99 protein-coding genes, 1 tRNA gene and 1 pseudogene (1 of these 101 running past the window's edge) are annotated in these 115,343 nt (G+C 42.7%); 36 read left to right on the forward strand and 65 right to left on the reverse strand.

The window, feature by feature from the left end:
- On the forward strand, positions 1 to 97 hold a 97-nt coding region (locus HY064_03685), incomplete at its 5' end, for a transposase (protein MBI3509741.1).
- A 282-nt stretch (positions 98 to 379) separates the two neighbouring features.
- Here HY064_03685 and HY064_03690 read toward each other — a convergent pair.
- The 22 genes and pseudogenes from HY064_03690 to HY064_03795 all read right to left on the reverse strand — a co-directional run bounded on the left by HY064_03690 (position 380) and on the right by HY064_03795 (position 29,252).
- Positions 380 to 802: a tetratricopeptide repeat protein gene (locus tag HY064_03690; GenBank protein ID MBI3509742.1), complete on the reverse strand. Its 423-nt coding sequence runs from the start codon at positions 800 to 802 to the stop codon at positions 380 to 382.
- A 4-nt stretch (positions 803 to 806) separates the two neighbouring features.
- Positions 807 to 1,226 carry a hypothetical protein gene (locus HY064_03695; protein ID MBI3509743.1) on the reverse strand — a complete coding sequence of 140 codons (420 nt, stop codon included), beginning with the start codon at positions 1,224 to 1,226 and terminating at the stop codon, positions 807 to 809.
- 32 nt (positions 1,227 to 1,258) lie between these two features.
- Positions 1,259 to 2,638 (reverse strand): hypothetical protein, encoded by a 1,380-nt coding sequence (locus tag HY064_03700; protein MBI3509744.1) that lies wholly within the window; start codon positions 2,636 to 2,638, stop codon positions 1,259 to 1,261.
- A 171-nt stretch (positions 2,639 to 2,809) separates the two neighbouring features.
- A pseudogene (locus tag HY064_03705) lies at positions 2,810 to 3,343 on the reverse strand (DUF4157 domain-containing protein).
- 100 nt (positions 3,344 to 3,443) lie between these two features.
- A complete protein-coding gene (locus HY064_03710) occupies positions 3,444 to 6,776 on the reverse strand; it encodes a hypothetical protein (protein MBI3509745.1) in 3,333 nt (1,110 codons plus the stop codon).
- A 12-nt stretch (positions 6,777 to 6,788) separates the two neighbouring features.
- Entirely contained in the window at positions 6,789 to 11,345 is a 4,557-nt protein-coding gene (locus HY064_03715; protein ID MBI3509746.1) for a hypothetical protein, read from the reverse strand.
- A 37-nt stretch (positions 11,346 to 11,382) separates the two neighbouring features.
- On the reverse strand, positions 11,383 to 11,565 hold the full coding sequence (locus HY064_03720) for a hypothetical protein (GenBank protein ID MBI3509747.1): 183 nt from the start codon (positions 11,563 to 11,565) through the stop codon (positions 11,383 to 11,385).
- 33 nt (positions 11,566 to 11,598) lie between these two features.
- Complete coding sequence (locus HY064_03725; GenBank protein ID MBI3509748.1) at positions 11,599 to 13,407, reverse strand: hypothetical protein; 1,809 nt, start codon at positions 13,405 to 13,407, stop codon at positions 11,599 to 11,601.
- Between the two features lie 19 nt (positions 13,408 to 13,426).
- On the reverse strand, positions 13,427 to 16,915 hold the full coding sequence (locus HY064_03730) for a baseplate J/gp47 family protein (GenBank protein MBI3509749.1): 3,489 nt from the start codon (positions 16,913 to 16,915) through the stop codon (positions 13,427 to 13,429).
- A 2-nt stretch (positions 16,916 to 16,917) separates the two neighbouring features.
- A complete protein-coding gene (locus HY064_03735; GenBank protein ID MBI3509750.1) occupies positions 16,918 to 17,352 on the reverse strand; it encodes a GPW/gp25 family protein in 435 nt (144 codons plus the stop codon).
- 11 nt (positions 17,353 to 17,363) lie between these two features.
- Positions 17,364 to 17,642: a PAAR domain-containing protein gene (locus tag HY064_03740; protein MBI3509751.1), complete on the reverse strand. Its 279-nt coding sequence runs from the start codon at positions 17,640 to 17,642 to the stop codon at positions 17,364 to 17,366.
- An 11-nt stretch (positions 17,643 to 17,653) separates the two neighbouring features.
- Positions 17,654 to 19,423: a type VI secretion system tip protein VgrG gene (gene vgrG, locus HY064_03745; protein ID MBI3509752.1), complete on the reverse strand. Its 1,770-nt coding sequence runs from the start codon at positions 19,421 to 19,423 to the stop codon at positions 17,654 to 17,656.
- A complete protein-coding gene (locus HY064_03750; GenBank protein MBI3509753.1) occupies positions 19,423 to 20,175 on the reverse strand; it encodes a LysM peptidoglycan-binding domain-containing protein in 753 nt (250 codons plus the stop codon). Before HY064_03750 ends, vgrG begins: the two co-directional genes overlap by 1 nt.
- A 2-nt stretch (positions 20,176 to 20,177) precedes the next feature.
- The gene (locus tag HY064_03755) at positions 20,178 to 20,348 is read right to left on the reverse strand and encodes a hypothetical protein (protein ID MBI3509754.1); all 171 of its coding nucleotides are present in this window, start codon (positions 20,346 to 20,348) and stop codon (positions 20,178 to 20,180) included.
- 17 nt (positions 20,349 to 20,365) lie between these two features.
- Entirely contained in the window at positions 20,366 to 20,812 is a 447-nt protein-coding gene (locus HY064_03760; GenBank protein ID MBI3509755.1) for a phage tail protein, read from the reverse strand.
- Positions 20,813 to 20,832: 20 nt separating this feature from the next.
- Positions 20,833 to 21,273, reverse strand: a complete 441-nt coding sequence (locus HY064_03765) for a phage tail protein (protein ID MBI3509756.1) — start codon at positions 21,271 to 21,273, stop codon at positions 20,833 to 20,835.
- A 61-nt stretch (positions 21,274 to 21,334) separates the two neighbouring features.
- Positions 21,335 to 22,747: a phage tail sheath family protein gene (locus tag HY064_03770; GenBank protein ID MBI3509757.1), complete on the reverse strand. Its 1,413-nt coding sequence runs from the start codon at positions 22,745 to 22,747 to the stop codon at positions 21,335 to 21,337.
- Positions 22,748 to 22,781: 34 nt separating this feature from the next.
- Positions 22,782 to 24,437 carry a phage tail sheath family protein gene (locus HY064_03775; protein ID MBI3509758.1) on the reverse strand — a complete coding sequence of 552 codons (1,656 nt, stop codon included), beginning with the start codon at positions 24,435 to 24,437 and terminating at the stop codon, positions 22,782 to 22,784.
- 108 nt (positions 24,438 to 24,545) lie between these two features.
- Entirely contained in the window at positions 24,546 to 25,700 is a 1,155-nt protein-coding gene (locus tag HY064_03780) for a hypothetical protein (GenBank protein MBI3509759.1), read from the reverse strand.
- Between the two features lie 36 nt (positions 25,701 to 25,736).
- Complete coding sequence (locus HY064_03785; GenBank protein ID MBI3509760.1) at positions 25,737 to 26,351, reverse strand: DUF4255 domain-containing protein; 615 nt, start codon at positions 26,349 to 26,351, stop codon at positions 25,737 to 25,739.
- An 18-nt stretch (positions 26,352 to 26,369) separates the two neighbouring features.
- On the reverse strand, positions 26,370 to 26,681 hold the full coding sequence (locus HY064_03790; GenBank protein ID MBI3509761.1) for a hypothetical protein: 312 nt from the start codon (positions 26,679 to 26,681) through the stop codon (positions 26,370 to 26,372).
- 9 nt (positions 26,682 to 26,690) lie between these two features.
- The gene (locus HY064_03795) at positions 26,691 to 29,252 is read right to left on the reverse strand and encodes a hypothetical protein (protein MBI3509762.1); all 2,562 of its coding nucleotides are present in this window, start codon (positions 29,250 to 29,252) and stop codon (positions 26,691 to 26,693) included.
- A gap of 508 nt (positions 29,253 to 29,760) precedes the next feature.
- Between HY064_03795 and HY064_03800 the strand changes: the two genes are divergently transcribed.
- The gene (locus HY064_03800; GenBank protein ID MBI3509763.1) at positions 29,761 to 30,090 is read left to right on the forward strand and encodes a hypothetical protein; all 330 of its coding nucleotides are present in this window, start codon (positions 29,761 to 29,763) and stop codon (positions 30,088 to 30,090) included.
- A 3-nt stretch (positions 30,091 to 30,093) separates the two neighbouring features.
- On the opposite strand, the gene HY064_03805 is transcribed toward HY064_03800, so the two are convergent.
- The 3 genes from HY064_03805 to mnmE all read right to left on the reverse strand — a co-directional run bounded on the left by HY064_03805 (position 30,094) and on the right by mnmE (position 34,869).
- The gene (locus HY064_03805; GenBank protein MBI3509764.1) at positions 30,094 to 31,275 is read right to left on the reverse strand and encodes a metallophosphoesterase; all 1,182 of its coding nucleotides are present in this window, start codon (positions 31,273 to 31,275) and stop codon (positions 30,094 to 30,096) included.
- Positions 31,276 to 31,314: 39 nt separating this feature from the next.
- Complete coding sequence (locus HY064_03810) at positions 31,315 to 33,078, reverse strand: caspase family protein (protein MBI3509765.1); 1,764 nt, start codon at positions 33,076 to 33,078, stop codon at positions 31,315 to 31,317.
- Positions 33,079 to 33,477: 399 nt separating this feature from the next.
- Positions 33,478 to 34,869, reverse strand: coding sequence for a tRNA uridine-5-carboxymethylaminomethyl(34) synthesis GTPase MnmE (gene mnmE / locus HY064_03815; protein ID MBI3509766.1), 1,392 nt, complete (start codon positions 34,867 to 34,869; stop codon positions 33,478 to 33,480).
- A 317-nt stretch (positions 34,870 to 35,186) separates the two neighbouring features.
- Here mnmE and HY064_03820 point away from each other — a divergent pair, with 317 nt between their 5' ends.
- From HY064_03820 to HY064_03840, 5 genes are all read left to right on the forward strand, one after another.
- Positions 35,187 to 36,731, forward strand: coding sequence for a tetratricopeptide repeat protein (locus tag HY064_03820; GenBank protein ID MBI3509767.1), 1,545 nt, complete (start codon positions 35,187 to 35,189; stop codon positions 36,729 to 36,731).
- 215 nt (positions 36,732 to 36,946) lie between these two features.
- The gene (locus HY064_03825) at positions 36,947 to 37,360 is read left to right on the forward strand and encodes a hypothetical protein (GenBank protein ID MBI3509768.1); all 414 of its coding nucleotides are present in this window, start codon (positions 36,947 to 36,949) and stop codon (positions 37,358 to 37,360) included.
- Positions 37,354 to 37,896 (forward strand): DUF1572 family protein, encoded by a 543-nt coding sequence (locus HY064_03830; GenBank protein ID MBI3509769.1) that lies wholly within the window; start codon positions 37,354 to 37,356, stop codon positions 37,894 to 37,896. Before HY064_03825 ends, HY064_03830 begins: the two co-directional genes overlap by 7 nt.
- Positions 37,893 to 38,537, forward strand: coding sequence for a rhomboid family intramembrane serine protease (locus tag HY064_03835; GenBank protein MBI3509770.1), 645 nt, complete (start codon positions 37,893 to 37,895; stop codon positions 38,535 to 38,537). The genes HY064_03830 and HY064_03835 overlap by 4 nt, the downstream gene beginning before the upstream one ends.
- A gap of 36 nt (positions 38,538 to 38,573) precedes the next feature.
- A complete protein-coding gene (locus HY064_03840; protein ID MBI3509771.1) occupies positions 38,574 to 39,431 on the forward strand; it encodes an aminotransferase class IV in 858 nt (285 codons plus the stop codon).
- Between the two features lie 21 nt (positions 39,432 to 39,452).
- On the opposite strand, the gene HY064_03845 is transcribed toward HY064_03840, so the two are convergent.
- Positions 39,453 to 40,130: a hypothetical protein gene (locus HY064_03845; protein ID MBI3509772.1), complete on the reverse strand. Its 678-nt coding sequence runs from the start codon at positions 40,128 to 40,130 to the stop codon at positions 39,453 to 39,455.
- Positions 40,131 to 40,189: 59 nt separating this feature from the next.
- Between HY064_03845 and HY064_03850 the strand changes: the two genes are divergently transcribed.
- A complete protein-coding gene (locus HY064_03850; GenBank protein MBI3509773.1) occupies positions 40,190 to 40,720 on the forward strand; it encodes a hypothetical protein in 531 nt (176 codons plus the stop codon).
- A 72-nt stretch (positions 40,721 to 40,792) separates the two neighbouring features.
- Here HY064_03850 and HY064_03855 read toward each other — a convergent pair whose 3' ends face one another.
- Both HY064_03855 and HY064_03860 read right to left on the reverse strand, forming a co-directional pair.
- Complete coding sequence (locus HY064_03855; protein MBI3509774.1) at positions 40,793 to 40,987, reverse strand: hypothetical protein; 195 nt, start codon at positions 40,985 to 40,987, stop codon at positions 40,793 to 40,795.
- Between the two features lie 248 nt (positions 40,988 to 41,235).
- On the reverse strand, positions 41,236 to 41,385 hold the full coding sequence (locus HY064_03860) for a hypothetical protein (GenBank protein MBI3509775.1): 150 nt from the start codon (positions 41,383 to 41,385) through the stop codon (positions 41,236 to 41,238).
- Positions 41,386 to 41,612: 227 nt separating this feature from the next.
- Between HY064_03860 and HY064_03865 the strand changes: the two genes are divergently transcribed.
- On the forward strand, positions 41,613 to 43,055 hold the full coding sequence (locus HY064_03865; protein MBI3509776.1) for a hypothetical protein: 1,443 nt from the start codon (positions 41,613 to 41,615) through the stop codon (positions 43,053 to 43,055).
- Positions 43,056 to 43,199: 144 nt separating this feature from the next.
- On the opposite strand, the gene clpB is transcribed toward HY064_03865, so the two are convergent.
- Positions 43,200 to 45,836, reverse strand: a complete 2,637-nt coding sequence (clpB, locus tag HY064_03870) for an ATP-dependent chaperone ClpB (protein MBI3509777.1) — start codon at positions 45,834 to 45,836, stop codon at positions 43,200 to 43,202.
- Positions 45,837 to 46,021: 185 nt separating this feature from the next.
- A complete protein-coding gene (locus tag HY064_03875) occupies positions 46,022 to 47,968 on the reverse strand; it encodes a T9SS type A sorting domain-containing protein (GenBank protein ID MBI3509778.1) in 1,947 nt (648 codons plus the stop codon).
- A 427-nt stretch (positions 47,969 to 48,395) separates the two neighbouring features.
- Here HY064_03875 and rpsA point away from each other — a divergent pair, with 427 nt between their 5' ends.
- The 6 genes from rpsA to HY064_03905 all read left to right on the forward strand — a co-directional run bounded on the left by rpsA (position 48,396) and on the right by HY064_03905 (position 56,296).
- The gene (gene rpsA / locus HY064_03880; GenBank protein MBI3509779.1) at positions 48,396 to 50,210 is read left to right on the forward strand and encodes a 30S ribosomal protein S1; all 1,815 of its coding nucleotides are present in this window, start codon (positions 48,396 to 48,398) and stop codon (positions 50,208 to 50,210) included.
- Between the two features lie 292 nt (positions 50,211 to 50,502).
- Positions 50,503 to 50,889 (forward strand): DUF2116 family Zn-ribbon domain-containing protein, encoded by a 387-nt coding sequence (locus HY064_03885; protein ID MBI3509780.1) that lies wholly within the window; start codon positions 50,503 to 50,505, stop codon positions 50,887 to 50,889.
- A gap of 82 nt (positions 50,890 to 50,971) precedes the next feature.
- Entirely contained in the window at positions 50,972 to 51,934 is a 963-nt protein-coding gene (locus HY064_03890; GenBank protein ID MBI3509781.1) for a transglycosylase SLT domain-containing protein, read from the forward strand.
- A 105-nt stretch (positions 51,935 to 52,039) separates the two neighbouring features.
- Positions 52,040 to 54,529: a CotH kinase family protein gene (locus HY064_03895; GenBank protein ID MBI3509782.1), complete on the forward strand. Its 2,490-nt coding sequence runs from the start codon at positions 52,040 to 52,042 to the stop codon at positions 54,527 to 54,529.
- 17 nt (positions 54,530 to 54,546) lie between these two features.
- Positions 54,547 to 55,575: a PorP/SprF family type IX secretion system membrane protein gene (locus HY064_03900; protein MBI3509783.1), complete on the forward strand. Its 1,029-nt coding sequence runs from the start codon at positions 54,547 to 54,549 to the stop codon at positions 55,573 to 55,575.
- A gap of 226 nt (positions 55,576 to 55,801) precedes the next feature.
- The gene (locus HY064_03905; protein ID MBI3509784.1) at positions 55,802 to 56,296 is read left to right on the forward strand and encodes a GNAT family N-acetyltransferase; all 495 of its coding nucleotides are present in this window, start codon (positions 55,802 to 55,804) and stop codon (positions 56,294 to 56,296) included.
- Between the two features lie 37 nt (positions 56,297 to 56,333).
- Here the strand turns inward: HY064_03905 and HY064_03910 are convergent, their stop codons facing one another.
- Positions 56,334 to 58,802, reverse strand: a complete 2,469-nt coding sequence (locus tag HY064_03910) for a carbohydrate binding family 9 domain-containing protein (protein ID MBI3509785.1) — start codon at positions 58,800 to 58,802, stop codon at positions 56,334 to 56,336.
- Between the two features lie 223 nt (positions 58,803 to 59,025).
- Between HY064_03910 and sucC the strand changes: the two genes are divergently transcribed.
- Positions 59,026 to 60,237 (forward strand): ADP-forming succinate--CoA ligase subunit beta, encoded by a 1,212-nt coding sequence (sucC, locus tag HY064_03915; protein ID MBI3509786.1) that lies wholly within the window; start codon positions 59,026 to 59,028, stop codon positions 60,235 to 60,237.
- Between the two features lie 86 nt (positions 60,238 to 60,323).
- On the opposite strand, the gene HY064_03920 is transcribed toward sucC, so the two are convergent.
- A complete protein-coding gene (locus HY064_03920) occupies positions 60,324 to 60,836 on the reverse strand; it encodes a nuclear transport factor 2 family protein (GenBank protein ID MBI3509787.1) in 513 nt (170 codons plus the stop codon).
- Between the two features lie 83 nt (positions 60,837 to 60,919).
- On the opposite strand from HY064_03920, the gene HY064_03925 reads away from it, so the two are divergent.
- Together HY064_03925 and bshB1 are read left to right on the forward strand one after the other, a co-directional pair.
- Entirely contained in the window at positions 60,920 to 61,888 is a 969-nt protein-coding gene (locus HY064_03925; protein ID MBI3509788.1) for a class I SAM-dependent methyltransferase, read from the forward strand.
- 36 nt (positions 61,889 to 61,924) lie between these two features.
- Positions 61,925 to 62,641 carry a bacillithiol biosynthesis deacetylase BshB1 gene (gene bshB1, locus HY064_03930; GenBank protein MBI3509789.1) on the forward strand — a complete coding sequence of 239 codons (717 nt, stop codon included), beginning with the start codon at positions 61,925 to 61,927 and terminating at the stop codon, positions 62,639 to 62,641.
- Here bshB1 and HY064_03935 read toward each other — a convergent pair whose 3' ends face one another.
- The 6 genes from HY064_03935 to HY064_03960 form a co-directional block, all read right to left on the reverse strand.
- Positions 62,642 to 64,009 (reverse strand): T9SS type A sorting domain-containing protein, encoded by a 1,368-nt coding sequence (locus HY064_03935; GenBank protein ID MBI3509790.1) that lies wholly within the window; start codon positions 64,007 to 64,009, stop codon positions 62,642 to 62,644.
- A 237-nt stretch (positions 64,010 to 64,246) separates the two neighbouring features.
- Positions 64,247 to 65,011 (reverse strand): shikimate dehydrogenase, encoded by a 765-nt coding sequence (locus HY064_03940; GenBank protein ID MBI3509791.1) that lies wholly within the window; start codon positions 65,009 to 65,011, stop codon positions 64,247 to 64,249.
- A 2-nt stretch (positions 65,012 to 65,013) separates the two neighbouring features.
- Positions 65,014 to 65,661, reverse strand: a complete 648-nt coding sequence (locus tag HY064_03945; protein ID MBI3509792.1) for a VTT domain-containing protein — start codon at positions 65,659 to 65,661, stop codon at positions 65,014 to 65,016.
- 67 nt (positions 65,662 to 65,728) lie between these two features.
- A complete protein-coding gene (locus HY064_03950) occupies positions 65,729 to 66,046 on the reverse strand; it encodes a rhodanese-like domain-containing protein (GenBank protein ID MBI3509793.1) in 318 nt (105 codons plus the stop codon).
- A 16-nt stretch (positions 66,047 to 66,062) separates the two neighbouring features.
- Positions 66,063 to 66,842: a phosphosulfolactate synthase gene (locus HY064_03955; GenBank protein ID MBI3509794.1), complete on the reverse strand. Its 780-nt coding sequence runs from the start codon at positions 66,840 to 66,842 to the stop codon at positions 66,063 to 66,065.
- A gap of 44 nt (positions 66,843 to 66,886) precedes the next feature.
- On the reverse strand, positions 66,887 to 68,275 hold the full coding sequence (locus HY064_03960; protein ID MBI3509795.1) for a tetratricopeptide repeat protein: 1,389 nt from the start codon (positions 68,273 to 68,275) through the stop codon (positions 66,887 to 66,889).
- Between the two features lie 188 nt (positions 68,276 to 68,463).
- Here HY064_03960 and glmM point away from each other — a divergent pair, with 188 nt between their 5' ends.
- Both glmM and HY064_03970 read left to right on the forward strand, forming a co-directional pair.
- Entirely contained in the window at positions 68,464 to 69,864 is a 1,401-nt protein-coding gene (gene glmM / locus HY064_03965) for a phosphoglucosamine mutase (protein MBI3509796.1), read from the forward strand.
- 148 nt (positions 69,865 to 70,012) lie between these two features.
- On the forward strand, positions 70,013 to 71,152 hold the full coding sequence (locus tag HY064_03970) for a cysteine desulfurase (protein MBI3509797.1): 1,140 nt from the start codon (positions 70,013 to 70,015) through the stop codon (positions 71,150 to 71,152).
- Positions 71,153 to 71,214: 62 nt separating this feature from the next.
- Here the strand turns inward: HY064_03970 and HY064_03975 are convergent.
- A tRNA-Thr gene (locus HY064_03975) sits at positions 71,215 to 71,286 on the reverse strand.
- Between the two features lie 544 nt (positions 71,287 to 71,830).
- On the opposite strand from HY064_03975, the gene HY064_03980 reads away from it, so the two are divergent.
- Positions 71,831 to 74,356: a PAS domain S-box protein gene (locus tag HY064_03980; GenBank protein ID MBI3509798.1), complete on the forward strand. Its 2,526-nt coding sequence runs from the start codon at positions 71,831 to 71,833 to the stop codon at positions 74,354 to 74,356.
- 141 nt (positions 74,357 to 74,497) lie between these two features.
- Here the strand turns inward: HY064_03980 and HY064_03985 are convergent, their stop codons facing one another.
- Both HY064_03985 and HY064_03990 read right to left on the reverse strand, forming a co-directional pair.
- Positions 74,498 to 75,010: a DinB family protein gene (locus tag HY064_03985; protein ID MBI3509799.1), complete on the reverse strand. Its 513-nt coding sequence runs from the start codon at positions 75,008 to 75,010 to the stop codon at positions 74,498 to 74,500.
- Positions 75,011 to 75,021: 11 nt separating this feature from the next.
- Positions 75,022 to 75,618: a pseudouridine synthase gene (locus HY064_03990; protein ID MBI3509800.1), complete on the reverse strand. Its 597-nt coding sequence runs from the start codon at positions 75,616 to 75,618 to the stop codon at positions 75,022 to 75,024.
- Positions 75,619 to 75,846: 228 nt separating this feature from the next.
- Here HY064_03990 and HY064_03995 point away from each other — a divergent pair, with 228 nt between their 5' ends.
- From HY064_03995 to HY064_04010, 4 genes are all read left to right on the forward strand, one after another.
- Positions 75,847 to 76,794 (forward strand): hypothetical protein, encoded by a 948-nt coding sequence (locus tag HY064_03995; protein ID MBI3509801.1) that lies wholly within the window; start codon positions 75,847 to 75,849, stop codon positions 76,792 to 76,794.
- 142 nt (positions 76,795 to 76,936) lie between these two features.
- The gene (locus HY064_04000) at positions 76,937 to 78,544 is read left to right on the forward strand and encodes a S8 family peptidase (GenBank protein ID MBI3509802.1); all 1,608 of its coding nucleotides are present in this window, start codon (positions 76,937 to 76,939) and stop codon (positions 78,542 to 78,544) included.
- 65 nt (positions 78,545 to 78,609) lie between these two features.
- The gene (locus HY064_04005; GenBank protein MBI3509803.1) at positions 78,610 to 79,116 is read left to right on the forward strand and encodes a transcriptional regulator; all 507 of its coding nucleotides are present in this window, start codon (positions 78,610 to 78,612) and stop codon (positions 79,114 to 79,116) included.
- Positions 79,113 to 80,054 carry a TIGR01777 family protein gene (locus tag HY064_04010; GenBank protein ID MBI3509804.1) on the forward strand — a complete coding sequence of 314 codons (942 nt, stop codon included), beginning with the start codon at positions 79,113 to 79,115 and terminating at the stop codon, positions 80,052 to 80,054. Before HY064_04005 ends, HY064_04010 begins: the two co-directional genes overlap by 4 nt.
- Positions 80,055 to 80,236: 182 nt before the next feature.
- Here the strand turns inward: HY064_04010 and HY064_04015 are convergent, their stop codons facing one another.
- Together HY064_04015 and gyrA are read right to left on the reverse strand one after the other, a co-directional pair.
- Complete coding sequence (locus tag HY064_04015) at positions 80,237 to 81,520, reverse strand: tetratricopeptide repeat protein (protein ID MBI3509805.1); 1,284 nt, start codon at positions 81,518 to 81,520, stop codon at positions 80,237 to 80,239.
- 65 nt (positions 81,521 to 81,585) lie between these two features.
- Positions 81,586 to 84,207 carry a DNA gyrase subunit A gene (gene gyrA, locus HY064_04020; GenBank protein MBI3509806.1) on the reverse strand — a complete coding sequence of 874 codons (2,622 nt, stop codon included), beginning with the start codon at positions 84,205 to 84,207 and terminating at the stop codon, positions 81,586 to 81,588.
- A gap of 269 nt (positions 84,208 to 84,476) precedes the next feature.
- Here gyrA and HY064_04025 point away from each other — a divergent pair, with 269 nt between their 5' ends.
- Positions 84,477 to 87,044 carry an ATP-dependent Clp protease ATP-binding subunit gene (locus HY064_04025; protein MBI3509807.1) on the forward strand — a complete coding sequence of 856 codons (2,568 nt, stop codon included), beginning with the start codon at positions 84,477 to 84,479 and terminating at the stop codon, positions 87,042 to 87,044.
- 53 nt (positions 87,045 to 87,097) lie between these two features.
- On the opposite strand, the gene HY064_04030 is transcribed toward HY064_04025, so the two are convergent.
- The 9 genes from HY064_04030 to HY064_04070 all read right to left on the reverse strand — a co-directional run bounded on the left by HY064_04030 (position 87,098) and on the right by HY064_04070 (position 96,442).
- A complete protein-coding gene (locus HY064_04030) occupies positions 87,098 to 87,772 on the reverse strand; it encodes a hypothetical protein (GenBank protein ID MBI3509808.1) in 675 nt (224 codons plus the stop codon).
- A gap of 89 nt (positions 87,773 to 87,861) precedes the next feature.
- Positions 87,862 to 89,718: a PQQ-binding-like beta-propeller repeat protein gene (locus HY064_04035; protein MBI3509809.1), complete on the reverse strand. Its 1,857-nt coding sequence runs from the start codon at positions 89,716 to 89,718 to the stop codon at positions 87,862 to 87,864.
- A gap of 50 nt (positions 89,719 to 89,768) precedes the next feature.
- Entirely contained in the window at positions 89,769 to 91,244 is a 1,476-nt protein-coding gene (locus HY064_04040; protein ID MBI3509810.1) for an AMP-binding protein, read from the reverse strand.
- Positions 91,244 to 92,305, reverse strand: coding sequence for an alkane 1-monooxygenase (locus tag HY064_04045; protein ID MBI3509811.1), 1,062 nt, complete (start codon positions 92,303 to 92,305; stop codon positions 91,244 to 91,246). Before HY064_04045 ends, HY064_04040 begins: the two co-directional genes overlap by 1 nt.
- The gene (locus HY064_04050) at positions 92,277 to 93,260 is read right to left on the reverse strand and encodes a YbbR-like domain-containing protein (GenBank protein ID MBI3509812.1); all 984 of its coding nucleotides are present in this window, start codon (positions 93,258 to 93,260) and stop codon (positions 92,277 to 92,279) included. Before HY064_04050 ends, HY064_04045 begins: the two co-directional genes overlap by 29 nt.
- A 133-nt stretch (positions 93,261 to 93,393) precedes the next feature.
- A complete protein-coding gene (gene yajC / locus HY064_04055; GenBank protein MBI3509813.1) occupies positions 93,394 to 93,702 on the reverse strand; it encodes a preprotein translocase subunit YajC in 309 nt (102 codons plus the stop codon).
- 96 nt (positions 93,703 to 93,798) lie between these two features.
- Positions 93,799 to 94,266, reverse strand: coding sequence for a DUF1573 domain-containing protein (locus HY064_04060; GenBank protein ID MBI3509814.1), 468 nt, complete (start codon positions 94,264 to 94,266; stop codon positions 93,799 to 93,801).
- 92 nt (positions 94,267 to 94,358) lie between these two features.
- Entirely contained in the window at positions 94,359 to 95,276 is a 918-nt protein-coding gene (gene nusB, locus HY064_04065; GenBank protein ID MBI3509815.1) for a transcription antitermination factor NusB, read from the reverse strand.
- A gap of 59 nt (positions 95,277 to 95,335) precedes the next feature.
- Positions 95,336 to 96,442: a Glu/Leu/Phe/Val dehydrogenase gene (locus tag HY064_04070; protein MBI3509816.1), complete on the reverse strand. Its 1,107-nt coding sequence runs from the start codon at positions 96,440 to 96,442 to the stop codon at positions 95,336 to 95,338.
- 127 nt (positions 96,443 to 96,569) lie between these two features.
- Between HY064_04070 and HY064_04075 the strand changes: the two genes are divergently transcribed.
- The 3 genes from HY064_04075 to HY064_04085 all read left to right on the forward strand — a co-directional run bounded on the left by HY064_04075 (position 96,570) and on the right by HY064_04085 (position 99,604).
- Positions 96,570 to 98,357 carry an ABC transporter ATP-binding protein gene (locus tag HY064_04075; GenBank protein ID MBI3509817.1) on the forward strand — a complete coding sequence of 596 codons (1,788 nt, stop codon included), beginning with the start codon at positions 96,570 to 96,572 and terminating at the stop codon, positions 98,355 to 98,357.
- Between the two features lie 281 nt (positions 98,358 to 98,638).
- On the forward strand, positions 98,639 to 99,052 hold the full coding sequence (locus HY064_04080) for a PUR family DNA/RNA-binding protein (protein MBI3509818.1): 414 nt from the start codon (positions 98,639 to 98,641) through the stop codon (positions 99,050 to 99,052).
- A 51-nt stretch (positions 99,053 to 99,103) separates the two neighbouring features.
- On the forward strand, positions 99,104 to 99,604 hold the full coding sequence (locus HY064_04085) for a hypothetical protein (GenBank protein MBI3509819.1): 501 nt from the start codon (positions 99,104 to 99,106) through the stop codon (positions 99,602 to 99,604).
- A 3-nt stretch (positions 99,605 to 99,607) separates the two neighbouring features.
- Here the strand turns inward: HY064_04085 and HY064_04090 are convergent, their stop codons facing one another.
- The 3 genes from HY064_04090 to HY064_04100 are packed head-to-tail and all read right to left on the reverse strand — an operon-like array spanning position 99,608 to position 101,074.
- Positions 99,608 to 100,471: a hydroxymethylglutaryl-CoA lyase gene (locus tag HY064_04090; protein MBI3509820.1), complete on the reverse strand. Its 864-nt coding sequence runs from the start codon at positions 100,469 to 100,471 to the stop codon at positions 99,608 to 99,610.
- Between the two features lies 1 nt (position 100,472).
- Positions 100,473 to 100,829, reverse strand: coding sequence for a DUF5615 family PIN-like protein (locus HY064_04095; GenBank protein ID MBI3509821.1), 357 nt, complete (start codon positions 100,827 to 100,829; stop codon positions 100,473 to 100,475).
- A gap of 11 nt (positions 100,830 to 100,840) precedes the next feature.
- The gene (locus HY064_04100; protein MBI3509822.1) at positions 100,841 to 101,074 is read right to left on the reverse strand and encodes a DUF433 domain-containing protein; all 234 of its coding nucleotides are present in this window, start codon (positions 101,072 to 101,074) and stop codon (positions 100,841 to 100,843) included.
- Between the two features lie 202 nt (positions 101,075 to 101,276).
- On the opposite strand from HY064_04100, the gene HY064_04105 reads away from it, so the two are divergent.
- Positions 101,277 to 101,687 (forward strand): OsmC family peroxiredoxin, encoded by a 411-nt coding sequence (locus HY064_04105; protein ID MBI3509823.1) that lies wholly within the window; start codon positions 101,277 to 101,279, stop codon positions 101,685 to 101,687.
- Here HY064_04105 and HY064_04110 read toward each other — a convergent pair whose 3' ends face one another.
- Together HY064_04110 and HY064_04115 are read right to left on the reverse strand one after the other, a co-directional pair.
- On the reverse strand, positions 101,688 to 102,623 hold the full coding sequence (locus HY064_04110) for a hypothetical protein (protein MBI3509824.1): 936 nt from the start codon (positions 102,621 to 102,623) through the stop codon (positions 101,688 to 101,690).
- A gap of 83 nt (positions 102,624 to 102,706) precedes the next feature.
- Positions 102,707 to 104,440 (reverse strand): M28 family peptidase, encoded by a 1,734-nt coding sequence (locus tag HY064_04115; protein MBI3509825.1) that lies wholly within the window; start codon positions 104,438 to 104,440, stop codon positions 102,707 to 102,709.
- A gap of 234 nt (positions 104,441 to 104,674) precedes the next feature.
- Between HY064_04115 and HY064_04120 the strand changes: the two genes are divergently transcribed.
- Positions 104,675 to 104,980 carry a hypothetical protein gene (locus HY064_04120; protein ID MBI3509826.1) on the forward strand — a complete coding sequence of 102 codons (306 nt, stop codon included), beginning with the start codon at positions 104,675 to 104,677 and terminating at the stop codon, positions 104,978 to 104,980.
- Between the two features lie 65 nt (positions 104,981 to 105,045).
- On the opposite strand, the gene HY064_04125 is transcribed toward HY064_04120, so the two are convergent.
- From HY064_04125 to HY064_04160, 8 genes are all read right to left on the reverse strand, one after another.
- Positions 105,046 to 106,086: a quinone-dependent dihydroorotate dehydrogenase gene (locus HY064_04125; GenBank protein MBI3509827.1), complete on the reverse strand. Its 1,041-nt coding sequence runs from the start codon at positions 106,084 to 106,086 to the stop codon at positions 105,046 to 105,048.
- A gap of 96 nt (positions 106,087 to 106,182) precedes the next feature.
- Positions 106,183 to 107,244: a hypothetical protein gene (locus HY064_04130; protein MBI3509828.1), complete on the reverse strand. Its 1,062-nt coding sequence runs from the start codon at positions 107,242 to 107,244 to the stop codon at positions 106,183 to 106,185.
- A 78-nt stretch (positions 107,245 to 107,322) separates the two neighbouring features.
- The gene (locus tag HY064_04135; GenBank protein ID MBI3509829.1) at positions 107,323 to 108,231 is read right to left on the reverse strand and encodes a DUF4835 family protein; all 909 of its coding nucleotides are present in this window, start codon (positions 108,229 to 108,231) and stop codon (positions 107,323 to 107,325) included.
- A complete protein-coding gene (gene coaBC, locus HY064_04140; GenBank protein MBI3509830.1) occupies positions 108,228 to 109,433 on the reverse strand; it encodes a bifunctional phosphopantothenoylcysteine decarboxylase/phosphopantothenate--cysteine ligase CoaBC in 1,206 nt (401 codons plus the stop codon). Before coaBC ends, HY064_04135 begins: the two co-directional genes overlap by 4 nt.
- A gap of 69 nt (positions 109,434 to 109,502) precedes the next feature.
- On the reverse strand, positions 109,503 to 109,841 hold the full coding sequence (locus HY064_04145; GenBank protein ID MBI3509831.1) for a DNA-directed RNA polymerase subunit omega: 339 nt from the start codon (positions 109,839 to 109,841) through the stop codon (positions 109,503 to 109,505).
- 17 nt (positions 109,842 to 109,858) lie between these two features.
- Complete coding sequence (bamD, locus tag HY064_04150) at positions 109,859 to 110,689, reverse strand: outer membrane protein assembly factor BamD (GenBank protein ID MBI3509832.1); 831 nt, start codon at positions 110,687 to 110,689, stop codon at positions 109,859 to 109,861.
- A gap of 32 nt (positions 110,690 to 110,721) precedes the next feature.
- Positions 110,722 to 111,378: a Crp/Fnr family transcriptional regulator gene (locus HY064_04155; protein MBI3509833.1), complete on the reverse strand. Its 657-nt coding sequence runs from the start codon at positions 111,376 to 111,378 to the stop codon at positions 110,722 to 110,724.
- Positions 111,379 to 111,387: 9 nt separating this feature from the next.
- Entirely contained in the window at positions 111,388 to 111,945 is a 558-nt protein-coding gene (locus HY064_04160; protein MBI3509834.1) for a glutathione peroxidase, read from the reverse strand.
- A 103-nt stretch (positions 111,946 to 112,048) separates the two neighbouring features.
- On the opposite strand from HY064_04160, the gene HY064_04165 reads away from it, so the two are divergent.
- The 5 genes in view from HY064_04165 to ccsA (HY064_04185) are tightly spaced (at most 54 nt apart) and all read left to right on the forward strand, a layout consistent with a single transcriptional unit that may run on beyond the window.
- A complete protein-coding gene (locus tag HY064_04165) occupies positions 112,049 to 112,738 on the forward strand; it encodes a heme exporter protein CcmB (protein MBI3509835.1) in 690 nt (229 codons plus the stop codon).
- Positions 112,739 to 112,753: 15 nt separating this feature from the next.
- A complete protein-coding gene (ccsA, locus tag HY064_04170; GenBank protein MBI3509836.1) occupies positions 112,754 to 113,794 on the forward strand; it encodes a cytochrome c biogenesis protein CcsA in 1,041 nt (346 codons plus the stop codon).
- Complete coding sequence (locus HY064_04175) at positions 113,791 to 114,021, forward strand: hypothetical protein (protein MBI3509837.1); 231 nt, start codon at positions 113,791 to 113,793, stop codon at positions 114,019 to 114,021. Before ccsA (HY064_04170) ends, HY064_04175 begins: the two co-directional genes overlap by 4 nt.
- The gene (locus HY064_04180; protein MBI3509838.1) at positions 114,018 to 114,404 is read left to right on the forward strand and encodes a cytochrome c maturation protein CcmE; all 387 of its coding nucleotides are present in this window, start codon (positions 114,018 to 114,020) and stop codon (positions 114,402 to 114,404) included. Before HY064_04175 ends, HY064_04180 begins: the two co-directional genes overlap by 4 nt.
- Before the next feature lie 54 nt (positions 114,405 to 114,458).
- Positions 114,459 to 115,343, forward strand: partial view of a cytochrome c biogenesis protein CcsA gene (gene ccsA, locus HY064_04185; GenBank protein MBI3509839.1) — the 5' end (the start) only. The gene runs 1,827 nt beyond the window's last position; the window shows 885 of its 2,712 coding nt (coding positions 1–885); its start codon is at positions 114,459 to 114,461; its stop codon lies beyond the right edge, outside the window.

Below are 115,343 nucleotides of genomic sequence, written 5' to 3' on the forward strand. Positions count from 1 at the left end.
GGCGGAAGAGTACCAACATGATTACAATTACAACAGACCTCACAAATCACTCAACTACAAAACACCTGTTGATTTAATTTTTGAAAACAAAGAATGAAAACCTCTAATTTTGAATGGCCCGAAAAAGAGGGGAGCTTACACGCGGATGGCATCATGAAAAGTGCCAATGGGTTCATCGCAAGAGCAATACCTTTCATTGCCCAATATGCTGCCAGGAATTTAATTGTAATTAACTAATTTGAATAAATAAAAACGTGAGAAATATTCTCCCGTTTAAGTTATTTGGAAAAGTAAATGGGTGCTTAGTACCTTCCTGCCTTTTAAGCCACATTGCGATGGGGCTATATCACCATCGCTCGATGCGGGGCTTCCCAGAATCTTATATTATTTCCCTTATCAGTTCAAAATACTTTTCATCTTCACTTTTAAATATTTCTTCACCTTCCAACAGATATGCCCTTAAAATGTATTCTTTCGCTTTATTCATTTCTCCACACTCATACAAACATTCTCCCAACCGCAGATACACAAAGGGATTTTCAATTCCTCCGGGACAATTTAAAGCATTATATAGAACATCTTTTGAAGATTGAAATTCTTTCTTTTGGTAAAACATATCGCCAATACTTGCATAAAGCCATAGGCTTGCTTCCCAATCAATTTTTGGTGAGGGTAGCAAAGAAAGAGCTTCATTGAATTTTTTTACAGCTTCATCATAGCGCTCATTGTCAGCATAAGCGTTGCCTTCTTCACTTAATTGCAGAATATGCGCATAAACATTGTCTGGAATTTGTTTATTCATCAAGTTATTTGTTCTTGAGCATACGGATGAGATCTTTTTCGTCTTGAAGCGGGTATCTTCCTTCAGATTTTTTGTGCGCTATTTTCAACAAATCAATAACTTCTTCTTGTTTGCTTAACAACAGCATTATCTTCGCATGAAGGTATTCCCTTTCTCCACTGTCAAACCTTTCTGTATCGCAACTGTATATTTTTAAAACCCATTCTAGCCCTTTATTTGCCCTATTATGGATTAAACAAACCTGAACAATGTATTTTACTATACTATAGCTTTCGTCATATATTCCTTTCGGATCAGGTATTATTTCCCATGCTTGATACAAATTTTCCAACGCTCGATCAACCAAGCCATTATTATGATCCATTTTGGCCGAATCAATAAATTCGTTAACTCTTTTTTGTACTAGTTCATCAAGAGCTGCCATATCATTAGATTATTTTGACAAATATAAAATTCCTATTTCAATGGTGGAAGATAAGTTTCCCCTAATCGTGCACCAGCTGATCGGTTTATTGAAAAATGATCCAATACATAGTTTTTGGAATCCAGCATCCAGTTCCTTATCTCTGGAGATTTTGCACCAAAATTCCGACCAGTTTTATTCCACCAAGTTACCGCATCTGTAAGATGAGACATGTCGGCTTCTTCGATGGAATACCACTTTTTATCTGACGCCATAAACTCCAATTTACCATTAAAATCAGTTCTAATTTTGGGTGGAACCTCATTTCTCATTCGTTCAATAACCTCTCTTCCGGTTTTGGAAAATTTACCGGGAGTCTTTCCTAAATATTGTTGACGTAGAGATATTTTTCTGATTGGACTTTTCGGCACCTCTTTTTCCCATTTCATAATTCCTCTGAAAAATTCCATCACCTCATCGAACATTCTTCCCATTGTTCCGCCAATGCGTTTGAACATAAGACCAAGCTTCTCGAACATCTGAACCACCCAACGCGCACCTTCAAAGATTTTCGCCATCGCTCTTGATGCCTGAACGGTTTTCCAGAATGCCTGCAACGCCTTCACACCACCCTTCAACCAATTCACAATCGTGTCGCTGAATACGGCAATGACAATTTCGGGAATGAGATAACCGATCACCTTGCCGAACATTTCCCCCTGCGCTTCGGCACTCATGCTCATCACTTTTACCTGTATGCCCGCGATGCCTTCTCCCGCGCTATAGGCAAGACCCTCAGCACCTGTTTTCAGCGCCGCCTTCAAATCCTTCACCGTGGACCTTAATTTTTCGGGATCGCCCAGCAGTTTCCCGAGTTCAGACATCACTGCTTTTCCATTTTCATTGAACCATTTTCCGGCAGACGAAGCACCTTTTGCAATGGATTCCATCCATGACGGTGGTTTCTGATGAACAAGCAGATCCCATGTATCGGTGATTCCTCCCCAGAACATTTTACCAAGAAATTTGATCATCTCCCACAAATCCACAAACCAGTTGCCGATGCCCTTGAAAATTCCTTTTATTTCCCCCCAGAGGAACATTGGGTTGATCATGTTCTTCATCTGGTTGCCGAACACCTCTGCATAACCGCCCGCTTTGTAATCCTTATTCTGAACCGTTTCCGTTTTCCCGGTTTGCGCGTTTTCCTTCTCTATGTATTTATTCCCGAGGTTGTACAGGTAAGTGTAATAACCGAGTTTGCCTTTTACATAGATTGACCAGAGCGAATCAACCGAAGGCATGATGAACAAAGCGAGTGGGTTCATTGCAATTGCAATTCCCTTCATGGCATAATAAGCAACATAGAATTTCGCTGATGGGTTTTTTGCCGCGGTCAACTCATCAATCTGACCCTTGAGTTTCGCCTGCATGTATTTCTGAAACTGCTGTGGCGAATCGGCATAATAGTGATAGATATCTTTTCCGGTATCGACGATTGATTTTATCCCTGATTCCGTATAAACAACATTCGCAACAGTTTTGATCCCTTCCCATACATTTCCCCAGAAGCCTCGTTGGATCTTCCTTTGCGCCACGCCTTTCTGCTGCTGCGTATGCACCAACTCATGCGCGAGCAATTCTTTTCCCTGAGTAGAAGAAGGATTGTAATTGCCGCTCTTGAAATAAATATCCTGTCCGTGCGTGAACGCGCGCGCATTGATGCTCTCACTCATCGCATGCGCTTTATCGCCTGTATGCACTTTCACTTCGCTGAAGTCGGCGCCCATTTTACTTCCCATATCGCGCTGCACGGGGCCGGGCAATGAACTTCCGCTTCCTTTGCTACCGTGCAATTGCTCCATGAATTCGTGCGAAGCAGAAACGTGTTCTCCTTCTTGATTGGCGTGAACAGCAGACGATGCCACCTGGGGCATAGGATGAATTTTCGCATCGCCGCCTTCGGTTACTTTCCGCGCGATGTGTTCTGCTTGTTTCTCAGAAGGATCATCCGGGTGGCTCACCAGTACACTTTCGCTCTTCGCCTGCGCTTTTTCTTTTTTTCGCTGCACATCTTTTGCACGCATAGCGCGATGCATGTCGGCGAGATCTCCGGAACGGGCGGCGTGAGTGTACATCTGAAATTAGTTCTCTCTAGTGCGACATGCTATTCAATAGTGATGCATATTCATTTAGCTATAATGAAAATATAAATTGGCAAACTATTCATAATTATATTTATAATACACCGATGGGAAACCCTTCTGTTGTTGAAGTATTCGAAATTGAAGCGACAGGTTTGCAGCGTGTCGTTACGACGATAGTAACCTCCGCTTTGTTCGAATGCAGAAGAATATTGTTGGTGCTGCGATCATAGACTTCAAACACATATTGGAATTTATCTACACCGAGAAAGTCTTTCGGAGGAGTATAAATAAACACTTCATAATCGGAAGTGGCGGAATTGATAAGCACAGTTCCTCCTTTAGCAGTTTGAATACTGATAGCGGTAGAACGCGATGCGGTATTTATATTTCTTGCAAGAATATTTCCGTTCACTACAAATTTCAGAATGATGATCGACTCTTTCTGATTGATCGTGGTGTAATTGATATTCGGACGGATGTCGATCGTCAACTGTGCAGGTGTGGTGCAACCGAAAGTATTCGTAATGAAATTTTTCGCGTAAGCATAATCGCCGAGAAAGAATTCGTAGAATGACGGGATCGCTATAGCAGGAATTCCAAGTTGTGCAGCAGTAGGTGCAGGAATATCATCACACTCACATTCGCAATTAGTCAGGTAAGGAAGAGAAAAATCCGCGATCACCTGGTTTGCCCCAATGGAAATCATCTCAACAGGAATCGCTGAAACAGCCGAACCTAAGGTGAACGGCCTTATTGGTTGTTGCACCTGCGCCTGGTAAAGATCGCAAAGTTCAGAATCTACAATCGCAAGTTGGTTATTCTGATCGACAGATCTTCCCTGTACAGCACGGAGGTCTGATCGGAAAATTTCTTTGGTTTTGATCAGTTCGATCATTGCAGTTAATTGCTCCTGTATCTTGATGGAAAAGTTGAGTGATTTCCCCGGATACACAATTACAAAAGTTCCGCCGGGTTCTACTCCTGATTTGTGCTGAATGCCGGGGTTTCTTGTAATGAAATTGGAGAATACCGTTGGATCATTTGTTTGAAGATACCCGATGCGGTATTGCAATTCATAAAAAACGGCTTCTACATTTCTGTAAGAACAATCTGTAATGAACTCATTGAGGAAATACATCTGTTCATTCATCCATTGCCCAAACATGAAATATTGTTCCGGTGTGAAAATGTTGACTGAACTATGCGTTACCTGATCTGCGATCTCATTGAGTAAAGCTTTGATGGTGTTGCACAGAGCAACTGCATCAATGTAAGAACCGATAAAGCTATTGTCCGTGTCCCCGATATTATCAGCGCCATAATTAAAATCATCGAGTGTTGGTGGAAGCAACAAACCTAAATGCGACAGACGACTCGCGAGAGCGGGAAGATAAGTCTGGTTGAATTGTGCACCAATAGTTTTGAGAGAGCTTGGTGAATACTGAATTGGCGGAATGAAACGCGGAAGAGATTGGCCAGGCAGGGCGTAATAAGCAGGCATGAACGTTGCGGAAGAATTTCCCTGTTCGATCGGGACATTTGTATCAAGCAACAGGGATTTTATCCATGTAGGCAATTCTTTTACTCTCACTGAGGAACCAGATGATCTTCCTGGAGTAGCATCCGGAGTACCTGGAGCAGAAGCAAGAGGCGTGGCATCCTTGGGAGTGCCCAAAATGGCTATGTTGTCCTGTGTTTTTTCGAAAAAATGATCGAACAACTGTTGTATTTTACAAGTCAATTCATTTCTGTAAGCAACATACTGCGAACGTAGATCATTGAAATTGCAGCGCGCAAGAATATCGTCCGGATCGGAAGTCCCCTGCAAGCGCACGGCAATTGCATTGAAAGGAAAATCGAATGCAGCTTTCTTGTTATTCAGATCAGTGAGAACAGCATTCTTGTCTTTTCCGAGGCAACCTTCGATGCGGTAGAAATTGAATTTTGCAAGATCATAAAAATTCGGAGTCTGTATCGGATCGATCGGTGCAGTCTGATTGTTCGATTGATTTCCATAAGCGACAACAGGATATTCTCCCGCCCTGTCTTTATTTCTGCGGATGTTTTCGAAGTTCCAGAATTTTTCAAGTTTACCGCCGATCTGAGAATCGTTCGCATCGATGTCATAATAATACGGAATAGAACTTTTTGAAAGCGGCGCAAGTGTTTCGTCACTTGGTGTAATGAATGTTGGGGGAAGTGCAGACATAGGGTTATGTATGCGCGCAACATTGAATTTGCGAACCATGAGCACCATACGATTGAAATAACAAACGAGTGTATCTTTCGCGAAATGCTGTTCAGGTGTCAATGGAATTCCAACAAAATCATCACGGTAAACGGATGGTTTATCCGGATCAATAGGAATTGCTTCTCCAAGTACAAGATGCATCGGAAATAAGCCGCTATCGAAACAGCAATCAGACATGAGTTCAAAAGCAGCGTCACGGAATTCATCATACGCGCGGATAAGGTCGCGCATGAAATCATAGAAATACTGAATTCCGAAATAACTCGGACCATCGGTAAGACTATTAGTACCATTCATGATCTCGTTCCAGATATTCAGATTCGGAATTTGGTTTGGATCGAAGGGATTGGTATTACCATAAATATTTTCGAGGATCGGTTTGAAAACAACGAAACTCTGCCGCAGAATATTGAAAAGATCAGAGAGGTCGAGTGGATTCGTACTTTGCTTATAAACACTCGCTGTTGCGTTACGGAAATCCTGTGAGAACGCGAAATAATCTTTACTGTTGTTCAGGTTAGGATCGAAGAGCGGACGCTGAGAAAGAATATCCGGAAGATCGAATTTGCCGACGAAGGTGAGATCAAAATTTCCTGTGTTATCAAGAATGATCTGCATGTCGTTCACGGACACAAGCAGTTTTCTTACGGTGAAGTGGCGTATGAATCCGGCAGTGTCGCAACTTTTTCCGAGGCAGGCATCATTGCTGATATCTACTTCCTCGAGAAATAGCATCACAATTTTTTTGTCGCCCGGCGATGTTCCGTTCACAAAAGTGAAATCGAGATTCACAACAGTTTCATTTGGTGCCGGCATATAATCGGATCGAAGCAACTCCCACAAGGTTACCTGTGAATTCGTAGCAGTATTGATATAAGGAGTATACTGATCAGTTGTCGGTAACGTATACGCACGATACTTCGTGAATTCGCAGGGACCTTCTGCAATGAGAAATCCCAGTGTAGTTATTCCGGAACCACCGGTGATCGTCAGTTTATTTGCGACGATATCGTAGTTCTGCTTAAAACCGCATGCAATGCCGATACCGATTAGTTTGGTGCGGGTGAGCCGGGTTTGCTGATCGAGATATGTTGCAAGTTCGTTGAGTGATGAACTTGTCAGTACCTGGTTGTTCTCAAACACCGGGTATTCATTTAGAGTTAAATTGCTCATGTCTTACTTATTTTAAAGATTGCCTAAAACAGTATTGTTAAGGATGATCGCATTTTCAGGACCGGTGTCTGCATTGCAATCGTGCAATATTCCGGTTGGATAAACAGTGCGGAGTTGCTTGAGCACTTCAATCAATTCATTCAGTGCTCTCGATAATTCCAGTTTGTCAATGGTATCTTTTGCATTTTGAAGCAGCCACTTTTTGTATTTGTGTTCGAATTCTCCCATCTGTTTGCAGTCTATCCAGCAAACATTCATGACGAGATGTGCAGGACATTCGAGTCGTAATGTTCTTTCGAAGAACCGGCGGAAATCCTGGTTGAAGAAGCGACCCTGCCATGCCGGAAGAATCACAGAAATGATAAATGAATAAGGATCATCGAAGCGGCAGAAAATACAATCGTTGTGCAATTCGATCGGAAGAAAATCATCACTGATCACCGCTACACGTCTGTCAAATGTGATCGAGCCCGAAACTGCATTCGAAACATGGAATCTTCCGTTATTGATATCTTCCAAAGAATCGGTAATGATGACCGCATTATTTGCCGGCGTAACAAAAAACGGATCGGTGATCGTAATAGTATCTCCTCCGCTTTCAGACTGAATGACATAAGTTTTTGAATACTGAAGATTTCCGTTGGCCGTTGCGCCAGGAATACTTTCGTAAATGGTAATGATAGTGTCCGTTCCGGAATCAACAGCAGATCTGATCGTGTACGTGCCGTCGTTAGCTGTTGATCCGACGATACGCATTGATTGTAACGGCTGAACATCTCCTGCGTAATTTCCGGCAAACGTGAATGTTTTATTTGGCTGGCTGAGGGCAGTTACCGCAAACTGCTTTAAGAATGTTGCTTTTCCCAATGGATTTACATTCTGCAATTGATTATTATTTGCTGCAGAAATAGTCATTGGTGGCCCGAGCTCATTGAATTTCGGACGAAGAAGAATATTCTCCACCACATGCATGCCTTCGTGATTGAAAAATTTCAATCGGATCCAATCGGCCATGTATTTAGCGGCAACTTCATCGGCTCCGGGTTTGATGTAGAATTTATTATTTGACCCCGTAATGTTCACAGCAACGATCGGCACTAACTTCGAATATTTCATTACAACATAACCCGGAGTTGTGCTCGGAATTTTTTCCTTCACATAAACAAGCGAATTGCTTGTCCCGTCTGGTACAACTTTTACCACGACGAAATCACCAACATCAGGCCCGCCGCTTATCGTTACTTTTTGTCCGGGGAAAACAATTCGCGAAAGACTTTTATCTACTTTGAAATAATTATCACCGGTATTTGCATCAATGACATGCGGAATCAGTCCCGACATTGAAGGTCGATCATCAATATCAAAACGGATAAATCCATCTCCTATTGGAGACATGATCGTTTCATTCGGTGTAAAGATCAAACGTTGCGGATTGACCAGATCTACACTTATGCTATAAGCTGTATAGGGATTATCATTACCAGAGGAAGCGACCACCTGAAAAACATTATCTGTTGGCGGCAGCAAACTTATTGCGAGCATAAGTCCCTGGATATGCTGATTGAAATCATCTTCGAAACTTGAAGCCACCACATCACCGCAACGATCGACTACTGTAAAAATTTCTTTACTAGGATCCATCGGATCGAATGCGTAACGGTAATTATTGAAATCAGATCCATCGCGAAGCATATCCATGAGCAATCGCTCTTTATTTTCCGCTGCCTGAATTGCAACTGGAACCGGAGGATCAAGTTCTACTTCCAATCCTTTTATCGTTCCGGTAAGAAGAGTGGTCGCAGTAATTGTGTTGCCATCCTTAAGCGTAAAATCATAAGTGTAAATAGCAGGACAACCTGCTGGAGGCATTGGAAAGAACGGACCGGAAGTGGTAATGTACTTGTCCATGAAACACTCCAGGTTGTAACGATTCGATTCGGGATTATCGAAAAATTCATTGTAAATGATCTGTATCGCTGAAGCAATGTCCGTTTGCATCTGCGCAAAATCTGCCGGCATAGGATAAGACTGTGCGTTTATTCCCAGAACATTTCCTTCACAGATGATCTCGAAATGATAAGGACTCGGCCCCGGATTCATCGGGTCTGTTATGACATCATTATTCACGTTGAACATCACAAAATGTTCTGGAGTCAGACCAGCAATGATTAATAATTCCAATGCGCCTTTCGCAGCATCGGTTGATTCAAATCCTGTGGCGATAGCGCCGGGACTGAAAACGAGATCTCTTGGAAGTGAACTGTCGAGCACCACAAAATAAAATTCGTCTGGATTTGCAGCAACGCGGATATCAAAATTGACGCCGAACGCAAGAATAGATGGTTGTGGTTTATCAACACCGCACAAAAAAGAAACTCTTCGTTCAAGCCCAGAAATATTATCGATGCTCCAGATATTGCATGGAGATTTATAATTGAATCCTGTGTCACGTGCAGAACTAATGAGCGGATAATTATTGAGGAATGCAAGTTTGTCCGCAATAAGATCATCCGGTGCTTTGGGTCCGTCAATTTTGTAAACCACCATCGCATAATCGTTGAACGATTCTGCGAAGCGCGCCATCAGGTGATCGAGAAAACGATTCCTGCGCTGAAGAAAAGTATCGCGGTTTTCTGCAAACGCCTGAACAATTGCCGCATCGTTCACCGGATCCATGTAGAGTGGAAGTGCGTCGGGAATAATATTGACAAGCGATTGAGAGAAATAAGTTTTGTTGATCACCGGATCTCCATTGGTGTCCAGTGCATCATTCATTGAAAAAAGATCTTTCACATGAAATAATTGCGAAAGAAAATCTGCCAGCAACTGATCATAGAAAAGAAGAAATCCCTTCAATTGTTTTGCCTGGGCGAAACGCTGAACAGTGGCAGTGGAAGGCAATCCGGGGGAACCTATTCCATACACGAGCGGAAATTCTTCCTGTATGCTGTAATAATTCTGAATGTCTTTATACTCGCCGGGAGTCAAATGAATATCATCATCAGGATTTTCAATTTTCTGACGGCGATCGCTTGCTTCGAGTTGATCGAGAAATTCCTGCGCTTTCACGGCATTTGCGCGATAAGGCAACTGATCTTTGAAAAATAAAAGTTTAGAGCGATCAACAGATAATCTCGGAACATAATTTTCTTCCAGAGGAACTTCGAGACACCATCTGACTGTTTCGACAGGAATATTGGTAATATTATCAAGTGGAATTCCGGCGATTTGGATACTTTTTATCGCGATCACACCTGGAATATCCATTATGATATTGATGAGATCAGAAACGTGAATTGTTTTTCTTCGTTCCGCCAGCTTTAATTCCTTGTCATCAATGAATCCATGCTGCAGAAGTGGGCCTTCGAAGATTTGGTCTGTCGTGTAGCCCTTGTCATACATTTCCGTGAGACTGTAAAATGTAACAGCAGGATCGAGAAATTTTTCAACGGCGTGAAAAACTTCCGCCTGGACAAATTCTACTTCTGCGTTATTTTCCACATCGATCTCCGCACACAAAGCGATCTCGTCGATCTTGATGGCTTTGTATCGGAAAAAATCTTCGCCGAGATTTCTGTTAGCCATTAAACGCTTATGAACAGCAGCAACTACCTCATTTATTTTTGCAACTTTTTCCTGATAGGTTGTGATCAGCGGAATAATATTTGGATCAGGAACGACAAGATTGTAGATCAACTGATTCAATTCATAATTGATCGCAGTATCGTCGACTGGAAAAATAAAATTGAAAACGAGATTAACCCAGGCATCACCATTTGGAGTCAGTCCATAGCTGTCAACGGTATATTGTTCAGGAAGGCCGATAAAATCCATCGTAATTCCACGCATGTTCGCTTTGATACTTGCGACACTCGTCCAGTCTATACCGGGTGCATCCCAGCTGGGGAATTCGATCTCGAATTTTATTTTTACTCCATTCAGGTTCGGATCAAGTTGATTTACATTTGGTGGAAGTGAAGAGAGCAAATGTAATTTCAACGTTGAATCGAGTGTATTTGCATTCAGGTCGCCGAGACTTTCGCAGGAACTGAATTCAAGAAGCACATCATAAAGAACTTTTGGCTGTGAACGGTTTACAGAAGGATCAGGTTGCGTGTAAGTGAGTGTCCTGTTTAGCGTGTCAACATAAAAAGGAATTTCATTGTCTTTCGATTTTTCTATCCACGCATTCTGAACGCCGAGAAAATCGCAAAACGGCGGATTGGTCACAGGAATTTCCACATCGATCATCAGCTTCCGGTAATCATTGAACGTGACCGGGTAATTCGGCATGATCTCTTTGGCCTGGAAGAAATTTTTTATGTCTTCGGGAACATTCGGATCGGTGGTAAGAATGTCCTTGATGTTATAATTCGTGCGATAACCGAGATCTGTTATTGCGTATGCGAGCACTTCGAGTATGGTGATGCCAGGATCATGAAAATTATCATCCGTCCACACCTTTCCCGAAAGCTCCTGTATGTGCTTCAATCCTTCGGCACGCAGCAGGTCATACTGCATACTCTTGAAAGGAGGAGGCAATTGCGATATGGTTAAACTTTCGGCCATAATAATTTCAACTTTATTCCCTGATTAATTTCAGCGATCAGTTATTGCTGTGTTCGGCTTCTGCGTTGTGAGAAATTCCGTTTCCCTCTTCAAGCTGTGTGCGCGCCTGCTGTTGGAGTTTCGCGATCAGCTCGTGAACCTGGTTGTAAGGAAGATTGCTTAATGCACGAAGAACAGAATTGAGTTCGTTGATGTTGAGATTGAGGTTTACGTTTTTCATAGGAGTGATTTTTTAATTTATTAGGGGATAAGATCAAACAGCAGAAAGCAGGTTCAGATTTTTCAGCACCTGTTCAAGCGCATTAATGCGGTCGCGCATATTTATAATAAGATCGTTGGTATTGTTATCGCCGGTATTTGGATTATTGGCATTTGCAGATGGAGATAATTTGGATTGCTGATAAAGCTGAATGATCTCACTATCACCGGTCATCACATTGAATACGGAAGTCAGAACTCCTCCTATACCAATTTCCTTGGAAAACAGCTGAACGCCTGAATTCGGAACTGATCCGGGAATACTTGACGGAGGTGTTGCCCCGGTTTGAAGAGCAAGTACATTTGTTCCATTGGAACCGATGATAGGTAAACCGGTAACGTTACCGATCACCACATTTCCATTGAGGACTGCTGCGAGATTTGAATTCGGAAGTGTTTGCCCTGAAGATTCAGAAACATAAAGTGCGACATTATAAGCGTTCTCATTTCCGCTCCACATTCCTGTCGTGTGCACATTAAGCGCAGACCGGACATGCGTTGTTCCCTGCGCTCCTACAGATTCATTTCTGAAGATCGCAGTGAAACTGTCATTGGAAACACCGTTAACATTTTCATCTACTTCAAGAGAAACAGTCGGAGTATCGATTCCAATTCCGACTTTCGGTCCGTCTGCACTTTCGTAAAAAATTATTCCGCTTCCTTGAGGACCTGCTGTCCAGAAATTGGAGGTGACAGTTTGCGTGGTGAGTGATTTCCAAACGCCGCCTTTGAAAACTTGCAGATCTGCAACTGCACCGGGAACAGAATGCCAGCGAACAGTTCCTTCGGCCGCTGTATCTGCTAATGAATCTCCGAAAGTAACAGCACCCCCTACAGTTATTTTATCAGATGAAAGAGTTGGTATTATTCCTAACCCCAATTTACCAGTACTGTCTACCGTAATTTTTTTATCAGATGATAAGCTGTTATTAATGACGAATCCTCCCCCGAACGGCTGCAAGTTCAGTTGAGAGGCAAGAACCTGAATGGTTGTATCTCCGCCGGAAAAATCTCCGCTGCGCGCCTGAATCTGATGATTATCTAACGCGAGGTTGTGTCCTATCATTGAACCGGAGAGAATTATTCCCGTATTTTCATTGAGTGCGATATTGGTTTGCGCATCTGCTTCAGGTCTGTCAACGTGAAGTGTTGAGTAAGGGAGCTGCGTACCAATGCCGGTTCTGTAATATGTGTTCGTTGCAGTGGTAATTTTTGGAAGAACAGTAATGCGTTCAATATTCGTAGATCCGTTTTTTTCGCGCAGGCCGAATGCGCCTTCACGCTGACTGATCGCATTGTCATCGATTGCGCTGAGGTTCCATCCGTCATGTCCACTTTGAAAATTGGTAATAAGAATAGAAACTGCGCCTCCGTCAAATCCATCGAGAACATGGAGTTTCTCAGGCGGAGCAATAGAATTGATCCCAACGTTTCCTGTTGTGGCATCAATAAAAAGATTACTGATGCTGCTTCCTGTAGTGGAATTGTCTATACTGAATCCTTTTACATTTCCACTTGTAGGATTCAGGTTGATATTCCATTCCTGCGAACCATCTGTACTTTCGAAGCAGATCATTTTGTCTTCATTAAGCGTGTCGCCTTTAATGGAAACAAGACAATCGGGTTCCGGCTGATTTATGCCGACATGTTTTTTCTGACCGGTTGGTGTATCAGTTTTCAGAATGGTGACACCATCATCAAGCAGATTTAGTGCTGAATCGAATGAGTCATCAAAATCATTTTGATTAGGAATTTTTCCATTCTCGAATTTCTCGTATAGATAATCGCGGTGTTGTTGTGGCATGGTAATGATTATTTAAATTTTATTGTACGATAAAGTCCTGTTCAATTATCCAGAAGTCGACTCCTTCTTTCGGAGAGTGACCGATGATGAATGTTGTAGTGATCTCATCCGCGCCGATTCCGGTAAGGATTACTTCCTTCTTGCCACCACAATCGTCACATGGTTGCCCCGGATTCGGGATCGGATTCAGTACGAGATTGGTGTCACATTCGCAATCCTCAGTTTCAAGGACTACAATTTTGTGAAGGGGAGCTGAAGTAAGTACGGAAGCCGAAGTAGAAGTTTCTGCTGCTTCAATATTTTTCAGAATGATCGGCGGAACATTTTTTCCTACGGGAATAATCTGCTCCATATTGAAACACGTCACGAAATCTACGTACGGGCGCTCTTCAACAAAATTGATGATCATTGATTTGTGAATAATGCCGCCGAAAACAATATCTTTCGTAGCGTAAGCCCATGGCGCGAGGAATTGTTTTATTTCTTCATTCAATTGCTGTCCATAAAAACCATTGTCAAATCCCGGTAAGAACTTCACTTTGAAATCAACAAGAATTTCTTCGAAGAGCGGATTGCGCACATGAAGTTCTGCGCATGGCGGTTTGATGGTGTCGATGAAATCGCTGATCTCCGCCAAAGTGATGAGACTTGTTTTCGGTTGCAGCGGATCAACTGCATTTTTATTCTGAAGGTTGGAAATGATAACGAGAGAAACATGACCGGGAATAAGTTCCTGGATATCGGTAATGGAAGTATAGCGTGTATGATTGAGGCATTTTACTTTATAGATCGTCGGGAAATGTTCTAGAACGAGATGTTCGTAATCCCAGATCGTGACTGATCGATTCTTGTGGCGCAATCTTTCACTCACGCGGCGATAAAATTCATTGCTCTGTTCTTTGATGTGTCCGCCGAAAGAAGCATAGGGCTGACTTATCTTATCTATGGCGGCATCAGAGTTGATGAAATCTTTTATGGTTTCGGCCGGGAGTGACATTCTCAAATGATCGGGGTCGTTACCGTTATCGGCAAATGTTGCGGTTACCGCTTGCGCCTGTACATCTATGAGATCGCACACTGCAGCAGAATCATGTTCTACTGAAGCGCGTAACCAGAAAAGCCCTGTTGGCAAAGCCGTATTATCACCATTGAAAATTTTCGGAAGATCAAACGTGAGAATACCGGAAGTGAGTAATCCATTGGTGGAATCGGAGAGCACCTGGAGTTGTGTGAACTGGTACCACTCATTGTTGAGCATGTAACTCCATTTCACTTTTTGTCTTTCGAGATCAGGATCGGCACTACCTTCCGCTACTTTGAAAAGAACAGAAAGCGTTTGCGGAGGAACCAGTGCGCTTATGCCAATGAAAAGTTCTCCTTCATCAACAAATTGCGGGAGCAAGCTGATGTTGGCAGATTGTTTGGTGACTGCAGGATGATTTTCGGCAACACCAAATGGCAGCACATGAAAGAATTGTTCTACACGTGCATCGTAATTTGCCTTGTTGGTTTTTGCGCTGCGCTGCCGTGTAAGATTTATTTTTTCGGTCGATCTGTAATTGACGGAGATTTCTTTTATCGTTGGAATGTATGGTTCGTTTGGCAGGCCTGCACCCGAAGTTCCCTTAACGAGATCTATTGCTTGTTTTGCATAGGAGTTCTGGAAAATTCCGCTACCGAAATCCACATCGGCCAATGTCATTCTTAAGAAGCCTTTCTTTGTTGTAGCGCCGAATTCGCTTACAGGGTCCATGAACGGATCGCGTGGCACGGTTCCAAGAAAGTTCTTACTAACGGAAATTGTTTTGTCTTCAGCAACCGGGTGATGCCCGCCAACATTTTTCGCTTGAAAAAGTTGATACCCATTGTTCGTATTATTCAAAGCCCGCCACGATTGTTTATCGAGGAGTGCAGCATCTATATTAAAACTGCTCGTTTGCCGTTTCAGGTTTTCTCCTGCAGGGATATAAAAATTATAATAATCAACAAAGCCTTCTGGAGCTCTTGAAACATCGGGTAGGCCATGCCAAGTAATATTCACGTCCAGTTCCGCGAGATGTTTCTGAAAGATCTCGTTACTGCCAATATAAAATGTGGAACCGACAACTGGCTGACTGCCGAATGGTGTGAAGGGTTTTTCCGTTGCGAGAACAGAATCTTCGCTCTGCACAATAATATTTTTTACTTCTATCACATCGACGGTAAGATCAGTCGTGAATAAAGATTTATTATTCAATTGTTCGTAGATGTAAGGAGAAGCAACATGTTCCGTATTCAAAATAATTTTCACGACCGGCCAATTTGTTTTGAATGGTTGTAACAAAACAGATTCGTCATAAGCAACGATAGGCTTTTGCCCTTTTGTAAGTGTGCGTTCAATAACGAGATCGCCGTTCGCGTCATAATAAGTGGCAGTTTCCACCTCAGGAAGAATCCATCCCTTTTCGCCGCTGAAATAAACTTTAACAGCTCCTCGGAGTGCGTTGTTAGTTTGATTCGCGAGATGATTTGCAATAATGGCTGCGTGCTGTGAATGAGGAACAGTTCTGAGTTGATTGGACAAAGAAACTGAAGCATGTGTTGATGGAAGATGTGTAGCAGCAATAACTGCTGAATGCGGAGTTTGAATTGATGGTCGCTGCGAATTGATACGGATCGTAACAGTGCGAGTTCCCTCGGCAAGAAAGAGCAGCGGAGAAGCGAATGCAAATCCTACCTCTGCTTGCGGACGATCAGCCTCGCTGCTTCCCTGTGAGATTGGATTTGGCCGGCCAAAAATTCTCCAGCGTTTTTCATTACCTTCTATCTCAGCGCCAAGTCCGTCTGATGAATTTGCAATAGGTGAAGAATAAATTCGCCATTCATTACTTTGAAATATTGGTGGAGGTAAAGAAGGATCAGGATGAGGGATGAGATCAGGAAATTCAGATGGTCTAGTATTTGGGTCAATCGGTTTATTGATAAAAACAGATTTCAATTGTTCCACTTTCCCGTGGTTGACAACAATGTCCTTATCGGTATCATAAACAAGTTGAACACCGGTCGCATCTTTTTTTGCATCGAGCTCTTTCCCTTTAGGAACCAATGCTGCGTTCAATTGTTCGGCAAGAGTAAAGATGATATAAACCTGGTCGGCTACTGCGGGCTTTTCCTGGAGATTCAGTACTTCGCGATAATAAAAATCAAGATGGCGTTGTGTAATAGTGTTGACGTCATCCTGTGCAATCTTGAAAATTTCCAGGAACGCAACGAATAATGCAAAGTGAGGTTCAGTTTTCTGTTCTTCAGAAATTTCTTTTTGAAAAAATCCAGTCCAATTGCCATCGGGTGCATTCGCGAGATTGAAAAAATTTATTTTGCTTGCATAATTCTGAACGAATCCAACAATATCCGCAATGCTTCGCTCATCCACCGACACGTATGAAGGGAGGAGCGCATTTAGCAGGCGCTGCGCCTGGCTGGTGCCATCGCGTTGCAGAGAATTTTTATTATTGCAAATGTCACTCATCGTTAAACGTTTGTTCCTTCATTGATGTAATACGGATAAACAATATTTGATCGCGTGTTGTTGGAAATAATAGTGAAGTTCACGGTGATCTCAACTTTTCCTTCGAGCGGTTCAATGAGTACGTCAACACTATCAAGATCTACGCGGGCTTCATAAAGAATGATCGCCTTACGTATGATGGCGGTTACAAAAGGCCTGAAGCCGGCATCCATTGGTTCGAATATCTGGTTGTGAAGATCAGCGCCGAAGTCGGCAAGCATCACACGTTCTCCTAACGTTGTTGAAAGAAGTATATAAAGCGACTGCTGGATGTCTTCCTCTGCTTTTACAAGCGCGATTGTATTTGTTCCGCTTATGAACGTTGGAGGAAAAGACCATCCTTGTCCGAGAAAACTTCCCGTTCCAAATATTTCCTGTAATGTTTTTTCGTCGGCCATTTGCTTTCTTTTTATCCGATCATTACTGTTGGCTGCCCCACTGCCGAAGATGCGCCGCAAACGCAAGTGTCACCAACGCGCAAAGCAGGCTTGTTATTGATAAGAACTGTTGTGCTTCCAATAATGAAAGGCGAAGATGTAATATGTCCAGTATTCGGCGGGATAGGACAAACATGATTGTCCCCCATGACCGCGGCCGGTTTGTTATTGATGAGAACGGTCGGAACACCAGGTCCCACGATGGTTCCACCATGTGTTGTTGTATCTCCTACTGTTGCTGCTGCTGGCATGATCGTTTGGTTTAATTCAGTTTCAACATTGTTCCTTTAACTGCTGTTTGTCCGCTTGAAGAGAATTCTGCGCCGGCAGTCCCCTGTGCTTTTAACTGTGCGCTGGATTTTACGGTAACATTATTCGTCCCTTCGATATTTATTTTCCCTTTCGCTTTCATGTTTATATCCTTCGGCGTATCAAGGAGAAATCCTTTATCATCCATCACCATTTTATTTTTATTCTGGTCTTCAAGCGTAATGGATTTCTTCTTGTCATCGATCGTAATCGAATTCTTTCCTTTAGTAATTACCGTGATGATCTGGTCTTTGTCGTTTATAGTTATCTCTGTTCCTCCCTTGGTGATCCATCCCTTCATCTTATTGTCGCCATCCGGTTTGAGTTTATCCGGCACTTTATTTTTTTTGCTGTAAAGCATTCCGAGTATCACAGGATCGCGCGGATCATCGTTTACAAATCCGAGAAGCACTTCATCATCTTTTTCCGGACGTATTAAAATTCCACGCGCATTTCCCGCATCTGCGGCAACGATCCTCGCCCAAACTCCTTTGTCTCCTTTATCTATAAGAGGAATGCGTACACGCACACGGAATTCACCGCCATCCTGATCCACAATGTCAGTTACTATTCCTGTTACTAGCCCGTTTATAGAAGGTAACAATCCAGCGGAGGGGCGATCAACAATGTTGTCATAGCGTTCGTAAAACCATTCTTCTGAATATCCGAACATAATGTCTGAATACCAAGGTGAGTTAACGCTGTACCCTTGTGTAATAGAAGAAACAAAAGCTGCACCATTGAAGCGTTTGCCCATTCCAGCAAGATTGATAACATCACCGGGTTTAACCGCATGAGTACCGAAAATCCGGATGCGGCCTTTTATTTTCGACATCTGGCTGCGAAGTAATTTCGCTTTACCCCACGCAGCAACTTCTTCATCCAATAGTTTTGCAGGGTTCTGCTGAAGAAAATCAATGGAGCCAAGAACGTCAGAAAGTTTTTTTGAAGTAAGATTTCCTTCTTCAGGACTCACCATCGGACCGGTTGCCGTTCGCTCTACAACTTCCTGTTTTGAATAATCCCAATACTTACTGATAACATCGGCATATTGATCTCGTGCATCCATTTCAGCTTCTGCGTCAACAATATTATCCCCGTAAGTAAGATTCAGAGAATCACCTTTAACAGCGAATTCCGGTTTTTTTACTTTTACTTTTCCATCCTCAATAAACAAAAGAAGTCCATTGACTTCAGCGCGCGATGCGATGAAATCCCAATCGGTTGAATAGTACTGAACCATTTCTTTGTGCGAGGCCTCTGTAGTATCAACTTCTGCCTGGAGTCCGTTGTCCTTTATGATTTTCTCAATAATCTCGCTGTCCTTCTTATCTGCAAAATATTTATTTTTTCGGTTGATGGTCATTTTAATACTCTTGTCTTTCAGCTCAAGTATCATTGTTGAAGGTGCTTTAAGCGGTGCTTTGATCGATTGTTTTATTATAATTCCTTTAAAAATAACCTGGGGATTGTCACCATAACCGCCTTTAATAGTGACTTCTTTTCCCGGAATAAAATTTTCTGTGTCACTTAATTCGAAATCTCTTTTGGCGGCATCACCATCATATAATACAACTTCAGCCAAAGGAATACGATTGACTCTTTTGCTTATCATAAGAGAGACAAGGCCATATTTCATGGTAACATCCTGTCCATTTACGGTTACAATGAAATTCGGTTTGGACAGTTTGTCGTGACCAGGTATGATTGTTGACTCACTCATTATTCCGCTTTATTGGTAGGTGGAAGAATTAAATTTTGCCCGGGCTGGAGTTTTCTGTAATTCATAAGGTCGTTTGCTGCTGCTATCTGCAGATAAAAAGATTCGCTACCATATTCGCTTTTTGCAATATTGTAAATGGTATCTCCGGCTTTTACCAAATGAATTTTGGTGATATCAGGGGAGAATAATTTGTTTTTCCTCTGAGACATCACATGATTATTAGTCTCGATAAAAGTGCAGGAGACTGTTGCCCTCAATGGAGAGCCATCTCTGTTGAAAAGAGAATAATTGACAGTGGCAGATTGAACTTTGCATTCTAGATAAAGTCCTTCACCCCAAATCACTTTGAGAAAATTCGAATCATGCGTTTTAGATTCAATCTTCATAAGAACTTTGAAAAGAATCTCTATTGCTTTCGATATGTTGACTTTACCATTTTCCAAACCTGATATGGCAGTAGAAAAACCCTGAACACTGGTGTTCGATTCAGTTGCCAGGACATTTTGTGGCGGAGAAGCTCCGGTTCCATCAAGTAATAATTCAACGCTTACCGTTGGATTCTGTTTGTTTTTATCCTGTGTAGAATTGTCGCTACCATTCGCAGTTTTCATTTCCTGAACATCCTGCGTATGCGACGTTGAAAGTGTCGAAGGATTATACATTGCAACAAAAGCAGTGCCTGCAAGGGTGTCAAACTTATCACTCGTGTATGGAATGATCGTAAGTTTCGCAAGCGCGTTATTTGTTGCCATGACTAACGGTCCTTTTTATCGGTGATCATTCTTTTTAATTGCTCAATTATTTCCGCTTGCATTTCATGCGTTTCACTGGCGGTTTTTGTAATCTTCTCACCCTGATTCTTTTTATCTCCGGGCTGAGAGGTTACGAAAGCGCGTACTACGAGTTCTTTTATTTCTATCGGCATAATTTGTAAAATTGAAGCTAAATGGCAACTCTTTGATAGTACTGGTAAGTAAGGATGATAGTTTCTACAGCAATTTTATTTCCGCTTGCGTCGAACGATTCTATATTCCAAGCTTTAGGCCATGCATTGACAAAATTCCATTGGGCTATCGGAGTATGGCTCTCATCAAGTAAACTCACTGTCACATTTTTCGGATCGAATTGAAAATTCTCAACGGCATCTTTGAACCATTTGATCAATGCGGATCCAAGCAACATTCCTCTTTTCAAAGTGAGGTCTTTGTAGGATATTCTGTTCGGCAGGTGATGAGTAAATACATTTTCTCCTCCCTCGGCATGATCCGTAACTGGAATATCTATACTCAAGCCATCCACACTCTGGAAGCCAATGTCATTTCCAAAACCGGCAATCTCCACCCTGAAGTGAAAACTAACCGGCGGATAAAATTGTGTACCGCCTGACATAACGAATTCAGATTAAAAGATTAGGAAGCGGCAATTTCCCATGATTCAAGACAAACTTCAAGACTTTCCACTGCAATCTCATTACCTGTAGCCTTGAACGAGGCGCCTTCTATTTTGCATGGCCAGCAATTATTTAAAGTCCATGTAAAGATTGGCGCGTGTGTTTCATCGAGGAGTTTCATGGTGAGCGTCCGACGATCGGGCTTATCAAGATTCGTTGCGTTCAGCCAATCGTAGAACTGGTTATCACCTTTTCCGTACCCGCGCTTCATTGTTATATTTCCCACTTTGTGCATTCCTGGAATTTTTGATACGAAATAGTTAGGAGAACTTCCTTCACGATACTCGATAGGTTGACGTTCCTGGTTGAAGCCGGTGACTTCTGTGAAACCAATACGATTACCGCCCCATTCAAGTTGAAAATGAAATACCGGTACGGGATAAAATGGTGTAGTTGCCATAGTTATTTTGTTTTTGAAATTTGGTTTTTGTTTTTTGAGTTGTTGTTTTTATTTTCAGTTATTAAGCTTCCTGTAATTTGTGCATGAATTGCAGGATAATGAATTCAGCAGGGCGAACCGCCGCCATTCCAACCTGAATGATCAATTTACCTTCAAGAATATCCTGTGCTGTCATTGTTTCTCCCAATCCCACTTTTACAAAGAACGCCTGTTCCGGTTTATCACCTGCAAGAGCACCTTGTCTCCACAAATCGGTAAGGAAATTTGAGATCATTGATTTCACACGAAGCCAGGTATTTTTGTCGTTAGGTTCGAACACGACAAACTCACTTGCTTTTTTGATCGATTCTTCCGCAAAAATGAAAAGGCGACGAACAGGAACATAGCGCCATTCATTGTCATTCCCAGCGAGTGTGCGTGATCCCCACACGAGAATTCCACGACCGGTGAAAGAACGGATAGCATTGATGGATTTTCCTGAACTTGAATCAACGTTCATACCTCCCTGTTGTTCTTCAGTTATGGCTATAGTGGGAGAATTAACCAGATTAACGCTGACGTTAGCAGGCGCTTTCCAAACACCTCGGTCATTATCAACAGAAGCGTAAATTCCAACCATTGCGCCTGAAGGAGGAAGTGTAAGAAGGTGGCTATTGTTGATATTTGAAATGATTTGCTGATAAAGAGAAAAATTAAGAGCCTTAACAGAAGTAGCAGAACCATCATTCAATGGTTTATTTACTACAGCTAAAACAGAAGGATCATTCCCATTATAATTTGCACTTGGAATCGTAGATGTGACCTCATTTATACCAAATGGAAGTCCGGTCTTAAGGAAAGGCATATAAGAAGCTCCATATTTAAGATTATTAGAACCAAATATTCCCCTGTAAGTTGTAAGTGCGGCTGTTGTAACATCATCAACCGGATTATCAAATACTCCAAAACGATCCTGAAGTTTTGCGCATTGTATTAATACATCATTTAGAAAAGTTCCATAGCTTCCAGACAGGCCGCTTCCAATCATGTCAGGACTCAAAATAAGTGTTGGTTCATCTACTTTCTCAAGAGCATCAAGAGCATTTTTAATGTCAGTGGCATATGACAAAGAATTAGGATAAATTCCCGAAGAAACTACATAGCAAGGACCGCCTCCATTACCAAAATAGAGTTGCATGCTTTGAAATAGATTGAAAGATTTTGGGCCTCCATTAAAGGCTGAAGAAATAACCCGACTTGTAATTGGAACAGTTGCAGGTGTATCAACGATGGTGATATCGAATGTTTCAAGATAGGGGCCACCGAAATTTGCTACATATTCTATCATGGAGGTAATTCTCACAGGAGAATTTGCTGTTCCCGCTGCGGTATAGCCAATGAAAGCCGGAATAGCTGTTGATACAGGGGCGATTGATGGTGGAAGAGTTGAAATTTCCTGGATGTAAACTCCCGGAGTATTGAAAGTTGTTGCCATTTTTTTTGTTTTATTTTTTGGTTAGTATTATTTATTAAGCTTCCTGAAGTTTATGCATGAATTGAAGTATGATGAATTCAGCAGGACGAACCGCTGCAAGACCTACCTGGATGATCAGTTTTCCCTCGAGAATATCCTGCGCAGTCATCGTTTCATTCAAACCAACCTTTACGAAGTAAGCCTGTTCAGGTTTGTCACCCGTGAGAGCTCCCTGCTTCCACAAGTCGGTAAGAAAATTGCTGATCATGGATTTAACGCGCATCCATGTATTCTTGTCGTTGGGTTCGAAGACCACAAATTCAGAAGCGTGGCGGATGGAGTCTTCAGCGAAAAGAAAAAGACGGCGTACGTTTATGTAACGCCATTCATTATCGTTGCCGGCAAGTGTCCGTGCTCCCCACACCAGGTTTCCTCTTCCGGCAAAATTTCTTATTGCGTTAATTGATTTTCCTCCTACAGGATCAATGTTCAGATCACCCTGTTCGGAATCAGTAATTGTTACGCCAAGACTATCTACTACGTTAACGCTAACATTAGCAGCAGCTTTCCATACGCCACGATCATTATCGACAGCGGTATAGGTTCCAGCCATAGTTGCAGAAGGATATAGTATTAGAGGAAATGTTTGCAGGGCGCTAGTAATACGACTATACAGAAGTGTATCTGGGAGTATTCCCGAAACGCTTAGTGAAACAGTTACGTCAGATGTAGTTGCTGGGCCTGTAACGGCAATGGAATTTGGGATTCCTGCAGTTTTTGTCGTAACAATAACATCTGTTGCGACTGTCGCTGAATATGTTGAATTTAAAAGTGGATTAGTATTAATTGCAGACGCGATAGCGCCAGCACTTGCAATGGATCCACTTGGAGCAATTGAAATACCGCCGATCAGTAAATCGACTGCGTTAAAAGTGGAATTAAATGTAATATGAACAGAAGCGAAAATTCCGTTTTTTACAACATCGAGGGTATTTGTATTAAAGGGTAATGGTGGAATTAAAGCAGAAATAGTAACGCTCGAGTCTAAATAAGCAAATGAAAGTCCAGATTCGAGTGAAGGATAGTAAGCTGCACCATATTTCAGATTGTTTGCTCCCACGTTTGAATTTCTGAAATCCTGAGCATCGTCAAATACTGTGTTGCCGGAACGGACTAAAACGTCCATGATGGAGAAACGATCTTGCATTTTCGCACAATGGGCGAGCATCTCATTGTAAATATCTCTTCTTCCATTGTCGTCTACATCAGGTGCGACTGCTTCAGGAACAACAATCATAGAGATTTCATCGACCTGTTCTGCAAATGCAATTGCTGCCTTCAAATCGGCAGCGACAATTGAAGGAGATGTATTATAGTGACCTACGGTGATTATGTAGCACGTGCCGCCGCCATTTGCAAAAAACATCTGCAGATCATAGAAAAGACGAAATTGAGGTTCCGCAGGGTTTGTAAATGCGATTGCAATATCCGATGGCGTTCCCGTTAGTGTTACAGTAATATTTTCATTAAAAGCGCCACCAAAATGCTGTTGAAACTCAATAAGAGAAGTAACACGAGTCGGTTTATTCAGATCCCCACTTTCAGTATACCCGACAAACACCGGAATCGCCGTGGGCACTGCTGCTACCGAAGACGGTAGTGTTTGTATTTCCTGGATATATACGCCAGGGGTCTTTGGAAAAAGTGCCATATTTTATTTTGATTTTAGTTGATGAATATTTTTAGTTATCAGAAGAACGTGCCGGAATTATTCCGCAAGAACTTTTTTATGTGCTATTGTCAATTGTACTGATCATGGTTATGCGATTACAAAAATTTCTGAGACATCCGGATCTATAATTGGTGTGGGTTGTGCGGCACCAAGACGATCCGAGTCAACTCCTGTGGTAAGAGCATTTGAAAGGCCGGGTAAAACTTTTATTCCCACTCCGGAACCACCGGTAGCACGTTTGAAAAGAGTTATCGTATTTAAAGCTGTCTCGCTGAAAGGAATCGGAACAGTAGATTCCATAATAACAGGATTCTTTCCGTTGATCTTCATCAGAGAAGTTGGTTGACCGAATGGCTGAGTAGTTGGGTCAACAGCGTTAAAAGTATATGCCGGTACAACTTGATCGTCTTTAACGGCAAGATCAAAATTTGACGGATCAATTTCTTTTGGAATGATATAATATCTCCATGTTGTAGAGCGAACATCAAAAGTGTACTCAAAATTGAAAAAATCTTTTGGGTCATTACAGGAGTCATAAAGTCTGGCCGAATCGGAATATTTTATTCGGGCAAGGCCGAATAAATTCTCTTTCGCGAGGTCAGAATCTACATACAGGATCGCAGAATGTTCCAGGGTATTGAAGCCATCTTTTGCTTCGATTGTATAAATTCCTTTGGGTTGTTTCGTCAGATCGATTGCGACAGTATAAGTGCCGTTGGTCAGATCCACAACAACAGGGGTCACTGTAATAACAGGTACTGCAGAACCTTCCGGAAAAACTTTTACAGTAAGATCTGCTGTAAATCCTGGCGTGCCGGGTAAAAAAGAATAGGTGAAGGAAGAAGGCCTCAATTCATCGATGAGAGATGGAGAAAAGGGAATATCTGCTGGTGTTGTAAGGCCAGCATTCGCTTCAAGGAAAAATATTTTTCCGGAATTATAAGCACCTCCCTGATTCAAATCGGTAACATTCAGAAAATAAGGAATAGCTTCCTGTTTCAATCTGAGAACAAAAAGAAATTCAGAAGAGCCAGTTAGTGGCACTAATGGTTTCTGAATCGGCGTAACGGGTGCTGCATCAAGATAGGCTTCGTAAAATGTAATAAAGCCACTTCCGTTTTTTATAAAACGCATTTTATTATTCCTGATCAATAGCGCACACTCTTTCGACGGGAACAATTCAATTTCATTATTCACATTGAATTTATTCTCCGTGACGAAAAAATCGTGTGACAGCTCCACAGAAAACGCTTTATTATATATTACAGAAATCATTTATCAATTCGATGAAGTGGTGATATTGAGATTAGTGATAGGTGGTTGCTGATCGAGCAGGAGTTTTTCCTGATAGGTAAGCATTCGCACCTTATAAAGAACTGAAGGCAGGTATTTCGCACCGACCACCGTCCAGAAATTGTACTGCTGCTCAAAAGAGTAGGAGTGAATTTCTACAACAAGTTTTTGTAACACTGCAGGAAGAAGCGGCGAATTATCAGTCGTGAAAACATATTTTCCCTGGAAAAAACTTATCACGTATGAAAGCTGTTTTAATCCTTCGGCGTAAATACCGGTTGTATTAACTGCTCCACCTGCATCGCCGGAAGCAAAATTAGCACTGATAAGAACGTAGAGATTGAGTTTGATATTCGGGTTATAATGTTCGATGTCGCCTTTCTCATTCCTGAAAGCAGTTTGTTGTTCCTTAAAAACGCGCTCCTCTTCAATATTGATAAGAGAAAGCCCAAGTGTTTTAGGAGGAATTGCCCAGTTACCATCTTCAGCAGCCACATTGGTCAATACGATCTCAGTCGCCATTCCTGAAACAGGGGCATTCTTCAAAAGGAGATAAGAGTTTATCTCGTTCGTCAAAAATTCAAGTGCTTCACCTATCATTTTGCTTTCTTAATAGTATTATTCAAAAACCTGTACCAACTGCCTGTTTACACCAACACTCTCATCTGTGAAATACCATTCAATATCTTCCACTCGTTTCGTGAGGACACCCGAGTCATAGGTATAAGTGTAGCTACAGTGCACTGCGAGATCGGAAAATTCATTTGTGCCGGCGTCATAATTCATGTAATACTCTTTCTGGTCAGGTGTGCCATCTGGATTGCTGATCACTTTTTCATGCGTGTAGAAAGTGAAATCAAGATCGCGGGGATCTTCATTACCTCCTGTGAGCATAAAATTCTTACCAAATATTTCTGTTACTTCTTTCATGATGCGTTATTATGAATATGTAAGAACTAGTGTGGCACCTTCCATTTGCATGGCACCCGTCCCTCCGTTTCGCTGAATCATGAGCGAATAGGTCTTGCCACCACTTAGTACTCCGGCTGCAAAGCTGAATGTCTGTTTGGTCCACACATTGCCTGTTGATACAACTGCGTTATCAGTACCAGCAACCGGAACAAATGTTCCAGAGAGGTTGTTGTTCCAGTCAAGCAAAGCAATTCTTCCTGTTGACCCGCCGGTAGTATTGTAATCAATGATGAGTTTGGTGGTAAAGGAAACTGCAGATGGAAAAATATCTGTGGTATTCGGAATAGTTACTTCAAGCCCGATGCGCCCCCATGTGTCGGCAGGATTTGTAATCGCGTAAGCTCCGTTGAACGTAATAGGAACCGTAACAACTTTTACCTGCGAAGGAACTGCTGCGAATTTTGCATCAACATAATTTTTTGTGGAAGCATGAAGACTTGCAGTAGGATCTGCAGAGAGCGTGAGAAAGCCGGACATCGTATCGCCGCTCTTACTCACTTTCGTATTCGCACTCGTCTGCACCGCATCTACATATTGTTTGGTCGCAGCACCGAGAAGAGCTGAAGGATCGGCACTGAGCACCAGTAATCCTGTCATTGTTGATCCGCTCTTCGCAACTTTTGAATCAGCGTATTGCTTTGTTGCGGCGCCGAGATCAAGGGAAGGATCAGCGTTGAGAATGAGATCACCTGTCATTGTCGATCCACTCTTCGCAACTTTTGTATCAGTGTACTGTTTTGTTGAAGCGCCGAGAGCAGCAGAAGGATCACCGCTCAGAAGGAGCAATCCACTCATGGTATCACCAGTCTTGCTGACTTTATTATTGACGTTCGTTTGAACCGCATCCACATATTGTTTGGTCGCAGCACCGAGAAGAGCAGAAGGATCGGCACTGAGTACTAGTAATCCTGTCATCGTCGATCCGCTCTTCGCAACTTTTGTATCAGTGTATTGCTTTGTTGAGGCGCCGAGATCAAGGGAAGGATCAGCGTTGAGGATAAGGTCACCTGTCATTGTCGATCCACTCTTCGCAACTTTTGTATCAGTGTACTGTTTTGTTGAAGCGCCGAGAGCAGCAGGAGGATCACCACTTAGAACAAGCAATCCACTCATGGTATCACCACTCTTGCTGACTTTAGTATTTACATTAGTTTGAACTGCATCAACATATTGTTTGGTTGCAGCTCCGAGAGCAGCAGAAGGATCAGCGTTGAGGATAAGATCACCCGTCATTGTCGATCCACTCTTCGCAACTTTTGTATCAGTGTACTGTTTAGTTGCTGCGCCAAGTGCACTGGAAGGATCAGCATTCAGGATAAGGTCGCCCGTCATCGTATCGCCGGACAGATCCACTTTTCCGTCAAGTTGCGCTTGGGCAGAAGAAGTCAATCCGGAAATGTATCCGAGTTCGGTAGGTGTAACAGATGAAGACACAATATTCTTCGAAGCATTTACATAAGGAACCGTGGATGCTGTAAGATTCGGTGTGTTGATCGTTGCCGAACTTATTTTAAGAATGGTCGAAGTGGTTTCAATCGTTCCGGTGGAGAATACTTTTACAGATGTCTGCGCATTCACAACCTGTGCGATATCTGTAGTCGCAGTGAATCCGCTTCCAGTATTGGTCTTTAATGTTACTTTTCCAAGAGTGTCGGCTCCGGGTTCAATAAGGAGTTCTCCATTATCAGCATGTTTGAGTGTGACCACACCGGTCGTCAGAAGTAGTGTAGACTCATTTTCATTGCCGCCATCTGTAGAAAGTTCAATGCTGTCATTCGTCGCACCGAAATTAATCTGCGACTTATTCGCAACGGCACTCCTGAAGACCTTTGTATTATCGATAGAGACGCCGTCAGTCTCATTCGACAGGACACTGTCACCCAATGAATGGACTCCATCAGCATAAGGAATGCGATTGACAGAAAAAGTAAGTTCATCCTGCTTGGTAGCGAGACCTGATTCTAGGTTAGCCTGAACTTCTTCAATCGCATCCTGAACATTGTCTGTTTGTATTTCAGGAGTCGGATCAAAGACAACATCAATCGCTTTAACGGGCACACGCGACTGACTCACTTTTTGCCACACAGCACCACTGAAAATTGCCCAATCGCCAATAACCCAATCGTTGATTCCATCTAGCGTTGTGTTTTCTGAAGGAATCGAGCTTGCGTCAGAAACAACATAATAAAAACTCTGTGTTCCTACACCGCTTGCTAGAGTAGGAGTATTTGTGATGGCATTCCAGGTACCCGCGAATACCGGAGATCCCAGTGAAGCAATCACTTGCCATTTCATCGGATTGAAAGGACCTGTTGTGTTAGCAATACATTGATAAACTGCATTGCTGTAAATCGCTGCATCACCAATGAGATAATTTTTTAATTGATCATAAGTGCGCAAGCCGAGTAAGTAGCGATCGTCTATGAGATTCGCCGTCGAACCGATCAATGTTGCAAATTGCGCCGCAGTTGGTTCGTCGCCCGACTGGAAATAACTTATGAGAATGTCTTTGGGTACTACAGGAGGCATTTATATTGGGATTATTTTTTATCCGGCTTCTTCAGAATTATTTTTGAGTTTTCCAAAGATGCTCTATTCAGAAATCTTTTGCACGGACAGATTTTCAGAACAGTTGCTTGAAAAAAATATTAACCAAAAATGTAAACGGTTGACTGAGAACTATAAATACGTTTTGTAGAAGTTCTTTTTTTACAGCAACATTCTGAGAGCTCTTCCAAAAAAATCGTTAAGATTTGTCTGTCATTTTTTGGAATGAAAAATGGAAGAAAAAATTTTGCTAATGAATTTAGCAACTAAGTTTTTTAATCGCTCGACAGTTTTTTCGGTTTAAGAGCCAAATAAAATAGAAACACTTTACGTAGTTGCCTGATGGTTAAAAAAGAAGCCCTTAAAAAACTACATAATTTTCACATCAAATAAATTGAACAGATAATAATGAAGAGCAGAGTTGATACATTCAGACTTATTTTAGTTCGTTAAATTCAGATGAACTGATCGATTTTTAAAATTCTGATCTATGGCTACCTACGAACTTACTTTTAATCGCGTTTTCATACTCACTCTTGCTCCCAATACTGATTCTTCTATAGCAGTTCCTTCAGGATACGTTTGGAAAATAGAAAGTGTGGGAATCGGGGGAACAAAGGGAGTCGTCTATCTTAAATCAAGTTCAAGTTCTGACGATAAAATTGCGATACTTTTTTCTTCGATCGGTGATGATGATTATGCTTCACCACTTCCTTTCTGGCTCGGTGAAACTTTTACAGGCGGATTTTTCCGCAACGAGAGCGGATTCAAAGGATCCGTTTCCATTACGGAATACTTCATAAAAATACAGGTTCTGTAATTTTCAGTGCTGTTTTATATTCGAAATTTTTCCTGCGTTAAGATCTATTTTGAAATAATCATACAATTCTTCCGGTGCACTCCATGATTCCTGTGGATACGGTACTGTAAAATATTCTCCGGAAAGAATTCTCTGCTTTCCTTTTTTCTCGATTGTGATCCGCAGAAATCCATGACGGTTGTCGCAGAATTCTTCGAGCACCACATTTTCAAAAAAAGTATCGTTCGGAACATAAACAGGATTTGCTTTCGAATCGAGATTGTGCAGGTGCCAGTATCCGCCCGCGCCCGCAACGATGTATGGTAACTCCTGTCCTGAAGAATATTTTCTTGTGTAGCGCTGATAATTGTGTACGTGTCCTGCAAGAATGAGATCGGGATAAACGCCGGACTCTTCGAATGCTTTGTCGAGAAAATTTTTCATAATTCCGCTCGCACCGTGATTGCTGTCGATCGAGTAAGGTGGATGATGAAGCGAAACAATAATTGCTTTTTCTTTTCGTTGCTTTTGTGCTTCCGTCAGTTCATTGATGAACCATGCGCGCTGATCTTCTTTTATTCTTCCTTCAGACGGAACATTTGAATAAAGCCCGATAATATTCGCAAGAGGTGCCTGTAGTGTCCAGTAGACATTCGGCTGGATCATACTTTTTCTTTTCGCTTCTCCGGCAATACCCAAAGTTCTCGCTTTCGTGTCACAGAAAACTTTTGTGAACGCTTTCAGACTTTCCGGCGGATTAGAATCAGATGCATCAATATCACCATCGTGATTTCCGGGAATGGCGAATATCGGGGCAGGAAAATGAATGTATGGCTCGAAGAACTGATTAAAATATTCTTTTTCTTCCCCGTTGAAATAAACAACGTCACCAAGATGATACAAGAACAGCGCTCTGTCTTCTTTCTTTTTTGTCACAGCGATCTGCTCTTCCATTTTCCGGTTTACAAGATGCTGTGGCTTCGGATCTTTTATTCCACCGGTATCACCGATCGTATAGAAAACCATTTTCTTTTTGCCTAGATTTTTTCCCAAAACTTTTTCAAGAGGAAGACGAAAAGGAAATTTTCCTGAGGGAGCAGGCAACGGCTGGAATTTTCCGGGACTATGTCCTGCAAATGGATTTTCACTTTCAACTGATGCTCCGGCATTCGGAGAAATCGGAGCGGAAGGGCTTGTTGTCGGCATGATTTTGTTTTTTAGAAAACAATTTAAAATTCAATCGATTCAGATATTCAGGAGTGGAACATTGCTTTTCACTTTTTCAGCCGGACCTACAACGACAGGGTGCTGATCATAGGTCAGTTCATTCAGCAATTCAGTTGTCTGTTTCACCAGTTCTGTGTACGATACTTTTTTCTTTTGTCGCTGAAGCTTTCTCAGAATTGTTGTGATCGAATATGTGAATGCGCCATAGGAAGTAACGCCATGTTTGTATTCATAGGAATACTCTTTTTCCTGGCATGCTTCGAGAATGAGCGGAGTGTATGGCCCTTTATGTCCGAAATTTTCTTTTGCCTTCTCGAATGATTTCACATCTGTCCACAACGGAACGGCTCTTCCGAACCGGTAGGTTCCGCCGTCTTCGCCGGTATATAAATCTGCTTTCGATTCTTTACCGAAGAATTTTTTCTTTGCAAGACTTATTTCCCTAGGTATCCACATCTCGCGTTGCGCATCCCATTTTATTTCCCGATGACGGATGTCATCAGGAGGATCTATACCTCTTGGTTTGAAAGATCCATCTCTTGTCATTCCCCCGGAGTGACAACAATCCAGCATGGTAATAAAATCTACTCCATAAGAAAGCTGGCTGTAAGCCTGAAGAAATTCTTTGTCCGTGTAGGAATGTTCTCTTGTCCAATCGAAATCATACGTCACAAGACATTCATCTTTATGATCGGCCTCTTCATCGTTGTGTGAAGAAGGGATCTGTGCGCCATGTCCACTATAAAAAAAGAAACGCTGGTCTCCATCTTTTGCATCAGAAAGCAACCAGTCCATCCTGCTCCGGAGATTTGTACTGGTAGCACGTTCATTGAACACAACTCTTATCTCGTCGGGATCAAATCCCATTTCCTGCAACACTTCGCTCACACGGAATGCATCATTCATACAACCGTTCAACTGATTCGCCGGATCGGGATAATCATTTATACCTACGAGTAAAGCTTTTTTTGTTTGCTTCGTAGATTTTGTAGCAAGTGCTCTGCGTCCTGAAAGAAACCGGGGTGTAGGAATTGTTTCGGAAAGCATTTTTACAATTTCCGGCCACGCTTGCGCAACTGCGTTTTCATGCTGCATATAACACGTGACTTCATGATTGATACCGCCATGCCTGAATGGAGTTTCGATCTCAGAAAAATTCGGAGCACGAAGATCAATCGGACGCGATGCGAAAACCCTATCGTGCTCGTTATGGAAATTGAACCAGAACTTCACATTCAGGTCGACGATCTTTCCGCCGAATGTTTTCAGTAGGGCAGGATGCCCGATCTGTGCACCGGATGTTACGAGGATAAATTTAAGTTGCTCATCTTTTCTTGCGAGCGTATCATACGTGATGAGCGTACCCAGGCTGTGTGCATACACAAGATCAGGTTGAAATTCAGCTAACGTCTTATTAAGAAGATCACGCAATTGAGTCCGGAGAATTTCATCCGCAGCAAATTGTGCAGGCATTCCAGCGTACCAGCGGATATTGTCTTTTATTCCCCGGCTCATAGTATCCGTTAGTGCCCGACCCGTCGCATCCTTCCACGCCTCACTCAACCAACTTTGAATTAAAATTTTTATTCCTTCTTCATATTGAACACCTCCGGTAGCATCGGCGCGTTGTTCAAAAAGATAATCATACTTCAAAAAAGAAAATTCAACATTTTTTTTATCCAGCCCGGAACTTTTCAAAATCGCATTTTCCCAGTCTTTACTCCATGTGTCGATTGAAACGTCTTTATGACCAATTCCGTGTATGCATAAGATTTTTTTCATTGTCGTTTTTATTATTCAGGAAAAAAAACATTCTGAAATGGACTGAAAAAGTAAATCATTTTAATCACTCCATTACAATTCTGCGGTGACAGCTTTTTTTAATCATAGGGGGACGTTAATGAAAACAGGTGTTTATACCTGCGGCAAACAGGTAGAAACACCTGTTTTGAAGAAAAAATTGAAACTTCAAAAAAATGGTTTTACATTTCTGCAGGTATAATTGGTCAATATCAATTCTCTTCACGTATAGTTTGCCTTTTCCGATCGCATGAGTTTTTATAACCTTACTCACTAAACAAAGGGAAAGAATAAGGTAGGAGATTAGCGCCAATATTTCATTGGAGAAAGCGCGTAAAATGAAATAAATCTTAGGATTTGTTTGCCGATGTTTTCGGCGCTCTACTTCCCGATGCAGAACTTCGAAAAAATATTTTCCAGCAGATCATCCGTAGAAATTTCCCCGGTGATGATTCCCAAATGATGAAGCCCTTCCCGGATGTCTTGCGCGAGAAGATCGCCGGAAAGATGTTTGTCCAATCCTTCTATCGTGCGCTGTATGGCCGCGCCCGCATTGCGCAGCGCTTCCACGTGGCGCGCGTTCGTGACGATGGTCTCCGTTACATTCACCGTGCGATTGTCGAAGAGTGCAACTAATTTCATTTTCAGATCGTCGATGTATAATTTTTCTTTTGCAGAAATGAAAAGCACTTCGAAGCCGGAGAATTCTTTCTGTATCTCCGAAAAATTTTCTTTGTCAATTTTATTTCCAACCACCAGCAACTGCGCCCCGTGAATATGGCTTTTGAGTTCCGATAAAGCGATCTTCAGTTCTCCGCTCGATAATTCATGCACATCAAAAAGATAAATGACAATGGAACTCTGCTTCATTTTTTCCACGGCGCGCGTAACGCCAATGGATTCGATGATGTCATTCGTTTCACGCAAACCAGCCGTATCGATGAAACGGAAGAGAATTCCATCAATAGTAATTTCATCTTCGATCGTATCTCTCGTTGTTCCCGGAATTTCAGAAACAATGGCGCGCTCTTCTTCGAGAATGGAATTCAGCAATGTACTTTTTCCGGAATTTGGTTTACCTACTATCGCTACCGGTATTCCATTTTTGATCACGTTGCCCACTTCAAAGGAATCGACCAGGCGCTGAATGAGACTCTGGATTGTGTACAATAATTTTTTCAGGTCTTCACGATTGGCAAATTCCACATCTTCTTCACTGAAATCGAGTTCGAGCTCAATGAGTGATGCAAAATTCACAAGATTCTCACGCAGTGTTTTTATTTTAGAAGAAAATCCTCCGCGCATGTGCTGCATCGCTACCTGGTGTGAAGCGGAAGATTGCGAAGCAATGAGATCAGCTACAGCTTCTGCCTGCGAGAGATCGAATTTTCCGTGGAGGAATGCGCGCAAAGTAAATTCGCCTGCCTCTGCAAGACGCGCACCATGACGTACGAGTAAGCTCAGCAATTGTTGTTGAATGAAAACAGAACCGTGGCAGGATATCTCTACGCAATCTTCGCCGGTATAGGAATGTGGATTTTTGAAAACGGTGAGCAGCACTTCATCGAGAATAATATCTTTTTCAACGATGGTTCCGAAATGAACGGTGTGTGAATGGAGATCAGCAATTTTTACCGCGTCGCCTTTTTTGTTGCGGAAAATATTTTCACAGATCTGAAAAGTATTTTTTCCTGAAATGCGGATGATGGCAATGGCGGAGGTGCCGTGAGCAGTGGCCAGTGCAACAATGGTGTCGTCGTGAATAAAGCGCATAAGGCGATAGGACTAAGATAGCAAAAAAGGGAATGGAAGGAAGCGCGCGGAACGGCTGCCGGGAAATAATTTCTCATTGGGAAAACAATCTTTCGCGGCGCTTTTACCTTTAGTTATATTTGAAAGATGAAGCGGATTTCTTTCTTCTTATTTTTTGTAATCCCGTTCAGCGCAACAGTAAGTTTTGCCCAGAAAGCGCAGTTGAATCCCGACTCGGCGGGGAATATTCTCAAGAATTCAGCTGCCGTTGCTTCCCAAGGAAAAATAGATCGAAAGAAACCTTCACATGTCATGAATCCCGCTTTTATTTTTTTCCGATGAAATACATTTTTTATTTTTTTATTTTTGTTTTTCTCTGTCGTTGTAATTCTGCGGAGAAAAAAAACGGGCAAACACATTTCGCCGGGCCAAGATCACATTATCCTTTGACAACCAATGCCGATTCACTTCTTTTTTTTCTCAAAAAAACTGCGAATGATTCCGACAGAATAAACCTGCTGGTAGAATTAGCATGGCAAAAACATAAAAATAATACCGATACTTCTCTTCTGCTTAATTCACAAGCAGTGAAAATTTCCGATTCGCTTGCATCATCACGCGATTCAGTGCTGATGCTCACAGGAAAACGCGGACAGGCAAAATGCCTGATCGAGTCGGGCGCATTTTATTATTTCAAATCAGATTTTGCCAATGCATTACGCGATTATAATGAATCGATGAATCTCTGGAAAGAACTTCAGGATTCCACCGGTGAAGCAAAAGTACTCGGCAACATTGCGAATATCTACCAGTCGCAGGGCGATTTTGCCAAAGCACTTACTTATGATTTTCGTGCGCTGGCTATTGCAGACAAATCGGGCGACAAAGAACTGAGGGGAAATACACTCGGGAATATCGGTGTGCTGTATGATGATCAGAAAGAATATTCCAAAGCGCTCGAATATCTTTTGAAAGGATTGGAGATCGCAGAAGATGGCGGATCAGGAAATTCGGTTGGAACGAAACTGAACAACATTGGAACTGCTTATTCGAATATGAACCAGTTTCAAAAAGCGCTTGAGTATTATCATCGTTCTTATTTCATCGATTCGGCAAATGGCGATTTGTCAAGAATTTGTGGTGATCTCGGCAACATCGGGATCGTTTTAAAACAACAGGGAGATTCTGTTCTTTTGAAAGGTGATCGTTCACTTGCTCTGCAAAATTATTTTTCTCCTGCGCTTGAAATTTATTCGCGTACATTGCAAATAGCGGATACGAGCGGAAGTAAACTTGTAGAGGCGAATACACTGGGATCTATAGGATCGCTTTACATGGCGATGGATGAAAATGAAAAGGCGGAGTTCTACCTGCAAAAAGCGATCGCTATGTCAACAGAGCTCAAGGCACTGGCCAAAATAAAAATTTTCGAAGAAACACTGAGCAATTTATACCGGAAGGAAGGGAAATACCAGGACGCGCTCGATCACTATGTGAATTTTTCAGAGGCGAAGGATTCCATTTTCAATAATGACAAGGAGAGGGAAGTAACGCGCAATGAAATGAATTATGAATTTGAAAAGAAAGAACTGGAAATAAAAAATACCCAGGATGTAAAAAATGCACAGGCCTTACAGGAAAAGAAAAAACAACAACTGATCATTTACACAGTTTCGGCAGGATTGCTTCTCGTGCTCCTGCTCGCGGGTGTAATCCTGCGCAGCCTTTGGCTGAACAAGAAAAAGAACCGGGTCATCAGCAGTCAAAAAGATATTCTGGAAGAAAAACAAAAAGAAATTCTCGATTCCATTCATTATGCAAAGAGAATCCAGAATTCATTATTGCCGAATGAAAAATATATTGAAAGAAATCTGGATAAGTGAACTATCTTTAGGAAACAAAAACAATTACCGGCTATTAAGAGGCTGTTTAAATTTCATCCTTCTGTTTTGTTATGCGCCATTTTTGTCCATCCTTCGTTGCATTTCTTGGCCGTAGTCGCTCCACTATGGCCTGCAAAATGCGTCTCGTCTGAACAAAAATGGCATCATAACAATTCCAAAAAATGAATTTTAAACAGCCTCTAAAAATCCTCCACATGAAAACAATTTTCTTCGTACTCGGATTTCTCTTTTCCACTTTTATTTTTTCGCAGGACATGCGGAATTCCTCCGGCTCCTATACAGGAAAAATTGAAAGTGACGGTACCGTTCGCAATTCTTCCGGGTCCTATTGCGGAAAATTCGATTCGAACGGCGACATCCGCAATGCATCGGGTTCTTATGTCGGCCATATCGAGAGTGACGGCACCCTCCGCAATTCTTCCGGTTCTTATATGGGACAAGTGAGCAGCAGCGGCGATGTGCGCAATTCTTCCGGAAGTTTTGTAGGATCGATCAGCGACAGTGGCGATGTGCGAGACGGTTCCGGCAGTTACATCGGTTCGGCAGCAGGATGCGACAGGGAAGAGGCGGCCTGCGTGTTTTTCTTTTTCAATATTGAAACATGGTAGAAAAAAGTATAGGGTTGCATTTTAGCACAACCCTTGTCGTAGAATTCCGGAAACTGAAACAGCTATCGGAAAAAGCTGCGGAACGGCTGGATGAAAATGAATTCTCATTCCGTGAAAGCGAAAATGAGAACAGTGTGAAGATACTGGTGCAGCACGTTGCCGGAAATCTTATTTCCAGGTTCACTGATTTTTTTACGACAGACGGTGAGAAGCCCTGGAGAAACCGCGATTCTGAATTCGAAGAACAGGATATTTCCAGGAAAGAACTTATGAATAAATGGGAGTCGGCGTGGAAAATACTTTTTACTCTTCTTGAAAATTTAAAAGAAAAAGAATTAGCGTCGGTGATCAAGATCAGGGGTGAAGAACTTACCGTGGTGCAGGCCCTGCTCCGGCAGTTGTCGCATTATGGTTATCACTCGGGACAGATCGTTCAGCTCGCGAAAAAAATTAAAGGAGAAAGATGGGAATCACTTTCCATTCCCAAAGGAAGATCATCTGAATTCATGAACAACGGAAAATACCTGCGCGGATGAATGCCATTCTCACTTACATGATCATCGGGATCACGTGTGTTGCATACATCACGGCCATGAATGATCCGGTTTTGAAAATGCGGTACATGTTCAACGCTTATGCCATTGCACATCGCAGGGAATGGTTTCGTTTTTTCACGCATGGTTTGCTGCACGCCGATTTTGCTCATTTACTTTTCAATATGCTTTCACTTTATTTTTTTGGTGTGAATGTAGAACGTGCTTTTAAATCGGATGAACTTTTCGGGCCGGGCATGGGAACATTTTATTACCTGCTCATTTATGTTGGCGGATTATTCGTTTCTTCTGTTTATTCTTTTTTCAAACATCGCGATAATGTGAATTATAATGCGCTCGGCGCTTCGGGTGCAGTGAGTGCAATTATTTTCACAAGCATTCTTCTTTTCCCAATGAGCCGCATCACACTTTTTATTCTTCCTATTCCGGTGCAGGCGTGGATCTACGGATTATTTTTTCTGCTCATTTCGTACCTGCTCGCACGTAGAAATGTGGGCAACATCGGGCACGACGCACATTTCTGGGGAGCGGTCTGGGGATTTGTAATTCCTATTATTATCAAACCACATTTGTGGAATGATTTTCTGCTTCTCATTTCATCGCAGGAAACGTTTCTCCGGTAACTTACGCAGTAGATATTCGTATATTGTCGTGTCATTATGCAGCAGAAGCAATCTCCCTGTCTTTTTCTTAATGGCGAAGAGCGATCGTCTTCAGAACCGCTTTTCACTTCCCGCAACCGCTCGTTTCGTTATGGTGATGGAATTTTCGAAAGCATGCGTCTCATTGGCGGTAAATTATGTTTTGCGCAGCGTCACCTCCAGCGGATGATGGCGGGTGTAAACTTGTTGCAGCTTCGCTTACCCGATAATTTTGTTTCAAAATCGCTTGAAGAATGGAGCCTGAAGCTTGCAGAAAAAAATAATATTCCGGGCAATGCACGTTTGCGTCTTTCTGTTTTCAGGAACGACGGAGGATATTATCATCCGTTGGTGAACGATGCTTCGTGGTTGCTCGAGATGTGGGAATTCGATCAGCAGGATTTCATCCTGAATGAAAAAGGAATTTCAATTGAATTGTACCAGGATATCCGCAAGCCGGTGAATAAACTTTCAGCATTAAAAACTTCCAATGCGCAGTTGTATGTTCTGGCTGCATTGTATTCGAAAAAAATGAACGTCGATGATAGTGTACTCATCAACCAGAATGGAAATGTGATAGAAGCCACGGGCTCGAATGTTTTCGCGGTGAAAAACGGTGTGCTTTATACCAGCCCGCTTTCTGAAGGTTGTGTGAATGGAGTGATGCGTGGTGTGATTATGGATATTGCCAATGAAAACCGGATCGCTGTTTATGAAGTTCCGCTTCCATTAAGTGTGCTGTTGAATTCGGATGAAATTTTTCTGACGAATGCCGTCAACGGGATCACCTGGGTGTCTTCTTACCGCGCAAAAAAATATTCTAATGTCACCACGAAAAAACTGAATGAACTGCTGAATCAGAAAGTTTCGGGATAGCATTAAATTTTCGCAGGAATTTTATTTAGCGCCGTTGGCTGCGGGAGGAGTAAGAGAGAAAGCAATCTCGCACGACACAATTATTTTTTTGTCTTCAACGACCAGCGCACTATCCGTCGCTACCATATATAATTTTCTTATAGATCCGTCGGGCATTTCCATATCTTCTTCTGTTGATGTAGCTGTCGGCCCCGCGAATGTGAAAGGATCTTTGAATTGCCCTGCAAGATCATACGTGGTGATGTGATATTTTATTCCCCAGACTTTTGTGTAAATGTCAATGAAGCAATGCATGATCTTCACGTTGATGAGATTTTTTTTCCGGTCGAACCAAATGCTCACATCTCCAACGCATGGCGTGGTGTAGGTGAGCGCGCCCGCGATAACGGTAACATCCGTAGTGAATGTGGCTTTTCCCTGTTGTAAATGGAGTAATGAATTTTTCAGCACCCAGGTGAAAGTATCTTTTATGATCGTGATGTCGTACGGTTCTTTTCCGGAAATAGGGCCCAGCGCCTTCAAACATTTATTCAGCATATCTTCTGTAACAATAACCTGCATATCATTCGGAACTTTCGTCTGGTCGCTCGATTGCACATCGTTGGTATTGGTGGTAGTAGTCGTGGTCACACTTTTCTGATGTTTGCAGGAACATAGAAAAAGAGTGAGGATAAAAAGTGAATAATAAAATGTTTTCATGTTCGTTCAATAAAACCTGCGGCAGGATATTTGTTTATTTTCGGGAAATAAATTTAGTGATGAAAACCATACTTCTCACCATTTCATTTCTCTCCGTAACATTTTTTGTTTCTTCACCCGTGGGGCAGATGTTTCCCGATCTGCAGGGAGAAACGCTGGACGATAAAACCATGCACATTCCGAATGATACCAAAGGCAAGTCGAGCATCATCTGCCTTGCTTATTCGGAAGATGCGGAAAAAGATCTGAAAACGTGGTACGAACCTGCGTATGATAAATTCATTGCGAAAACCGAACTCATGTCTGATGCTTACGATGTGAATCTTTATTTCGTTCCCATGTTCACAGGCACCAAGGCCGCAGCTGCTGCGGGAGCAAAAGCAAAAATGAAACAGGAAATCCAAGCCGACATTCAGCCGCATGTTCTTGTGTATCGCGGTGAGCTTGATGCTTACAAAGTTCCGCTTGGAATGGATGATAAAAAATTACCGTACATTTTTGTACTCGATAAAACAGGAAAAATAGTTTACGTTACTTCCGGCCCCTACACGGAAGATAAGATGGATGAGATTGAAGATAAGATAGAGTAGGAAAATAAAAAAAATAAAAAAGACAAATCCCAAATTGAAATTTGTCTTTTAGAATTTGAAATTTTATTCTTGTTATCCGTTGATCACTTTTGCGTTCGGATATTTTTTCATCCACATGTCAAGCGCTTCTTTGCTGCGCACAGAAATCGTTGTACGGTAATCCACCTGCAATTTGATCACGTTTCCTTCAGGAGCAGGCTTCTGCACGGGTTTACGGAATCTTGCTTTGAGTGCTGTACTTTCTTTCGTTAAAACCAGAGGTCTCATTTCATTTATTTATTAGAAGATAATAGATTGATTTGCCTACAAATGAAAGGGAAAAAACGATGCGGCAACCCGTAAATTCTTCTATTTTACGCTTATTTCCGACGACTGACCCTTTTTGCCCGTTGAACGGGGAGCAACTAATGAATTTAAGAGTGTCAATGGAAATTTTCATATGGTCAGAAATGAAAAAACCTCTCTAAGCGAGAGGCCTTTTCGGGGATGTATTCTTCGGTTAAACAAATACTCTTTCAGGGAATGATCTGCGCGCCCGGGAAGCGCGTGAGCCACATTTTCACAGCTTCCATGGAGCGTACGATGATGATCGTTCTGTTGTTCAGCCTCAGTTTGATCCGGTCTCCAGGAAGTACCGGCGGGCTTTGATTTTTCTGACGTTTCATGACAATAAGTATTAAACTGTTGACACTATCCTTCTTTACCATTAAGACGTCCGGAAACACTCCTTAGTCTGGCCATTTAACAAATTTTGGAGCAAATAAATGAACAGCAAAGTGAAACTTAATTCTGCATAACGCGTCGCGCGGAAAAAGGAACAGCATAAACAACTTTATTTTTTATTTGGCAAGAAAATAATTTTCACCGCGTTTCATTTTAAAACCAAATCAAAATGAAACGAATCATCTCCCTTTTATTTGTCCTCGCATTTTGCAAAGCATTTTGCCAGGATGTGAATGTGAAACTGACACTCCTCGCTACGGAAGGCGGTTATCATTCCAACATGAGTGTAACACTGGAAGATTCTGTTGCGAATACTTCTTACAAAGGAACAACGGATGCAAATGGACAGGTAACGATTGCCGTTCCCGGGAATGCAACTTACCGCATCGTGATCCTCGATTACACAGACAAAAAATTCATTGATGTTCCCGATGCTCCAGGCGCTACAATGACTTCATCGATGTGGTACAGCAGGAATATGGTGCAGGAAGAAAAAAATTTCGTAATGAATGATGCAGAAAAAAAAGCGGTAGATGATTATGCCAATGCGTTGCCCGACACTACGTGGTTCGGTTCATCCTATCATCCTTTGCCCGGCGATCATTACAACTATGTGCACATCACACTCGCACTCACCGATCTTCACAATGGCCCGCTTGCCGGGGAAAGAGTAACGCTCATTGGCAGAAAAAGAAAAAAAGCTTTTAAGGGAACAACTGATTCGCAGGGAAAACTCGTGATGTATCTTCCGAAAGGCGATGATTACGACCTGAGTTTTTATTATCATAAAAATTTTGAATTCACTGAATGCAAGTACAGCCGCGGAACGAGTGACCAGGAATGGTCGTTCGAATATATCGGCACTAAAGAATATGAGCGGCAGAAAAAAGAAGAGCAGGAAAGGGAGGCCGCCGAAGCTGAACGGGCAAAAGCTGATTCCGTTCGTTTCGCCCAGGAAATAAAATATCAGGGCAATGGAATAATGTCTTTATTCGATCGGAACAACTGGAAAAATCCGCTTGTGATCTGTGATGCCAGTAAGGGAATGAAGTACATCGACGATGATCTGACCGCCTGGTTTTCAAAAAATCAGAACGAGAACCCGGAATCACAATTCGTTTTTTTCAACGACGGAGATGCAAAAGCAACTTCAGAAAAAAAGATCGGGGAAACCGGCGGATTATATTACACGCCGGCACTTACACTCGACAAACTGGTTGTTTTTATGAATTCAGTCATTGACAAAAGCACAGATTCCGATGTTCCGGATAATTATGTGGAAGCGCTCATCGAGGGTGTAAAAATGGCTAAGCAACCTTTTGGTGATATCATTCTCATTGTGGACAATCATGCATGCGCACGAGATATCAGTCTTCTTTCACAATTCAATCACCCGGTGCACGTGGTGGTGTTTTGTTCCATCAAAGGCGGCTGTGATCATTCATTATGCCAGCCCGATTATCTGAAGATCGCCTGGCAAACAAAAGGAACGCTGCATATCGATGGGTTGGATTACAACGACATCGGGAAGATGAGGGACGGGGAATCAATCCAGGTGTGCTCTTCGGAAACAAACTACAAATTAGTCAACGGAGAATTTTTCAGGATGTAGCGGAATACAGTGGTTGTGTTATAAAACAACCCTCTTTTCTGCCTGAAAAAAAACCGGTCTTCCGGGACCGTAAGGAAGCAGCCTGCATGAGCGATGCGTGGTTAAATTCCCTTTGCTGCGTGTTGCTTGCAGCTGCTCCTGTTTTCAACCCTTCACACTTTTCTTTTTTGGTTTCGAATCACTTTCAATTTCTTTCCTGAAAACAATATCCTGGTTGAATACATCAAGCACGATCACTTCATCTTTTTTCACTTTTCCGGCAAGGATCTGTTTCGATAATTCATTCAGCACTTTTTTCTGGAGCAAACGTTTTACCGGCCGCGCACCGAATTGCGGATCATAACCGAGTTCTGCCAGCCATTTGACCGCATCTTCATTTGCTTTGAGTTGAATTCCGTTTTCAAGAAGCATTTTCTCCACCTGTTTGAATTGAAGGCGAACGATCTGCTCCACGTCTTCGCGCGTAAGCGGAGAGAACATGATGATCTCATCAATGCGATTCAGGAATTCAGGGCGAATGGTTTTTTTGAGCATATCGAAAACTTCCACTTTTGTTTTCGCCATTATTTCATCTTTATTGGAGTCGTCCATCTTCTCGAAATTTTCCTGAATGAGATGCGATCCCATATTGGAAGTCATTATTATGATCGCGTTTTTAAAATTTACTACACGGCCTTTGTTGTCCGTCAATCTTCCGTCGTCAAGAACCTGGAGAAGAATATTGAAAACATCGGGATGTGCTTTTTCAATTTCATCAAGAAGAATAACGCTGTAAGGTTTTCTCCGCACAGCTTCTGTTAATTGTCCGCCTTCTTCATAACCCACATAGCCGGGAGGAGCGCCCACGAGACGCGATACGGCGTGGCGCTCCTGGTATTCGCTCATGTCAATGCGCGTCATCGAATTTTCATTGTTGAATAAAAATTCTGCGAGTGCTTTTGCTAATTCAGTTTTTCCAACGCCGGTAGTTCCGAGAAAAATAAATGAGCCGATCGGTTTTTTTGTGTCCTGCAATCCGGAGCGGCTTCTGCGCACAGCATCTGAAATTGCTTCGATGGCTTCATTTTGTCCGACGACACGTTTGTGTAATTCTGTTTCGAGATGTAAAAGTTTTTCCCGTTCGCTCTGCAACATGCGTGTTACCGGGATTCCCGTCCATGCACTTACAACGCCGGCAATATCTTCGCTGTCTACTTCTTCTTTGATCATCGGGTTTCCGCTCTCCTGCATTTCTGCAAGTTTTGCTTTTGCTTTTTCAAGATGATCTTCTGCTTCTTTCATTCTTCCATAGCGGATCTCGGCAACTTTTCCATAATCACCTGAACGTTCTGCCTGCTCAGCTTCGAATTTGAGTCCTTCAATTTTTTCTTTTTCCTTCTGAATATTTTCCACCACCTCTTTTTCACTCTGCCATTGTGCGCGTAGATCGGCGCGTTTGTCATTGAGTTCAGCGATCTCTTTGTTCAGCTCTTCCAGTTTTGTTTTATCATTTTCGCGTTTGATCGCTTCACGTTCAATTTCCAGCTGGCGGATCTTTCTTTCCACATCTTCCAATTCTACCGGCATGGAATTGATTTCCATTCTGAGTTTGGAAGCCGCTTCATCAATAAGATCTATGGCTTTGTCGGGAAGAAAACGGTCATTGATGTACCGTGTGGAAAGTTCCACTGCAGAAATGATCGCTTCATCTTTTATTCTCACTTTGTGATGCGTTTCATATTTTTCTTTTATTCCGCGTAGAATAGAGATCGCATCTTCTTCCGATGGTTCATCTACAAGAACTTTCTGGAAACGGCGTTCGAGTGCTTTATCTTTTTCAAAATATTTCTGGAATTCATTGAGTGTGGTTGCGCCTATTGCGCGCAATTCCCCCCGTGCGAGTGCGGGCTTCAGAATATTCGCAGCATCCATTGCACCTTCACCTCCGCCGGCACCAATGAGCGTGTGAATTTCATCAATGAAAAGAATGATATCACCTTCGGAGCCGATGACTTCTTTTACCACGGCCTTAAGTCGTTCTTCAAATTCTCCTTTGTATTTAGCGCCGGCAATGAGCGCTCCCATATCAAGAGAAAATATTTGTTTCGATTTGAGATTTTCAGGAATATCGCCGTTGATGATGCGGTGAGCAATTCCTTCTGCGATCGCAGTTTTTCCCACGCCGGGTTCTCCAACGAGGATCGGATTATTTTTTGTTCTGCGTGATAAGATCTGCAACACGCGGCGAATTTCTTCATCGCGACCGATCACAGGATCCAGTTTTCCCGCACGCGCCTGTGCGTTCAGGTTATTCGCATATTTTCCAAGAGCGTTATATGTTTCTTCCTGTGTTGCGCTCGTAACCGTCGTTCCTTTGCGAAGATCTTTGATCGCAGCTTTAAGATCTTTCAATGTTACACCATTGTCTTTCATCATTTGAGAAACCTGGTCTCCGGCTTCAAGAATACCAATGAGCAAATGTTCGATCGAAACAAATTCATCTTTGAATTCTTTAATGCTGTTCATAGCTTTTACTACCGCTTGGTTCGCTGTATTGGAAAGATATTGTCCGCCTCCACTCACTTTCGGATAAGAAGAAACGATGCGGTCGTTTATCTGCTCGATCAATTTCGGATTCACATTCAGTTTTTTAAAAAGGAAAGGAGTGACGTTCTCGTCCACTTCAAGAATTCCTTTCAGCAAATGCCCCGTTTCAACGGCCTGATTATTCGCAGTCATCGCAACCTGTTGTGCGTGCTGAATGGCTTCCTGCGATTTCAAAGTGAAATTATTGAGATTCATAAGGAAAAATTTTTTGTTTCAAATAAAATAATATTCGTTCAATTCCAATAAAGCAAATCGCATACCCCGGGATGATTTTGATCAATAAGAAGAAATAATGGCAGCATGTTTCAGTGTAAAATGACGATTAGGCGCAAAAAAAACTCCCTGTCCGGAGACAAGGAGTTTTCTGAAAGCAAAAACAATTATTGCTTAACGACTTTAGAAGTAGATGAACTTCCGTTCGCAGCAACATTTACAAAGTAAATGCCTGATTGGAGAGAAGTAGTGTTCAGTTGAACATTATTCTCACCAGAAGCCATTGTGCGATTTTCTACGGAAACGATCTGACCAAGTGCATTGGTCAATGTGATGGTAACATCTCCGGATTTAATAAGGTTTAAGGAAATATTAACCTGATCATTTGCAGGGTTCGGATATGTTTTGAAAGATCCGAATGCAGCAGAGTTCTCAGCGATGCCAACAAAATCTGTTGAAAGAAAATCAACTCCGCAGAGGTAATAGTGATCGAATGTAGTTGCAACATCATGTCCACCGCTACGGTCGATCGAATTAGTCACAGGGACATGGAAATCCACTCCACTGGTAAGCGTTACGTTTGAAACGAAGTGGAAGTAGAAATCCTGCGTGGCAGTGAACTGTTTTTTTGCTGTCCAGTTTCCTGTCGTAAGATCAACAGCTTTTCCATAAAGATCAGGAAGAGCATTTTCTCCTTGAAGAGCAAGCGGATCGCTATCAACCCACATGTAGAATAGGTGATCACGGCTCGTATTTGAAGAAATCTGGATACGAGCGTCTGTTGGGAAAGCTGCACCGGAGTTAGAACCATCAACGAAAATTGTTGTGTTGGTAGAAGTTGTGGTCATCAACGAATCAACGAGCCATGAATTCCAGCCAGATGCCGTTGTGTAAGTGTCAAAGATGTAGTGACGTGCTGTAGTTCCGCTCTGTCCGGTGAGTGTCCATGTGTAACCGAGTGAATCATTATCATCAGAAGCACCTGAACCGATCGTGCACAGAATGTGAAGCTGGCCATTGTTATCAACTACAACATCTGATCCCTGGCTTTGATCGAACCATGGTTTGTAAGATCCGCCTGTAGCAGGAATAAGATGATTCATGATAACAGGAATTGTTGTAAAGTCAAACATCGGAATTGCAGTCCATGTTACACCTGCATCAATAGTTTTGTAAGCGATCGGGCTGAAAGTTCTAGTTGTTGGGGTTGTAGCAGCGGCATCAACACCAAAGAATACACAATAGCCCGTCATTCCATCAGGGGAATAAGCAAGATGGGCAACTTCGAAATTATCTGTTGCTCCTGAAGTAGGCGCAACGTGGAAGCTTGGCATAATTGAATCGTAGGTGTATGTTACAACAGAACCTGCAAGTGTTCCTGTTAGAATAACGGCTCCATCATAACCAGCAGGAGTAGCTCCGGTAGGAGTTGCATAATGGCCGCCTGTTACGTGAATTGTATTGTTTGTACATGATTGCATATCAATTCGAGGAAAAGCCATAAGAGGACCAGGAGTATTTACTGCCGTAGTTGCCGTAGAAGCATTTGCAATAGTCTGGTAGGTGGTATACCATCCACCCCAACCTGCGCCGTCTGTCCATGGCCCTGTTGCAACCATGTAAGCATTTGCAAGCGTTGTGTTAGCAGGTGGATTAATAAGTCCACCAGAAGGATAACGGAAACGCTGGTTACCGAGTACGGTATTGTCAGCATAGTAAGCCGAATCCCAAGTGGTACCGCAGTCGGTAGTCCAGCTATATTCGCCGTAACCGGAAGCAGTATTAGCATCAGGCGACCAGTCCTGGCTAAGACGGTGAGTGAATAGAGCAACGTTCAATGCCTGGTTTGCAGTCAGGCAATTTGACTGGGAAACGAGCAGTGTGAATGCGTTATAGGAACTAGAAAATTTTGTTCCTTGTGTAAGCGGAGCATTTGGGTTGATAGTACGCTGAGCAGCGTTAGCATTTGCAAAGAAATTTGCATTGCTTCCGTCAAGAGTAATTGTTCTTTCCTGGCGAAGGTCAACCTTTTTTACACCACCAACTTTTGGAGCCTGAGCTGCAAGCGAAAAAGCTGCACTCACACCCATAGCGAGAAGTAATCCTTTTTTCATTTTTTTTTGGATTGATTTTTTTAACTGTTTAGGAATTCGAAAACGAGTCGCAAATTTAGACCAATCTTTCGATTTACCAAATAGTAGGGTCGCTAACTGATAACTTTTCTAGACACAAATTATTAAGAAAAGACAGGATTCAAATCCAATCGAGCCCTTCCGGTTTGAAGCGAATCTATTTTTTTCTTATATACTTGTAAAGCAAATGATTCGGCTTATTTATAAAAATAAATACTTTATAAAATGAATTCATGTATTCACTTTCGAGATGTTGAATAATTTATCCTGCGATAGCGGATAGGGAGGTGGCATATTTTCTTACCTTTGTTTCCCTTTCAAAAAGGCGTTCCGGTCGCCTTATGTCTAACCGCTTTCAAATTCCGGAATAGAAAGCCAGGTGTTATTCACCAGAATCATTAAAGCAAGAATGGCAGAAACAACAGAAACAACCGCAGCCGTTACACCAGATTTCGATTGGAATTCTATCGGCAAAAAACAGGACCTTTATTCAAAGGAAGAACTCGATCGTCTTGAATCACTTTATAGTGGAACTTTAAAATCTATCAGTGATCATGAATTACTCGATGGTGTTGTAGTTTCGCGAAATAACAAAGAAGTCGTAGTAAATATCGGTTATAAATCAGACGGAGTTATTCCCTTGTCTGAATTCCGTTACAATCCCGATCTGAAGTTGGGAGATCATGTAGAAGTTTATGTAGAAAGCCAGGAAGATAAAAACGGACAACTTATTCTTTCTCATAAAAAAGCACGCGCTATGAAATCGTGGGAGCGTGTAAATAATGCTTTGACAGGAGATGAAGTAATCAAAGGATTTGTGAAATGCCGCACCAAAGGCGGACTCATTGTTGACGTATTCGGAATAGAAGCATTCTTGCCCGGATCACAGATCGACGTGAAACCTATTCGCGATTATGATATTTATGTTGGAAAGACCATGGAATTCAAAGTTGTCAAGATCAATAATGAATTTAAAAACGTTGTTGTTTCTCACAAAGCTTTAATTGAAGAAGAACTAGAAGCACAGAAGAGAGAGATCATCAGCAAACTTGAAAAAGGCCAGGTGCTCGAAGGAACAGTGAAAAATATTACCAGCTACGGAGTATTTGTAGATCTCGGCGGAGTGGATGGTCTCATTCACATCACAGATCTTTCCTGGGGACGCATCTCGCATCCTGAGGAAATTGTAAAGCTGGATCAGAAGATCAACGTTGTTATACTTGATTTCGACGATCAGAAAAAACGAATTGCACTCGGACTCAAGCAACTTTCTTCTCATCCGTGGGAAGGATTGAGTGCCGAACTAAAAGTTGGTGATAAGATCAAAGGAAAAGTTGTGGTGATCGCCGATTATGGTGCTTTTGTGGAAATTCAACCTGGAGTGGAAGGACTCATTCACGTTTCCGAAATGTCATGGTCGCAACATCTTCGTTCCGCTCAGGATTTCCTTAAAGTAGGCGACGAAGTAGAAACTATTGTTCTCACACTTGATCGCGAAGAAAGAAAAATGTCACTGGGAATAAAACAACTTACTCCTGATCCGTGGAAGAATATCCTTGAAAAATATCCTAAGAACTCAAGGCACACAGCCAAAGTGCGGAACTTTACCAACTTCGGAATTTTTGTGGAACTTGAAGAAGGAATCGATGGACTCATTCATATTTCGGATCTCAGTTGGTCTAAAAAGATCAAACATCCTTCCGAATTCACCAAGATCGGAGAAAGCATTGATGTTGTTGTTCTGGATGTGGATGTTGAAAATCGTCGATTGAGCCTTGGCCATAAACAACTCGAAGAAAATCCATGGGATGTATTCGAAACTGTTTTCACTGTGGGTTCAGTTCATTCCGGAACTATTATCAGTGCAAACGAAAAAGGTGCTGTGGTACAATTGCCGTATGGCGTAGAAGCTTTCTGCCCGAATAAACATTTGCTTAAGCTGGAAGGTGGAAATGCCAAAGTGGAAGAGAAACTCGATTTCAAAGTTCTTGAATTCAATAAAGACTCTAAGAAGATTATCGTTTCTCATCGCAATACAGTTGAATCCATTGCCATTGAAGAGAAAGAAAAAGGTGGAGCGAAAAAGGAAAATAAGGGCTCGGATGAAACCAAAAAAGCAGTGAAGAAAGTGAAAGACAATCTCGAGAAAACAACGCTCGGCGATGTTTCAGCCCTCGCAGATCTCAAGTCGCAATTAGAAGGCAAAGAGCAGAAGAACGATTAAAGAAAAACCCGGCTGGGAAAGCCTCCTTTCCGGGAAACTAAAAACTACGCCATGGTTTTTAGTCTATCCCTCCTGAGAAATCAGGAGGGATTTTTTTATTCGATTTTCTACTCATCCTTATTATAGACTTATTAATGATTATTCAATTGAAAGCGATTTATTCGAATCAATTGAATTCTATCATTTATTGAATATTACATAAAAAGATAATTCTGTATAATATTGCACGTATATTTTGTTTTTTTTATAAAAAACATATATTTGCACCTTATAACATTAATTTTTTATTAAAATGGAAACCCGTCATTGCCTCGATTGCGGTGGAGAAGTTAGTGGAAGAGCCGATAAAAAATTCTGCTCCGACGTGTGCCGCAACAGTTTCAACAACAGGAGAAACGGCGACAACAATAACCTGATGCGTAATGTGAATAACATTCTTCGCCGAAACAGGAGGATACTGGCCGATCTTTCCCCAACCGGCAAAGCCACGTATCTCAGGAACAGGATCGTTGAACTCGGGTTCAATTTTAACTACCACACCAACATTTACACCACGAGGAAGGGCGCAACTTATTATTTCTGTTACGAATACGGCATTCTTTCTCATAACAATGATTTTATTACCATCGTTCATCGTAAATCGGACGATAATTCCGGAAAAGAATCAAAACGGGAATAATCAACTTTTTATCGTTAAAAAAATAGTTAAGTACGTAACATAATTGGGTATTTGATTCGTTTCTTTGATAATGGTCGCCACAATGAAACGAAACTCTTTTTTCCTCTTAACCTGTTTTTCATTTTGTTCATTTTGTGCGCTCGATGCGCAGGAACCTGTTTTACATCCCTCGGTCATTACAGTAAATTATTTCAGCGACTCTGCTATTTCCCATTGTATGGTGAGCACCGATCAGGTTTATGAAGCCGGACTTGACACATTGCCCGAAATTATTTTCTGGAGAAAAATAATGAATCTAAGCCCGGATACAGGAATCGTGAGTCTTGCCTCAAACAGGTGCATTTACTGTTACATGTCTTCTGCAAAATGGGATTTATTGGGAGATGATGGACAGGAAAAATTCCGCGACAGTTTGCGGATCGTTAATTTTCTGGACGATAGTGCCTCTGTTCTTTTTACAAAGGGGAAGAATAATTTTTATGATCCTGTAGCAGTCATTCCGGAGATTGATCGTGCCATTCCGATATTTGTGCAGGAAGGCGTTGATCCGTTTTACGCGCAGGCAATTCTGCTTATTGAATCTCCGGGCAAATCCATGAAATCTTATGCCGGTGCTAATGGCCCGTTTCAACTGATGAGATCAGTCGCCGTTCAAATGGGATTGAAGGTGAATAAAAAAGTGGATGAAAGAAATGATTTCGATAAATCAGCCTGGGCAGCAGCAAAACTTCTGAAAACAATTTGCATTCCGATGACCAACCAGATGCTCGATAAAAGAGGAATTACTTACGATCCGAATGATCTCTGGTATCGTCTCCTTGTATTGCACGTTTATCACGCAGGATCTGGCAACGTTGACAAAGCACTTGATGTTATCGACCCCTGCGAAGGGAATATTGAATTGATCGAACAACTCTGGCATACACAGGCCGGAGCTTTCGGTAGATCATCTCAGGCTTATTCTCAGCTTGTAGTTTCTGCTTTTATAGAACTCGATCTCGCCAACGGAAAATGTGATCCGAGGGAAAAGAATTGCAGTAACTGATTCCGTTTTTTATTCACATCCGGAACACTGAAACGAATATTTCAATGCATTTCCTTGTGAAGCTACCCTTAAAATCCTATTTTTACTTACCCAACAAAATCCAAGATGCTAAGAAGGCTACGAATGATTATGGCGCTTACCGTAGTTGCCATTATTCCGCTTACATCTCCCGCCCAGCTTTTTATCAATGAATATACCGCTGCCAACACAACCGGAACGGATGTAGATGCATTCGGAATGTTTGAGGATTGGGTAGAACTTTACAATGCAGGTGCCGCTTCTGTGAATCTCACCGGTTATCACATGAGTGACAATGCTGCGAATCCCATAAAGTGGGCTTTCCCTTCGGGAACAATTGCCCCTAATGGATTTCTCAAAGTGATCTGCTCCGGAAGGAATACCGTTTTTTCAGGGGAACTTCACACCAGCTTTAAATTGACACAATGTAAACCTGATCAGATCCTTCTTGCCGATCCTGCCGGAGCCATCATCGATTCATTGACCATGAAAAGAAATCAGCTTGATCATACATGGGGACGAACAACTGATGGCGCGAATACATGGAGCGTTTTTCTCACGCCGACTTTCGGAACTTCAAATAATACCGGAACACCTTATTTGCCTTATGCAACTAAGCCTGTATTCAGTCTCGCACCAGGATATTACAACGGATCTCAAACACTTTCTCTTTCAACGCCGGATCCGAATATTACCATTCATTACACAACGAATGGCAATGATCCCACCACTTCCGATCCTGTTTATTCTTCTCCTATTTCCATTTCATCCACCGAAGTAATTCGCGCGCGCGCATTCAGCAGCACGCCTAATATTCCGCTGAGTTTTTGCGAAACAAATTCTTATTTCATCAGTGTGGCTCTGCATACCCTTGCTACTGTTTCTATTTGTGGAGATCAGATCCTACAATTGATGAATGGGACTCAATTCTATCCTACTACTGAACTCGAATATTTCGATAAGAGCGGAACATTCAGAACAGAAGTAGGAGGAAATTCAAACAAACACGGAAACGATTCATGGGCCTATAGCCAAAGAGGAATTGATTTTGTTTCACAGGATCAGCAGGGATATGGGTATTGCCTGAAATGGAAAATTTTTAACGCAAAACCAAGACAAAAATTCGCGCGCATTATTTTAAAAGCGGCGGCGAATGATAATTATCCCTTCGAGCCTGGTAGTGCGCATATCCGCGATGCGTATTGTCAAACCCTTTCGCAGCAGGGAAATCTTCACCTCGACGAGCGTTCCTATGAACCTTGTATTCTTTATGTGAACGGACAGTATTGGGGCGTGTACGAGATCCGCGAAAAAGTAGATGACAATGATTTTACAGAATATTATTACAACGAAACTGATCCTTATTTACAGATGTTGCAAACTTGGGGAGGAACGTGGTCAGCTTACGGAGGGCCCCAGGCGCAAACGGATTGGAACACGATTGAAAATTTTATTGTTTCCAATAATATGGCGCTCCCTGCAAACTGGGCGCACGTAGATACTATTTACAATTGGAAAAGTTTGTGTGATTATGTGATCCTGAATTCCATCGCCGTCACTTCCGACTGGCTTAACTGGAATACGGAATGGTGGAGAGGACAAAATCCCGCAGGAACCGAACACAAATGGAGATATTGTTTGTGGGATAATGACGCCACATTCGGCCATTACATTAACTACACCGGAATTCCGGATACTTCTCCCAATGCAGATCCCTGCAATCCTGAATCACTGCCTGATCCAGGCGGACAAGGGCACATTCCTGTTCTCAATGCGCTCATGGCGAATCCAACATTCAAACAGTATTACATCTCCCGCTATGCTGATCTGCTGAATACTTCACTGAGTTGCGATACCATGCTCAATACGCTCGATACAATGATCGCTCACATTGCACCCGAAATGCCGGGGCAAATTGCAAGATGGGGAGGAAGTGTTGCGCAGTGGCAGGGAAATGTATCCACGATGCGCACTTACATCAACACACGTTGTACTGCAATACAACAGGGCATGATCAACTGCTACGGCCTTACCGGGCCTTACAACGTTACGATCAGTGTTTCTCCTGTCGGTGCAGGAACTGTGGATGTGAATTCAATTCACCTCGATCAGTTTCCATGGAGTGGATTGTATTATGGCGGGATCAATGTTATTTTAAAAACCGCGCCAACTTCTACGCAATACACTTTTGATCACTGGGAAATGACGAGCACACCATCTCCTTCTTCTACCAGTGATAGTGTGACGATCAATCTTGCAGGTCCCGATAATATTGTTGCTGTTTACAAAACGAATGAAGTGTTGTTGAATGTTTTCATTCCGACTGCATTCTCGCCGAACGGCGACGGTCAGAATGATGTGCTTAACCTTCACGGCCTCGACGGGCAAACTTTTGAATTTCTTGTTTTCAATCGCTGGGGCCAGCCGGTTTTTGAATCATCAAGTTCATCCGATGGCTGGGATGGAAAAACAGATGGCAAACCGGATCCTTCCGGCGTGTATGCATACATTCTGAAAGTAACACATGCCGACGGAACCATCGAACAGAAATCAGGCAACATCACCTTGATGCGTTGATCTAAGTGCGGACGAACATGAAGAAGTCATTTATTTTATTTCTTTCATTTTTTTTTCTCCTGAAAAATTTTTCGGCGCAGGATATTCACTTCACACAATTCAATGAAAATCCAATGCACATCAATCCGGCTTATACCGGGATGTTCGACGGATTATTCCGCGTTACACTCAATTATCGGAATCAGTGGGCGAGTATGGGCCATCCGTACACGACGTCTGCTGCTGCATTCGATATGCCATTGCTTTACGCGCCGCATAGGGCGTACATCGGTGTTGGTGCTTTTCTCTATCATGACCAGGCGGGCGATTCCAAATTCGGAACATTCCAGGGATTGCTTTCTGCAAGCGGAATTGTACCGCTGAATGATTACAATAAATTTTCTGCAGGAATACAGGGAGGATTTTCGCAGCGGTCAGCAACAATTTCTTCACTCACATGGGAGAATCAGTATGTGAACGGAAGTTTTGATCCTACTGCTGTATCGAATGAAGGAAATCTTCTCACTTCTTTTCCTTACGCCGATCTTTCTGCGGGAATTGCTTACCAGTACCGGAGTGTAGCAGGAAATATTGCGGGCAAAGATGTGTTCGAATTGAATTGCGGCGGAAGTGTTTATCATTTCAATAAACCGGAACAGAAATTTCACGGTGGTGGTGGCGAACGTCTCGATCAGCGTTACGTTGCGCATGTGCAGTTACGATTCGATATTCCTGATACAAAATGGAGCGTTCGTCCTTCTGCGTATTACATGGTGCAAGGGCCGGCGAGTGAATTTGTTTTCGGCGGACTCGTTCGTTACCGCATCAAGAACGGAACGAAGATCACCAACTTTTTCAGCGAATCAGGAATTGGTTTGGGTTGCAGTTACCGGTGGAAAGATGCGATACTTCCGCAATTGTATTATGATCTCGGCGATTTTTTCATTGGCATGTCGTACGATTTCAATATTTCGGATTATGCGATCGCATCACATCACAATGGCGGATTTGAAATAACTTTGCGTTACGCCAACCTGAACGCCGCACTTTATAAAAATAAGAAATGAGCTTTTTGTCATGATAGAAAAAATCAAAGCGTTCAATCGCAAATACCTGAAACATTTTCCTGATATATGGCAATATCTTCTCCTGATATTGCTTTCTATCATTGCGTGGGTGTTTTTTCTCACACCGCCCACACATCGCTGAAAAATATTTTCGCAGAAAAATTTCTTCCCACTAAGTTGATTGTTAATGGCTAATTTTGCCGTCAACTTAAATTCATTCACCAACGTGTCTGATCTCATTTTACGCCCGGCTTCTGAAACCGATATTCCCGTGATCATTCAACTCGCTGATCGCATCTGGAAAGAACACTATTCACCGATCATCGGATTGCCGCAGGTAGAATACATGCTCACTAAAAGTTATTCTTCCTCAAGCATCAGGGAACAGATGGAAAGCGGCGAACGATTTTTTTTAGCATACGAAAACAAAATTCCGATCGGTTACATTTCTGTTCTTGAAAAAAATGATGGAGAATATTTTCTTCATAAATTCTATATTGAAATGAAAGAGCAGGGAAGAGGGCTCGGCAAAAAAATATTCGGAATGATGGTTGAAAAATTTCCCGCGTGCAACAGCATGCGCCTGCAGGTGAACCGGCTCAACTTCAAAGCCATTAATTTTTATTTCAAACTCGGATTTACCATTGAGTATGCAAAGAATTTCGACATTGGCGAAGGATACTCGATGGATGATTACATGATGATCCTGCGAAGAAAATAATTTGTTGTTCAGCAAAATTAATTAAGACTCACGAAGATCACTTCTGTGCACGTCGCTTGTGCGCAACAGAATTGTAATCGAGATAATAAAGCAGGCTGAGTGAAACCTGGTTGAACTGCGGAGCTTTCACCGTCGAATTGAAATTATTGAAATAATTGTAATCGATCATCGCCTGTTCATTCAGCACATTCTGTTTCCAGGAAATACTCAGTGTGCTGCCGGGTGCGAAGATCCACCTGTAAACCATATCCACACTCGCAGAATTGAAACTGAAATTATGATCGCCTGTGTAATTCACATAATCGGTAAGCGTTCCGTCATTATTCAACACATAATAACCGAGATAATTCCCGGTTTCCCAGTAATGACGTGCAATGAATGAGATGGACATGTCTTTCATGAAGACGAACGAAGTAGAAAAAGAATTTTCTACTGTGCGCAATTCTCTTCTCCCGAAAACAATGGTTCCGTCACTTTCTGTTTCCACCCAGCCGCGATCACCGTTATCATCACTATAGTCTGAACTCAAACTGAGCGTAAACCTGTTTCCTGCACGGAAGAATAAGGTGGTGCCGATACCGAAGAAAGGATTCGGAGGTATCGTAGTGCTGATCTGCTCTGTAGATCCGCCGTGAAAATTGAATCCGAGACTTAGTTTTTTATTTTCGTTGGTATTGATTCCTGCAAACGTGTAAAACAATCTCGGGCGCAAATAAAATCTTCCATCTACACGAGGTTCATAGAAGTCACGTTCTTTAACCGGGTTGAATTCTCCACCGAGGTAAACGTTCCAGAAATTTTTCAGTGTCGCATTGCTGAACATATCGATGTTGAATCCCGTCATGATGCCTGTAGTAAGGTTGTCGCTGTAAGTAGCGCTCGCGTTAAAGAACGCATTATTGAAACATTTCCACGGGTTGAAAATATTATAGGAGAAATCAATATTATTATTCGAGTAATTTGTTTCGCGGTTAATGCCCATATCATTGCAATCCCATTGCTTGTTCACCTCCTGACGATTGATACCGTACTGGAATTTTCCGCCGTTCTTGTATATCCCTGCATTGTAATAATAGCCGATCTTCGAAGTGAATTCTCCTACACTTCCGGTTGGCGTCATCACGTTGCTTACTCCGCCTGCACCAACCACACCCCACGTATTTTTTTTATTGTTCAGCACAAAACCAGATGCCGTTACATTCGCGCTACGAAATCCGTGAGAGCGGATTACATTGGTATTTGTAATGAAAACATCTGAACTGTTCTTCAACTGCTGGTCAAAAACAAAAATATTATAGTTCGATGAAGGTTCAGTGAGAATATTCCGCGTCTTGCCAGTGAGTGTGTCCTTTGCGATCGCGTACGTATTATCCACGTACGCGTTGAGCAACCCGATTCCAAGTCCGCCGTTCGTTCTTCCTGAAAGTTTGGTTGCATTCAGCAAATGCGATTGTGATGGATTTTTTATGATCACTTCATTCGAATCAGTAAGGTAAGGCGCGGAATAAAAATTACTTGGTGTGCGGCCAATTCTTCTCGAATAAAAAATATCGCCACGAGTGAAAAGATCCGTTCCTTCTGTGAAGAAAGGACGCTGATCCTGGTATTGAATTTCAAACGGGCCAAGATTCTTCACAATGTTATCACTCTTCACCTGGCTGAAATCAGGAAGCAAAGTCATATCGAGTGTGAAACTTTCATTGATACCATACTTCAGGTTCATTCCGCCGGAAAGACTCATTGAAGGATTTGTTTCTCCGAAGCGCGAATCTTTTTGCCAGATCGTGGTGAGATAAGGCGTGACTGAAAGGCGAACTGGTTCTTTGATGTCGGTCAATCCTTTGAGCAATCCCCAATATTTCATTGAGTTCGCTTTCTCCTTCGGAGTTTGCGCCCATTGATCATATTCGAATTTCCGCTGAATATTTCTCGCAAGCTGCAATCCCCAAATTTGTTCGTGCGACGTCGGGAAGCGTAACGCCGACCATGGAATTTTCATTTCAACACTCCAGCCATTGGAAAGAATTTTCACTTCACTTTCCCAAACTGCATTGAAAGAATAATCGGAAAGTCTCGAATCTCCTTGTACGCCGGATGCACTTACAGAAAATGTGAACGCATCCTGTTGTGTGTTGTACGTATCGAAACGCACTATGAAATTATCGGCATTCAGGTAATCATCTCTTGTTCCGAGTTGCCGTTTGATACTGTCGGGATTATTATCGTAACACATTGCACCGAGGTAAATGGCCTGGTCGTCATAAAGAATGCGCACATCAGTTGGAAAACTCACAGCAGCTTTTTCTACCGGGCTGTACTGAATGAAATCGCCGGCAACTTCTGCATCTTTCCAGGCATCATCATCGAGTTTACCATCTATCTTCGGCGCAACTTCCGCCCGTTTCGTGGAAAGTATTTTTCTTACAATGCTTGTGTCATCCACATTGCCGGCCGACAAGCGGAAGCAATTCAGAAAAATAATGATCGTGAGCAGGTTTATTCTCATTGGAAAATGTGTTGCAAAGATGTTTGATAAAAAACGTATTAAAAAATGAAATCTGATGAATGGGGGTTAAATAATGTGAAGGGAAAGGGAAATGTACGATGTACGATTTTCAATTTAAAAATATCGGCGAATTTGAATGTTGACATTGGTTCAAAAAGAAATTGTATATCGTAAATAGTACATCGTAAATCCCGATATATTTGTCTCTCTAAAAAACGCCACTATGAATCTTCACGAATACCAGGGTAAAATAATTCTGAAAAAATTCGGAGTTCCTGTACAGGAAGGAATCGTTGCCGAGACGCCTGAAAATGCAGTGAGCGCTGCACAGGAACTTTCGAAACAAACCGGCACTTCGTGGTGGGTGGTGAAATCACAGATACACGCAGGCGGGCGCGGGAAAGGAAAAATAAAAGGCACAGAACAGCGCGGAGTTGTTCTTGCAAAATCACTCGATGAAGTAAAAACTTTTTCAAAAAATATTCTTGGCAATTTTCTCGTTACAAAACAAACCGGCGAGAATGGAAAAAAAGTAAATAAAGTTCTGATCGCGCAGGATGTTTATTATCCCGGCCCGGAAAAACCTGCAGAATTCTATTTGAGTGTGTTGCTCAATCGCGGCAAAGGAAGAAATATCATCATGTATTCTCCGCAGGGCGGAATGGATATTGAATCGGTGGCACACGATACACCGGAACTGATCTTCACGGAAGAAATAGATCCGAAAGTAGGTTTGCGTGATTTCCAGTGCAGGAGAATTGCATTCAATCTCGGTTTAAGCGGCGATGCTTTTAAAAACATGCAGAAATTCATTCGTGCAATTTATTCCACTTATGAGGCGATCGATGCGAGTATGTTTGAAATAAATCCTGTTCTCAAAACTTCCGATGCAAAAATTATTGCCGTCGATTCAAAAGTTACCGTCGATAACAACGGACTTTTCCGTCATCCCGATATTGCACAGATGCGCGATACTACCGAGGAAGATCCGACTGAAGTAGAAGCTGGAAGCCATGGATTGAATTATGTGAAGCTTGATGGTAATGTAGGATGCATGGTAAATGGAGCCGGCCTTGCCATGGCAACAATGGATATCATTAAACTTTCCGGTGGCGATCCTGCGAATTTTCTCGACGTAGGTGGAACTGCAAATGCTGCAAGAGTAGAACAGGCGTTCAGAATAATTCTCCGCGATAAAAATGTGAAGGCGATCCTTGTGAATATTTTCGGTGGCATCGTGCGTTGCGACCGCGTAGCGCAGGGGATCGTGGATGCGTACAGGAACATCGGGAATATTTCAGTTCCGATCATTGTGCGATTGCAGGGAACAAATGCCGAAGAAGCGAAAAAGATAATCACAGAGTCGGGGTTGAAAGTTTATTCGGCTATTCAATTGCAGGAAGCTGCCGATCTCGTGAAGGAAGTGTTGAAATAAAATTCAAAAAAATAAAAATTCAAAATTCCAAAACCAGGGCGCTGGTCACTGAGAACGAAGTCAATCAGTCTTGCGCTAGGAATTTGTCATTTTGAATTTATTGCCTGAGGCGGCAACTCATTCCACATTTCTACTGCAATTTTGTATTTGCCATTTACTAATTTCCAGATCGTCAGGTATTTTCTGTTTCCGCCGAATGATTGAGAGCCGCGCTTTCCTGATAAAGTTTCTATCCCCGATTCATACAACACATCTTTCGTTCCGTTGAGTGAAACCATTATTCGTTGTTCGAAAGTAATTTCAGGCATGTAGCTGCAATAAGTTTTCACGCCTTGTTTCCCGGTGAAGATCGTTTGCTGATTGGCGAGGATTTGGATGTCGTCGGAATAAAGATCAAGAAGAGAATCTCCGTTACCGCTGGTAAGAAACTTCGCGTATTTATTTTCAAGCTGCCTGATCGTTTCCTTTTCCGATTGTGGATCGAATGTCGGTGGAGGAACAATGCAGATGATGGAATCAGTTTTCTTTTTTTCCTGGTTTTCATTCGCGCATGAAGCGGAAACTACGGTGATGAATAGCAATGGGAATAATATTTTCATCTTGCAAAGTAAAACAAATTGCGTACTTAATGGTATCTTCATCGCCTCTCGGTTTAAAAAACAATTTCAATTCTGCTGAAATAATGGAAACTAAAAAAATGAAAGTCGGCCCGAAATCAAAGGGAATGATTGAACCACACAATGCTGCTTACAATCCGATGGATAAAATATTCCGGCTCATCATGGGCGATTTTGCTTCGGTGTCGAATTCATGGCCGGGAGATTATGGTGAAGCAACGCTTGCAAATATCCGGAAGGCACAACAGGCGAAATATGAAAACTATTTTCATTACCTCGGTTTAAAAGAAAATGCGGGAATGAAAATTTTTGAAATAGGCCCGGGTTGGGGGCCATTCTCCGATTATTGCAGGGGAAAAGGTGTGGATGTCACTTCTATTTGCCCTGGGAAAAATCAATATGAATATTTAAAAAAATCGGGACACAATGTTCACCGTGAAGTGTGGCAGGAATTCAAACCGGACAATGGGCCGTTCGATGCGATCGTGGTGATGGGTTCTCCGGAACATTTTGTTTCACCCAAAGATTTTGTCAATGGAAAACAGGATAAAATTTACCGGCAGTTTTTCGATTACTGTTACGGATTATTGAAACCCGGCGGAAGGATCGGCGGGCAATTCATGACCTTCGACGGAAAAGAATGTGATTATGCAAAACTCCAGGTGGAGAAAGAAGGAACAGATGATGAAACGCAGAAAAATTATCACATCGGGCTTTTGTTGTATCGTTATCCGGATGCGTGGTTGCCGCGCGATTTCAAACATTTCTTTTCCTGTTCGAAAGAAGGAGATTACAAAGTGATCAAAGTGGTGGATGGAAGAAAACATTATGTGTGGACCATGAGAGGATGGAAAAATCATTTCAATAAGGTCACGCCTGTCAGCAAATGGTTCAAGGTAACGGGACTCGTCATTCACGGAGTTTTCAATAAAGATTTTGGTTACTGGGCGAAAGCCTTCTGGAAACAATCGAACCGTTTGTGTTTTGAAAAAGGATGGATGGGACATGAATTTTTCTTCGTGGAGAAACAATGAAAATTAATTCCTGATACATTCCGAAAAAATATTTTTATGGAAACAGATATTCTCGCTTTCGGCGTTCATCCCGATGATGTGGAACTTTCCTGCGCAGGAACTTTGCTCAAGCACATCGCGGCCGGATATTCAGCAGGAATTATCGATCTCACAAAAGGAGAACTCGGAACACGTGGTAATGCTGAATTGAGAATGAAAGAAGCCGATGCTTCAGCAAAAATCCTTGGCGTAAAATTCCGGGAGAATTTAGGAATGGCCGATGGAAGATTTAAAAATGATGACACGCATCAAATAAAAATAATTGAAAAGATCCGTGAGCATCGCCCGCAAATTGTTTTCTGTAATGCAATTCACGATCGTCATCCTGATCACGGGCGTGCGGCGCATCTCGTTTCCGAAAGTTGTTTTTATTCCGGGTTAAAAAAAATTGAAACTGCTTTCAATGGAAAATTGCAGGAGACATGGAGGCCGCGTGCTGTTTATCATTACATCCAGGATCGCCAGTTGAAAGCAGATATCATTGTGGATGTAACTTCATTTGTGGAAAAAAAACTGGAAGCGATCAAATCCTTCTCTTCTCAATTCTTCGATGTTGATTCAAGAGAACCTCTGACTCCTATTTCTGTTCCTGAATTTCTTGAAGTCGTGAAAGCGCGCATGCGTGTGTTCGGGCGCGATGCCATGATGGAATTTGCAGAAGGATTTACAGTAGAGCGGAGTATTGGAGTGGAAGATATGATGAAGCTGAGGTGATCACTCCTTCACAATTTTACTTCTAATAATTTTATCCTGCTGCTGAATTTCAACAAAATAAATTCCGTTCGCAAGCGAAGATATATCCAGCACGAACTGGTCGCCGGTTTGATTTTTCTTTTCAAATAAAGTTTTTCCATCAACACTGATCAATATTATTTTAGTGTCAGTGACTTTGCTCGTCAATGAGATTTTCACATTATCATTCGCCGGGTTCGGATAAAGTGAAATGAAATTATCCGGGGCGTTTTCACTTACAGAAGTAGTGATCGCATTCAGTTTCATCACCGAAATTTTATTCGCATCGTTGCTGTCCCAATATTCTGCATAAATATCATTGGTGGAATTGATCGCGATGTTTGGAAATTCTATTTGCCCGAATGAGAATCCCGCATTGCCCGCGTACACCCACGAAGAACCCGTGAAATATTCTACTGAAGTTTTTCCGGAATAAGATCCATCGGGAAAAACAACGAACGGAGTATTGCCTGCATCAAGAGCAATGTTGTTGAGATAATCGACATCGGTATTTAAATTTTGTCCGCCTACATAATTCCAGCTTGCTCCGTTGAACATTTGCACATTCGGCGCAAAAGGATTGGAACCGGTGTTGTAAGAAATGTAAGGAGTTGTTCCGCTGTTATCGAAAGTGATGTGCGAATACTGAATAGTTCCCGCAGAAAATGTGGAAGAGCCCACGTGCACCCAATTCGTTCCATTGTACATCATGCAACTCTCCATAAATCCTACTGTCTGATCCTGGTAAGCGATGTATGGAAGATCGGCTCCGCTCAGCGCCATTTTCATTTGGCCGGTTCCTCCGGCCGTGAATCCTGCAGTTCCTACATTCAGCCAATTAGTGCCGTTGTATTTCTGCACAACCGCCTTTCCGGAATAAGCATTGTCAACATAAGAAACAAAAGCAGTATCCGCGCTGCTGAATTTTATCGTGAGATCATTCACCACTCCCGCAGAAAATCCTGCGCTTCCTACATTCACCCAACTCGCGCCATTGAATTTCATAACGGTGGCATGCGAAGAATTTCCCTGGTCACCGAATGCAACATAAGGTTCATTCGCTGCATTGAACGCAATGGAAACTTCATATCCCTGCCCGGCAGAAAATCCAGCGACGCCCACATTCACCCAGCTCGCCCCGTTGTACATCATCACAGAAATTTTTCCGGAATTCGACGCATCGGGATACGCAACATAAGGAGCACCATTGTTGTCGAGTGCAAAACCGGTGTAAGTAAAACCGGAAACAGGATTGGAAAACCCCTGCGTGCCGACTTGCGTCCATGTTTGAGAAGTGAGATGTGAGATGTGGTAAGTGAGAAGGGCGAGGAGAAGTAGAAGTTTTTTCATTGGGGAATGGGATTTTATTGAACTAATATACCACTATCTAAACAACTCCGCATAACGTTCCGCTAAATTTTCGGTAGTGGGTCAGTTTGTTCTTTTCCGATTCAACTTCGCGCCGGAACTTGCCCTGAAGAATTGAAGGGCGGTTTCTATTCTATTCTTTTATTTAACCGCAAAGACGCTAAGGCGCTAAAAAATTTTCAAAATGACCTACTACCAAATTTTCGAATCGTTGAATTATCAAATATCCGAATTCCAGATCCTCCACGCTTCCTCCGCCTGTAACTTCAGCATATCCAACCCATTCATCGTCATCGCGCCTTTTTCTTTTCCGCGTTTTAAAAATTCTGTCTCTGCCGGATTGTAAACAAGATCGTAGAGAAAATGTTTTTCGCTAATGAATTCATACGGAATTTCCGGGGCAGCATTCACATCGGGAAAAGTTCCAACTGGTGAACAGTTCACAATAAGTTTGTGCGAATCGAGAATGTAGTTGTTCAATTCAGAATAAAGTAAAATATTTTTCCCTTGAATATTTTTTTTCTCTCTCGAAACAAAAACACAATCGATGCCGATCTGTTTCAGAACAAATTCAATTGCTTTCGACGCGCCCCCGGTCCCGAGTACCAGCGCACGCTCGTGATGCGACGCGAGAAAAGGTTTTATCGATTGCCGGAAACCGTAAACGTCGGTATTGTATCCTATGGCAATTTTGGATTTTGGATTTTGGATTTTAAATTTTATGGTGTTCACTGCACCAATCGCTCTTATGGTTTCATCCAGTTCATCGAGGAAAGGAATTATTTTTTCTTTGTAAGGAATTGTTACGCTTAATCCGCTGAGATCTTTTTCTTTTTCAAGCAAAGCAGGAAATTCCTCAATGGACTTCAACGGAAATAATCGATAAGAAGCATCTGCAATATTTTCTTTCCTGAACTTTTCAGAAAAATATTTTTCAGAAAAAGAGTGGGAGAGGGGATAGCCGATGAGGCCGAACTTACGCACGGCTACGATTTTTTTCCTGTATTGCGCCAGATCTCAACGATCATCGGGAGAATGGAAATAAAAATTATTCCGACAGCCACTGCTTCAGGATGCGCAGCGATGAATGGAACCTGTCCGAAAAAATAGCCCATCATGGTCATAGAAGAGATCCACAATGCGCCGCCGAAAATATCGAATAACAGGAATTTTGAATATTTCATTTCACCGATGCCCGCAACGAACGGCGTGATGGTTCTTACAATGGGAACAAAACGCGCGATGATGATCGTGCGTACGCCGTACTTTTCGAAATAGCCATGCGTCTTGTCAATATTTTTTTGCTTGATGAGATTTCTTCCGAACAATTTTATTTTCGTTGCGCGATGACCAAAGAATTTTCCGATGAAATAATTGCTGTTGTCGCCGAGAACCGCAGCAACAAAAAGTAAACCGATCAAAGCAAAGACATTCAATTGTCCTATAGCTGCGAATGATCCTGCAATAAAGAGCAGTGAATCGCCGGGAAGAAAAGGCATGATCACAATTCCTGTTTCGATGAAAATGACAATGAAAAAAAGAAGGTAAATGAGATTGCCGTGCGCATCAATGAATGCAGGAAGAGCGTCGTGCAGGTGAAAAATAAAATGGAAAAAGCCGGTGATGTAATGCATTCGGATATTTGAAAATTTGAAAATTCAAAGATTCAATTTCAAATCATCGAATCTTTGAATTTTCAAATCAATAAGTAGCGACAGAAGAATCGATCTCTTTTGACCAGGCAAGAATTCCGCCTTTGAGATTATAGAGATTGGTAAATCCGAATTGTTTTTCGAGTGCGTGAATGATCGTTCCGGATCGTGCGCCACTCCTGCAATGAATGATCACCGGTTTATCGCGTGAAATTTTTTCCGTTTGAGAAAGAATTTCTCCCATCGGTATCAATTCACCGCCGATCTCGGCGATTTCTACTTCATGCGGTTCGCGAACATCGATGAGTTGGAATGCTTCGTTGTTGTCGCGCATTTTTTTCAATTCTGAAACACTGATCTCTTTCATGAGCGGAATAATTTTTTCAAGCGGGGTTATGCAGTTTCTGCGGGAGGAAAGTAAAAAAAGTATCGCCTCGTAATCCGAGTCGCAAAGTTTCAAGCGGGATCACTTCTTCGAATGCCACATTGCCGAGATTTACATTCGCACCGAAAAGTTTGATGAACCATATCTGCTGCGATTTCTGCGGCGCTTCCCACAAAATATTTTCCGGTTTCACTTTCGCGATAATTTTATTCACGAGCATAGTATGCGCCTGCCCGTTGCGGTGATAGATGCCAACGTTGCCGCTCTCACGCGCCTCCGCGATCACTTTCCACGAACCGGCTTCCAGTTCTGCGAGCATCATCGAAGTCCATTTATTCGGATGAATGATGATGCCTTCTTCTTTGGAACCGACTTCCGATAGAATGGTGAAATGTTTAGAGAGTTTGCGAATGAGTTTGCATTTCTCATCGTGATTCATTACCAGCGATCCGTCGCTCACTTCTGCATGGTCGAGTTTTAATTTCTGTGCAAATCGGATGTAATCATCCACCATGTCGCGTACTGCAAAAGCTTCGAATAAAGTTCCACCGAGATAAACGCGGATCCCCGCATCTTTATACATCTTCACTTTCTCTGCAACATTTTGAGAAACAACAGAAGTTCCGAAACCGAGTTTTACAATATCAACGAGTCCGCCAGCTGCATCAATGAACATCTCTGCCTGTTGAAGGCCGAGTCCTTTGTCCATGACCATAGTGAGGCCGTTTTTCCTTGGCTTGGAAGGGCGGTCGGGAATGTGTGGGAGATCAATATTCATTTTATGCAAAAAACAAAACTATGAAAAATGCTTTGAGATTGAATTTACTTGCGGTAAGATTCTATAATCTCCGTCACACCATTGTTTTCTTTCAATTGAGGAAGGAATTCAAAAAGTGTACTGTGTTTTTCAAAATCCATTTTCAATGCCTGGTGGAGATAGCCGATCGCTTCTTGTTTGTTTCCCATACTGAGCAAGTAGGCCGACATGCGGTAATTCAATTCCGCATTGTCGGGATGAAATTTAATTCCTTCCTGTATGGTTTCAAGTGCAGTTTGGCGATGCTGCATTTCAAATTGTACGCGGGAAAGATCGAGCCAGATATTTGTATTGTCAGGTTCAAGTTCAAGAACGCGCTTGTAAGCCATTTCAGCTTCTTCCTGGAATCCCATTTTCATTTGAAGGTCACCGAACACATACCAGTACTCGGCGCTGTCGGGAACAAGTTCGATCGCTTTTTTTACATAATGAATTCCTTCCTGAAGGCGATTCTGTAATTCGAGAATGATGCCTGTGCCCAGCCACGCATCGGCTAATTGCGGATCGATGCGTGTTGCGCGATTGTAATGCACGAGCGCTTTATCGTATTCCTGTTTGCGTTCAAAACATTCGCCGATGTAATAATGTGTTTCCGCACGCTGATCTTCGAAACGGAAAGTTTCCCTGTATGTTTCTATCGCCTCATCCAGTTTCCCGGTGGCAGCGAGTGCATTTGCTTTATTGAAATACGCGGCTGAATAATCTTCTTTGATCACGAGTGCGTAATCATAAGCTTCAATTGCATTTTCGTATAATCCGCTTCTGCTGTAAGCAACACCCAAACTAAACCAACCTGCAGGATTGTAAGGACGTTTGTCGGTGTAACCACTGAAAAATTCTATACTCTGTGCACGGTCGTTGAGCATTTCAAAACAGTAAGCAAGTTCATTGAGTGCAGCGTCATAATCGGGATTCAATTCGAGCGTGCGCGTGAACATGACAGCGGCTTCTGCATAACTTCCCATTGTAGAAAGTTCATAGCCCGTGCAGAATTTCACTTCATCTTCAGAAATATCATACTTGTATCCGATGTTGTAACAATCGATCGCTTTATCGTGCAACCCCATTTGCCCGTAAATATTTCCGCGCGTCATGAACACCTCTCCGTAAAAAGGATCCATGCGTTCGGCTTCTTCAAGAATTTCAAGTGCTACCTGGTTTTCCCCCATGTGCACATGCACCTGCGCTTTCATTACGACAAATAAAGGAGAGAAAGGATGAAGTTTTCTTCCGAGTGCGATCACTTCAAGCGCCTTGCGGTTTTGTCTTGCCTGGATATAATGATCGGCAATCTCCTCCAGTTCCTCTTCTTCAAAAAAAACAAGAGATTCACTCCGTTTCATTTCTTCGTACCGCTCGATCAACCCGTGGGAGGGTTTTTTCTCATCGTTCATAGAACGGGTATTAGGATATTATTCATACAAAGATACGTTTAATACAGGCAAAAGTTGCTTTTTGCCCGATGGAGCGGCAAAAGTTTTTAACTAAAAAAGGCTTTTGCAGTGTTAGTATATTTCGGAAATTACCAATTAGATAGTTTTCCCCGCACTCTATCTTTGCTATCCTTTTTAATATAATTCAGGTGGCCCTAATCAAATCAATTTCCGGAATCCGAGGTACGATCGGCGGAGATCCCGGCGACGGATTGAGTCCAGTCGACATTGTAAAATTCTCTGCTGCATTCGGCATGTGGACTAAAAAAAGATCAGGTAAAAAAAAATGCAGAATAGTTGTGGGTCGCGATGCGCGCATTTCCGGCGACATGGTAAATCGCCTTGTGACCGGAACATTTTGCGGGCTGGGAATTGATGTCGTGGATATCGGGTTGAGTACAACGCCCACAGTAGAAATGGCAGTTCCCAATGAAAAAGCCGCCGGCGGAATCATACTTACTGCGAGCCATAATCCCAAACAATGGAATGCGTTGAAATTACTGAATGAAAAAGGAGAATTCATTTCTGCTGCCGACGGGGAAGAGGTGCTTGGAATTGCCGCTGCAGAAAAATATTTTTTTGCGGAAGTAGGGAATCTCGGAAAAGTGGAAACCAACAACGATTATTTTCAATTTCACATTGAGAAAATTCTCGCGCTCCCGCTTGTGGATGTAAAAGCGATCACTGAAAAAAAATTCCGCGTGGCGATCGATGCGGTGAATTCCACAGGAGGAATAGTTGTTCCCATGTTGTTGAATGCGCTCGGGGTAGAAGACATCACAAAAATTCACTGCGACCCTACCGGTGATTTTGCTCACAATCCTGAACCGCTTCCTGAAAATCTGCGTGACATTTCAAAAACGGTTACCAAAAGCAAATCGCATCTTGGAATTGTTGTAGATCCCGATGTGGACCGATTGGCTTTGGTTTGCGAAGACGGGGAAATGTTCGGCGAAGAATATACACTTGTTGCAATCGCTGATTTTGTTCTGAAAAATAAAAAAGGGAATACTGTTTCCAATTTATCTTCCACGCGCGCATTGCGTGATGTGACGGAAAAAGCGGGAGGAAAATATTTTGCTTCAGCAGTGGGCGAGGTGAATGTGGTGGAAATGATGAAGGCCAATCACGCCGTCATCGGAGGGGAAGGAAACGGTGGTGTAATTTATCCTGAATTGCATTATGGCCGCGATGCACTTGCCGGCATTGCATTATTCCTCACACATCTTGCAAAATTCGGAAAGAGCTGTTCTATGTTGCGTGCGTCTTATCCCGATTATTATATTTCAAAAAATAAAATCGAATTGACCCCCGAAGTGAACGTCGATGAAATTCTTTCCGGGATAAAAACAAAATACAAGAAGCATCCGGTCGATCTTGTGGACGGAGTGAAAATTGAATTTGATAAAGAGTGGGTTCATCTCCGCCGATCGAATACAGAACCTATCATCCGCATTTATTCCGAGAGTGAATCGGAAACCACTGCACAGAATCTCGCGAAGAAGATCATTGCAGATATCAAAGAACTGATCAAAGCGCAGCAGGCATAGATCCAAAATTTGAAATTTGAAGATTGATTAATCGCGGCGGGATCAATTTAAAATCATAAATGGTCAATATTGAATCTCCGGATCTTCAAATGATCGAATTTAGAATTTTCGAATTCCCTACCTTTGTATTTCATCGAATCTCCACCGTATGAAAGCCTATCTCGATAACGCCGCAACCACACCGCTCGATAAGGAAGTGCTCGAAGCCATGCTTCCGCTCATGAACGAACATTTCGGAAATCCCTCTTCCATACACGCATGGGGCAGGCAAACGCGCGCTACGCTTGAGCAGGCGCGTAAAACTGTGGCACGATTACTCAACTGTTCTCCTTCTGAAATATTTTTCACTTCGGGAGGAACTGAAGCCGACAATATGGCGATCCGCTGTTCGATGGAAGGAATGGGAATAAAACATGCAGTGACTTCTCCAATAGAACATCACGCCGTGTTGCACACCCTGGAGGCGATGGCCGACAAAGGCCTCATCAAACTTTCATTGGTGAAACTGGCGGAGAACGGGCACATTGATCTTGCTGATCTTGAAAATATCCTGAAGAATAATGAACGCTCTTTTGTTTCGCTCATGCATGCTAACAACGAGATCGGAAATCTTTTACCGATAAAAAAAGCGGGCGAACTCTGCAGGAAATACAATGCAGTTTTTCATTCCGATACGGTGCAGACCATTGCACATTACAACATCGACCTGAAAGATGTTCATGTTGATTTTCTGAATTGCGCGGCGCATAAATTTCACGGACCGAAGGGTGTTGGTTTCATTTACATCAATAGTGAAATTCATGTTTCACCACTCATCGTCGGTGGCGCGCAGGAACGCAACATGCGCGGGGGAACTGAAAATGTTTACGGAATCGTTGGACTTGCAAAAGCCATGGAGATCGCTTACCGTGATCTTGCAAAAACGCAGGAATATATTCTCGGTTTGAAAAATTACATGATCGCGCAATTAGAAAAAAATCTTCCCGGGGTGAAATTCAACGGCGATGCAAAAGGAAGTTCGCTCTACACGGTGCTCAATGTTTGTCTTCCACCTACCGACAATGCAGAAATGCTTGTTTTCAATCTCGACATTAACGGAATTGCAGCATCGGCCGGAAGTGCATGTTCTTCGGGCAGCAATGTGGGTTCGCACGTGCTGCGCGCAATAGGAACAGATATGTCGCGCCCTTCCGTGCGTTTCTCTTTCAGCAAATACAATACAAAAGAAGAAATAGATTACACCGTTTCTAAACTGAAAGAATTATTTCCTGTCGCGGCAATGAAATAGTTTTTGCTTTCCAGAAATAAAAAAATAAAAAGGTTCTTCGAAATGAAGAACCTTTTTTTCTGAGCCAACTGTCGGAATTGAACCGACGACCTGCTCATTACGAATGAGCTGCTCTACCCCTGAGCTAAGTTGGCCGGTTTGCGGCTGCAAAAATAAACTTTATTCGAGAACAGATCGCAAATCGTCTATTAGGGTAGTGTATTAGTTTGGATTTTGACAATATTTTCAGTTTGAAACTTAGTGTCTTTGTGGCATCGCTAAATTTCATTGATAACAAAACAATTTTTATCTGGAAAATACTTACGAGGCCACAAAGTCACAAAGGCTCAAAGAAATATCAAAAATTTCAAACTGACCCACTATCCTATTAGCTGTTATTCCGGAAACGGCACGATTATTTCTTATTTTTTGAAAATGAAATGTGGATGATTTTTTCCGCCATTGGATTATTACCGGAGGGTAATTGATTTTTTTTGCTGATCATTTCACGGGCATTCTTCATTCAAATTATTTTCTTCACTTACTTCATCTGTATTTCAATTTCTACCCCCGTTGTTAATATTTTCCTGTGCCGATGTAAGGAATTCATCGATTTTGTATGAAACCCCGGCCAACCTTCCTTTTTCATAAGCGTAAAACAATCTACACTGTGCTGACTCCCTATCCTTGTAACCCCCAATGCAGGAGAATCTTTTTAACCTCAGCTTCGACCGGTGGGAACTGTTGCTCGGTTCTTTACTACCTGCATTGATCAATGCAGCCATTTTCATTTATGCTTCTTTTTTCCTTCCGCGTAACAGAACCAATTATTCTTTTTCCCTCTTTGTAATTATGCTGGCTATCGGACAAATGTCTGATGGACTTATGAGAATGAGCAATTCGCACGAAACTGCTTTGGAATGGTGCCGGCTCTCACTTGCCTGCTGGGTGTTTACCATTCCATTCGGACTTTTATTTGTGCTGTATTTTACCGGCTTGTACAAAAAATTAAATGTGCGTGTCATTAATTTTTTTCTTTTCACACCACCGGTACTTCTTGAATTGCTCATCATGGCACGATTTGATTCGTTTCGGGTAGTAAAGTCTTCAACCTGGAACTGGATCGCAAATCCTGAACCGTCATTGGTGGATAACACGATTTTTATCTGGCTGAGCGTAACTGCACTTCTGATGATGAGCATTCTCTGGTTTTCTTATTTTAAACTTCCAAAAGATATGCTGAAGAAAAAGCAGGCGCTTCTGCTTGCAGGCGGAATGACATTGCCGGTGCTCGGAGGAATTATTGCTGAAGTTATTTTTCCAATGGTTTTGAAAATGGATGATATCCCCATCACCACTCCGCTGGTTACTTTATTCTCCATTTCTTCGCTTATAGCAATCACAAAATTCAACCTGCTTGATTATTCTCCGAAACACCAGTGGGGACAGATCGTGGAAAGTATGAATGAAGGCATACTGATCGTGAATAACGAAGACCGGATCATGTATGCAAATAAAATGTTTTGTACCACTTTAGAATATGAATTAGGTGAACTCAAAGGGAAAGGAGCCAGTGATCTTTTGCTGTCAACCCCGGAGCAGAAAGAACAGGTGAAAAAAGCAATTGCCGAGCGGCTGGAAAAAAAATCAGGCAAGTACGAAATTCAGCTTACAACAAAAAGCGGGAAAAAAATATGGGTGCTCATAAATGGTTCACCTTACCTGGACCGGAACGGAAAAGTGATCGGATCGATAGGATTGCAAACCAATATCACTCACCTGAAAGAAACTGATCTTGTATTACGGCAAAGTGAATCGCGATTGAAACAGGCGCAATCGATTTCGCACATCGGAAGTTGGGAAGTGAATCTGGCATCAGGAAAAGTTCTATGGTCAGATGAGGCGTGCCGCATTCACGGACTTTCACCGGAAGAAAACGAACACACTGTTGAATCGTGGCTTTCGTTCATTCACCCCGATGATCTTGATTTTGTGAAAGAGGAAATTAAAAAATCAAAATCCGAATTTAAAGGCGCATCTTTTTTTCATCGCATCGTTCATAAGGACGGAACAGTAAAACACATTCATTCGGAAAGCAGGTTCGAATTCGGCCCCGATGGAAAACCTATTGGCCTTCATGGTTTGTGTCATGATGTAACCGATAGAAAAAAAGTGCAGGATTCTCTTTCGGAAAGCGAACAACGCATGCGCACTTTTATTAATGAATCTTTGATGAGTATTTATTTTGTTGACCCGGAAACAAAAAGGATCATTTATGCGAATCCTTCTTTTTTACAATTACTCGGCTATTCGAAAGAAGAGATTGATTCCGTAAACATTTATGAATTCGTAAATCATTCAAAAGAAAATATCGACGGACGCATTTCTGAAACACTGAAAGGGAAAAAAGTCTCTCTCGGTGAACGTGAATGGAAATCAAAAGCCGGCCGCATCATTCATGTTATTGTCAGCACTTTTTACCAGAATATGAATGGTGAAGAAATTATTTATGTGGCTGCGCAGGATATCTCGGAAAGAAAAAAAATGGAAGTAGATCTGAAGACGACCAATAATGAACTCGAAACATTTATTTATAAAGCATCGCACGATCTGAGAGGACCGCTGACTTCCATTCTCGGCCTTGTAATTCTTGGTAAACGCGAATCGAAAGATGAAACACAAATTAAAATGTTCGATTATATAGGCACGAAAGCCAAAGCGCTCGATTCCACGCTTACCGATCTGTTGAAACTGATGCATATTAAAAATGTGGACATCGAGAAAGAAATGATCGACATTGAAAGAATGATAGCCAACATTATTGGGGAATTGAAATTCATGCCGGAATTTTCCCGCATCAATATCAGTACCAGCGTTCAACTGCCCGGTCATTTCACTTCCAATAAAGTTATTCTTGAAACCATTTTTCAGAACCTGATCAGCAACGCGATAAAATACCAGGATGTACGTAACGAGGATCCATTCCTGAAGATCAGTATTTTTAAAAATGGCAGCGGAACAAAATTTGTTTTCAGCGATAATGGCATCGGCATAAATGAAGCTATTCAGCCAAAAGTTTTTGATATGTATTTCCGCGGAACACAGGTATCGAAAGGATCAGGGCTCGGACTTTACCTCGTGAAAAAAGGTGTGGAAAAGCTGAATGGAAGTATTGAATACAGCAGTATAGAGGGGATAGGAACTACGTTTACGGTTATCCTGTAATAACAAAGGAACAAATTCCCTGTCTGCGGCGGGCAGGCAAATCACAAACTATGGAAACCAACGCACAAGACTGCTTCTCCCGAATAAATTCGGGATCGCAGTGACCTGCGCTCTGCTTTGTTGCAATTTGTAATTTGTTTTTCACTTTAATTCTCCCAATGCACTTTTCATTCCCATTGCTCTTCTCCACGCAGCAAGTTGGCCGAGATGCATCGCATAATGATTTACACAGAGAAACATGATGCGGTCGAGATAAGTGGGAAGAAAAGAAGAAAATCTCCACTGAAAATTCTCGTTTAGTTTTTTCTTATCCATTTTCATGAGGATGCTGATCAACCGTTCATGCTGGATCTTCAACTCGCGGAGTAGTTCTGCTTTCGAAGGATAAACTTTTGCATCCGGGTTGGGCAATGAAGGATCGCCGGGGCCTGTGCGCTGAAAAATTTCTTTCCATCCATCGGGTAGAATGAATTGGCCGGTAAGATTATTCACAAGGTTTGCACATGCGGTTACAAGATGCCCGAGTGTGAACGCAGGATGATTATCAAGGCCCGCTGACGGTTTGATCGCCATCTGTTCATCAGAAACATCTTCAACCAGTTTATTCGCATAAGCGAAATTGAAATCGAGATTATGAATTATTTCACTGACCATTTTTTATCCGGTTAAACTATTTTTGTTCTGAGCTGAAGAAGAGAATAAATTTTTTCTGCTTTGTATTCCATCACTTCGCCGGGCTGCATTTTTCCCAGTGAAAGTTTTTCAATATGCACACGCACTAATCGCAAGGTAGGAAATCCGGCTGCAGCCGTCATGTGCCGCACCTGGCGGTTTTTTCCTTCGAGCAAAGTGAGACTGATCCATGAAGTGGGAATATTTTTTCTGAAACGAACCGGGGGAACGCGCGGTGGAAGTGAAGGATCATCAATTCGTTTTGCTTTTGCGGGAAGTGTAGTGTATTTTTTTCCTTCCGATTTTACCTGCACTCCATGGCAGAGTTTTTCTATTGCTTCATCGGTGATCGCTCCATCCACCTGAACGTAATATTCGCGCAGATGTTTTTTCCCGGGATCAAGCAATTCGTAATTCAGCTTTTTGTCATTGGTGAGGATCAATAATCCTTCGCTGTCGGAATCGAGTCGCCCCACGGGATAACAACCTTTCGGAAAATCAAATAAACTTCCGAGCGCCGGTTTATTTCCTTCCGGCGTAAACTGGGAAAGCATTCCATAAGGTTTGTAAATGACGAAATAGGAAAACATTAGAGTTTATATCGATTAAGAGTTGTATAACAATGATTGCAAGTGCTCCATTATTAAAAACTGAGCATTTGCAAGGTATTCCCGATGCTCAGTCTGATTCATTTGAATGTCAAAAAGTTTCCTGTTTCGCATTTAGTATCTTATTCGGAATAAACTCTATTTACCACAAGATAAAATTTATCTGTGAATCTGTATCTTTTCAGCCGGTAATCGATCAAATAAAAAAAAATGAATTCATCTCCGACTTCTCCTCCCGCTTTTAATTGGGATCTGTGGTACGCCGCAGTAGGAGGGAGGAGCATAAAAATTCCCGAAGCCGATGTGATCCTGAAAAATATAAAAGAAGGACAGTATGCGCGATTCGAAGGAGAAATTTCCCACGATCGTTATGTTTTCCGGAATTCAACAGAAGCTGCGCGGATGATAAAAATAAAAGCGAAAATGCTGGGCGCCGATGAAGTAGGAATTGCAGCGATCGAACCAACGGATATTTATCGTGGAAGAATGATCGATGAAAAATATGCGATTGTTGTCGGGCAAAAAATGTTGTGGAGAAATTTTCAGAAAGTTGCTTCGGAAGAATCCGCAATAGAATGCCTGAGAATTTACGAATCGCTCGGTGAAATTGTGATCGCGCTCGCGGAATACATACGTGCGCTCGGGTATGCGTGCCGTGTAGAACATCCGCTCGGTGATAGTGATGTGCTGCACATTCCGCTTGCACTCAAAGCAGGTTTCGGCGAGCTCGGCCGTCACGGTTCCATCATTCATCCGAAAATGGGGCCGCTGTTCCGCCTGGGAAGTGTGATCACTTCATTGGAAATGACAACTGATAAACCGATCGACGCCGGCATTGCAAAATTCTGTGATAGTTGTAAAGCGTGCAGAATTTATTGCCCCGCAAAAGCAATTCCCGATGAGCGCAGCCCTGAAGCGGGAAAAGATCATTTGGGAAACGACCGTTACATGGTGGACACCGGAAAATGTTTTCCTTATTTTGCAAAACATAATTACTGCAGCATCTGTTTGCCCGTGTGCGTGTATGCGCATAAAGAGTGGGCGAAAGATTTCGAAGGATTCAAAACAAAATTGTGGCCGGAATTGATAATGGAAAAACCGCCGGAAGAAGTAACGGGAATTCCGGCAGAGGAAAGGCATTGGTATAAAAAATTGTGATTTTAAAATTTCCTTTCAAATCAACAACCCATCATCTCTTTGTTACTGGCAATCGAAAAAAACAAATGACACTTTCATTCCATTTGTAATATTGAAGTGACGGCAGAAAAAGTCTGCCGGTAAATTTCAATACTGCAAAGCCATGAAAAAAACTTTTCGCGCTTTTTTTGCGGCGATGATTTTCGCCGCAGGCATTCAGGGAACATTTGCGCAAACCATTTATCCCGATTACGTGGACGGGGTTATTTATTTCAAAGTCTTTGACAACGCAAGTATCCAGATTAGTTTTACAAATCCTCCGCATGATCTTGCCATGATCATCAGCGCTTACCACGTCACCGACATCGAGAAAGCATTCAAAACTCCCGATCCTTCGCTACAGAATATCTACAAACTTTTTTTCACTGATATAAACCAGGTGGATAATCTTCTGAACGCAATGACATTTCTCGATTATGTTGAATATGCGGAGAAGGCCCCGCTTTATAATCTCAGTTACTCACCGAATGATTATAATGCGGGTACACAATGGGGATTGCATAAAATAAATGCACCACAGGCATGGGATATCTCTTCCGGATCTGCTGCGGTGAAGATCGCAATCGTTGATAACGCGGTAGATTACATGCATGAAGATTTATTTGGAAATGCGTGGACTAATCCCGGTGAAATTCCCGGCAACGGAATTGATGATGATCTCAATGGTTATGTAGATGATGTGCATGGATACGATGTTGCGGATAATGATAATGATCCGCTTCCACCTCCGGGAACGCTCAACAATGGTTATTTCATTCACGGAACACATTGCGCAGGAATTGCTTCGGCCACAAGTAATAATGGAATGGGAATTGCGTCCATCGGTTACCAGTCAAGTATCATTTCCGTGAAATGCGCTTCCAACTCCACTAATGGAGATGTGCTTACTGCTGCGTACGAAGGAGTGGACTACGCGATGTCTGCAGGGGCAAAAATTATTTCCATGTCATTCGGCAGCAACAACACAACGCTCACGTGGCAATATATTGTGGGCGCTGCGCAAGCGAGAGGGATTGTTCTTGTAGCTGCAGCGGGTAATGATAATTCTTCGAATGTATTTTATCCTGCGGCGTACGCTTATGTTATTGCGGTCGGCTCTACTGATCCCGATGATTCACGTTCTTATTTTTCAGATTACGGTTCGTGGATTGATGTAATGTCGCCGGGATCAGGAATACTCAGCACTTTACCGGAAGGAAATAATACTTACGGTTACCTGAGCGGAACTTCCATGGCTTGCCCGTTGGTTGCCGGACTTGTAAGTCTTGAGTATGCAGTGAATCCCGGATTTACAGAATCGCAGGCGGAGAATTTTCTAAAATCGGGATGCGATAACATTGATGCCATGAATTCATCTTACACCGGGCAATTAGGAGCGGGGAGGATCAATGCTTATTCCACTCTTGCTCTGGCCTCGGGAAACACAGGATTTGCTTCGGCAGGAATGAATCATTTCAGTATTTATCCCAATCCGGGTAATGGAGATTTTTATGTGGAGTTTCTTTCTGCAGCGCCTTCGCCGGTACTGATGCGGATCTACAATGAAGAAGGGGAGCTCGTAGCTTCACAAATGCTGAACAAAAGATATGTTGGCGACAGGACGGAAGTAGTAATGAAAGGAATGCTTGCTCCCGGCGAATACCTGGTGCGCTTCTCGATCGGCGAGGCCATGGTGGAAACCAAACGCATACTCATCATCGGGATGGACTAATAAAATAAAATAATTATATTTTCAATAATTACTGAAAGTTTAGAAATTTTGTGTAATTTGGCGACATGAAACTCAATGAAGCCAAAAAACAATTCATCAGTACCTGGGGACGTCTCGGTTCCGAATGGGGCATCAACCGTTCTATGGCGCAGGTGCATGCGCTGCTGCTCATCACAGACCGGCTCATCACCACCGAAGAAGTGATGGAATCGCTGAACATCTCGAGGGGAAATGCGAATATGAATCTGCGTGACCTCATCAACTGGACGCTGGTAAAAAAAGAACATGTGCCCGGAGAACGTATAGAATATTTCACTGCGGAAAAAGATATCTGGGAAATTGCGAAACGCATCGTGCGTGAACGCAAGCGCCGCGAGATCGGTCCCGTAGTGCGCGAACTGGAAGCGCTGAAGAAAGTGGAATACAAAGCCGGCGATCCCGAGGGAAAACGATTCGTGGAAACCGTGAACAGCATTCACAAATTTGCTTCGAAAATGGACACTTCGATGGATGCGCTGCTGAAAGCAGATGAGAATTGGTTTTTCGGAACACTGATGAAAGCATTCCGATGAAAGAAAAAAATAAATTCAGAAAAATAATTCTAGCCGGCGGCAGCGGTTATATGGGAACCGTGCTTGCCGATTTTTTCAGCGATAGATGCGATGAGATCGTGATATTGACGAGAAGAATAATTCCGCAGCGGAAAAATATCAGGACCGTTTCGTGGGATGCGAAAAGAGCGGGCGAATGGAAAAATGAAATCGAGAATTCAGATCTCGTCATTAATCTCACCGGGAAAAGTGTGAATTGCCGTTACAATAAAAAGAACCGCGAAGAGATCCTGGATTCAAGACTGAACGCTACCAATATTCTAGGGCAAGTGATCGCACAGTGTAAAAATCCGCCGCGCGTGTGGATCAATTGTGCTTCGGCAACTATTTATCGTCATGCAGAAGATCGCGCAATGGATGAAACTACCGGTGAGATCGGCAAAGGATTTTCAGTGGAAGTTTGTAAAGCGTGGGAAAAAACTTTTTTCGCACAGGAAACTCCGCGTACCAGAAAAGTTGCTTTGCGTGTGGGAATTGTGCTCGGACCGGATGACGGAGTTTTTCCGCGGCTTAAAAATCTTGTGCGATTCGGTTTGGGCGGACGCCACGGAAACGGACAGCAAAGATTTACGTGGATACACGAGCGCGATATGGCGCGTGTGATGGAATGGATAGTTGAAAATAAAAATGCGACAGGAATTTACAATTGCACAGCGCCGGATGTGCACATCAACAAGGACGCGATGAAGATCATCCGCGAAGAAATGAAAAAAAGTTTTGGATTGCCGGCGTTTACCTGGATGCTGACGATCGGCGCAATATTAATTGGTACTGAAACAGAACTTTTATTGAAAAGCCGCTGGGTTGTTCCCGCACGATTACTCAGCGAAGGATTCCGGTTCGAATTCCCACAGTTCCGTGAGGCCATACACAATATTGTAAAAGCGTCCAATCTGTAGTTATAAGACCATCATATTAGATCTTTTCATTGGTAAGCTTATGTCCTATAATTAATGTTATGTTAAATATAAATTTTAGCCATTTCTTCTGTCACCTGTAGCTTATCATGTTCAAGAGAAAGCGCAAAAAAAAGGACACTGTCTCCCTGACAATGTCCTTTCTAATTTTTTAATTCTTGAATTTATCCTCCGTTCGCTTGTAATTTTTTTATTTCTTCTTTTATGCGCGTGTAGTTTGCATCGTCACTCATCTGGCTATAACAATTCTTGAGCGCGATCAGGCAACTCATGTCTTTCGGATCGAGCGTGTGCGCTGTTTCAAGATATTTTGCGGCATCAGGCAATGGTTTTTCCCACATACCACGATATTTTGCTGCATCTGCAATTGTTGATGCGCTGCGGTTGTAATACTCTACTGACTGGTTGTAATATAACACACCCAGGTTGTAATTCGCTTCAAGCGATTTCGGATCAATGTCAATTGCTTTTTTGTAATACGTTGCTGCTTTATCCACGAGCTCCTCATAATTTTTTGGTTTAGGCGCATCTGTTCCATCTGCATTTTTCGGATTCGCCAGTCGATCATAAACATTTCCAACCACGAGATTCAACTGCGCATCATTCGGCCGTTGAGCAATGAGTGCGCTCAGTTCATCGATCGCTTCCTGATCTTTTCCCGCTTTCATTTTCATATTCACATCTTCCACGAGCAATGTTCCGTTGCCTGGATATTTTTTCAATCCATCACTGATCGTTTGTTTGTAATTGACGGTGTCGCCCATTTCTTTGTACACCGAAGCGATCTTTGCCCAGGTATCTCCTCCGCCGGAATTAGCAGCAGCAAGCAACTTGAAATTTTTCAGCGCCTGTTCATACATTTTCGAATTGAGTGCGGCATCGGCAGCGTTGTGCACATTCACTGTGTCAAACATTTTTGATGATGAAGAAATATCAATGGCCAGTTCAAACATCGGTTCCGACTCTGCATACATCTGGTGATTGAAACGTGTAATGCCTGCATTCTGCACATCGTTATAACAATCGCGCAAGCCCGGTCCGTAACAATCATCCTGGTACACCTGCAATTTTGCATCAAGCGTTTTACATTTCAGGTAGGAATTTGTTGCCTCCACAAGATTTGCAACCGGCGAAGCGAAAAATGCTTTAGCAGTTTTTTTCGGAGGTTCGGTAATTTCAGGATGAGCAGCAATTGTATCCGAAAGTTGTTTCTGGTAAAGCGCGAGATAAATATTTCCCCGGTAACCCCATGTTTTTGCATTGTCTTTTGTATCTGCATTGATGGTTGCTTTATCAATAGCAACTTTCGCTTTATTGAGATCATAAGGATCTTTTGATTTGCGATAAGTATTCAAAGCAGACCACGCATTGGTCACTTCGTTGGGTTGAGCAATTACTTCTGCAGTTCCTAATGAAAAGATAATTGCTAATGCGAAAAAACGTTTCATTGTTTTTTATTTTGATTTTATTTTCTTTTTATAATGACGGTTGAATGAAAAGAATTCCATAAAACTCAATCCTCACGTTCATTTTCAATATCCGTGCCATCATCATCCTGCTGATCGTCGGCATCGTCAGTTGATTCTTCTGTTTCCGGTTCCTGTTCATCGGCTGAATCCGCCATAGAAGTATCCACTGTTCCATCCACCTTCACATGCTCTACATCAGGATCTGATTCAACAACTGTCACTGCGCCGATATTGTCTCCCTCCTGCAATGTGATCAGTCGTACGCCTTGCGTAGCGCGTCCCATCACGCGCAGGTCAGCAACGCACATGCGAATGACAATTCCATTCGTGGAGATGATCATGAGATCATTTTCGTCCGTCACTGATTTTATGGAAATGAGTACGCCGGTTTTTTCCGTGATGTTGATCGTCTTCACTCCTTTTCCACCACGGCGTGTTTCGCGGTAATTATCCACATCCGAACGTTTTCCATAACCTTTTTCAGAAACAACAAGTACAGCCGGACGATTTGCCGGAGGCATGGAGATCATTCCGATTACTTCATCTTTTTCTCCGGCAAGTTTTATAGCGCGAACGCCGGAAGCATTTCTTCCCATCGCACGAAGCGTGATCACTTTTTCTTCGCCGCGCATTACGGATTGACTGAAGCGAACCACTTTTCCCATTCGTGATGCGATCATTAGCTGATCATCGTTGTTCACCAGGATTGCTTCCAGTAAAGTATCTCCATCGCGCACGTTGATGGCGTTGATGCCGTTAGCACGCGGGCGCGAATATGCTTCGAGCACCGTTTTCTTCACTGTGCCTTTTTTCGTGCAGAGAACAATGAAATTATTTTTGATGTATTCTTCTTCCGAAAGATTTTTCACGAGAATATAGGCGCGGATCTTATCGGCACTCGGGAGACTGAGCAGATTCTGGATCGCTCTTCCCTTCGAAGTTTTATTTCCTTCCGGAATTTCATAAGCGCGCAACCAGAAGCAGCGTCCCTGTTCGGTGAAGAATAAAAGATAGCCGTGCGTGTTGGCAACGAAAAGATGTTCAACAAAATCTTCATCACGCGTTGCCGATCCTCTTGAACCACGTCCTCCCCTATTCTGCGCTCTGTAATCCGAAAGCGGCGTGCGTTTGATGTAACCCATGTGAGAAATGGTCACCACTACATCTTCATCCACGATGAGATCTTCTATGCGTTGTTCGCCTGCGGTGTAAATAATTTCGGTTCTTCGCTCGTCGCCGTACTTTGTTTTTATTTCGCGCAATTCATCTTTGATAATTTCCATTCGCAGCGTTTCATCTTCCAGCACTTCTTTCAGGAATGAAATAAGTTTCATCAGGTCATCAAATTCTTCGCGAATCTTATCGCGCTCCAACCCGGTGAGTACCCGCAAACGCAATTCGAGAATAGCAGCCGACTGAATATCGGAAAGACTGAAACTGCTCATTAATTTTTCTTTCGCTTCATTCGGTGTTGAAGATTCGCGGATGATGCGGATCACTTCATCAAGATGATCGAGTGCAATGAGATAACCCTGTAGGATATGGGCACGTTTTTCTGCCTGTTCGAGATCGTATTTTGTTCGGCGTACAACAACTTCATGCCGGAAATCGACATAATGTCCGATAAGTTGTTTGAGATTAAGCAAATACGGGCGTCCTCCGACGAGCGCAATATTATTTACCGAGAACGAAGTCTGTAGCGCAGTGAACTTGTAAAGGTTATTGAGAACTACATTGGGAATAGAATCTTTTTTAAGATCGTAAACCACGCGCATTCCATCACGATCCGATTCGTCACGTAAGTCGGAAATTCCTTCCAGTTTTTTCTCATTGATAAGATCGGCAGTTGCTTTGATCATTTGCCATTTGTTCACGAGATATGGAATTTCAGTGACAATAATTTTTTCTTTTCCTCCTTCTGTTTCTATATGCGCTTTTGCGCGGAGCACAACTTTTCCTCTTCCGGTTTCCAACGCTTCTTTCACTCCGCTGTATCCGTAAATACTTCCACCGGTTGGAAAATCGGGCGCCTTCACATGTTTGATCAATCCCTCAATGGAGATCTCACGATTGTCGATGTATGCAATGGTGGCGTCAATAACTTCTGATAAATTATGCGGAGGCATATTCGTTGCCATTCCTACAGCAATTCCGGAAGCGCCATTCACCAATAAATTCGGAATTCTCGAAGGAAGAACAGTTGGCTCCTCAAGTGAATCATCGAAATTCGGACGGAAGTCGACGGTATTCTTCTCAATGTCGGAAAGCATTTCTTCCGCAATTTTTCTCAGTCGCGCTTCGGTATAACGCATCGCTGCCGGAGGATCTCCATCTACAGAGCCGAAATTTCCCTGTCCGTCAACGAGCGGATAACGCAGACTCCATTCCTGCGCCATTCGCACCATGGTATCATAAACTGAACTATCGCCGTGCGGATGATATTTACCGAGGACTTCACCAACGATACGCGCCGATTTTTTATAGGGCCTGTTGGAAAGCACGCCCAGGTCAAGCATTCCGAATAAAACGCGGCGGTGTACCGGCTTCAATCCATCTCGTACGTCCGGTAGCGCGCGGGAAACGATCACTGACATCGAATAATCGATGTAAGCAGTTTTCATTTCATTTTCTATGTTGATCGGGATGATCTTTTCGCCTTCAGCCATGTCTTAATGTCACTGTTTCAGTTTAGCACGTTTCTTGCATAATTCATTGGAGAAAACGTGTGTTAATCAGGAGCCCGAAAGTACCGAAAATCACTTGAAAAACGAGGCCATTTACGCTCTTATTATTAACATTTTCACGTGAATAAAAACGAGATGAAAAGCCCTCGTCGGGAGTGATTGTAGTTACTTTTGAAATGCCCTGAAAAATGGGTAATTTTATAGTTAAGTACATCCTCACAACAAGGACATTTTGCAAAAAAAATAAAGTTATGGAAGCTAAATTTTCACCGCGAGTAAAGGATGTGATCACCTATAGCAGGGAGGAAGCGCTGCGTCTCGGACACGATCACATCGGAACAGAACATCTTCTGCTTGGAATTATCCGCGAAGGTGAAGGAAAAGCTGTCCACTTGCTGAAGAGCATGAATGTTAATCTTGCAGAGTTGCGCCGTGAAGTTGAATCGATCACCTCCGGCACTTCCAAAAAGAATTCTAATAACCTCGGAAATATTCCATTGCTGAAACAAGCTGAACGTGCGCTTAAAATCACTTATCTCGAGGCGAAAATTTTCAAGAGCTCGGTAATCGGAACAGAACACCTGCTGCTTTCCATTCTGAAAGATGATGACAGTGTGGCAACAAAAGCGATGAATAAATTCGGCCTGGATTATGAAACCGTGAAAAGTGAAATTGAGAATGGTGCCGCCGGCAGTTCTGATGAAACATCTTCCGGATCCACTCCGAAATCTGAATTTCCCAATACGCCGGACGATGAAGGAGAAGATGAAGGAGCATTCGGCGCCAGTCAGAAAAAAATTGCAGACAGCAAATCTAAAACTCCCGTGCTTGATAATTTCGGACGCGATCTTACCAAATCTGCCGAAGACGGAAAACTGGATCCTATCGTTGGCCGTGAAAAAGAAATTGAACGTGTGTCGCAGATCCTTTCGCGGAGAAAGAAAAACAATCCCATTCTCATTGGAGAACCGGGTGTTGGTAAATCGGCAATTGCCGAAGGACTTGCTTTGCGTATCATTCAGAAAAAAGTTTCGCGTGTGCTTTTCAATAAGCGCGTTGTTGCTCTTGATCTTGCTGCTCTTGTTGCAGGAACAAAATACCGCGGACAATTCGAGGAACGTATGAAAGCTGTGATGAATGAACTCGAAAAATCTCCTGATGTAATTCTTTTCATTGACGAAATTCATACGATCATCGGCGCAGGCGGAGCTTCCGGTTCACTCGACGCTTCCAATATGTTCAAGCCCGCACTCGCACGTGGAGAAATTCAATGCATCGGCGCAACCACGCTTGACGAGTACCGCCAGTACATTGAAAAAGACGGAGCGCTCGAACGCCGTTTTCAGAAAGTGATCGTTGAACCCACAACGGTTGATGAAACGATCCAGATATTGAACAACATCAAACAGAAATACGAAGATCACCATAACGTTTCCTATACCGATGATGCGATCAAAGCATGTGTAACGCTCACTTCGCGTTATATCACCGATCGTCATCTTCCGGATAAAGCGATCGATGCACTCGACGAAGCCGGATCGCGCGTGCACATCACGAACATAAAAGTTCCGAAGAAAATTCTTGAGGTGGAAGCGGAAATTGAAAAAGTAAAAGAAGAAAAGAACCAGGTGGTGCGCAGCCAGCGTTACGAAGAGGCCGCACGCCTGCGCGACCGTGAGCGCCAGTTGCAGGAACAACTTGAAGCTGCAAAGAAAGCGTGGGAAGAAGAAAGCCGCTCTCATCGCGAAACAGTGACAGAAGATAATGTTGCAGAAGTTGTTTCCATGATGACCGGAATTCCGGTGCAGCGTGTTTCTCAGAATGAAAGTGATAAACTTTCTGTGATGTTCGAAGCACTCGAGGGAAAAGTTATCGGACAAAGTGAAGCGATAAAAAAAGTGGTGAAAGCCATCCAGAGAAATCGCGCAGGACTTAAAGATCCTAACAAACCCATCGGATCATTTGTTTTTCTTGGACCAACCGGTGTTGGAAAAACGCAATTGGCAAAAATTCTCGCACGGTATCTTTTCGATAATGATGATGCACTCATCCGCATCGACATGAGCGAGTACATGGAAAAATTTGCTGTGTCGCGTCTCGTAGGCGCGCCTCCCGGTTACGTGGGATACGAAGAAGGCGGACAACTCACAGAAAAAGTACGGCGTAAACCTTACTCCGTGGTGCTGCTCGATGAAATTGAAAAAGCACATCCGGATGTTTTCAATCTCTTGTTGCAGGTGCTTGACGATGGACAACTCACAGATTCACTCGGAAGAAAAGTTGATTTCAAGAATACGATCATCATCATGACGAGCAACATCGGTTCACGCCAGCTGAAAGATTTCGGAACAGGAGTTGGTTTCAGTACCGGAGCTAAGCAGGTGAGTTCCGATGATTTTGCAAAAGGCATTATTGAAAATGCACTGAAGAAAGCATTCGCTCCCGAATTTCTCAATAGAATTGATGATGTAGTAATGTTCAATTCACTTTCACGCGACAACATTCACAAGATCATTGATCTTGAACTCGGAAAACTTATTGCGCGAATTGCAACAATGGGTTACAACGTGGACATCACTGAAAAAGCAAAAGATTTCATCGTTGATAAAGGATTCGATGCGAATTATGGCGCCCGCCCGCTCAAACGCGCGATCCAGAAATTCATAGAGGATCCGCTCGCAGAAGAGATCATCAAATCCGGAATTACGGAGGGTGATTCGGTCGTGATCGGTTATGACGAAGAGAAAAAAGATATTTCTATCACTGCAGGAAAACCGAAAACGAAGAAGGATAAAAAATCGGATAAGAAAGAAGAATAAAACAAAACCAATAAATTAAATAGCCTGCCAATTAACTGGCGGGCTATTTTTTTTTACGTCTTCGCTTTTTCCTTCCTGAAACTATACACCGCCATGAATCCTACATTCAGGTAGTTTAGATTTCCGTTGAGATCGGAAGCGATGTATGCTTTGTGTTCGTTCAGGTAGAGACGATACGGATCGAAATGATAATCGGTAAGATCTACAGCGGCCTGGATACCGATCGCAAAACTTCCTTCGGTATAGAAATAAACCCCGGTTTCTGCAGCGATGATTTTATAAATGTATTTCGTTTTCAGAATGGCAGGATCGGGCGTAGCAAGAATGGAAAGTCCGTAATAATGCACCTGCCCTTCCATCATGGTGAGACCCACGTACCATACCGAATTATCTCCCACTACTCTGTCATAACCAACGCGAATTCCGCCGTGATGACTTTGTGCATAGGTATTGATGCCCGGAATTTTATTATCGGCCGTCTTCCAAAGGTTAGTTTCGTATTGAATTCCAATTTGGAAACCGTGAAAAACAGCGTAAGAAAAATTTACAGTAACATCATAAATACCAGTGAAACTACGGCGATACGCTTTATTTGCTAAACCATGCGGGACAGTTGCAGTTCCGCGTACACTCATTTTAAAAGGAACACCATTCTTCAGATCCTGCGCATGCAGCAACTCAAAAGGAAAAAGAAAAAAGAATAAAAAAATGCGGAAGTATTTTGCCATACTCAATTCCCAAATATAATCATTGGTACTCTATTTTGCCGGCAACAACAGAACTATTCCAACCTGAACAGATTTCTATGAAGGAAAATTTATTTCCTGATCCAGGTATCAGCGTGGAATTTTGCCTGCACATCTGCGGCTACCGAAGAAAGTGAATCGACGGACGATGATTTTGAAACAGAAACATAATACAGGTCGCCGTTCTTTTCGAGTTCTGCGAGATACCCGCGCGTGCGCCATGTGCGCAATGTGAGATCAGCATTTGATTTCTGGCGGAATACTCCGGCGATGAGTGAATAATCTTCGTTCGTTTCGGGGCGCGCACTTTTTTTATTTTTCTCAATGAAAACAGGCGTAACGAGTCCGGCAATTTCTTTTTGTTGTTTTTCATCTGAATTGGCAACAGCATTATTCAACGTGTCGCCGAAACAATAAAGATATCCGTCTCTCGATGCGATGAAAATTTTTCCTCCATTAGCAACAGGGCTTGCTTCAAAAATCCCGGGATGAAAATCCAGAGGAAAAAAATTCCCATTGGCACTGTACGAGAATAAATAAATTCCGGAATAACCTGCAGCGATAAGATGATCCTGAACGAAAATAGGAGTGGAAATGGAAGAGCCGATATGTTTGTGATAACGAAGAACCGGAACTGGATATTTTGTTTTTCCGTCGGGACCCGTGGACATGGAATCTTTTTCAATGCGATCATATTGCACCACATTCAATTCTCCGTCGATGCCGGTGAATGCAGCAAGATGATCATCGCCTCCTTTGTTATAAAAATCATTCACCGCCACACTTCCTACTACTCCACCTTCCCAATCTGCAAAATGAAGATCGCCGGTAGGAAAATACCATTGCACACATTGTGCAGGATCTTTTTTCGGATCAAGTTTGAAAATTCCGCCGTTGCCGGTGATGTATTGTTTTTCTACCGGAATGAGAATGCAACTGTCGGAAGTAACAACAGGAGTTCCATCCAAATCGGAACCAATGTAAAAATCCCAATCAATAATTTTTTTTGTGAGCGAATACCCGTACACGTGCCCGGAGCCCGCAGTGATGTACACGTGATCGCCAATGCGCGCAGGAGAACTTTCCGTCACAAGATTTCCCCCGTGTTTCGCCGCATCCTCGTTATTGTAAAGTTGCTCTTCTGAAAAAACGCGCGGATGAAAAACAGAATCGTCAGGTTGTGTTTCTTTTCCCGGATCGAATGAAATGAATTTTCCATTCTCCAGGCCGATGTAAGCGGTATCATTCACCACGAGCGCAGATGCATCACAATCGCGGCTATAGCTTGCCGTATGTTTCACATTGAAGCGCCATACTTCTTTCCCGGTGAAAAAAGAAACAGCACGAAAACTATTTGCAATTCCAGAACACATTTCCACATCCACACCTTTGCGGCTTCCCTGCATGATCACGATCCTGTTCTGCGGATCTTTTGCGCTGTCGTTTTTCCAGATGGTTCCTGTTCCTTTCAGAATATCATCGAAAGAATAATTCCAGGTGACTTCTCCGGTTGCAGCATCAATTTTTTTCAGGTTGTGATCGAAAGCTCCCTGTATGAGCCATGTTTTGTTTTTTTCTTTCACCACGAGTGGCTGACCGGTCCATCCCGCACCGAACCACTCCTCTACTCCTTTTTTTGCGGTGACGATCGTTGTGCCTTTGCCCAGAAAAGTTTTCCAGATCACATTCAGTTTATCACTTGCAGAGTCGCCGTAATAATTTCTTTTTTCGTTACCGAGGAAAGTGGAAACGCGGATGTCGATGGAATCCGGGATCTTTTTTTCCAGTGAAACAGTGGGTTCTGTAATGGAAAAATGTTGTTCTACCTGTGGAGCAGGAAAAATAAAAACTGAACAAGCGGTTTGAAAAACAACAAACAGCGTGGTAAAAAGAAGAAATCCTGAAATGAAACGCCAGCGAATGGCCATGGGAGTTTTTGAAGGGGGTACCGAAGATACGAAAAAGAGAGAATTTTCGCTTACAAAAACAGCTTTTTCACTTCTGACTTCAACGCTTTTCCCATTGAATTTCTCGGGATTTCTGCAACAAATTTCAACAGCGAAGGAATTTTGTACGGGGCAAGTTTGTCTTTGGCCCAGGCACGCAGTTCTTCCAGCGAAAATTCTTTTTCACCGGTTTGCAGCTTCAGGGCAACTGCAATTTTCTCTCCCCACGTTTCATCTTCAATGCCAGCCACACTGCATTCTTCAATGGCCGCGTGTTCCAGCAAAACATTTTCGATCTCCAGTGCTGAAATTTTATAGCCACCGCATTTAATGATGTCGGTCGATAATCTTCCGGCGATGCGGAACACGTTGTCTTCAAACACAACCATGTCTTCTGTGCGGAACCATCCGTCTTTCGTGAAACTCTTTTTCGTTTCTTCCGGCCGGTTCCAGTATTCTTTGAAAAGATTCCTGCCTCTCACTTCAAGTTCGCCTTCTGTTCCTTCCCCGCTTATCCGAACATCCATTCCGGGAAGTTGTACCCCAACACAACCTGCTTTCCGTTTGCCGTGAAGAGAATTCGACAACACCATCCCGGTTTCCGTCATCCCGTATCTTTCCAGTAAAAAATGTCCGCTGATCTTTTTCCATTTTTCAAGAACAGGAACAGGCAACGCTGCCGAACCGGAAACCATGAGACGGAAATTTCGACAGGCATCGGAATATTTTTCCCGAATAGTAGGATCGCATTTTTCCCAATGAGAAATTAATTTGGAATAAATAGTGGGCACCGCCATGAAAAGAGAATATTTTCTTCCCGCGATCTTTGCCCATACTTTTTCCGCATTAAACTCCGGAAGCATTTCGCAATGAGCGCCCGAATAAAGAGCACATAAAAGTTTATTGATCAAACCATGCGTGTGATGCAATGGAAGAAAATGCAGAATAGAATCGACTTCATTCCATTCCCACGCCTGCACGAGACACGTAACCTGCGCGAGTACGGATGCATGCGTGTGCACGACACCCTTCGGTTTCCCGGTGGTGCCGCTGGTGTAAAGCATGAGCGCATTGCAGCCGGCAGCCGGATAATCCCAATTGAAAGGAATGAATTTGCCGGAAAATATTTTTTCATCAAGTTCTATTATATTCTTCAATCCACCGGGCAAATGGCCGAGCATCGAAGAATGACAGAGAATTATTTCAGCGCCCGAATCTTTCAGAACATATTCTACTTCGGGAACAGCGTGCTCTTTACAAATTGGAACCACCATAGCACCGCTCATCCATCCCGCAAGTAATCCTGCTGTAAAAGTTATGCCCGGCGGACAGAGCAGCGCAATGCGTTCTCCTTTGAATTTCCGGTGAGAAAAAAGTTCCGCACCGATAAAGCTTGCTGAATTGAAAATAAATTCCGAAGAATATTTTCCATGCCCGTCTTCCAAGATATTTTTCCGCGGATGCTCCACGACAATTTCAGCAAAACGTTCAGGAAAAGTTGCAGCCACTATTCCGCGATTTTCTTTTTAAAAATTTCCGGCACAAGCGGATTCACTTTGCGGAACCACCATTTCGGGAAGAGCGCGATGTAATACATTCCGAAATATCCGGAAGGAAGTTCAGGCGTGCCTGCATGCGATACGAGTGTGTGATAAGGTTTCGATGCACGAAGATGATGATCAGAATGACGAACGAGTTCGAAGAGCGAATTCCGGCTTCCGGGTTTATCTGTTCTCCAGGAATGAATGGCATCGATCTTTTTTTCTTCGCCGCGCACGAGTGCATAATGTTCGATGTAACTCACATATTCCAGAAAATGGATCGCAAATAAAGTTTGAATGGCATAAGCAAGCAAAGCGAATTTTCCGAGGATCACTCCTACAGCAACAAACATGAGCAGTTCAAGCGCAGTTGTTGTTACCACGTAATTCGAAAGCCCGTAAGTGAATTCATTTCCTTCTTTCTCCAGGCGTTTCACTTCGAGCTGCAAGGAATGCCACCACTGAAAAGGAACAGACCGTGTGAGAAAATCATAATAGGATTCTCCGTAACGCGCTGTAGCAGGATCAGCATTGGTTCCTACATTTTTATGATGACCGTGAATATGCTCAATATAAAAATGCATATAACTTCCGAGAAAAAGATTCACCTGCCCGAGCATGCGCGCATAAAAATATTTGCGGTGAACAAGTTCGTGTGCACAAATGAATCCTGCCACACCGGTATTCAATCCTGTCGAGAGCGCACAGGTGATAAGCGAAAAAATATTTTGTGGATGAACCGCCATCTTCAGCAAAGCAAAAACCGAAAGAATATGCAGCAACGAAGAAATGACAAGAATAAGATCAGGGAAAAAACTATCTGTGAATTCAGGCGGATCATTCTCTGAAGGTTTTTTTATCCAGTCTGCACAGGGAAGAATCACCATTGCCCAAATAATATTTGCGATCGCAAATTTCACACTTACAATATTTCCAAGCAGCACAAGAATTCCCGGCAGCAGGGCGAATAGGTAACGTATGGAATAACGGAAATTCATTTCAGCGGCGAATAATGAATTCTGCTCCATCAGGAACGATTCTGATATTCCTGGCGATGGCCGGTTGCTTTACCACTTCGAGATGAACAGTTGTGCCCGAAGGATCAAGTTTCGAATAGTCGGCCACCACGCGGAACATTTCCGGTTTCACCGATGAGAATTGCGAAACAGGAACAAGAAAAATAACTTCAGCTTTATCGGGGAAAGTGCGCCAGGTAACATTCGAAGGAACATTGATCTGCTCGATGGGAACTTCCACTTTCTCTTCCGTAAACCGGTCCACATTTATTTTCAACTGCACTTCTTTCGGCACGAGCGAAACCTGGCTGAGTTCGGGAGGAAGAACAAGTTTCACCGTTTCATTCACTGAACGATCGAGTGAAGAATAATAACGCGATTCCGTCTCGACGTAATTAATTTTATTGAGCAGCACCTCTGCCCCGCTTACGAGAACAAATTGCGGATCGGTGAAAGCGCTGTCGCCAACACGGAAAGAAGCTGCGCACTGCACAGTGACTTTCGGCCGCACGGGAACTCTTTTTTCATTCTTGCCGGAAAAACTGATGATGATACTGTCGGGCATGATCTTGATGATACGGAAACCGTGGCCAAGTGCGCCTTCGATTCTTTCCGGGTGAGAATTTGTTGCGAGCGAAAAATTTCCGTCGCTGATGGAGCGCGCATTACGCATGTCGAGTTCGAGCGGGTTGAGCACGTGCGTCCATTCGTTCGCGAAGATGGTAAAACCGGAACCGGAAACTTCAGCATCGAGTGAATCGGGCAGATCGACCGGGACAAGATCTTTGTTGGTCGTGTTCACATAAGTGACAGGAACTTTGAGAAAAAGAGTGTACTCTTTGGAAAGCTGGTGAAGCAGCCAGAAAACTGATGCGAGAAAAATACAACCGAGGAAATTAATGATCCTCCTGTTGGATAAAGGCCGGAGTGATCTTGTTTTTCCCAGTATGTCGTCCTTTTCTTCCAACTGCTTTTTTATTTTTTCAATTTATTTTCACGGATGAATAAAAATAAAAATTCCTTCGTTGATCTTATTTCTCACCGCTTTCACAACAGTTTTGATACCAGACCCTCCGAAGGAATTCACGATTTTTTTAAACTCAGGCTTTCAGTTCTTCGAGCTTTTCTTTTTTCTCGTCGTTATCAGGACTGTTGATCGCTTTTGAATTATCGAGGGAAACAGCGCTCTTGAGGATCTGCAATCGTCCGCCATTCTCCACTTCGATCACGAAAGTTTTAGAGCGCACTTCGATCACTTTTCCAACGATGCCGCCAATGGTAACGATCTTTGTTCCTTTCCCGATCTCACCGAGAAAATTAGTTTGCTCTTTTTGTTTTTTACGTTGTGGGCCAAGAATGAAAAAATAGAAAACCACAACGAGCAGGCCAATCATAAGAATGTTGAGCATTCCGGGGCTGATGCCGCCCGATGGCGCTGTGGTGGTGGTTGTTTTTGCTCCTTGAAGAAGAAGAGTGTGAAGTGACATGTAGTTTTTTTTTAAAAATTATTTCTGTGTAGTAAGAACGTCTGCGGTGATGGTGATGACTTTTGTATTCGGTTCGCAATTGGTGGTAATGGCTACTGTTTTTTCCTGCGGCCCGCTTTTCCCCTGTGAATTGAATTCCACATTCACCACACCTTCTGCTCCGGGAGGAATAGGTTTTCTCGGGTAATCGGGAACAGTGCAGCCGCAGCTTCCGTGCGCTTCGGAAATAAGGAGATCGCTGCCGCCGACATTTTTGAATTTAAACGCATAGCTAACGCGTTCGCCCTGCGAAATTTTTCCGAAATCATATTTTTCAACTTCAAATTTCATGACCGGCGCTTTTCCTGAAGGAGAATTTCCGCTTGCGTTCGCGCTGATGTCAACCATATCGGTAGAAACTTCATCTGGTTTTTTCGGAGCGCAGGAAGCCAATGCGAAAGCAAGGATCGCAATAGCGGAGAGACGGATAATGTGGTGCTTATTCATGATCATTTTTTTGTTCCAACAAAAGTAAAGCAGTTTGCCCAATGCACGGGGAGTATTTTGCAAATAGTTGTTACAAACCTCAACCGGTATTTTCATTCAATGAGTCCACGCCCGGTTTTTTTCATCGTATCCTCTTTCCGGAAATCAGCAACAAGTTTATCCAGGATACCATTTATAAATTGTTTTGATTTAGGTGTGCTGTACGTTTTGGAAATTTCAATGTATTCGTTCAGTGTAACTTTCACAGGGACACTGGTGAAATGGAGCAATTCGGTAATGGCCATTTTCATAAGGATCACATCCATCAATGCAATGCGTTCCACTTCCCAGTTTTTTGTTTTTTCTGAAATGAGTTGCTGACTGGCTCCGTTTCCCATTATTGTTTTACGGAAAAGATCGAGCACAAATTGTTTATCCTCTTCCACATCTTTGAACAACGGCGACAATGCCGGTTCTTTTATTTCATTGCAATTCTCAAAAGTTCGGATGACTGTGGGAGCAACGCACATATTCATATCGCCCGGCCAGTGCATATTTTTTTCTTCAATGAAATGTTCGAAATCTTCACTGTCGGCAATGAATTTTTTAAAAACTTCGAGAAGAAATTCCTGGTCGGCCGAATAAGAACCTCCACCGGATGACATGTATTTTTTGTATTCATCAGAACCGGAAATTTCCTCCCATAATTTTTTCAGTATGTTAATTTCAGATTCAGTTTGCCAGGTGAGTTTACGTGCGCCAGCTTCCCGCTTGAGATCTGAATTATTACCCAACTGATCAATGACGCGGTTATTCAGAAAACGGAGATTGGGAGAAAGATCTTCGGCAGTAGGCAAATGTTTGTTTTTACCGATCTCTATCTTATTCTGTGCCACGCGAAGAAGTTCAACCGGAAGAAGCAGGAGATAAAGATAAAGTTCGTACGTGCGATCGATGCTCCTGAGTAATTCCCGTTCTCCTTTGGCCATGTCATCATCTTCTGACTGGAAAAATCCATACAGTGACTGCATTACCTTGATCCGCAAATACCTCCTGTTCAGCATAAATTAAAGAACGTCGCTTTTAAATTTCAGCGTTTTGTCCGGTTGTGCGCAATGGCTTTTATCCTTGCTTCTGCCGTTTTATTCGCAGCAAGAAAGGTTGGAATATTTTCTTTTTTCGACATCATGAAAATGTCGGATGTTGTTTTGTAAATATCACTTGCCTGCGCCATGGAATATTCTTTTCCATAACCTGCAACTTCGGAATAAACATTGATTAGTCCGCCGGCGTTCACCACAAAATCGGGTGCATAGAGAATTCCTTTTTCCATCACGATCTTTCCGTGAACATTCTCATCGGCAAGTTGATTATTGGCGGCCCCGCAGATGATAGAACATTTCAAACGTGAAAGTGTTTCGTTATTAACGGTGGCACCGAGAGCGCAGGGCGCATAAATATCAATATCGAGATCATAGATTTTATCGCCGGAAACAATTTCAACTGATGCGTGTTTCTTTTTTATTTCCGCAACGCGATCTTCGAAAATATCTGTGATGAAAACTTTCGCTCCTTCTTTCACAAGATGATCGACAAGATTCGATCCCACATGCCCTACTCCCTGCACTCCGATTTTTTTCCCGGAAAGAGAATCATTTCCCCATCGCTCTTTTGCAGAAGCTTTCATTCCCATATAAACTCCGTAAGCTGTAACAGGAGAAGGATCGCCGCTTCCGCCGAGTGCAGGAGGAATACCGGTAACATGTTTTGTTTCCATGTGCACATACTCCATATCGCGGGAACTGATGCCTACATCTTCTGCAGTAATATATTTTCCGCCGAGTGAATCCACGAATTTTCCGAACCGGCGCATGAGCGCTTCACTTTTATCTTTTCTTGAATCGCCGATGATCACCGCTTTTCCTCCCCCGAGATTCAATCCTGCTACTGCAGCTTTGTACGTCATTCCGCGCGACAGCCGCAACACATCTGTAAGCGCTTCCGCTTCGGAGGCGTACGCCCACATGCGCGTGCCGCCGAGTGCGGGGCCGAGAACAGTGCTGTGAATTCCGATTATAGAACGGAGGCCGGTAGTATTATCATTGCAGAAAACAACCTGTTCATGATCGAACACGGACATTTGTCCGAGTGGTCCGCCGGTATTGGTCTGGGGTTTAGTGTCGTTCACTGTCAGCATGTTTTTTGATTGAAGAATTTACAGGAATCAAAATATCTAACTTTGCATCCCGCATTCAAATTAATGCAAGGCCGACAAAAGTAGCTGTTTTTCATTTCGTAACAATCCTGTTCAATCAATAAATTCTGTGCGATCATTAGGTTATCTGAATAAATTTTTCTGGCGCTACCGGTTGAGATTTTTTTCCGGGATAATTTTTATTTCTCTCTCCACATTTTTTATTACGAGCTCGGTTGATTTTCTCGGAAGGGGACTTGATTTTGCGAGGACCGCAATGACACATCACTTCGACAGGGATAAAACTTTTCACGTTCTTTTTTTATACGGCGCAGAAATAATCCTTTACACACTTGCTTACGGTTTTTTTCTTTTTCTCAACCGGCAAACGATCATTGTCATGTCGCGGCTCATTGAGTATGATATGAAGAATGAGATTTTTGCACATTACCAGGATCTCGATCAGTCATTTTACAAGCAGAATAATACCGGCGACCTGATGAACCGCATCAGTGAAGATGTGAGTCGCGTGCGCATGTACATAGGCCCGGCCGTGATGTATGCGACCACCACGATCATTACGGTGATCATCACGATCTATTTCATGTTTAGCAAAGATGTTCGTCTTTCACTCTTCGTACTTTCTCCGCTTCCGATTCTTGCTTTCTCGATCTATTATGTAAGCAACCTCATCAACCGAAAATCATTGGGTGTACAGCGGCAACTTTCACTCATTACCACTTATGCACAGGAAACATTTTCAGGGATACGGGTAGTTAAAGCATTTGCAAGGGAAGAAACCATGCAGCAACGATTCGATACTGCCTCTGCCGATTATCGAAAACTAAATATGTCGCTTGCAAAAACCGAATCTCTTTTTCAGCCGTTCATGATGGTGCTCATTGGTGCAAGTATCATTCTCACGATTTTTGTTGGAGGATGGCAGGTTATAGATGGAAAAGCAACTCCGGGAACTATTAATTCATTTGTACTTTACGTGATGCGCCTCACCTGGCCCATCGCTTCTCTCGGATGGGTAACATCTCTCGTGCAGCGCGCAGCAGCATCGCAGGAACGCATCAATGAATTTCTGAAAACGAAACCGGGCATTACCAATCCATCAACAGCGCCACTTCATCTCGAAGGAAAAATTGAATTCAGGAATGTTTCATTCGAATATGAACACAGTAAAACACAAGCACTGAAAAATATTTCATTCGTCATCGAGCCCGGAGAATCGGTCGCTTTCATTGGCAGAACCGGCGCCGGTAAATCGACGATCGCACATTTACTCTTGCGGCTTTTCGATGTTTCGAACGGAAAAATATTAATTGATGATAAAGATATCCGCGAAATAAACCTGGATGAGTTGCGTGATAAAACAGGATATGTGCCTCAGGAAGTTTTTCTTTTTTCTGAAACCATTGCCGACAATATTGCATTCAGCGCTCATGATCTGAACAATTCGGACACTGAAAAAAATGAGGGGCAGAAGCCGGTTATTGAAAAAGCTGCAAGGGACGCGGCCGTTTATTCCAATATCATGGAATTCCCTGATGGATTCAATACAATGGTGGGTGAACGTGGCGTAACATTATCCGGCGGACAACAGCAGCGTATTTCCATTGCAAGGGCAATCCTGAAAAAACCACGCATTCTCATATTTGACGATTGTCTTTCTGCTGTTGATACTGAAACAGAAGATGAGATACTGGGCAATCTTTCGAAAATAATGAAAGGAAGATCGACGGTCATTATCAGCCATCGCGTTTCGAGTGTGCGGCAATGCGATAAAATAATTGTTCTTGACCAGGGAAAGATCATTGAGCAGGGCGATCATGATTCGCTCATTGAGAAAAAAGGCATTTACGCCGAACTTTATCGAAAACAGGTTGAGGAATTGAAAGAGAAGAACTGATTTTGGATTTTACTTTTATGGGGCATCAGGATTCCCTGAATTCAATGTAAGTACAAGTTTCTGACGGTTTCCTTCAAAAAAACAATATTGATCTGTTTCATTAATTAATAATACATAAAATACTATAAATTAGATTTTTAAGTATAATTATTAAGTTAATGGTAGTAGGGCGGCCGATAGACAATGCTTCAAAAGCAATGCAATAGTTGCCTGAAAACGAATAACCTAAATTATTTATCCTTTTTTTTTCTATTTTTGTTAGATACCACCTAACAAATAGCATGAACCAAGACGGAAACACGGACCATAGGTACAACGATCAACAGGAGATTTTTTCACGTCCTGTTAAGGCGGGCAAACGCACCTATTTCTTCGACGTAAAGGCGACGAAGGGCAACGATTACTACCTGACCATTACCGAGAGTAAAAAACGTTTCGGAGATGATGGGCGCTTCCATTATGAAAAGCATAAACTTTTTCTTTACAAAGAAGATTTTGAAAAATTCGCTGACGGACTCATGGAAGTGATCAACTTTATCCGTGAGAATAATCCGGGTGGGCCTCCACAACAGCATCACAACCATAACGGCCATGCTGATCATAATAACACGGAGGTGAATCACAACATTGATAATTCGCAGGCCCAGAATCCTGTGAGCAATGATGTGAGCTTTGAAGATCTCGGTAACAGATGATTTGATGAAACAAAAAAATATATCCCGGTTAAGAGCCGGGATTTTTTTTAAATGAAATTTCTCCTTTCCATATATTTTTTCCTCGCGTTTTTTTTTTCCTGTAAGCAGGATGAGGAAATCAGCGGAACCGGGTTCAAGGGATTCATTGTTGATTCGAAGATCGAATACGGTGACAGCTCAGCTTCCATTGATCGCAATGAAATAATCATGCTGGAAAAAGCACTGGTGCGCGATACAGCGCTTGCGAATTCTTATTTTATTGCCTGCGATATTAATTCTCACGACTCCATGATGATGAGCAGGAATATCAGCAACAAGGAATTTGTCATCAGGAATCTTTCAAAATACCTGCGGCGCTACATGGCTTACAAAAATTACAGAGGAGAAAAGATCATCAGTATTGAGGCATTCATGCCGATGACCGGAATTGGTGATGACCAGGTGAAGAACCCACATTTTACAGTGGACGGCGGTGGCGCAAATTTCTGGTACGCCTTTTATAATGTTGCGACTGATAAAATTTCCGACTGGGATGTGAACGCCGATGAGTGAGCATCACTCCGCTGAAAAAACTTTTCCTGCTTCTTCCATAGCCGCTCCGAAATTTTTCATTTCAATTCCTGTATTAATATTTTTCTCAGTAAAAAATTCCAGCACTTTTTCCGTTGGCATATTGCCGGTGAGTTTATCAGTCGCCATTGGACAACCGCCAAAACCTTTTATTGCAGAATCAAAACGTTTGCATCCTGCTTTCCAGGCTGCTTCCATTTTTTCTTTCCACGAGTCGGGCGTAGTGTGTAAGTGCGCGCCTATGGTGAGTTTTGGAAATTCGGGAATGATATTCGAGAATAAATAATTTATGTTTTCAGGATTTGAAACGCCAATAGTATCAGCCAAGGCAATGATCTCAATTCCCATTGCGGATAATTTTTTTGTCCACGCAATTACAACTTCTGCACTCCACGGATCGCCATACGGATTTCCGAATGCCATAGAAATATAGACGACGAGTTTTTTATTTTTCTTCACACACAATTGCTGAATCTCCTCCACTCTTGTCAATGATTGCCCGATCGTCGCATTGGTATTTCTCAATTGAAAAGTTTCTGAAACAGAAAATGGGTAACCGAGGTAAGATATCTGTTCGAACTTCACTGCATCTTCTGCCCCACGTACGTTTGCAATAATAGAAAGCAGTTTAGAGTTTCGGGGTTCGAGTTTCGAAAGGACTTCTTCGGTGTCGCGCAATTGCGGAATGGCTTTCGGCGAAACAAAACTTCCGAAGTCAACGGTATCAAATCCGCATTTGAGAATGGAATTGATATAGAAAATTTTTTTTTCTGTAGGAATAAATTCATGAATGCCCTGCATGGCATCACGCGGGCATTCTATAAGTTGAAGTTTTGAATCAGGAACCATATTAATATGCGAGAAGATTTTTCTCCTGAAGTATGATCAGCGAAGATGAACTTTTTTCATATGTCTGAATGATTGCATCGAGATTCGCGCTAATCACAGAAAGGAGTGTTTTGTTTCCAACATTTCCAAGTTCAATAAGTAGAACTTTTGGAGGTGCTCCTTTGACAATGAAATGATCAAAAAAATCTGAATCCTTCGTGATGATTATTCGGTCTTGTTCAAATGCTAATTTGCGAATCTGCTCATCTTTCATTAGCTGACCTTCGGGAAAGTCAGTGGTGTGAACACAGTCGTGCCCACGATTCTTAAGAAAAGTGGATAAGGAAGGTGGAAGTTGCGTGTCGACAATGAATTTCAAAATCGACGTATTTAGCTGGCTAAAGGAAGAACACTTTTAGTCTTTGCCATATAAGAAGCATATAACAGGCAAGCATTGATATCATCCTGCTCGATGTAGGAATAATCTGCAAGAATTTCATTTGCAGTCATTCCTCCAGCAAGTAATTCGAGCATTTGAGATACGGTGAATCTCATATTGCGAATTGTCGGTTGTCCGTTGCAAACTTCCGAGTTCAAACTGATGCGTGACATTAACGAATTCATAACACTAAGGTAGGAAATTTGAAGAGATCATTGGGTCGTTACAGTTTATTCATTCAACTTGATCGTTGCAAGATATTTGAATTCCTGAATTATTTCTTTGTTGTTCTCTACCTAACCAAGCTATGAACTATTAAAATTATCTTCCATAACTGAGATGAAATAGGCTAATTTTATACAACACAAAAGCATTAAAACTAACACCATGAAAAGAAGTGCAACAGCCGTTTGGCTCGGAACCGGAAAAGAAGGAAGCGGAAAACTTTCTACCGGAAGTACTACACTCAGCAACGCGCAATATTCCTATAAATCACGATTTGAAGATGGTGTTGGAACAAATCCTGAAGAACTTATTGCAGCGGCACATGCAGGATGTTTCTCCATGAAACTCGCTTTCGTTATAGGCGCTGCAGGATTTCCTCCAGAATCGATCGAAACATTTTGCGAGAATCAACTGGCGAACGGCATGATCGAATTCTCTCATCTTGTTTGCAAAGCAAAAGTTCCGGGAATAAGTGCAGAAGCATTTCAGAAAGCGGCGGAAGAAGCAAAAGCAACTTGCCCGGTTTCGAAATCACTGAATATGCCGATCACGATGGAAGCTTCTTTGATCTGATCAGTAGTACTTCATTTCGGGTGGGGAATGAAAAAATGCTCGCTCCTTTTCAGTGAAATAGGGTAACATCTTGTCATTTGTTGTCATTGACTGCTGGATGACTTTTCCTTCGGTCGTTATTGCAAATTTGAATTGGTAATGGACAATGTCTGTCCTGACTATTCTTCCGGATGCATCGTAAACCGTGTCGTAATGATTCATCGGTTGGTTGTACCACGTATCGCTGATCATTCTTGTTTTTGAGATGAAAGAAGAAGTAGTGATGGAAACATTTCCCCCATCTTCTTCATCTGCCATATCAGATGAAAATCCCGAGACAAGGAATTCATCTGCAATTTTTCCCTTCTTTCCCATGAAAATAATTTCCAGATCGGATTCTTCATCATTTACGCAATGCAGGATCGTGAAAACATCGTAGGCACGCGCCGATGTATCCTCAATAGAATAGAAATAGTATTTTCCTTTCGAATCATTCTCGTAGGTGATCCGTTTCTGAAAGATCCGGTAGTAGTCATCCCAATTCATCTCCACAAGATCTGAAACATCAAGTTCATCTGGATACAATTGAAATTTGCCGGATTTAGGATGACGAAAACGATCCTTGTACCGCTCGAGATCAAATGTATCGGCGCGAAGAAAGGAATCGAGATATTCTTCTGACCATCGCGGAAAACCAAGTGAGTTGTCAAATTTTTGCAAAGCAGGGACGATCTCATTCATCGAATCAAGTTGCTCAGCGTCTTTTATCGAATCAATTCTGCACACTTCGAGAATAGAATCCATTTCTGCAACGGCAGCAAGAGAATCCTTTTCAACCTGAATATCTTTTGCGGAAGGGAAACACTGATCGGCAAGAAGAGAATAAATAAAAAGCACAATACCAACGAGGCAGATCTGAAAAAGTGAAATACTATTCTTCCGTTTCCCGGTTTTCATAAGAGAAAATTACGTTTCTCATTACCAGAGGATATGAACTTTCAACAAGTGTTGGGATTCGTTGAACAATCGTAGTAATAATCTCAATTCGCAAACACCATCTCCTTCGTCCCGATTACTTTTCCATCTATGACCAGCGAATAAAAATAAATTCCGGTTGCACCATAACCATGTTCATACAACACTTCATTATTTCCCATCTGCAACTGAACGGGAATTTCCTTAACCAGCTTTCCGTCGGTAGAAATAATTTTTACTGAAGCATGTTTGTAAGCAGGAATTTCATTCACATTGAACTGGATGTACGTCGCTTCATCGAATGGATTCGGATGATTCTGCAATAATTCAATCCCCGGCATTACTTTTAAATAGTCTTCGATTCCCAATGGAGTTGTCATGTATTCGCGCGAAAAAATACTTTCTATTCCCAGTGAATCCACCGATGCTATGCTTACATAATACATCGTTGCCGGCGGAACATTGATCGTATCAATGAGCGTTCCGGAAAATGTGTAAACGGAATCCCAATCATTCGTGGTCGTGCGCACACCCACGCGATAAGTTTGATATTGAGTTTGCTGAGTAACGTGAATGACAAGATTGCTGTCGTAAGTAGAAAGAATAAAATCGGGAGACTTCGGGCTCATTGCCGCCATTGCCGCAGCATTTCCATTGATCACTGCATTTCTTGCGAGATAACGGAAGTCAACAAAAAAACTATCAATGACAAGATCACTGTTCGTATCCACACCCAGCGTATCCCGCGTCGTATGCTGCCGATCGTGATAAGCAGTATCCACCACATTTGCATCACCGTGTTCATTCGCAGAAGTGAAACGCATGGCCGTGTAAGAATGCTGGCGGAATGGCTGATGATCTCCTCCTCTGCCCGTCCTGTCTTCGGGCGACATGATGCGGATATCTGTTCCCCATGTCAATGAAGGACGAATCATTTCTTTGTATTCTAATTTTATGTAACGCGAATATTGTTTGTGCGCAGAATTGTAAGCACCGAGCGAAAATAAACGAACACCAACAGAATCGATGTCATTCAATCCCGGACAGCTTGGCGGAGAAGATGTTTGCCCGCAGATAATTCCGCCGATCACATCATTATTCTGAACAGCTTTAATTAAAATTCCTTTTTGTTGTGTGTAATCGGCAAATGCTTCTGCGCCGTACAATCCTTGTTCTTCTCCAATGGTAATGATGAAAACGATCGTGTGATGAAAATAATATTTGCTCATCACACGCGCGAGTTCGAGCACGAGCGCACTCCCACTCGCATTGTCTTCCACACCCTCGGCCGTGCAAAGTGAATCGCACAATCCTTCGCAGCGGCTATCCATGTGCCCTTCGATGATCATAATGTGTTTGTCTGTCGTATCTGATCCGGGAAGAACAGCAAACGCTTCACGATGCTGGCCCATCGTGCAGATCTGCAGGTTGAATTGCAGATAGGAAGGGATTAAACGATTTTCATTGGCAGAACTGAACTGCGAAAATTTTCCATACGCCCACCTGCGCGCGGCACCGATTCCGAAATTAGAAGCTGTTGTATCTGATCCGGTGTTCCTGTTTTTAAAAGCAGCGAGTTGAAGAATATAACTCTTCAAGGAATCGGGAGAAACATTGGCAAGAATTCCCTGCGAGATTACGGACGGCTGATCGATGACAACTGATGGTGCATACATTGCCGGATTGTAATTGCCGAGCATAATTTGTTCCGCAACCGGAGTTGTGCAAACGAAATTGGTTTGTGCAGAAAAAATTGCCGGAAGAAATATTGCGATAAACGGAAGGAGAAGTTTTTTCATGGGAAAAAGGTGAAATCAAATTTAAGCAAAAGCAAAGCGAATGTCAATAACGAAAAATCAATGATTTCTTCTCACGATCTCCTTGCATATCTTCTTCGCAATTCCCGGCCTACTTTGCGGGCCAAATGATTTATTTTCATTTCATCCAGCTAAAAGAAATAGCATTATCCGAAATCATTAGACAACTTTCGAAAATTGATTTAAACTTGCGGAGAACATTATTTATAAACGAACATGAGCAGTATTAAATTATTCGAAAGCAAACAGGTAAGATCGGTTTGGAATCCAGAAGATGAAAAATGGTATTTCGTTGTAGAAGACGTGATCCTTATCCTCACAGATAGCGCTGACCCAAAACAATACATCAAGCGGATGCGTGAACGCGACGAGGAGATTGCTAAAGGATGGGTACAAATTGTACCTACCCTTTTGGTTGATACGATCGGGGGCAAGCAGAATTTGAATTGTGCCAATGTAAAAAGTCTTCTCCGCATCATTCAATCCATTCCATCACCTAAAGCTTGCAGTCTCACAGTTTGAACTCTCGCGCATGCCTGTGTCGGGTGTAACGCCCGACACCACTTCAAACTGTTACACTGCAGAAATTAATTTCCTTTTCTTCTAACGATCTCCTTACATATCTTCTTCGCAATTCCCGGCCCCTGGTAAATAAATCCGGTGTACACCTGGACGAGACTCGCTCCCGCTTCTAATTTTTCGATCGCATCTTCCGCAGAATTAATTCCACCAACTCCTATGATCGGAAATGCTTTGTTGGATTTCTCTGAAAGATATTTTATGACTTCAGTCGATCTTTTTCCCAATGGTTTTCCGCTGAGTCCACCCGCTCCAATTGTTTCGAGTTTGGAGTTTGGAGTTTGGAGTCCTTCGCGCGAGATTGTTGTGTTCGTTGCCACTACTCCATCAATTTTTGTTTCTCTTACAATTTCAATGATGTCGTCGAGTTGTTCATTCGTAAGATCGGGCGCGATCTTCAGCAGAATTGCTTTTTGTTTTGGTTTTACCGAATTAAGTTTTTTCAAACGCATCAACAATTCTTTCAGCGGGCCTTTCTCCTGCAATTCACGCAAACCCGGTGTATTCGGCGAACTTACATTCACCACAAAAAAATCAACAACAGGAAAAAGCTCTTCAAAACATTTTTCATAATCATCGCCTGCATTTTCATTCGGCGTCAATTTATTCTTCCCGATATTTCCTCCAATGACAATTTTTGTTTTTCTTTTTTTCAATCGCGCAGCAGCAGCAGCAGCTCCTTCATTATTGAATCCCATTCTATTGATCAATCCCTCATCTTTTTTCAAACGAAACATTCTCGGCTTAGGATTTCCTTCCTGTGCCAACGGAGTCACCGTTCCTATTTCAATAAAACCAAAACCAAGCTGGCCAAGTTCATCAAACAATTTTGCATCCTTGTCAAATCCGGCAGCGAGTCCAACGGGATTCGGAAAAGTCATTCCGAATAATTTTACTTCGAGCCGCGGATCTTTGAAATTGTAAAAAGCGCGGAAAATAGCCGGCACTCCGGGAATGCAGAAACAGAATTTAATGGAAGTAAAAACGAAGTGGTGAATTTTCTCCGGATCGAAGAGGAAGAAAAAAGGCCGGAGAAAAAATTTATACATCGGCTACAAAGGTACAGTTGTCAGTTGTCGGTCGTCAGTTGTCGGTTACTTTTTTTTTACTGAACCCTGCTCACTGCTGCTGCCGCTAACAACCGGCTACTGTTTTTTCCCTTTCATTTGTTCATTCAGTTTATCAATATCGGCTTTGCGCTGATTGAGAATAGCAATGTAACGTCCCGCGCATTTATCTCCCATTGTTTGCGCACGCTCTGCCCACTGAATGGCGAGATCAAGCTGGCCATCCTGTTCGGCGGATAATGCAAGATTGTAACTCGCGCGCGAAGCAATTTTCGGATCGGAAGAAGTAGATTGTTTATTCCAGATGTCTGTTGCATCATGCCAGTTTTTTACGCGTGCAAGATGTGCGGCCCGTCTCATTTCCGGACTTCCTTTTTTGTAATACGAACGTGCTACCCAAATCCATTGCGGAGAAATGCGATGGGCATATTGTTGTCCGGCTGCAATGCCCGCGCGCTGCACCATCGTATTCCGCGCAGGAAGATTTCCTTCAGCTAAAACTGCAGTTGCGCCACTCCCGTCAAATTGTGTATTAAAATCCTGGTTGTATTCGTCCACAACCGTTCTGTTTTTCAGATCGTAAATTCTCCACACGCAATACACGTTCACGCGTCCGTGCGCACGATACGACGCCGGCGAAGTTGCAGTTGCTGCAGATGCAATCTCACTGAAAATATCGGTATTCGAATCAAATGCTTCGAGAACGATCAATCCTGTTGACGTATCTCCTCCTACCATTTTTTTAACGGTGTTCCAATCAAGCGGAGGCATCGTTTGCCTGCGGCCCGTTCCTTTAAGAGCAGTATCAACAGCAGCAACTGTAACAGTATAGCGCGGAGTTTGTATGAGCACCTGGCGCAATCCTTCAATGCAATCTTCTGCTCCCCATTTATCAGTGAAAACTCCTTCGCCTGTTGCAATTCCTTCGAGCACATTCAGCGCACCTTGCCCATTTCCTTTTCCGGGACGCGTACGATCAGCAAGCACAAATTTCTGAAAATGCTGAGGCAACATGATGTCGGCAGGTTGCAGGATCTGAATTTGCGTGCCTGCCATTTTGCAGGATTGTCCGGCAGCGATCATAAAAAAAACTGCTGCAATGAAAAACGGAAGAGGGCGAAAAAAAGAAAATATTTTCATGAGTTGGTTTTTGAACAGGAATGCCAAAATTATACCAAACCCGTGAATGAAATACAGGGAAATTGTGCGAAAGGAAATTTATTGTGCCTGAGTGATCTTCTGCCACTGGATTCCATGTGCAGGATCTATCTTTTGCAACAGCGTGGTGACTTTTGTTTTTTCGTCGGGCAAGGCACCGGAAAAAAGTTTTACGATCTCATCCACTTTCGCATTGAAGAACATCTGTACGGCCCACGAAAGCGGTTTCTGATCATTCACTTTATCGAGCAACAGCAAAGCTTCGAGCACTATCGCTCTTCCTCCATTCACATCCTGGTACATGATATCGAAACCGAGGCGATGATATTTGTAAATGCATTCGCGCACGGGCGAGTAGATCGATTGCAGCATATTATCAGCGATCCAGTAACGGTCTTTATTCCCGTCCATTGATTTCCATCCTTTCTCCGGCGCCTGCTGCGCATTGGAAACAATGGTCTGCGCTTTTTGCCAGAATGGAGTTCCGCCGTCGAGCGAAAAAGAATCGTAATCGGTAGCAATGATCACATAAGCGTAAAAAGCAAAAATGGAAGTGAGATTACTGAGATGTTGTGAGATGGAAAATTCCATCGGCTGAAATTCGACGTATTTGAATTGAATGTCCACGTCGTTGTGATTGATGAGCGTAGATGAATAAGAAGATTTGAAGACCGGCCGTGAAGACTGGATCTGTAATGTTCCCTTGTATTCGTCGGTAGAAACTTTTTCATTGATGGTGAGAACAAGATTGCAGAGAATTTTTTCTTCCGGGGAAAAAACATCATTCGTCCATTTGGTATTGTTCATGAATTCGAATAATGATTTCTGGAGATTATCGAAAATTCTTTTTTCCGTCGTACCCTGTATCTGTGGTGAGAGTACCTGTATCTGGCAATTCAATTCCTGCGCACTTACCCGGATTGTAATTGCAGAGAAAAAGAGAAGGAGTAAAAAAATGATTCGTTTCATCCGTGTAATTTTTTTTCGAAAAGATCTACGATATCCGAAGCCACTTCTTTTTTCAGCTTCAGATCAAAGTTACTTGTTTTACCATTTTTGTCGATGATGGAAATGCGATTCGTATCGGTTCCGAAGCCGGCTCCTTTTTCGCTGAGCGAATTCACGATGATCATATCGAGTTTTTTGTTCTTCAGTTTTTTCTTTGCATTGGCAATGGCATTCTCCGTTTCGAGTGCGAACCCTGCCAGCACCTGTTTTTTCTTTTTTAATTTTCCCAATGAAGCGAGGATGTCTTCTGTCTCTACTAATTTTATTTCATCCAGTTTCTGTTCCTCTTTTTTTATTTTCTTTTTTGAAATTTTTGCCGGGCGATAATCGGCTACAGCTGCCGCCATGATCGCCCCGTTGCAGGAGGGAAATTCTTTCAAACACTTTTTCATCATCTCCGCCGCGGTATTCACATTTATTCTTTTCACTTTATTATTTTCCGTCTGCAGTGAAACAGGCCCGGTGATGAGCACAACGTCTGCACCGCGAGCGGCAAGTTCTCCTGCAATAGCAAATCCCATTTTTCCCGATGAATGATTGCCAATGAAACGTACGGGATCGATCGCTTCAAATGTAGGACCGGCGGTCACGAGTATCTTTTTACCTTCAAGACGGTTTGTTTTCTCCATCGTTGCCTCAAGCACAGAAACGATCTCTTCCGGTTCCGCCATTCTTCCTTCACCCGAAAGGCCGCTTGCCAGTTCACCTTTTCCAGGTGCAATTATTTTCACTCCTGCATTTTTAAGGCGGAGAATATTTTCCTGCGTCAGTTTATGTGCATACATATCGAGATCCATGGCCGGCGCAAGAAAAACAGGGCAGCGTGCAGAAAGAAAAACAGCGAGCAATAAATTATCGCTTCTTCCTTCCGCCATTTTGGAAATTGTATTTGCACTTGCGGGCGCAATGATCATCGCATTGCCCCACGAACCAAGCTCCACGTGATTATTCCATTCACCGGTTTTTCCTTTCGTGAATTCAGTGAGAACAGGATGTTTCGAAAGTGTGGAAAGTGTAAGCGGTGTTATGAATTCATGCGCCATCTGCGTCATGATCACGCGCACATCTGCACCCGCTTTCACGAGCAGGCGCACGAGAAACGCCGATTTGTAGGCGGCAATTCCACCGGTTACACCGAGTAATATTTTTTTTCCTTTGAGCATGAATTAAAAAACGAAGGACATGCGATCAGGAAAGACCGGCATGTCCAGCGGAATTAATTTCGGAACAACTCAGTTTCCCTCCGGTGCGTCTTTCGATGCATTGCGGTGATAAACTTTTCCTTCGAGGAATTCCTGTGTTGCGATCTGCGTGGGTTTCGGAAGCCGCTCATAGAATTTAGAAATCTCGATCTGCTCGCGGTTCTCGAAAACTTCTTCGAGATTGTCGGTGTGAGTAGCGAACTCATTAAGTTTTCCATTGAGCTCTTCTTTCAGTTCTGCGCTGATCTGGTTGGCGCGTTTGGAAAGAATAGCTACACTCTCATACAGGTTGCCGGTTGGAGCATCAATCTGCCTGATGTCGCGTGTAACGGTTGTGAATTCTGCGTTTGTTTTTTTGAAATCTACCATGGTTAGTATTGATTGGATTAATTGTTCGTGTGATTGGTTTTATTATCGTTCTCCACTTTCTTCTGGAGTTTCTGTGCTTTCTCTAAAGTTGATTTTACTTCACCTGTCCATTCACTCTGCTGGTAAGTGGCAAGAAAATCATTGCAGGCATTGATGGCATCAGCAATGCGCTCTGATTTTTTAGCATCGACACTGTTCTCTGCCAATTTATATTTTGACATCACGGTAAGGTAAACGCTTTCTTCGCGGTAATGTGTATCAGGATAATCGTGAAGGAACTGATTGAATGAGGTGATCGCCGCACGATAATCCTGGATCTGGTAATATTGCTTGGCATTGAAAAATGCTTTTTTCTCCAGCTTCTTATGCAGGTTATCTACGAGTTTGTTGCATTCGTGAATTCTCGCAGTATCGGTCGGAAACATCTGGATGAAATACTGGAATTCCTCAATAGCAGAATAGGTGTCTTCCTGGTCAAGCGTGTACGGTGGCGATTCCTCGTAATGACAATACGCGCTCATGTACAGGCACTCGGCCGCGTGCTCGCTCGTGGGATATGTGCGGAAATAAGTTCTGAAAAGATAACCGGCCATAATGTAATCCTGCATGTAATAATCGCAATAAGCGAGGTAGTAATTTGTATTCTGCGCTTTTTCCGTTCCTCTCATCACCGTGTACAATTCATCGAACAGCATCTGGGCCTTGGTGTAATCTTTTTTATCGTAATACTCCACGGCCTTGTCATACTTAAGGTTGAGGTCGGTGCTTTTCTGTAATTTATTGAAATCATTGCAAGCGAGAAGAAAAGTCCCGAGAAAGAAAATGAAGAAGAAAAGTCCGCGTTTCATGAGAGGGCGCAAATTTACGATTTTCCTGCGAATCACGCGTTTCGGGCACAACGGCGCAAAGCGGTCACATCAAGAAGACGGATCTTCCTTCCGGAAGTTGCCAGCAAACCCTCCTCTTCCATGCTTTTCAGAATACGGATCGTGGTCTCCGTTGCTGTTCCCACAAGCCCTGCTATTTCTTCTCTCGTAAGCGAAACGGGTAAGGTACTGCCATCCTCTTCGTAACCGTAAGTTTCTGCAAGATGCAAAACAGCATCAGCCAACCGCGCCTTCACCGGTTTGCGCGCCATTCCCGCAAGGTGATGCTCGGCGTGACGCAATTCTGCTGTAAGTAATTTAATGATGGAATGGGAAAAAGCGGCATTCTGTTCGAGGAGAAGAAAAAAAGTTTCGCGCGGAATGATCGTTACCAGCGAATCTTCGAGCGCCGATGCGCTGCAGGAATAAGAATCATTTCCGAGCACAGCACGATAACCCATTATATCTCCTGGTCTCGCAAGATGAATGATCTGTTCCCTGCCCTGTACATCTGTAGTAAAAAGTTTCACTTTCCCTTTGATCAGCACATGAACTCCGGAAGGAGAATTGCCTTCTGAAAAAAGCAATTCGTTCTTCAGAATATTTTTTTCCTTTTGTGTACGGGAAAATATTTTTCTGTCTTCTTCCGTTAGCAGATCAAGCAACCCCATTCGGCTCACTTATTTTCCTTCGATCCAGTTCACGATCTTATCGCAGAAAGGTTTGTCGGGCGACATGACGTGCCCCACTAATTTTCCATTCTCATCGATCATGTATTTCTGAAAATTCCATTTCACTTCGCTATTTTCTAAACCATTCTCACTCTTTGTCGTCAGCCACTTATAGATCGCATCCTGGTTCTCTCCTTTAACATCGATCTTGTCCATCATCTGGAAAGTCACGCCATAATTCTTCGTGCAGAATGCCTTGATTGTATCATTCGGTCCGGGTTCCTGCTGGCCGAACTGGTTGCATGGAAATCCAAGGATCTCAAATTTTCCGGTGGGCTGATATTTCTCGTATAATTTTTCGAGGTCGGCATACTGTGGAGTGAATCCACACATGGAAGCGGTATTCACGATCAGCACTTTTTTCCCTTTCAGTTTGGTAAAATCATAATCAGTTCCGTCAATGGTTTTCGCATGAAAATCATAGAGCGTTTTGATGGAAGTATCGGTTTGCATGGATATAGAAATAAGAGCGAAACTAAAAACGGCGGGTAGAATTATTTTTTTCATGGAGAATATTTTGAATGGTAAAGTTAGAAAACAAAGCATGAATTATGCCAATAGATGACAAAGGGCACAAACGCGTTTTGAGCGGCAATCATCAGTCACAAAGATGATACCGAATCGTATCTTTGCCGCCGTGTCTATTCTGAAACAGACGATCGGATTATTACGGCTTGAATTCATACAGGAGGCAAGACAGAAATATGCTTTTTACGGTGTGCTGCTTTTCGTTGTTTCCACAGTCTTCATCTGCAAATTCAGTTTTCATACTGTTAAAGATGTGCCCACCTGGAATTCTCTTTTCTGGATCATTCTTCTTTTTGCTGCTGTTACCGCAGCCGCAAGAAGTTTCTCGCGCGAAAGCAAAGGACGTTTGCTCTACCTCTACACCCTTGCAGATCCACGAGCCGTTCTGCTCGGAAAATTAGTTTACAATATTCTGTTGATGTGTTTTCTTGGCGCAGCAGCACTCTGCATTTTTGCATTTCTCATTGGATTTCCTGTACAGGGCCAACCGATGTTCCTGCTCGGATTATTTCTCGGATGCATCGCACTTGCTTCATCATTCACGATGATCTCGGCCATCGCTTCCAAAGCAGGAAATAATTTTACTCTCATGGCCATTCTCGGTTTCCCCGTTGTACTTCCTGTTTTACTTGCCGCGATAAAAATTTCCAAATACGCAGCCGACGGACTTTCCTGGTACGGAGCATTGAATTATTTAGGTGTACTTGCTGCGATGAACATCGTAGTCGCAGCACTCGCATATCTCCTCTTTCCGTACCTTTGGCGCGACTAAAAAATTGGAATTAAAATGAAGCGGAATTGGTGGAAATTTCTTTGTGTGGTACTGCTTTTTTTCACTTTAATTTTCGGAATTATCACCCCGCTTTCTCCCGGAATTTTACTCACGTCAAATTCCATCATTCCCACTTACTCGGCCCCCTTCACTGTGCAAATTACCGGGTACAATACGCGTTTTCTGCAGAATGAAAAAACATTCGGTGCATGGCTCGTCAATTGGGATAAGAATAAACCGGTTCACATTTGCGCAAATTCTGTTGTAGTGAAAGATGATACGCACGCCGATCTTCTTTTTCCGCCCGTGAGCGCACTCGACAGTATGTTTTTCGATCTCACTGTTTATAATGATGCCGACGGAAGAATGTATATGGATCACGCCATTTTTACTTCCGACACACTTCGTGGCGGAATAGTGCCTATGTGCGATGCGAAAGTGAAGAATGAAAAGCAGGATCATTTTGCTTTTCCGTTCCGGAATATTCTGTATGAGTCGATCCGCAATTTATTTTTTCATGTTCCCATGTGGTTCACGATGATCGCACTTCTTTCATGGGCTTTGTGGAATAATCTGCGCTTTCTCCGGAATTTCGATATGAAATATGACCGGCGTTCCAATACAGCCATCATGACCGCAGTCATTTTCGGAATTTGTGGATTGATCACCGGTTCCATGTGGGCGCGCGTTACGTGGGGTGCGTGGTGGGTGGACGATGTGAAACTGAACGGAACTGCCATTACCATGCTTGCTTATCTCGCCTACATTGTATTGAGAAATGCAATTGATGATGAACAGAAATGTGCTCGTGTTACTGCCATCTACAGCATTTTCGCTTACGTGATGATGATCGTACTCATTGGAATTCTTCCGCGTCTCGCCGATTCTCTTCACCCGGGAAATGGTGGTAATCCTGGTTTCAATTCCTATGATCTCGACAATACGCTGCGCCCTGTTTTCTATATGGCGGCTGCTGGATGGATCCTGCTCGGCTTTTGGATCTATTCATTGAAACTCCGGATACAAAATATTAAAATTCACCTTCAGAACCAATGAAAAAAAATTCAGTACTTGTTTTATTTGTCCTCTTTGCATCGTTATTAAACGCTCAAAGCAGCCAGGGGCTTGATGAAAAATTATATCAATCTCTGCACGGACATGGCTCTTTGAATGCGGTAATTGCCGTTATCGTCGTAATTTTGTCCATATTATTTCTTGCGCTTTTCAGAATCGAAAAAAAGATCGGGAAACTGGAACAGGAAATGAAGGAAAATAAAAAATGAAAAAAACACACATCATCGGAATATTACTCATTGCACTTACCATCGGCAGCATGTTTGCGCTGCTCGGAAATTCCAGCACCTATTCCGATTTTGCAAATGCAATGAAGGCAGATGATGAAGTGCATGTGGCAGGCACACTCGACCGAAGCAAAAAAATGGTTTATGATCCGGCTTCCGATCCGAATAAATTCTCGTTTTACATGATCGATCGCAAAGGAAATGAACGTCATGTTATTCTTCTCAAAAGCAAACCCCAGGATTTCGAACGTTCGCAACAAGTGGTGATCATCGGGTCCATGAAAGGAGATGATTTCATTGCGAAAGATGTGCTCATGAAATGTCCTTCGAAATACAACAGCGGAGTTGAAATCCCCGTTAAATAAAAAACAACAGGGAAAAATATTTCTTTCCTGCTGCAAATTTTTCCATTCACAGCAATGACACAGCAGTACCAGGGCGAACAATTATTATGGGGAGAGATCGGTCACATGCTTGTGGTCATTGCATTTATCTCCGCTCTTTTTTCCGTGATCGTGAATTACCTGCGCGTCAAGCAGGATAACGGAGAAATAAAATGGAAATCCACCGCAAGATTTTTCTACACCACGCACGCAGTTTCTGCTTTCGGGATTTTACTCACGCTGCTTTTGATGATCGTCAAACACCGTTACGAATATCAATACGTGTGGCAGCATTCGAAGAGCGATATGAAAATGAATTATGTTCTTGCCTGCATCTGGGAAGGACAGGAAGGAAGTACGTTGCTCTGGTTAGTGTGGCACGGCGTCATCGGTTTGATATTGATGAAAAGAGCGAAGCAATGGGAAGCGCCGGTACTCACTGTTGTTGCGCTCGTGCAGGTTTTTCTATCCATGATGCTGCTCGGAATTTATGTGGGTGGTGTTCACGTTGGCAGTAATCCATTCGGATTGATGCGCCTCCAGGAAGACAACATCGGTTTGCCCTGGACAAAAATGCCGGATTATCTCGCACACATTTCCGACGGACACGGATTGAATCCGCTCCTCCAGAATTATTGGATGACCATTCACCCTCCTACTCTTTTCTGTGGATTTGCACTGACCACTATTCCATTTGCATTTGCGATCGCAGGATTGTGGACAAAAAAATATCACGATTGGCAATCGGCTGCTTTACCCTGGGCATTCACCGGCGTAATGGTGCTCGGCACCGGAATTCTCATGGGCGGTGCGTGGGCGTATGAGTCGTTGAGCTTCGGAGGATTCTGGGCGTGGGACCCGGTTGAAAATGCATCACTCGTTCCCTGGCTCGTACTTGTAGGCGCGGCGCACGTGATGTTG

Source organism: Bacteroidota bacterium, assembly GCA_016194975.1.
In the GTDB taxonomy this organism is placed as follows: domain Bacteria; phylum Bacteroidota; class Bacteroidia; order Palsa-965; family Palsa-965.

Excerpts from the sequence above, each read along its gene's own strand:
- HY064_03690 (MBI3509742.1), bottom strand. The coding sequence starts at position 802 with ATGAATAAACAAATTCCAGACAATGTTTATGCGCATATTCTGCAATTA.
- HY064_03695 (MBI3509743.1), bottom strand. The coding sequence starts at position 1,226 with ATGGCAGCTCTTGATGAACTAGTACAAAAAAGAGTTAACGAATTTATT.
- HY064_03700 (MBI3509744.1), bottom strand. The coding sequence starts at position 2,638 with ATGCAGGCGAAACTCAAGGGTCAGATTGATGAGTTGACCGCGGCAAAA.
- HY064_03710 (MBI3509745.1), bottom strand. The coding sequence starts at position 6,776 with ATGAGCAATTTAACTCTAAATGAATACCCGGTGTTTGAGAACAACCAG.
- HY064_03715 (MBI3509746.1), bottom strand. The coding sequence starts at position 11,345 with ATGGCCGAAAGTTTAACCATATCGCAATTGCCTCCTCCTTTCAAGAGT.
- HY064_03720 (MBI3509747.1), bottom strand. The coding sequence starts at position 11,565 with ATGAAAAACGTAAACCTCAATCTCAACATCAACGAACTCAATTCTGTT.
- HY064_03725 (MBI3509748.1), bottom strand. The coding sequence starts at position 13,407 with ATGCCACAACAACACCGCGATTATCTATACGAGAAATTCGAGAATGGA.
- HY064_03730 (MBI3509749.1), bottom strand. The coding sequence starts at position 16,915 with ATGAGTGACATTTGCAATAATAAAAATTCTCTGCAACGCGATGGCACC.
- HY064_03735 (MBI3509750.1), bottom strand. The coding sequence starts at position 17,352 with ATGGCCGACGAAAAAACATTACAGGAAATATTTGGAACGGGAAGTTTT.
- HY064_03740 (MBI3509751.1), bottom strand. The coding sequence starts at position 17,642 with ATGCCAGCAGCAGCAACAGTAGGAGATACAACAACACATGGTGGAACC.
- vgrG (MBI3509752.1), bottom strand. The coding sequence starts at position 19,423 with ATGAGTGAGTCAACAATCATACCTGGTCACGACAAACTGTCCAAACCG.
- HY064_03750 (MBI3509753.1), bottom strand. The coding sequence starts at position 20,175 with ATGGCAACAAATAACGCGCTTGCGAAACTTACGATCATTCCATACACG.
- HY064_03755 (MBI3509754.1), bottom strand. The coding sequence starts at position 20,348 with ATGCCGATAGAAATAAAAGAACTCGTAGTACGCGCTTTCGTAACCTCT.
- HY064_03760 (MBI3509755.1), bottom strand. The coding sequence starts at position 20,812 with ATGTCAGGCGGTACACAATTTTATCCGCCGGTTAGTTTTCACTTCAGG.
- HY064_03765 (MBI3509756.1), bottom strand. The coding sequence starts at position 21,273 with ATGGCAACTACACCATTTTATCCCGTACCGGTATTTCATTTTCAACTT.
- HY064_03770 (MBI3509757.1), bottom strand. The coding sequence starts at position 22,747 with ATGGCAACAACTTTCAATACTCCGGGAGTTTACATCCAGGAAATTTCA.
- HY064_03775 (MBI3509758.1), bottom strand. The coding sequence starts at position 24,437 with ATGGCACTTTTTCCAAAGACCCCTGGCGTATATATCCAGGAAATACAA.
- HY064_03785 (MBI3509760.1), bottom strand. The coding sequence starts at position 26,351 with ATGATAGGTGAAGCACTTGAATTTTTGACGAACGAGATAAACTCTTAT.
- HY064_03790 (MBI3509761.1), bottom strand. The coding sequence starts at position 26,681 with ATGAAAGAAGTAACAGAAATATTTGGTAAGAATTTTATGCTCACAGGA.
- HY064_03795 (MBI3509762.1), bottom strand. The coding sequence starts at position 29,252 with ATGCCTCCTGTAGTACCCAAAGACATTCTCATAAGTTATTTCCAGTCG.
- HY064_03800 (MBI3509763.1), top strand. The coding sequence starts at position 29,761 with ATGGCTACCTACGAACTTACTTTTAATCGCGTTTTCATACTCACTCTT.
- HY064_03805 (MBI3509764.1), bottom strand. The coding sequence starts at position 31,275 with ATGCCGACAACAAGCCCTTCCGCTCCGATTTCTCCGAATGCCGGAGCA.
- HY064_03810 (MBI3509765.1), bottom strand. The coding sequence starts at position 33,078 with ATGAAAAAAATCTTATGCATACACGGAATTGGTCATAAAGACGTTTCA.
- mnmE (MBI3509766.1), bottom strand. The coding sequence starts at position 34,869 with ATGCGCTTTATTCACGACGACACCATTGTTGCACTGGCCACTGCTCAC.
- HY064_03820 (MBI3509767.1), top strand. The coding sequence starts at position 35,187 with ATGAAATACATTTTTTATTTTTTTATTTTTGTTTTTCTCTGTCGTTGT.
- HY064_03825 (MBI3509768.1), top strand. The coding sequence starts at position 36,947 with ATGAAAACAATTTTCTTCGTACTCGGATTTCTCTTTTCCACTTTTATT.
- HY064_03830 (MBI3509769.1), top strand. The coding sequence starts at position 37,354 with ATGGTAGAAAAAAGTATAGGGTTGCATTTTAGCACAACCCTTGTCGTA.
- HY064_03835 (MBI3509770.1), top strand. The coding sequence starts at position 37,893 with ATGAATGCCATTCTCACTTACATGATCATCGGGATCACGTGTGTTGCA.
- HY064_03840 (MBI3509771.1), top strand. The coding sequence starts at position 38,574 with ATGCAGCAGAAGCAATCTCCCTGTCTTTTTCTTAATGGCGAAGAGCGA.
- HY064_03845 (MBI3509772.1), bottom strand. The coding sequence starts at position 40,130 with ATGAAAACATTTTATTATTCACTTTTTATCCTCACTCTTTTTCTATGT.
- HY064_03850 (MBI3509773.1), top strand. The coding sequence starts at position 40,190 with ATGAAAACCATACTTCTCACCATTTCATTTCTCTCCGTAACATTTTTT.
- HY064_03855 (MBI3509774.1), bottom strand. The coding sequence starts at position 40,987 with ATGAGACCTCTGGTTTTAACGAAAGAAAGTACAGCACTCAAAGCAAGA.
- HY064_03860 (MBI3509775.1), bottom strand. The coding sequence starts at position 41,385 with ATGAAACGTCAGAAAAATCAAAGCCCGCCGGTACTTCCTGGAGACCGG.
- HY064_03865 (MBI3509776.1), top strand. The coding sequence starts at position 41,613 with ATGAAACGAATCATCTCCCTTTTATTTGTCCTCGCATTTTGCAAAGCA.
- clpB (MBI3509777.1), bottom strand. The coding sequence starts at position 45,836 with ATGAATCTCAATAATTTCACTTTGAAATCGCAGGAAGCCATTCAGCAC.
- HY064_03875 (MBI3509778.1), bottom strand. The coding sequence starts at position 47,968 with ATGAAAAAAGGATTACTTCTCGCTATGGGTGTGAGTGCAGCTTTTTCG.
- rpsA (MBI3509779.1), top strand. The coding sequence starts at position 48,396 with ATGGCAGAAACAACAGAAACAACCGCAGCCGTTACACCAGATTTCGAT.
- HY064_03885 (MBI3509780.1), top strand. The coding sequence starts at position 50,503 with ATGGAAACCCGTCATTGCCTCGATTGCGGTGGAGAAGTTAGTGGAAGA.
- HY064_03890 (MBI3509781.1), top strand. The coding sequence starts at position 50,972 with ATGAAACGAAACTCTTTTTTCCTCTTAACCTGTTTTTCATTTTGTTCA.
- HY064_03895 (MBI3509782.1), top strand. The coding sequence starts at position 52,040 with ATGCTAAGAAGGCTACGAATGATTATGGCGCTTACCGTAGTTGCCATT.
- HY064_03900 (MBI3509783.1), top strand. The coding sequence starts at position 54,547 with ATGAAGAAGTCATTTATTTTATTTCTTTCATTTTTTTTTCTCCTGAAA.
- HY064_03910 (MBI3509785.1), bottom strand. The coding sequence starts at position 58,802 with ATGAGAATAAACCTGCTCACGATCATTATTTTTCTGAATTGCTTCCGC.
- sucC (MBI3509786.1), top strand. The coding sequence starts at position 59,026 with ATGAATCTTCACGAATACCAGGGTAAAATAATTCTGAAAAAATTCGGA.
- HY064_03920 (MBI3509787.1), bottom strand. The coding sequence starts at position 60,836 with ATGAAAATATTATTCCCATTGCTATTCATCACCGTAGTTTCCGCTTCA.
- HY064_03925 (MBI3509788.1), top strand. The coding sequence starts at position 60,920 with ATGGAAACTAAAAAAATGAAAGTCGGCCCGAAATCAAAGGGAATGATT.
- bshB1 (MBI3509789.1), top strand. The coding sequence starts at position 61,925 with ATGGAAACAGATATTCTCGCTTTCGGCGTTCATCCCGATGATGTGGAA.
- HY064_03935 (MBI3509790.1), bottom strand. The coding sequence starts at position 64,009 with ATGAAAAAACTTCTACTTCTCCTCGCCCTTCTCACTTACCACATCTCA.
- HY064_03945 (MBI3509792.1), bottom strand. The coding sequence starts at position 65,661 with ATGCATTACATCACCGGCTTTTTCCATTTTATTTTTCACCTGCACGAC.
- HY064_03950 (MBI3509793.1), bottom strand. The coding sequence starts at position 66,046 with ATGAAAGAGATCAGTGTTTCAGAATTGAAAAAAATGCGCGACAACAAC.
- HY064_03955 (MBI3509794.1), bottom strand. The coding sequence starts at position 66,842 with ATGAATATTGATCTCCCACACATTCCCGACCGCCCTTCCAAGCCAAGG.
- HY064_03960 (MBI3509795.1), bottom strand. The coding sequence starts at position 68,275 with ATGAACGATGAGAAAAAACCCTCCCACGGGTTGATCGAGCGGTACGAA.
- HY064_03970 (MBI3509797.1), top strand. The coding sequence starts at position 70,013 with ATGAAAGCCTATCTCGATAACGCCGCAACCACACCGCTCGATAAGGAA.
- HY064_03980 (MBI3509798.1), top strand. The coding sequence starts at position 71,831 with ATGCAGGAGAATCTTTTTAACCTCAGCTTCGACCGGTGGGAACTGTTG.
- HY064_03985 (MBI3509799.1), bottom strand. The coding sequence starts at position 75,010 with ATGGTCAGTGAAATAATTCATAATCTCGATTTCAATTTCGCTTATGCG.
- HY064_03990 (MBI3509800.1), bottom strand. The coding sequence starts at position 75,618 with ATGTTTTCCTATTTCGTCATTTACAAACCTTATGGAATGCTTTCCCAG.
- HY064_03995 (MBI3509801.1), top strand. The coding sequence starts at position 75,847 with ATGAATTCATCTCCGACTTCTCCTCCCGCTTTTAATTGGGATCTGTGG.
- HY064_04000 (MBI3509802.1), top strand. The coding sequence starts at position 76,937 with ATGAAAAAAACTTTTCGCGCTTTTTTTGCGGCGATGATTTTCGCCGCA.
- HY064_04005 (MBI3509803.1), top strand. The coding sequence starts at position 78,610 with ATGAAACTCAATGAAGCCAAAAAACAATTCATCAGTACCTGGGGACGT.
- HY064_04010 (MBI3509804.1), top strand. The coding sequence starts at position 79,113 with ATGAAAGAAAAAAATAAATTCAGAAAAATAATTCTAGCCGGCGGCAGC.
- HY064_04015 (MBI3509805.1), bottom strand. The coding sequence starts at position 81,520 with ATGAAACGTTTTTTCGCATTAGCAATTATCTTTTCATTAGGAACTGCA.
- gyrA (MBI3509806.1), bottom strand. The coding sequence starts at position 84,207 with ATGGCTGAAGGCGAAAAGATCATCCCGATCAACATAGAAAATGAAATG.
- HY064_04025 (MBI3509807.1), top strand. The coding sequence starts at position 84,477 with ATGGAAGCTAAATTTTCACCGCGAGTAAAGGATGTGATCACCTATAGC.
- HY064_04030 (MBI3509808.1), bottom strand. The coding sequence starts at position 87,772 with ATGGCAAAATACTTCCGCATTTTTTTATTCTTTTTTCTTTTTCCTTTT.
- HY064_04035 (MBI3509809.1), bottom strand. The coding sequence starts at position 89,718 with ATGGCCATTCGCTGGCGTTTCATTTCAGGATTTCTTCTTTTTACCACG.
- HY064_04045 (MBI3509811.1), bottom strand. The coding sequence starts at position 92,305 with ATGGAGCAGAATTCATTATTCGCCGCTGAAATGAATTTCCGTTATTCC.
- yajC (MBI3509813.1), bottom strand. The coding sequence starts at position 93,702 with ATGCTCAACATTCTTATGATTGGCCTGCTCGTTGTGGTTTTCTATTTT.
- HY064_04060 (MBI3509814.1), bottom strand. The coding sequence starts at position 94,266 with ATGAATAAGCACCACATTATCCGTCTCTCCGCTATTGCGATCCTTGCT.
- nusB (MBI3509815.1), bottom strand. The coding sequence starts at position 95,276 with ATGCAGTCACTGTATGGATTTTTCCAGTCAGAAGATGATGACATGGCC.
- HY064_04070 (MBI3509816.1), bottom strand. The coding sequence starts at position 96,442 with ATGCTGACAGTGAACGACACTAAACCCCAGACCAATACCGGCGGACCA.
- HY064_04080 (MBI3509818.1), top strand. The coding sequence starts at position 98,639 with ATGAACCAAGACGGAAACACGGACCATAGGTACAACGATCAACAGGAG.
- HY064_04085 (MBI3509819.1), top strand. The coding sequence starts at position 99,104 with ATGAAATTTCTCCTTTCCATATATTTTTTCCTCGCGTTTTTTTTTTCC.
- HY064_04090 (MBI3509820.1), bottom strand. The coding sequence starts at position 100,471 with ATGGTTCCTGATTCAAAACTTCAACTTATAGAATGCCCGCGTGATGCC.
- HY064_04100 (MBI3509822.1), bottom strand. The coding sequence starts at position 101,074 with ATGAATTCGTTAATGTCACGCATCAGTTTGAACTCGGAAGTTTGCAAC.
- HY064_04105 (MBI3509823.1), top strand. The coding sequence starts at position 101,277 with ATGAAAAGAAGTGCAACAGCCGTTTGGCTCGGAACCGGAAAAGAAGGA.
- HY064_04110 (MBI3509824.1), bottom strand. The coding sequence starts at position 102,623 with ATGAAAACCGGGAAACGGAAGAATAGTATTTCACTTTTTCAGATCTGC.
- HY064_04115 (MBI3509825.1), bottom strand. The coding sequence starts at position 104,440 with ATGAAAAAACTTCTCCTTCCGTTTATCGCAATATTTCTTCCGGCAATT.
- HY064_04120 (MBI3509826.1), top strand. The coding sequence starts at position 104,675 with ATGAGCAGTATTAAATTATTCGAAAGCAAACAGGTAAGATCGGTTTGG.
- HY064_04125 (MBI3509827.1), bottom strand. The coding sequence starts at position 106,086 with ATGTATAAATTTTTTCTCCGGCCTTTTTTCTTCCTCTTCGATCCGGAG.
- HY064_04130 (MBI3509828.1), bottom strand. The coding sequence starts at position 107,244 with ATGAAAATATTTTCTTTTTTTCGCCCTCTTCCGTTTTTCATTGCAGCA.
- HY064_04135 (MBI3509829.1), bottom strand. The coding sequence starts at position 108,231 with ATGAAACGAATCATTTTTTTACTCCTTCTCTTTTTCTCTGCAATTACA.
- coaBC (MBI3509830.1), bottom strand. The coding sequence starts at position 109,433 with ATGCTCAAAGGAAAAAAAATATTACTCGGTGTAACCGGTGGAATTGCC.
- HY064_04145 (MBI3509831.1), bottom strand. The coding sequence starts at position 109,841 with ATGGTAGATTTCAAAAAAACAAACGCAGAATTCACAACCGTTACACGC.
- bamD (MBI3509832.1), bottom strand. The coding sequence starts at position 110,689 with ATGAAACGCGGACTTTTCTTCTTCATTTTCTTTCTCGGGACTTTTCTT.
- HY064_04155 (MBI3509833.1), bottom strand. The coding sequence starts at position 111,378 with ATGGGGTTGCTTGATCTGCTAACGGAAGAAGACAGAAAAATATTTTCC.
- HY064_04160 (MBI3509834.1), bottom strand. The coding sequence starts at position 111,945 with ATGAAAAAAATAATTCTACCCGCCGTTTTTAGTTTCGCTCTTATTTCT.
- HY064_04165 (MBI3509835.1), top strand. The coding sequence starts at position 112,049 with ATGATACCGAATCGTATCTTTGCCGCCGTGTCTATTCTGAAACAGACG.
- ccsA (MBI3509836.1), top strand. The coding sequence starts at position 112,754 with ATGAAGCGGAATTGGTGGAAATTTCTTTGTGTGGTACTGCTTTTTTTC.
- HY064_04175 (MBI3509837.1), top strand. The coding sequence starts at position 113,791 with ATGAAAAAAAATTCAGTACTTGTTTTATTTGTCCTCTTTGCATCGTTA.
- HY064_04180 (MBI3509838.1), top strand. The coding sequence starts at position 114,018 with ATGAAAAAAACACACATCATCGGAATATTACTCATTGCACTTACCATC.